Source organism: Streptosporangium sp. NPDC001559 (assembly GCF_042893955.1).
GTDB lineage: Bacteria > Actinomycetota > Actinomycetes > Streptosporangiales > Streptosporangiaceae > Streptosporangium.
Genome location: NZ_JBIAVG010000012.1, coordinates 53,751 through 166,897, shown reverse-complemented (window position 1 = coordinate 166,897; position 113,147 = coordinate 53,751). Strand labels below are relative to the sequence as shown.

The 113,147-nt window shown below is 69.3% G+C and carries 109 protein-coding genes and 2 tRNA genes (1 of these 111 only partly in view); 56 read left to right on the top strand and 55 right to left on the bottom strand.

Annotated features, from left to right (window positions below; all coding sequences use genetic code 11):
* A protein-coding gene (locus tag ACFYY8_RS26270) for a hypothetical protein (protein ID WP_390045274.1) crosses the window boundary here: on the top strand, positions 1–778 show its 3' portion. It extends 314 nt beyond the left edge of the window; 778 of the gene's 1,092 nt are visible here — the last part of the coding sequence; the start codon falls outside the window, past its left edge; it ends in the stop codon at positions 776–778.
* Positions 779–830: 52 nt separating this feature from the next.
* Positions 831–1,238 (top strand): pyridoxamine 5'-phosphate oxidase family protein, encoded by a 408-nt coding sequence (locus ACFYY8_RS26265; protein ID WP_390045272.1) that lies wholly within the window; start codon positions 831–833, stop codon positions 1,236–1,238.
* A gap of 63 nt (positions 1,239–1,301) precedes the next feature.
* Here the strand turns inward: ACFYY8_RS26265 and ACFYY8_RS26260 are convergent, their stop codons facing one another.
* The 4 genes from ACFYY8_RS26260 to ACFYY8_RS26245 all read right to left on the bottom strand — a co-directional run bounded on the left by ACFYY8_RS26260 (position 1,302) and on the right by ACFYY8_RS26245 (position 7,134).
* Complete coding sequence (locus ACFYY8_RS26260) at positions 1,302–3,005, bottom strand: GAF domain-containing protein (RefSeq protein ID WP_390045269.1); 1,704 nt, start codon at positions 3,003–3,005, stop codon at positions 1,302–1,304.
* Positions 3,006–3,084: 79 nt separating this feature from the next.
* Positions 3,085–4,068 carry an RNA polymerase subunit sigma-70 gene (locus ACFYY8_RS26255; protein WP_390045266.1) on the bottom strand — a complete coding sequence of 328 codons (984 nt, stop codon included), beginning with the start codon at positions 4,066–4,068 and terminating at the stop codon, positions 3,085–3,087.
* A 9-nt stretch (positions 4,069–4,077) separates the two neighbouring features.
* A complete protein-coding gene (locus ACFYY8_RS26250; protein ID WP_390045264.1) occupies positions 4,078–4,869 on the bottom strand; it encodes an SDR family NAD(P)-dependent oxidoreductase in 792 nt (263 codons plus the stop codon).
* Between the two features lie 174 nt (positions 4,870–5,043).
* Positions 5,044–7,134, bottom strand: a complete 2,091-nt coding sequence (locus ACFYY8_RS26245; RefSeq protein WP_390045262.1) for a glycosyl hydrolase family 18 protein — start codon at positions 7,132–7,134, stop codon at positions 5,044–5,046.
* 624 nt (positions 7,135–7,758) lie between these two features.
* On the opposite strand from ACFYY8_RS26245, the gene ACFYY8_RS26240 reads away from it, so the two are divergent.
* The 6 genes from ACFYY8_RS26240 to ACFYY8_RS26215 all read left to right on the top strand — a co-directional run bounded on the left by ACFYY8_RS26240 (position 7,759) and on the right by ACFYY8_RS26215 (position 14,246).
* Entirely contained in the window at positions 7,759–8,196 is a 438-nt protein-coding gene (locus ACFYY8_RS26240) for a hypothetical protein (RefSeq protein WP_390045260.1), read from the top strand.
* A gap of 610 nt (positions 8,197–8,806) precedes the next feature.
* On the top strand, positions 8,807–9,982 hold the full coding sequence (locus tag ACFYY8_RS26235; RefSeq protein ID WP_390045258.1) for a SagB/ThcOx family dehydrogenase: 1,176 nt from the start codon (positions 8,807–8,809) through the stop codon (positions 9,980–9,982).
* Complete coding sequence (locus tag ACFYY8_RS26230) at positions 9,979–11,181, top strand: MFS transporter (RefSeq protein WP_390045256.1); 1,203 nt, start codon at positions 9,979–9,981, stop codon at positions 11,179–11,181. Before ACFYY8_RS26235 ends, ACFYY8_RS26230 begins: the two co-directional genes overlap by 4 nt.
* Positions 11,178–12,212, top strand: a complete 1,035-nt coding sequence (locus tag ACFYY8_RS26225; RefSeq protein WP_390045254.1) for an ABC transporter substrate-binding protein — start codon at positions 11,178–11,180, stop codon at positions 12,210–12,212. Before ACFYY8_RS26230 ends, ACFYY8_RS26225 begins: the two co-directional genes overlap by 4 nt.
* Complete coding sequence (locus ACFYY8_RS26220; RefSeq protein WP_390045253.1) at positions 12,209–13,450, top strand: FecCD family ABC transporter permease; 1,242 nt, start codon at positions 12,209–12,211, stop codon at positions 13,448–13,450. The genes ACFYY8_RS26225 and ACFYY8_RS26220 overlap by 4 nt, the downstream gene beginning before the upstream one ends.
* Before the next feature lie 7 nt (positions 13,451–13,457).
* On the top strand, positions 13,458–14,246 hold the full coding sequence (locus ACFYY8_RS26215; RefSeq protein WP_390045250.1) for an ABC transporter ATP-binding protein: 789 nt from the start codon (positions 13,458–13,460) through the stop codon (positions 14,244–14,246).
* On the opposite strand, the gene ACFYY8_RS26210 is transcribed toward ACFYY8_RS26215, so the two are convergent.
* The 3 genes from ACFYY8_RS26210 to ACFYY8_RS26200 are packed head-to-tail and all read right to left on the bottom strand — an operon-like array spanning position 14,206 to position 16,731.
* On the bottom strand, positions 14,206–14,532 hold the full coding sequence (locus tag ACFYY8_RS26210; protein ID WP_362917143.1) for a CU044_2847 family protein: 327 nt from the start codon (positions 14,530–14,532) through the stop codon (positions 14,206–14,208). The genes ACFYY8_RS26215 and ACFYY8_RS26210 overlap by 41 nt on opposite strands.
* 10 nt (positions 14,533–14,542) lie before the next feature.
* Positions 14,543–15,538 (bottom strand): transporter substrate-binding domain-containing protein, encoded by a 996-nt coding sequence (locus ACFYY8_RS26205; protein WP_390045248.1) that lies wholly within the window; start codon positions 15,536–15,538, stop codon positions 14,543–14,545.
* Positions 15,535–16,731: a hypothetical protein gene (locus ACFYY8_RS26200; protein ID WP_390045246.1), complete on the bottom strand. Its 1,197-nt coding sequence runs from the start codon at positions 16,729–16,731 to the stop codon at positions 15,535–15,537. Before ACFYY8_RS26200 ends, ACFYY8_RS26205 begins: the two co-directional genes overlap by 4 nt.
* A gap of 198 nt (positions 16,732–16,929) precedes the next feature.
* On the opposite strand from ACFYY8_RS26200, the gene ACFYY8_RS26195 reads away from it, so the two are divergent.
* The 3 genes from ACFYY8_RS26195 to ACFYY8_RS26185 are packed head-to-tail and all read left to right on the top strand — an operon-like array spanning position 16,930 to position 21,814.
* Entirely contained in the window at positions 16,930–18,330 is a 1,401-nt protein-coding gene (locus ACFYY8_RS26195) for a serine protease (RefSeq protein WP_390045244.1), read from the top strand.
* Positions 18,327–20,417 (top strand): tetratricopeptide repeat protein, encoded by a 2,091-nt coding sequence (locus tag ACFYY8_RS26190; protein WP_390045242.1) that lies wholly within the window; start codon positions 18,327–18,329, stop codon positions 20,415–20,417. Before ACFYY8_RS26195 ends, ACFYY8_RS26190 begins: the two co-directional genes overlap by 4 nt.
* Positions 20,414–21,814: a VWA domain-containing protein gene (locus ACFYY8_RS26185; protein ID WP_390045240.1), complete on the top strand. Its 1,401-nt coding sequence runs from the start codon at positions 20,414–20,416 to the stop codon at positions 21,812–21,814. Before ACFYY8_RS26190 ends, ACFYY8_RS26185 begins: the two co-directional genes overlap by 4 nt.
* Positions 21,815–22,012: 198 nt before the next feature.
* On the opposite strand, the gene ACFYY8_RS26180 is transcribed toward ACFYY8_RS26185, so the two are convergent.
* On the bottom strand, positions 22,013–22,567 hold the full coding sequence (locus tag ACFYY8_RS26180) for a TIGR03086 family metal-binding protein (RefSeq protein ID WP_390045238.1): 555 nt from the start codon (positions 22,565–22,567) through the stop codon (positions 22,013–22,015).
* Between ACFYY8_RS26180 and ACFYY8_RS26175 the strand changes: the two genes are divergently transcribed.
* Positions 22,566–23,393, top strand: a complete 828-nt coding sequence (locus tag ACFYY8_RS26175; RefSeq protein ID WP_390045236.1) for a DUF6597 domain-containing transcriptional factor — start codon at positions 22,566–22,568, stop codon at positions 23,391–23,393. The two genes, ACFYY8_RS26180 and ACFYY8_RS26175, sit on opposite strands and share 2 nt — an antisense overlap.
* 57 nt (positions 23,394–23,450) lie before the next feature.
* Here the strand turns inward: ACFYY8_RS26175 and ACFYY8_RS26170 are convergent, their stop codons facing one another.
* The gene (locus ACFYY8_RS26170; protein WP_390045234.1) at positions 23,451–23,936 is read right to left on the bottom strand and encodes a hypothetical protein; all 486 of its coding nucleotides are present in this window, start codon (positions 23,934–23,936) and stop codon (positions 23,451–23,453) included.
* Positions 23,933–24,457 (bottom strand): RNA polymerase sigma factor, encoded by a 525-nt coding sequence (locus tag ACFYY8_RS26165; protein ID WP_390045232.1) that lies wholly within the window; start codon positions 24,455–24,457, stop codon positions 23,933–23,935. Before ACFYY8_RS26165 ends, ACFYY8_RS26170 begins: the two co-directional genes overlap by 4 nt.
* A 195-nt stretch (positions 24,458–24,652) precedes the next feature.
* On the opposite strand from ACFYY8_RS26165, the gene ACFYY8_RS26160 reads away from it, so the two are divergent.
* Positions 24,653–25,972, top strand: a complete 1,320-nt coding sequence (locus tag ACFYY8_RS26160) for an AAA family ATPase (RefSeq protein WP_390045230.1) — start codon at positions 24,653–24,655, stop codon at positions 25,970–25,972.
* Positions 25,969–27,162, top strand: coding sequence for a tetratricopeptide repeat protein (locus ACFYY8_RS26155; RefSeq protein WP_390045228.1), 1,194 nt, complete (start codon positions 25,969–25,971; stop codon positions 27,160–27,162). The genes ACFYY8_RS26160 and ACFYY8_RS26155 overlap by 4 nt, the downstream gene beginning before the upstream one ends.
* A gap of 16 nt (positions 27,163–27,178) precedes the next feature.
* Here the strand turns inward: ACFYY8_RS26155 and ACFYY8_RS26150 are convergent, their stop codons facing one another.
* Positions 27,179–27,616 (bottom strand): hypothetical protein, encoded by a 438-nt coding sequence (locus ACFYY8_RS26150; protein WP_390045226.1) that lies wholly within the window; start codon positions 27,614–27,616, stop codon positions 27,179–27,181.
* Positions 27,617–27,731: 115 nt separating this feature from the next.
* Between ACFYY8_RS26150 and ACFYY8_RS26145 the strand changes: the two genes are divergently transcribed.
* The 4 genes from ACFYY8_RS26145 to ACFYY8_RS26130 all read left to right on the top strand — a co-directional run bounded on the left by ACFYY8_RS26145 (position 27,732) and on the right by ACFYY8_RS26130 (position 31,094).
* Positions 27,732–28,205: an iron chaperone gene (locus ACFYY8_RS26145; protein WP_390045224.1), complete on the top strand. Its 474-nt coding sequence runs from the start codon at positions 27,732–27,734 to the stop codon at positions 28,203–28,205.
* 719 nt (positions 28,206–28,924) lie between these two features.
* Positions 28,925–29,737, top strand: coding sequence for an SDR family NAD(P)-dependent oxidoreductase (locus ACFYY8_RS26140; protein WP_390045222.1), 813 nt, complete (start codon positions 28,925–28,927; stop codon positions 29,735–29,737).
* Positions 29,738–29,989: 252 nt separating this feature from the next.
* Positions 29,990–30,589, top strand: coding sequence for a DUF1707 domain-containing protein (locus tag ACFYY8_RS26135; protein ID WP_390045220.1), 600 nt, complete (start codon positions 29,990–29,992; stop codon positions 30,587–30,589).
* 49 nt (positions 30,590–30,638) lie between these two features.
* Complete coding sequence (locus tag ACFYY8_RS26130; RefSeq protein WP_390045218.1) at positions 30,639–31,094, top strand: SRPBCC family protein; 456 nt, start codon at positions 30,639–30,641, stop codon at positions 31,092–31,094.
* A gap of 792 nt (positions 31,095–31,886) precedes the next feature.
* On the opposite strand, the gene ACFYY8_RS26125 is transcribed toward ACFYY8_RS26130, so the two are convergent.
* From ACFYY8_RS26125 to ACFYY8_RS26115, 3 genes are all read right to left on the bottom strand, one after another.
* Positions 31,887–32,384 carry a hypothetical protein gene (locus ACFYY8_RS26125; protein ID WP_390045216.1) on the bottom strand — a complete coding sequence of 166 codons (498 nt, stop codon included), beginning with the start codon at positions 32,382–32,384 and terminating at the stop codon, positions 31,887–31,889.
* Between the two features lie 320 nt (positions 32,385–32,704).
* The gene (locus tag ACFYY8_RS26120) at positions 32,705–33,130 is read right to left on the bottom strand and encodes an NUDIX domain-containing protein (protein WP_390045214.1); all 426 of its coding nucleotides are present in this window, start codon (positions 33,128–33,130) and stop codon (positions 32,705–32,707) included.
* 74 nt (positions 33,131–33,204) lie between these two features.
* Positions 33,205–33,570 carry a winged helix-turn-helix transcriptional regulator gene (locus ACFYY8_RS26115; protein WP_390045212.1) on the bottom strand — a complete coding sequence of 122 codons (366 nt, stop codon included), beginning with the start codon at positions 33,568–33,570 and terminating at the stop codon, positions 33,205–33,207.
* A gap of 87 nt (positions 33,571–33,657) precedes the next feature.
* On the opposite strand from ACFYY8_RS26115, the gene ACFYY8_RS26110 reads away from it, so the two are divergent.
* Positions 33,658–34,320 carry an NADPH-dependent F420 reductase gene (locus ACFYY8_RS26110; RefSeq protein ID WP_390045210.1) on the top strand — a complete coding sequence of 221 codons (663 nt, stop codon included), beginning with the start codon at positions 33,658–33,660 and terminating at the stop codon, positions 34,318–34,320.
* A 160-nt stretch (positions 34,321–34,480) separates the two neighbouring features.
* Here the strand turns inward: ACFYY8_RS26110 and ACFYY8_RS26105 are convergent.
* From ACFYY8_RS26105 to dnaA, 10 genes are all read right to left on the bottom strand, one after another.
* Positions 34,481–34,554 (bottom strand) — tRNA-Ile (locus ACFYY8_RS26105).
* A gap of 146 nt (positions 34,555–34,700) precedes the next feature.
* Positions 34,701–35,276: a DUF3566 domain-containing protein gene (locus ACFYY8_RS26100; protein WP_390045208.1), complete on the bottom strand. Its 576-nt coding sequence runs from the start codon at positions 35,274–35,276 to the stop codon at positions 34,701–34,703.
* Positions 35,277–35,438: 162 nt separating this feature from the next.
* Positions 35,439–37,931, bottom strand: coding sequence for a DNA gyrase subunit A (gene gyrA / locus ACFYY8_RS26095; RefSeq protein ID WP_390045206.1), 2,493 nt, complete (start codon positions 37,929–37,931; stop codon positions 35,439–35,441).
* Positions 37,932–37,973: 42 nt separating this feature from the next.
* Positions 37,974–39,920 (bottom strand): DNA topoisomerase (ATP-hydrolyzing) subunit B, encoded by a 1,947-nt coding sequence (gene gyrB, locus ACFYY8_RS26090; RefSeq protein ID WP_390045204.1) that lies wholly within the window; start codon positions 39,918–39,920, stop codon positions 37,974–37,976.
* Between the two features lie 301 nt (positions 39,921–40,221).
* Positions 40,222–40,812 (bottom strand): DUF721 domain-containing protein, encoded by a 591-nt coding sequence (locus tag ACFYY8_RS26085; protein WP_390045202.1) that lies wholly within the window; start codon positions 40,810–40,812, stop codon positions 40,222–40,224.
* Positions 40,802–41,986, bottom strand: coding sequence for a DNA replication/repair protein RecF (gene recF, locus ACFYY8_RS26080; RefSeq protein WP_390045200.1), 1,185 nt, complete (start codon positions 41,984–41,986; stop codon positions 40,802–40,804). The genes ACFYY8_RS26085 and recF overlap by 11 nt, the downstream gene beginning before the upstream one ends.
* A 56-nt stretch (positions 41,987–42,042) precedes the next feature.
* Positions 42,043–42,984, bottom strand: coding sequence for a phosphogluconate dehydrogenase (NAD(+)-dependent, decarboxylating) (gene gnd, locus ACFYY8_RS26075; RefSeq protein WP_390045198.1), 942 nt, complete (start codon positions 42,982–42,984; stop codon positions 42,043–42,045).
* A gap of 13 nt (positions 42,985–42,997) precedes the next feature.
* Positions 42,998–43,768, bottom strand: coding sequence for a 3-keto-5-aminohexanoate cleavage protein (locus ACFYY8_RS26070; RefSeq protein ID WP_390045196.1), 771 nt, complete (start codon positions 43,766–43,768; stop codon positions 42,998–43,000).
* Between the two features lie 10 nt (positions 43,769–43,778).
* Complete coding sequence (dnaN, locus tag ACFYY8_RS26065; protein WP_390045194.1) at positions 43,779–44,918, bottom strand: DNA polymerase III subunit beta; 1,140 nt, start codon at positions 44,916–44,918, stop codon at positions 43,779–43,781.
* A 573-nt stretch (positions 44,919–45,491) separates the two neighbouring features.
* Positions 45,492–47,255, bottom strand: a complete 1,764-nt coding sequence (gene dnaA / locus ACFYY8_RS26060; protein WP_390045192.1) for a chromosomal replication initiator protein DnaA — start codon at positions 47,253–47,255, stop codon at positions 45,492–45,494.
* A 534-nt stretch (positions 47,256–47,789) separates the two neighbouring features.
* Here dnaA and rpmH point away from each other — a divergent pair.
* The 8 genes from rpmH (at position 47,790) to ACFYY8_RS26020 (ending at position 53,157) form a co-directional block, all read left to right on the top strand.
* A complete protein-coding gene (gene rpmH / locus ACFYY8_RS26055) occupies positions 47,790–47,927 on the top strand; it encodes a 50S ribosomal protein L34 (RefSeq protein ID WP_171200567.1) in 138 nt (45 codons plus the stop codon).
* Positions 47,928–48,062: 135 nt separating this feature from the next.
* Positions 48,063–48,416: a ribonuclease P protein component gene (gene rnpA, locus ACFYY8_RS26050; protein WP_390045507.1), complete on the top strand. Its 354-nt coding sequence runs from the start codon at positions 48,063–48,065 to the stop codon at positions 48,414–48,416.
* On the top strand, positions 48,416–48,694 hold the full coding sequence (gene yidD / locus ACFYY8_RS26045; protein WP_184717911.1) for a membrane protein insertion efficiency factor YidD: 279 nt from the start codon (positions 48,416–48,418) through the stop codon (positions 48,692–48,694). The genes rnpA and yidD overlap by 1 nt, the downstream gene beginning before the upstream one ends.
* 4 nt (positions 48,695–48,698) lie before the next feature.
* A complete protein-coding gene (gene yidC, locus ACFYY8_RS26040; RefSeq protein WP_390045190.1) occupies positions 48,699–49,643 on the top strand; it encodes a membrane protein insertase YidC in 945 nt (314 codons plus the stop codon).
* A 34-nt stretch (positions 49,644–49,677) separates the two neighbouring features.
* Entirely contained in the window at positions 49,678–50,181 is a 504-nt protein-coding gene (locus ACFYY8_RS26035; protein ID WP_352013631.1) for a R3H domain-containing nucleic acid-binding protein, read from the top strand.
* A gap of 224 nt (positions 50,182–50,405) precedes the next feature.
* Positions 50,406–51,050 (top strand): 16S rRNA (guanine(527)-N(7))-methyltransferase RsmG, encoded by a 645-nt coding sequence (rsmG, locus tag ACFYY8_RS26030; protein ID WP_390045505.1) that lies wholly within the window; start codon positions 50,406–50,408, stop codon positions 51,048–51,050.
* A gap of 243 nt (positions 51,051–51,293) precedes the next feature.
* Positions 51,294–52,148 carry a ParA family protein gene (locus tag ACFYY8_RS26025; RefSeq protein WP_390045188.1) on the top strand — a complete coding sequence of 285 codons (855 nt, stop codon included), beginning with the start codon at positions 51,294–51,296 and terminating at the stop codon, positions 52,146–52,148.
* Positions 52,149–52,185: 37 nt separating this feature from the next.
* Positions 52,186–53,157 (top strand): ParB/RepB/Spo0J family partition protein, encoded by a 972-nt coding sequence (locus ACFYY8_RS26020; protein WP_390045182.1) that lies wholly within the window; start codon positions 52,186–52,188, stop codon positions 53,155–53,157.
* 57 nt (positions 53,158–53,214) lie between these two features.
* Here the strand turns inward: ACFYY8_RS26020 and ACFYY8_RS26015 are convergent, their stop codons facing one another.
* The 3 genes from ACFYY8_RS26015 to ACFYY8_RS26005 form a co-directional block, all read right to left on the bottom strand.
* The gene (locus ACFYY8_RS26015; RefSeq protein WP_390045179.1) at positions 53,215–54,252 is read right to left on the bottom strand and encodes a threonine aldolase family protein; all 1,038 of its coding nucleotides are present in this window, start codon (positions 54,250–54,252) and stop codon (positions 53,215–53,217) included.
* Between the two features lie 59 nt (positions 54,253–54,311).
* Positions 54,312–55,268, bottom strand: a complete 957-nt coding sequence (locus ACFYY8_RS26010; protein WP_352013636.1) for a D-alanine--D-alanine ligase — start codon at positions 55,266–55,268, stop codon at positions 54,312–54,314.
* A gap of 281 nt (positions 55,269–55,549) precedes the next feature.
* Positions 55,550–56,782: a PLP-dependent aminotransferase family protein gene (locus ACFYY8_RS26005; protein WP_362782134.1), complete on the bottom strand. Its 1,233-nt coding sequence runs from the start codon at positions 56,780–56,782 to the stop codon at positions 55,550–55,552.
* A 295-nt stretch (positions 56,783–57,077) separates the two neighbouring features.
* Here ACFYY8_RS26005 and ACFYY8_RS26000 point away from each other — a divergent pair, with 295 nt between their 5' ends.
* Entirely contained in the window at positions 57,078–57,698 is a 621-nt protein-coding gene (locus ACFYY8_RS26000) for a GNAT family N-acetyltransferase (RefSeq protein ID WP_184716989.1), read from the top strand.
* Positions 57,699–57,893: 195 nt separating this feature from the next.
* Here the strand turns inward: ACFYY8_RS26000 and trxA are convergent, their stop codons facing one another.
* From trxA to ACFYY8_RS25960, 8 genes are all read right to left on the bottom strand, one after another.
* Positions 57,894–58,217 (bottom strand): thioredoxin, encoded by a 324-nt coding sequence (gene trxA / locus ACFYY8_RS25995; RefSeq protein ID WP_352013637.1) that lies wholly within the window; start codon positions 58,215–58,217, stop codon positions 57,894–57,896.
* Positions 58,218–58,253: 36 nt separating this feature from the next.
* A complete protein-coding gene (gene trxB, locus ACFYY8_RS25990; protein ID WP_390045176.1) occupies positions 58,254–59,186 on the bottom strand; it encodes a thioredoxin-disulfide reductase in 933 nt (310 codons plus the stop codon).
* Between the two features lie 143 nt (positions 59,187–59,329).
* Positions 59,330–60,223 carry an anti-sigma factor family protein gene (locus tag ACFYY8_RS25985; protein ID WP_390045174.1) on the bottom strand — a complete coding sequence of 298 codons (894 nt, stop codon included), beginning with the start codon at positions 60,221–60,223 and terminating at the stop codon, positions 59,330–59,332.
* Positions 60,213–60,818: an RNA polymerase sigma factor SigM gene (gene sigM / locus ACFYY8_RS25980; RefSeq protein WP_184716997.1), complete on the bottom strand. Its 606-nt coding sequence runs from the start codon at positions 60,816–60,818 to the stop codon at positions 60,213–60,215. The genes ACFYY8_RS25985 and sigM overlap by 11 nt, the downstream gene beginning before the upstream one ends.
* Before the next feature lie 155 nt (positions 60,819–60,973).
* Positions 60,974–62,485: a protein kinase family protein gene (locus ACFYY8_RS25975; RefSeq protein WP_390045172.1), complete on the bottom strand. Its 1,512-nt coding sequence runs from the start codon at positions 62,483–62,485 to the stop codon at positions 60,974–60,976.
* Between the two features lie 195 nt (positions 62,486–62,680).
* A complete protein-coding gene (gene murJ, locus ACFYY8_RS25970; RefSeq protein WP_390045170.1) occupies positions 62,681–64,285 on the bottom strand; it encodes a murein biosynthesis integral membrane protein MurJ in 1,605 nt (534 codons plus the stop codon).
* Between the two features lie 58 nt (positions 64,286–64,343).
* Positions 64,344–66,476 (bottom strand): DUF6049 family protein, encoded by a 2,133-nt coding sequence (locus ACFYY8_RS25965; protein ID WP_390045168.1) that lies wholly within the window; start codon positions 66,474–66,476, stop codon positions 64,344–64,346.
* 46 nt (positions 66,477–66,522) lie between these two features.
* Positions 66,523–67,044, bottom strand: coding sequence for an aminoacyl-tRNA deacylase (locus ACFYY8_RS25960; RefSeq protein ID WP_390045166.1), 522 nt, complete (start codon positions 67,042–67,044; stop codon positions 66,523–66,525).
* 169 nt (positions 67,045–67,213) lie between these two features.
* Here ACFYY8_RS25960 and ACFYY8_RS25955 point away from each other — a divergent pair, with 169 nt between their 5' ends.
* Positions 67,214–68,611 (top strand): CCA tRNA nucleotidyltransferase, encoded by a 1,398-nt coding sequence (locus ACFYY8_RS25955; RefSeq protein WP_390045164.1) that lies wholly within the window; start codon positions 67,214–67,216, stop codon positions 68,609–68,611.
* Positions 68,581–69,843, top strand: a complete 1,263-nt coding sequence (locus ACFYY8_RS25950; RefSeq protein WP_390045162.1) for an adenosylmethionine--8-amino-7-oxononanoate transaminase — start codon at positions 68,581–68,583, stop codon at positions 69,841–69,843. The genes ACFYY8_RS25955 and ACFYY8_RS25950 overlap by 31 nt, the downstream gene beginning before the upstream one ends.
* On the opposite strand, the gene ACFYY8_RS25945 is transcribed toward ACFYY8_RS25950, so the two are convergent.
* Entirely contained in the window at positions 69,794–71,095 is a 1,302-nt protein-coding gene (locus ACFYY8_RS25945) for an MFS transporter (protein ID WP_390045160.1), read from the bottom strand. The two genes, ACFYY8_RS25950 and ACFYY8_RS25945, sit on opposite strands and share 50 nt — an antisense overlap.
* A 131-nt stretch (positions 71,096–71,226) precedes the next feature.
* Between ACFYY8_RS25945 and idi the strand changes: the two genes are divergently transcribed.
* Complete coding sequence (gene idi / locus ACFYY8_RS25940; RefSeq protein WP_390045157.1) at positions 71,227–71,814, top strand: isopentenyl-diphosphate Delta-isomerase; 588 nt, start codon at positions 71,227–71,229, stop codon at positions 71,812–71,814.
* An 81-nt stretch (positions 71,815–71,895) separates the two neighbouring features.
* Here the strand turns inward: idi and ACFYY8_RS25935 are convergent, their stop codons facing one another.
* Both ACFYY8_RS25935 and ACFYY8_RS25930 read right to left on the bottom strand, forming a co-directional pair.
* Positions 71,896–72,975 carry an inositol-3-phosphate synthase gene (locus ACFYY8_RS25935; protein ID WP_390045155.1) on the bottom strand — a complete coding sequence of 360 codons (1,080 nt, stop codon included), beginning with the start codon at positions 72,973–72,975 and terminating at the stop codon, positions 71,896–71,898.
* 27 nt (positions 72,976–73,002) lie between these two features.
* Entirely contained in the window at positions 73,003–73,671 is a 669-nt protein-coding gene (locus tag ACFYY8_RS25930; RefSeq protein ID WP_352013649.1) for a PadR family transcriptional regulator, read from the bottom strand.
* A 397-nt stretch (positions 73,672–74,068) separates the two neighbouring features.
* On the opposite strand from ACFYY8_RS25930, the gene ACFYY8_RS25925 reads away from it, so the two are divergent.
* The 4 genes from ACFYY8_RS25925 to ACFYY8_RS25910 all read left to right on the top strand — a co-directional run bounded on the left by ACFYY8_RS25925 (position 74,069) and on the right by ACFYY8_RS25910 (position 80,009).
* The gene (locus ACFYY8_RS25925) at positions 74,069–76,945 is read left to right on the top strand and encodes a transglycosylase domain-containing protein (RefSeq protein WP_390045153.1); all 2,877 of its coding nucleotides are present in this window, start codon (positions 74,069–74,071) and stop codon (positions 76,943–76,945) included.
* A gap of 17 nt (positions 76,946–76,962) precedes the next feature.
* On the top strand, positions 76,963–78,252 hold the full coding sequence (locus ACFYY8_RS25920) for a glycosyltransferase family 87 protein (RefSeq protein ID WP_390045150.1): 1,290 nt from the start codon (positions 76,963–76,965) through the stop codon (positions 78,250–78,252).
* 10 nt (positions 78,253–78,262) lie between these two features.
* Positions 78,263–79,129, top strand: coding sequence for a hypothetical protein (locus ACFYY8_RS25915; protein WP_390045148.1), 867 nt, complete (start codon positions 78,263–78,265; stop codon positions 79,127–79,129).
* A gap of 121 nt (positions 79,130–79,250) precedes the next feature.
* Complete coding sequence (locus tag ACFYY8_RS25910; RefSeq protein ID WP_390045146.1) at positions 79,251–80,009, top strand: deoxyribonuclease IV; 759 nt, start codon at positions 79,251–79,253, stop codon at positions 80,007–80,009.
* A gap of 261 nt (positions 80,010–80,270) precedes the next feature.
* Here ACFYY8_RS25910 and ACFYY8_RS25905 read toward each other — a convergent pair whose 3' ends face one another.
* Positions 80,271–80,579 carry a hypothetical protein gene (locus ACFYY8_RS25905; protein ID WP_362917200.1) on the bottom strand — a complete coding sequence of 103 codons (309 nt, stop codon included), beginning with the start codon at positions 80,577–80,579 and terminating at the stop codon, positions 80,271–80,273.
* Between the two features lie 216 nt (positions 80,580–80,795).
* Here ACFYY8_RS25905 and rpsF point away from each other — a divergent pair, with 216 nt between their 5' ends.
* The 7 genes from rpsF to ACFYY8_RS25870 all read left to right on the top strand — a co-directional run bounded on the left by rpsF (position 80,796) and on the right by ACFYY8_RS25870 (position 85,222).
* A complete protein-coding gene (gene rpsF / locus ACFYY8_RS25900) occupies positions 80,796–81,086 on the top strand; it encodes a 30S ribosomal protein S6 (RefSeq protein ID WP_068928239.1) in 291 nt (96 codons plus the stop codon).
* A 76-nt stretch (positions 81,087–81,162) separates the two neighbouring features.
* Positions 81,163–81,750 (top strand): single-stranded DNA-binding protein, encoded by a 588-nt coding sequence (locus ACFYY8_RS25895; RefSeq protein ID WP_390045143.1) that lies wholly within the window; start codon positions 81,163–81,165, stop codon positions 81,748–81,750.
* Positions 81,751–81,860: 110 nt separating this feature from the next.
* A complete protein-coding gene (gene rpsR / locus ACFYY8_RS25890) occupies positions 81,861–82,097 on the top strand; it encodes a 30S ribosomal protein S18 (protein WP_012895699.1) in 237 nt (78 codons plus the stop codon).
* A 14-nt stretch (positions 82,098–82,111) separates the two neighbouring features.
* The gene (gene rplI / locus ACFYY8_RS25885) at positions 82,112–82,558 is read left to right on the top strand and encodes a 50S ribosomal protein L9 (protein ID WP_390045141.1); all 447 of its coding nucleotides are present in this window, start codon (positions 82,112–82,114) and stop codon (positions 82,556–82,558) included.
* Between the two features lie 167 nt (positions 82,559–82,725).
* Positions 82,726–83,610, top strand: coding sequence for an ABC transporter substrate-binding protein (locus tag ACFYY8_RS25880; protein WP_390045139.1), 885 nt, complete (start codon positions 82,726–82,728; stop codon positions 83,608–83,610).
* A complete protein-coding gene (locus ACFYY8_RS25875; RefSeq protein ID WP_390045137.1) occupies positions 83,610–84,473 on the top strand; it encodes an amino acid ABC transporter permease in 864 nt (287 codons plus the stop codon). Before ACFYY8_RS25880 ends, ACFYY8_RS25875 begins: the two co-directional genes overlap by 1 nt.
* Positions 84,470–85,222, top strand: a complete 753-nt coding sequence (locus ACFYY8_RS25870) for an amino acid ABC transporter ATP-binding protein (protein WP_390045135.1) — start codon at positions 84,470–84,472, stop codon at positions 85,220–85,222. Before ACFYY8_RS25875 ends, ACFYY8_RS25870 begins: the two co-directional genes overlap by 4 nt.
* A gap of 3 nt (positions 85,223–85,225) precedes the next feature.
* On the opposite strand, the gene ACFYY8_RS25865 is transcribed toward ACFYY8_RS25870, so the two are convergent.
* Positions 85,226–86,647, bottom strand: coding sequence for an APC family permease (locus tag ACFYY8_RS25865; protein ID WP_390045133.1), 1,422 nt, complete (start codon positions 86,645–86,647; stop codon positions 85,226–85,228).
* Positions 86,648–86,865: 218 nt separating this feature from the next.
* Positions 86,866–88,176 (bottom strand): MATE family efflux transporter, encoded by a 1,311-nt coding sequence (locus ACFYY8_RS25860; RefSeq protein WP_390045131.1) that lies wholly within the window; start codon positions 88,174–88,176, stop codon positions 86,866–86,868.
* Between the two features lie 327 nt (positions 88,177–88,503).
* Between ACFYY8_RS25860 and dnaB the strand changes: the two genes are divergently transcribed.
* Together dnaB and ACFYY8_RS25850 are read left to right on the top strand one after the other, a co-directional pair.
* Positions 88,504–90,543 carry a replicative DNA helicase gene (gene dnaB, locus ACFYY8_RS25855; RefSeq protein WP_390045129.1) on the top strand — a complete coding sequence of 680 codons (2,040 nt, stop codon included), beginning with the start codon at positions 88,504–88,506 and terminating at the stop codon, positions 90,541–90,543.
* A gap of 198 nt (positions 90,544–90,741) precedes the next feature.
* A complete protein-coding gene (locus tag ACFYY8_RS25850; protein WP_390045127.1) occupies positions 90,742–91,317 on the top strand; it encodes a YdeI family protein in 576 nt (191 codons plus the stop codon).
* Between the two features lie 3 nt (positions 91,318–91,320).
* Here the strand turns inward: ACFYY8_RS25850 and ACFYY8_RS25845 are convergent, their stop codons facing one another.
* Together ACFYY8_RS25845 and ACFYY8_RS25840 are read right to left on the bottom strand one after the other, a co-directional pair.
* Positions 91,321–92,040 (bottom strand): metallophosphoesterase, encoded by a 720-nt coding sequence (locus tag ACFYY8_RS25845; RefSeq protein ID WP_390045125.1) that lies wholly within the window; start codon positions 92,038–92,040, stop codon positions 91,321–91,323.
* A gap of 37 nt (positions 92,041–92,077) precedes the next feature.
* Positions 92,078–93,013 (bottom strand): NADP-dependent oxidoreductase, encoded by a 936-nt coding sequence (locus ACFYY8_RS25840; protein WP_390045123.1) that lies wholly within the window; start codon positions 93,011–93,013, stop codon positions 92,078–92,080.
* Between the two features lie 99 nt (positions 93,014–93,112).
* Between ACFYY8_RS25840 and ACFYY8_RS25835 the strand changes: the two genes are divergently transcribed.
* Positions 93,113–93,517 (top strand): winged helix-turn-helix transcriptional regulator, encoded by a 405-nt coding sequence (locus tag ACFYY8_RS25835; RefSeq protein WP_390045121.1) that lies wholly within the window; start codon positions 93,113–93,115, stop codon positions 93,515–93,517.
* Here the strand turns inward: ACFYY8_RS25835 and ACFYY8_RS25830 are convergent.
* The 4 genes from ACFYY8_RS25830 to ACFYY8_RS25815 all read right to left on the bottom strand — a co-directional run bounded on the left by ACFYY8_RS25830 (position 93,506) and on the right by ACFYY8_RS25815 (position 96,571).
* Positions 93,506–94,264, bottom strand: a complete 759-nt coding sequence (locus ACFYY8_RS25830; RefSeq protein ID WP_390045119.1) for an SDR family NAD(P)-dependent oxidoreductase — start codon at positions 94,262–94,264, stop codon at positions 93,506–93,508. The genes ACFYY8_RS25835 and ACFYY8_RS25830 overlap by 12 nt on opposite strands.
* A 21-nt stretch (positions 94,265–94,285) precedes the next feature.
* Entirely contained in the window at positions 94,286–94,861 is a 576-nt protein-coding gene (locus ACFYY8_RS25825; protein WP_390045117.1) for a TetR/AcrR family transcriptional regulator, read from the bottom strand.
* Between the two features lie 79 nt (positions 94,862–94,940).
* Positions 94,941–95,666: an ABC transporter permease gene (locus ACFYY8_RS25820; protein ID WP_390045503.1), complete on the bottom strand. Its 726-nt coding sequence runs from the start codon at positions 95,664–95,666 to the stop codon at positions 94,941–94,943.
* Between the two features lie 5 nt (positions 95,667–95,671).
* Entirely contained in the window at positions 95,672–96,571 is a 900-nt protein-coding gene (locus ACFYY8_RS25815; RefSeq protein ID WP_390045115.1) for an ABC transporter ATP-binding protein, read from the bottom strand.
* A gap of 131 nt (positions 96,572–96,702) precedes the next feature.
* On the opposite strand from ACFYY8_RS25815, the gene ACFYY8_RS25810 reads away from it, so the two are divergent.
* Together ACFYY8_RS25810 and ACFYY8_RS25805 are read left to right on the top strand one after the other, a co-directional pair.
* Positions 96,703–98,205: a histidine kinase gene (locus tag ACFYY8_RS25810; protein WP_390045113.1), complete on the top strand. Its 1,503-nt coding sequence runs from the start codon at positions 96,703–96,705 to the stop codon at positions 98,203–98,205.
* Positions 98,206–98,215: 10 nt separating this feature from the next.
* Positions 98,216–98,872 (top strand): response regulator, encoded by a 657-nt coding sequence (locus ACFYY8_RS25805; RefSeq protein ID WP_390045111.1) that lies wholly within the window; start codon positions 98,216–98,218, stop codon positions 98,870–98,872.
* A gap of 306 nt (positions 98,873–99,178) precedes the next feature.
* Here the strand turns inward: ACFYY8_RS25805 and ACFYY8_RS25800 are convergent, their stop codons facing one another.
* Positions 99,179–100,417 (bottom strand): cytochrome P450, encoded by a 1,239-nt coding sequence (locus tag ACFYY8_RS25800; protein WP_390045109.1) that lies wholly within the window; start codon positions 100,415–100,417, stop codon positions 99,179–99,181.
* 443 nt (positions 100,418–100,860) lie between these two features.
* Positions 100,861–101,319, bottom strand: coding sequence for a MarR family winged helix-turn-helix transcriptional regulator (locus ACFYY8_RS25795; protein WP_390045107.1), 459 nt, complete (start codon positions 101,317–101,319; stop codon positions 100,861–100,863).
* A gap of 120 nt (positions 101,320–101,439) precedes the next feature.
* Here ACFYY8_RS25795 and ACFYY8_RS25790 point away from each other — a divergent pair, with 120 nt between their 5' ends.
* The 5 genes from ACFYY8_RS25790 to dnaN (ACFYY8_RS25770) all read left to right on the top strand — a co-directional run bounded on the left by ACFYY8_RS25790 (position 101,440) and on the right by dnaN (ACFYY8_RS25770) (position 106,769).
* On the top strand, positions 101,440–102,441 hold the full coding sequence (locus ACFYY8_RS25790) for an SMP-30/gluconolactonase/LRE family protein (protein ID WP_390045105.1): 1,002 nt from the start codon (positions 101,440–101,442) through the stop codon (positions 102,439–102,441).
* Positions 102,442–102,526: 85 nt separating this feature from the next.
* Positions 102,527–103,282, top strand: coding sequence for a ZIP family metal transporter (locus ACFYY8_RS25785; protein WP_390045103.1), 756 nt, complete (start codon positions 102,527–102,529; stop codon positions 103,280–103,282).
* A 927-nt stretch (positions 103,283–104,209) separates the two neighbouring features.
* The gene (locus ACFYY8_RS25780) at positions 104,210–104,791 is read left to right on the top strand and encodes a hypothetical protein (RefSeq protein WP_390045101.1); all 582 of its coding nucleotides are present in this window, start codon (positions 104,210–104,212) and stop codon (positions 104,789–104,791) included.
* A 112-nt stretch (positions 104,792–104,903) separates the two neighbouring features.
* Positions 104,904–105,503 (top strand): TIGR03086 family metal-binding protein, encoded by a 600-nt coding sequence (locus tag ACFYY8_RS25775; protein ID WP_390045099.1) that lies wholly within the window; start codon positions 104,904–104,906, stop codon positions 105,501–105,503.
* Positions 105,504–105,665: 162 nt separating this feature from the next.
* Complete coding sequence (gene dnaN / locus ACFYY8_RS25770) at positions 105,666–106,769, top strand: DNA polymerase III subunit beta (RefSeq protein WP_390045097.1); 1,104 nt, start codon at positions 105,666–105,668, stop codon at positions 106,767–106,769.
* Between the two features lie 59 nt (positions 106,770–106,828).
* On the opposite strand, the gene ACFYY8_RS25765 is transcribed toward dnaN (ACFYY8_RS25770), so the two are convergent.
* The 5 genes from ACFYY8_RS25765 to upp form a co-directional block, all read right to left on the bottom strand.
* Positions 106,829–107,518: a FadR/GntR family transcriptional regulator gene (locus ACFYY8_RS25765; protein WP_390045095.1), complete on the bottom strand. Its 690-nt coding sequence runs from the start codon at positions 107,516–107,518 to the stop codon at positions 106,829–106,831.
* A 110-nt stretch (positions 107,519–107,628) separates the two neighbouring features.
* Positions 107,629–108,987 carry a helix-turn-helix domain-containing protein gene (locus ACFYY8_RS25760; RefSeq protein ID WP_390045093.1) on the bottom strand — a complete coding sequence of 453 codons (1,359 nt, stop codon included), beginning with the start codon at positions 108,985–108,987 and terminating at the stop codon, positions 107,629–107,631.
* A 132-nt stretch (positions 108,988–109,119) separates the two neighbouring features.
* Positions 109,120–109,653: a PH domain-containing protein gene (locus ACFYY8_RS25755; protein ID WP_352013681.1), complete on the bottom strand. Its 534-nt coding sequence runs from the start codon at positions 109,651–109,653 to the stop codon at positions 109,120–109,122.
* Between the two features lie 287 nt (positions 109,654–109,940).
* Positions 109,941–110,171: a hypothetical protein gene (locus ACFYY8_RS25750; protein WP_390045091.1), complete on the bottom strand. Its 231-nt coding sequence runs from the start codon at positions 110,169–110,171 to the stop codon at positions 109,941–109,943.
* Positions 110,172–110,308: 137 nt separating this feature from the next.
* Entirely contained in the window at positions 110,309–110,947 is a 639-nt protein-coding gene (upp, locus tag ACFYY8_RS25745) for a uracil phosphoribosyltransferase (RefSeq protein WP_390045089.1), read from the bottom strand.
* Positions 110,948–111,138: 191 nt separating this feature from the next.
* On the opposite strand from upp, the gene ACFYY8_RS25740 reads away from it, so the two are divergent.
* From ACFYY8_RS25740 to ACFYY8_RS25725, 4 genes are all read left to right on the top strand, one after another.
* Positions 111,139–111,648: a tRNA adenosine deaminase-associated protein gene (locus ACFYY8_RS25740; protein ID WP_352013684.1), complete on the top strand. Its 510-nt coding sequence runs from the start codon at positions 111,139–111,141 to the stop codon at positions 111,646–111,648.
* A gap of 16 nt (positions 111,649–111,664) precedes the next feature.
* The gene (locus ACFYY8_RS25735; RefSeq protein ID WP_390045086.1) at positions 111,665–112,156 is read left to right on the top strand and encodes a tRNA adenosine deaminase-associated protein; all 492 of its coding nucleotides are present in this window, start codon (positions 111,665–111,667) and stop codon (positions 112,154–112,156) included.
* Positions 112,157–112,179: 23 nt separating this feature from the next.
* Positions 112,180–112,620 carry a tRNA adenosine(34) deaminase TadA gene (tadA, locus tag ACFYY8_RS25730; RefSeq protein ID WP_390045501.1) on the top strand — a complete coding sequence of 147 codons (441 nt, stop codon included), beginning with the start codon at positions 112,180–112,182 and terminating at the stop codon, positions 112,618–112,620.
* Between the two features lie 27 nt (positions 112,621–112,647).
* Positions 112,648–112,737 (top strand) — tRNA-Ser (locus ACFYY8_RS25725).
* Positions 112,738–112,810: 73 nt separating this feature from the next.
* Here the strand turns inward: ACFYY8_RS25725 and ACFYY8_RS25720 are convergent.
* Positions 112,811–113,110 carry a type II toxin-antitoxin system VapB family antitoxin gene (locus tag ACFYY8_RS25720; RefSeq protein WP_352013686.1) on the bottom strand — a complete coding sequence of 100 codons (300 nt, stop codon included), beginning with the start codon at positions 113,108–113,110 and terminating at the stop codon, positions 112,811–112,813.
* Between the last annotated feature and the right edge of the window lie 37 nt (positions 113,111–113,147).

Genomic DNA, 113,147 nt, shown 5'->3' with positions numbered 1-113,147 from the left:
GGGAACGCTGTCGCGGCTGCTGCGGGTCCGTGACGACGCGGGCCGGATCACCAGGATGGAACAGCGACGCCTGGTCTCCATGGCCGACCGGCACCTGGCCGCCCTGACCGCGACGATCGTCCCGGAGAACTGGGAGGGCATGCTCCAGGTCCGCTCCGCGCTCGACGGGCGCGTCGTCGGCTCCCCGAACTCCGAGAACGGGCACGTCGTCGGCTCCCCTGACGCCGGGGACGGACGGGAGGAGCTGACGCCGATCTGCGCGCACGCCGCCCACGGGGTGATCGAGTTGCTGACGCGCATCGCGGCCTCGGGCGTCGAGGTCGCGCTCGCCGCCAGGACGACGCTGGCCGGGGGACGGGCCGAGTGGGTCGTCGAGGAGTGCGTCGGCAGAGGCGTCGAGGAGGGCTGGGTGCACGACGACCGCGCCGTGTGGGTGCGGCCGGGCGAGGAGGTGACCGTGGAGAAGGTCGTGGCCCTCTACACCTCGGCGGACCGGGCGGCCACGGAGAGCGAGGCGTCGGCCAGGTCGGCCGTGGTGCGCGCCGGCTGCTTCGCGACGCTGTTGCGACGGCACGCGACCGCCTGGGAACGGCTGTGGGTGAACAGGCACCTGTACGCGGAGGACCCCCGGGCCCAGCAGGTCCTCAACCTGTACGTCTTCCAGCGCGCGCAGGCCGTCTCCCCACGGCCGCGCAGGGCCACCGTGGAGATCGACTTCACCGAGGGGTGCGGACTGACCAGGACCCGCGTGTTCGCCGAGGCTGACAGCCGTGGATGATGGGACTTTCGCCTCTGCCCCGGTAACCGGTCGCCAGACGAAGCTGGCAGGCATGAACGTCGACTCGGCCGGACTGGACGTGCTCTCCCGCCAGGAGTGCCTGGACCTGATCTCCTCGGCCGTCATCGGGCGGATCGTCTTCACCGATCGCGCCCTGCCGGCGGTGCAGCCGGTCACCTTCTATCTCGACGGTGAGGACATCGTCATCAGGACCGGTACCGGCTCCAAGCTGGCCGCCGCCACCAGGCACACCGTGGTCGCCTTCGAGGTGGACGAATTCGACGTTCACACCCGCACCGGCTGGTCGGTCACCGCCATCGGCCGCGCGCACGCCGTGTCCGATCCCGGGCAGATCGACCGGCTCTCGCGGCTGCCGCTGACCGCCTGGGCCCCCGGGGAGCGCAACCACTTCATCGTGGTCCGCGCCGAGCAGGTCTCCGGTCGCCGCCTCAGGCGCTGACACCACGTTCCGACACCCTCCGGGAGGCGCCGACGCCGTCCCGGTCTTTCGCGTTCCCCGCCCTCATCCCAGGGGGACGCTCCATTCGAGGTGGGTGCCGCCCTCGGGGGGCGAGACGATGGCGAAGGAGCCGCCGAGCTGTTCGGCGCGTTCGGCCAGGTTGCGCAGCCCGCTGCGCCTGCCGTCCTGGGGCATCCCGGTGCCGTTGTCGGTCACCGTCAGGATGAGCCACTCACCGCGCGCCTCCACGCTCACCCCGGCCTTGGTCGCCCTGGCGTGCCGTACGACGTTGGACAACGCCTCCCGCAGTACGGCCAGCAGGTGTTCGGCGACCGCGGCCGGGACCTCGTGTTCGAGCCGTCCCTCCATCTGCAGCCCCGGCATGAAGCCCAGGTGGCCCCGAGCCCCCTCGACCAGCTCGACGATCTTTCCGCGCAGCCCGGCCTCGGCGTCGCCCTGGGGCGTCTGCAGGGCGAAGATCGTCGAACGGATCTGCCTGATGGTCGCGTCCAGCTCGTCGATCGCGTTCTGCAGCCGGGAGGAGGCCTCGGGCCGTTCGACCAGCCGTACGGTGCTCATCAGCGTCATGGCCACCGCGAACAGCCGCTGGATCACCACGTCGTGCAGGTCGCGGGCGATCCGGTCACGGTCTTCGAGGAGGCCGAGCCGTTCGGCGTCCATCCTGCTCTCGGCCAGTTCGAGCGCGATGGCCGCCTGACCGACGAAGGCGTGCAAGGTGAGCAGTTCGGCCTGGTTGAACGGGATGCGGCCCGGGTGCTTGCCCAGGGACAGCACGCCCCGCACCGCCCCCTCCGCCCCGATGGGCACCGCGGCGATCGGGCCGAGCGACATGTGCTCGGCGACCGCGGCCGGGGTGGCCGCCTCGGTGGGGGCGGTGACCATGAGCGGCTGCCCGCTGGTCAGGGACTGTCCCTCGAAGGAGGCGCCGACCGGGACCCGCTCCCACGTGCCGGGGATCTCCTCCTCGGGGCCGTCGGCGATGATCACCTTCAGGTGGTCGCCCGACCCGTCGGGCAGCAGGACCGCGGCCACGTCGGCGCCCGCCATCTGCCTGGCCCGCCGGGCGATCAGGGTCAGCACCCGCTGCGGGTCGGCCCCGGACAGCAGGCTGGTCGTCACCTCGGAGGAGGCCTGCAGCCACACCTCCCGCCTGCGGCTCTCCTCGTAGAGCCGGGCGTTCTCGATGGCCACGCCGGCGGCGGTGGCCAGCGCGATCACGATCGCCTCGTCCTCCTCGTCGAAGGCCCCGCCGCCGCGTTTCTCGGTGAGGTAGAGGTTGCCGAAGACCTCCTCGCGGACCCGGATCGGCACCCCGAGGAAGGAGCCCATCGGCGGGTGTCCCGGCGGGAAGCCGTACGACTCGGGGTGGTCGGAGATGTGGGCCAGGCGCAGCGGTTTCGGCTCCTTGATGAGCAGGCCGAGCAGGCCGAGGCCGTGCGGCCAGTGCTCGATGCGGGCGATCTCCTCCTCGGACAGGCCGACCGGGATGAACTGCACCAGGGTGTTCTGCTCGCCGATCGCGCCGAGCGCGCCGTAGGAGGCCTCGACCAGATGGGTCGCGGTCTCCACGATCCGGCGCAGCACGGTCTCCAGGTCCAGGTCGCTGCCCACCGAGACGACGGCGTCGAGCAGGGCGTGCACCCGGTCCCGGGTGGCCAGCACCGCCTCAAGGCGGCTCTGCAGCTCCGTGAGCAGCTCGTCCAGTCTCAGGTGCGGCAGCAGGCCACCGGGCTCGATCCTCCCCATACAGCGAAGTCTCGCACCCGAAGATCCCGCCCTGAAGATGGGGGAGTGTCCTTGGCACAAAAAGCGACGAATCGGGCTTTCAGCGAGGCATGGCCAGCACAGGCGGCAGGCCGAACGCGGGAAAGAGGCGGGTGTCGAAGGTGGTGATCTCCGCCACGGCGCCGTCCTCGATCCGCAGGAGGTCGATCTTGAAAGCCTTGAACTCCGTCTCCCCGGGCGCCCTGAGGTAGCTGGCCGCGGCGGGCATCCGGTTCGCGGCGATCGGCAGCAGCCGCCATTCGCCGGGGTCCGTCAGCCCCTGCTGGAGCAACGGAGTGATCATGGCCAGTCCGTCGTAGCGCATGGGCAGCGGCGGCATCGTGATCCGGATGTCCTCGCGCATCAGGGCGAGCGCCGCGTCGGCGTCGGCCCGCTCGTGCGCCTCGATGAGGCGCCTGAGCAGCTCCCGTTCCGTCTCGCTCGGCGGCCGGGGGGCCGGCCGTACCGGGCGGTGCTCCCTGACCGTGGCGCGGGCCCGCTGCAGCGCGCTGTTGGCGGAGGCGACCGTCGTGTCCAGGGCCGCCGCGGCCTCGGCCGCCGACCATTCGAGCACGTCACGCAGGATGAGAACCGCCCGCTGCTTCGGCGGCAGGAGCTGGATCACCGCGAGGAAGGCCAGCTCGATCGTCTCCCTGGTCACCAGGACTGCGTCGGGCTCGGTCTCGCCCGGCGCCACCTGGTCGAGCAACCGGTCGGGGTACGGCTGCAGCCACGGCAGGTCCGCGAAGGACGTGGCCGAGCGCGCCCCGCGCCGGGAGTGGTCGATGCACGCGTTTGTGGCGATCTTGTAGAGCCAGGCCCGGAAGAGCGCGTTTCCCTGGAAACCGTCCCTTCCTCGCCAGGCCCTCAGGAACGTCTCCTGGACGACGTCCTCGGCCTCGTCGAAGGAGCCGAGCATCCGGTAGCAGTGCACGTGCAACTCCCGGCGGTGCCGCTCGACGACGGCGGCGAAGGCCGTCTCGTCCCCCGCGAGGGCGGCCGTGACGAGCGTGTCCTCGCCGGTTTCCTGGTGACCTGTCCGCACGGTACGAACCTAACCAGCGACCAGGCCGCAGGAGACGTTGACGGTCGTGCCGGTGATCCCGGCGGCCCTGTCCGAGGCCAGGAAGGCCAGGGTCTCGGTGACCTGGGCCAGTCTGGGCATGCGCCCGAGCATGGTCATCCCGGCCATCGCCCTCTCGAACGCCTCGGGGTCGAAGTCGGTCATCCCGCCGTTCACCTCGACGACCTTCTCGCGCGTCAGGGTCTCGATGACCCCGGCCGTGTGCAGGCCGACGACCCGCACCCCGCTCGGCCCGGTCTCGGCGGCCAGGTAGCGCAGGAACGTCTCGACCGCCGCGTCCGCCGGGCCCGTGCTGCCCATCATCGGGGCGGTTCCCCGGGAGGAGCCGCTGGTGATCGTCATGACGACCCCACCGCCCCTGGTGGCCATGTGGCGGGCGGCGACCCTGGCGGTGAGGAAGTTCGTCAGCAGGCCGTTCATGACGGCCGTGGTGAGGTCCTTGGCCGACATGTCGACCAGCGGAATGCCCTGCACGTCCCCGCGGGTGATCAGGTTGAGGGACACGTCCACCCCACCGGCCCGGGAGACGACGGACCGGAAGTGCTCCTCGACCGAGCTCTCGTCGAGCGCGTCGACCTGGTCGACCTCGGCGAGGCCGCCCGCCTCGGTGATGTCCGCCGCGACCGCGTCGAGCGACGCACGGGTGCGTCCGGCGAGGAAGACCCTGGCGCCCTCCCTGGCGAAGGTCCTGGCCGCGCCGCCGCCGATGCCGCCGCCCGCGCCGTAGATGATGACGTTCTTGTCCCGCAGAATCTGTGTCATGCCCCTGTAACGGGGGCCTGGGCGCGAACTCATCGGTGCGGCGAAACTTTTTCCGGATTTTTCGGGAGATGCCCCATGAGCCTCCCCCGGGTTCCCGGGCCCCGGAAACGACGAGGGCCGTCGCACCGGATCCGGTGCGACGGCCCCTGTGGGCTGTCAGGCCTCAGACGAGCGTCAGGAGACGCTGAAGTCGTCGGCGTAGACGTTGCCCTGGCCGTACCAGCCGTGGACGGAGATCTTCACCGTGCCGGAGGAACCGGTGGTGAAGGGCACCGAGACCTGGCTCCAGCCGCCGGAGGAGGCCCAGGCACTGCCGGTCGCGCCGCCGGAGACGTTGAGGAAGGCGTAGTTGCCCTGGACCCAGCCCTTCAGCGTGTAGCTGCGGTTGGGGGCCAGCGTCACCGTCTGGGAGCACTCACCGGTCTGGCTGTTCGTCGCCGCGACCTGCAGGGCGTGGCCGCCGCCGTGGACCGGGGAGCTGACCACGGTGCCGCCCGACTGGCAGTTCCAGGGGCTGAGCGAACCCGACTCGAAGTCACCGTTGGCCACCGTGCCGCCGGGGTTGCCGCCGTTGATCGTGAGGGCGTAGGTGGTGGTGCGGGTCGCCGAGGCGCCGGTTCCCGTGATGGTGACCGTGTAGACGCCCGGGGTCGCCGAGGCGGTGGTGGCCAGCTTCAGCGAGGAGGTGCCGCCCGCGGTGACCGAGGCGGGGGTGAACGTCGCGGTCACACCGGCGGGAAGCCCGCTCGCGGCGAGGTTGACCGTCTGCGCCGAGCCACTGGTGACAGCGGTGCTGACCGTCGTCGTCGCCGTCGCCCCGGCGGTCACCGTGCCGGAGGCAGGGGAGACCGAGATCGAGTAGTCGTCGTTCGACGTGCCCTTCACCGTGAGGTTGTAGGTCGCGGTGTGGTTGCCGGAGGCCGCCGTGCCGGTGACGGTGATCGGGTAGACACCCGGGGCCGCCGACGAGGTGGTGACCAGCTTCAGCGAGGAGGTGCCGCCCGCGGTGACCGAGGCGGGGGTGAAGGTCGCGGTCACACCGGCGGGGACCCCGCTCGCCGTGAGGTTGACCGTCTGCGCCGCGCCGCTGGTGACGGCGGTGTTGACCGTCGTCGTCGCCGTCTCACCCGGGTTGACCGAGCCGGAGGCAGGGGAGACCGCGACCGAGAAGTCGTCGGACGGGTTCTGACTGCCGCTGGTGAACGGGGCGAAGGCCTGGCTGAAGTACCAGGTGCTCTGCTCGATGCCGGAGCAGTCGTCGGAACCGCCCCTCCCGGGGCAGTTGCCGTTGTCACGCTGGAGCGCCCAGAACGACAGGTAGGCGAGGTTCTTGCTGATCGCCCAGTTCAGCACGGGGGCGGCGTCTTCGACCCTGAACGTCTCGGCGGGACCGAAGTCGTCGATGCCGATCATCTCGATGACGCCGATCATTCTCCACAGCTGGTCCGACGTCTTGTTCGGGTACAGCTGCGCCAGCTGGTCGTGCAGGCCCTGGGCCGCGGTCTTCGTGTCGTTGGCCATGTTGTGGCTGGCGTTGTCGTAGTAGTCGAACGTCATGATGTTGACGACGTCGATCCTGGCGTTGTTCGCCACCGCGTTGCGCAGCACGGCCAGACCGCTGTCGGCCAGGCCACTGGTCGTGGTGGGCAGGGTGTAGGCGAACTCGATCTTCTTGCCGTTGGCGGCGGCCCAGTCCTCGACCTGCTTGATCGCCTTGTTGCGGCGGTCGATTCCGGCGCTGTTGGTCAGCGAGTTGTCCTCGATGTCGAGGTCGATCCGGGTGACGCCGTAGGTGTTGATGACGCTCTTGAAGGACTCGGCGATCGAGTTGACGTTGGTGCAGCTGTCGGCGATCTCGGTGCCGGTGTTGTCGGCCGTGTAGCCGCCGAACGACGGGATGACGTCTCCGCCCGCGGCCCTGATCTTGTTGATCGCGGCGCCGAAGGTGGAGGTCGAGATCGGCATGCTGGTGTCGCCGTTCCAGTAGGCCGTGCACGACCCCTTGGTCGCGGCCTGGATGAACGCCATGGTCAGGTGCTTGGCACCGGACTGCTGGGAGAGCGTCGCCGGGTCCTCACCGGTCCACGCCTCGAAGTAGGGGGCGAAGACCCGCTCGGGCAGGCCTGCGGCTGCGGCCTTGACGGGGGCGGTGGCCTTGTCCGGAGTGGCGCTCGCGGCCGTGGTGCCCATGGCGGTGAAGCCGAGCACCGTGACGGCGGTGGTGACAGCCGCCAGGGCAGCACGAAGCGATGTTCTTAGGTGCATTGCAGACTCCCGTAACAGAAGTCAGGCGGGACCCAGTGGGCCCCGGGATGGGGGGGGTGGCGCATCCGGCAGGCCGATGCCGTGTCTGATGCGTGGTTCAACGCAGAGTTGGGAGAACGGGTTGCGGATCCGCGTGTGACCTAATGGTTGGATCAGCCCGTATCTTTTGTCAAGTTTCTTAACAATTCCCGCCGGTAAGTTTCTTAACAATTTCCCGGAACCCACTCTGACCTGGCCTTATACCGCCCACCTGGAGCCGGAGACCCGCGTTATCAGCGGGGGGTGAACAAGCGTGTACGCCCGGGGACATCGCACCGGCCGACGGTCACGGAGCGTGACCGTCGGCGGTGTGTCGTACGGCCTCCTCGCCCGGCGCCGACGCCCGGTGAGGCCGGGAGCGTTTCCGGTTCGAGAGAAATGCGGGAAAGGGCACCGAAAGAACAATCTGGTCAGTCCTGATTCCGGTTTCCTGCATCTTCGCCGGACGTGGTGGAAGGCCATCCGGTAGAGAAGCCGTACGGATTATCCGGAAAAGGATAGGAGATGCGTAGACAAAGGGTGAAAAATGGTGGTTCAGAAGTTTGATAGAGAAAGTAGGGATCTCCTGCGGAAGAGGCGGTTGCGATGGTCCGCTCAGAACCGATCGGCTTCTCGCTCGCCGGTGGCCTGTTCGCCACCGTCGCCGCGACGGCGGTCGCGTCGTTGCTCTTCACCCCGGGGCAGGTCCGTGGGCGGCTGCTGGTCATGGCGATCGCCGTCGGCGGTCAGGCCCTGCGCGCGCCCCGCTGGCCCGCCGCCCTGGCCACCGCCGTCCTGGCGTGGCTACTCGCCACCGGGTTCCTGGTCAACACCGAGGCCGAACTCACCCTCGACGGCCATGACCTGCTGCGGCTGTTCCTGCTGCTGCTCATCGCGGCCCTGGCCGCGGGCGTCAGAACCGTGGCCGACCGCCTGAGCCTCCCCTCCGCCGGGGCCGCCGGGGCCCCCGGGGTCGTCGGAACCGCCGGGGGCGCGGGAGCCGCAGGGTCCGCAGGAGTCGCGGGGTCCATGGGGGACGCCTGACCTTCGGCCCCCCGGCGCGGACACGGGCCGCCCCACGGACGCCCACGGCGTGGCCGTACGTCATGGCCGCCTCCGGGGCGGGGCTCCGGGTCCCTGTGGGTGGTACCGGACGGCCGGGGGACAGCGACGCCCCGGCCGCCCGGTGATCATGGCGCCGTCCGGGAACACAGGCCGGGCGGCGTGTTTTCCACACGGTCCGCGAATACGATCTCCTTGACTGGATCTTGACATTCGAATGTCATCGTCACGAGGTGAAAATCAGCCATTTATTGCGGATTTTCTGCCAGGCCGGTGGATGTCCGGCGATCGACGGGAACCACGGGGACCCGGCGGCCGACTACTCGGATGTCCACCGTCCAGATCCACTGTCCAGAACCGGAGACAGGCCAGACGCCTCCTCCGGGGAGAAAGGAGGATCGTCCATGGTCAAGAAGACGCTCGACATCGTGGCCCGTAGGAAGAAGACCCGCAGCCGCCTGCTGAACAACCACGGCTGACAGGGCTGAGCCAGTCATGGACGGTCGCCGCCGGGCTCTCCCGGCGGCGGCCGGTCAGAGCCGGCGACCGGTCGGAGGCAGGAGAAGCAGCAGGTGAGCGAGAGGGAGCGTGCGTGACGCAGACCGAGTTCCGGCGGGCGCGAACGTTGATGATCTACTGGCACGACGGCGAGCTGACGGCCGAGAACTACCTGGAGAGCCGCTCGACCGACGAGGAGGCCGACAACGCGGTCGCCGTGAACGCCCAGGCGGTCGAACTGCTCGAACACTTCACCGACTGGACGACCGTCGAGAAGGTCGCCTCCGACCTGGGCGAGTTCGACCAGGACTCGGTGCGCGAGGCGGTCCTGGCCCTTGCCGAGGCCGGGTTATTGGTCGAGAGGGGAACCGAGGAGCGCGAGGAACGCTTCCTCGACGCCTGGCGTGACTGGGGGGAGGAAGCACGCTTCTTCCACTTCGGCACCCGGAACACGATCTACACCGGCGACAGCCTGGAGCAACGCCGCGCCGACGCCGGTTGGGTACGGCGCACCGGCGGTCCCCCGCCGGCCATCTTCAAGTCCTATCCGGACGCGCCGCGGGTCTATCTGCCCAGGGCGTTCCTGCCGCTGGCGGAGCCGTACGGGCAGGTGCTGACCCGGCGGCGGACACACCGCGTGTTCACCGGGGAGCCGGTGAGCCTGGCGCAGCTGTCCACGGCGCTGTTCTACACCTTCGCGCCGATGCAGCTCTACGACGCCGGTGATCTGGGCACGCTGATCCTGCGGACCAGCCCGTGCGGGGGTGCCAGGCACGAGCTTGAGGGCTACGTCGCGGTTCTCGACGTCCAGGACGTGCCGCCGGGGCTGTACCACTACAACGCCGAGGCGCACGCGCTCGAACTCGTCGACCCCGACTTCGACCGGGCACGGCTGCACCGGGTGACCTACGAGTCGGAGATGTGCACGCCGTCGGCGTTCGTCTGCTTCGTCACCGTGGTCTTCGAACGGACGATGTACAAGTACCGGCACTCGCGGGCGCTGCGGGTGACGCTGCTGTCCGCGGGGCACCTGGGCCAGACCTTCGTGCTGACCTCGACCGCCGTCGGGCTCGGCGCCTGGCAGAGCGCCGCCTTCCGGGACGAGGAACTCGACGAGGCACTCGGCGTCGACGGCTTCTCCGAGGGCGTGCTGTACATGTTCGGCGCCGGGAACCCCGTCCTCGGCGAGACCGGGATGCCCGCGGGCATCGCCCGTGCCGGGCTCACCGACCCCGACCGGCTCGTCAAGCGCCACCCGGCCGCCGGGTGAGTGCTCCGGCCACCGCGTACGTGCGGCTGTGGCGGCAACGGTGGGTGCCGTCACTGCTGCTGGTCGGCGTGTGCGCCCGGGTGCCGTTGCAGGCCTACGTCTTCGCGGTGCTGCTGCTGGCGGCCGAGCGGACCGGTTCCTACCCGGCGGCGGGCGTGGTGACGGCGGCCGGCGGCGTCGCCTACGCCGCCGGGGTCCCGGTGCACGGCAGGCTCGTGGACCGCTTCGGGCAGACCAGGCCGCTGACCGTCGCGGCCTGCGTCAACGCGGTCGCCTTCACCGGCCTGCTGGTGACGGCGCACCTGAGCCCGGCCACCGGGACCCTGGCCGGGTGGGCGGCGGCGGTCGGCCTTTCGCTGCCTCCGGTGGCCGCCGCGGCGCGGGCGCTGTGGTCGCACGTGATCGACGACGACGCGGTACGGCGCACCGCGCTCGCGGTGGACGCCATGGTGCTCGACGTCGCGCTGGTCGCCGGGCCGCTGCTGGTCACCGTGGTCAGCACGGCCTTCGGGCCCGCCTGGGCCGTCGGCGGCTGCGCGGCCGTACTGCTCGGCGGCACGTTGTGGTTCAGCACGCTGCCGCCCTCGCGTTCCTGGACCCCGGCCCGCAGGGGGGCGAGCCTGGCCGGACCGCTGCGCTCGCCGGGCGTCGTCGTGCTGCTCACGGTCTCGGTGCTCACCGGGGCCCTGCTGGGGGTGCTCAGGCTCGGGTTCGTCGAGTTCGCCGGTGAACGCTCCGGCGGTCCGGCCTCCGGCGGCCTGGCGCTGGCCGCGTTCGGCGTGGGCAGCCTCATCGGCGGCCTGCTGTACGGCTCGCGGTCGTGGCGCGCCGACGCCGCCGTGCGGATGCGGGTGATCCTCGCCGGGTACGGCTGCGGCGTCGGGCTGCTCACCCTCGCGCCGAACGTCCCCATACTGGTCGCGCTCTGCGTGCCCGCCGGACTCCTGCTGGCCCCCATGGTCATCTGCACCTTCGAGCTCATCGGCCGGTGTGCCCCGGAAGGGACGCTGACCGAGGCCTTCGCCTGGGGGATCACGGCCACCTTCACCGGGTCCGCGCTGGGCAACCTCGTCGCCGGCGCGCTCGCGGGCGCCCCGTCGGCCGTGGTGTTCGCCGCCGCCGCGGGCTTCGCCCTACTGGCCGCCGTCGTCGCGACCGCCGGGGCGGCGGCCCTCCAACCGTCCGGGAAAGGCTCATGATGCGTGTGCTGACACGCTGGTCCCTGGTCGCTGTTCTCCTGGCCACCGGCTGCGCGGCGGCCCCCGGGGACGGGGTGGCCGTGTCCTCGACCCCGATAACCGTCACCGGCTGCGGCGGCCCCGCCACGGACGTCGGGGCCCCGCCGGAACGGGTGGTCGTGCTCACCCCGAGCGTGCTGGAACTGATGCTCTGGCTCGGTCTCGGCGACCGGGTCGCGGCCATCGGGCAGCAGCCCCGCCCCGGCAGCCTGCCGGAACGTTTCTCCGCGCAGGTCGCCGCCCTGCGGTCGCTGTCCGGCAAGTACACCGCGGGCAGCGGTTACCGCCCGGTGCCGAGGGAGGAGGTGCTCGCCGCGGAACCCGACCTGGTCCTCGGCGGGTTCGCCAGCAACTTCGACGCCCCCGGGGCCATGTCCCGCGCGGAGCTGGCCGCCGACGGCGTCCCGTCCTACCTGGCCCTGTCCACCGCGTGCAAGACGGCGGTGACCGCCCCGCTGACCGGCTTCGACCTGGTGTGGCGGGACCTGGAGAACCTCGGCCGGATCTTCCAGGTGCCCGAACGGGCCGAACGGGTCATCGCGGAGATGCGGCGGAAGATCGCCCCGGTCGAGGCGGAGGTCAAGGACGTGGAACGGCTGAGCGTGTTCCCGTTCGAGTACGACGAGGGGACCGCGACGCCGTACGCGCCGGGCAACAGGCAGGCGGTCAACGCGGTCATCGAGACCGCCGGGGGTCACAACGTCTTCGGCGACCGGGACGAGACCTACACCAAGGTCGGCTGGGAGGAGGTGGTGGCCCGGGACCCGCGGGTCATCCTGGTCATCGTCTACGACCGGGGAAGCCCCGCCGCGAACGAGGCTCACTTCGCCGAGGCCGAACGCTTCCTGACCACCAGCCCGGCGCTGCGCGGGGTACGGGCGGTGACCGAGAGGCGTTTCGCCCGGCTGGTCTACGAGACGGCCTCGGTCGGCGGGGTGCGCAACGCCGACGCCGTGGTCGAACTCGCCGGGCAACTGCGCCGGACCCGATGAGCGGCCCCCCGCGACCCGCCGGACCTCCCGGCGACCGCCCCACCGAACACCTCAGCGGGCACCCCGACGAGCACCGGGGCAAGCGGCCCGACAAACACCCCGCCGAACACCTCAGCGGGCACCCAGCCAAGCAGCCCGACGAACGCCCCGCCGAACACCCGGGCAGGCGGCCCACCGAACGGCCCGCCGTGCTGCCCCGGCCGCCGCGGCGTCGTGTCGTCCTGGGGGCCTGTGCCGTACTGGGCGGGCTGCTCGTCGTGGGGCTGGCCGCCTCCGTCCTGCTCGGCAGCGTCGCCGTACCCGCCGACACGGTGGCCCGCGTCCTCATGCGGCACCTGACCGGCCAGGGCGAGCCCACGTGGAGCGTCAGCCAGGACACCGTGGTGTGGAACCTGCGCCTGCCGAGGGCTCTGCTGGCCGGGCTGGTCGGCGCGGGCCTGGCCGTGTCCGGCGCCGCGACCCAGGCGCTGGTGCGCAACCCACTGGCCGACCCGTACGTGCTCGGCCTCACCTACGGCGCGGCCGTCGGGGCGGTCGCGGTCACCGTCACCGGGGTCGCGCCGCTCGGTGGGGCCTCGGCCGGAGTGGCCGCCTTCCTCGGGGCGCTGGGCGCCTTCACCGTCGTCTACGCCCTGGCCCGTACCGGCGGCGCCCTGGCCCCGCTGCGGCTCGTCCTGTCCGGGATGGCCGTCACCTACGCGCTGTCCGGGGTGACCAGCTTCCTCGTGTTGCGGGCAGACGACCCGGGCACCACCCATTCGGTGCTGTTCTGGCTGTTCGGCAGCCTGGCCGAGGCGAACTGGGCCTCGCTCGGGCTGCCCGCCGTCGTCCTGGCCGCGACGATGGCCGCCCTGCTCGCCCAGGCCAGGCCGCTCAACGCGCTGCTGCTCGGCGACGAGACCGCCGCCGGGCTCGGCGTCCCCGCCGCCCGGCTGCGCAGGCACCTGTTCCTGCTCGTCGCCCTGCTCACCGGGGTGATGGTCGCGCTGGCCGGGGGTGTCGGCTTCATCGGCCTGATCGTCCCGCACGCCGCCCGGCTGCTCGTCGGCAGCGACCACCGCAGGCTGCTGCCCGTCGCGGCCCTCGCCGGGGCGGCCTTCCTGGTGCTGGTGGACATCGCCGCCCGTACGGCCCTGCACCCGCAGGAGCTGCCGGTCGGGGTCGTCACCAGCGTCATCGGCGCCCCGCTGTTCCTCTGGCTAGTGCACACCCGGGCCCGCGAGACCACAGGACTTTGAGACCACGATGACGAGCCTGCACCTACGCGACGTGCGCGTCACCATCGGCACGACCCCGGTCGTCACCGGTGTCAGCCTCACCGCGCCCTCCGGCGGGCGCGTCGGGATCGTCGGCCCGAACGGCAGCGGCAAGAGCACCCTGCTGCGGGCCGTCTACCGGCACCTTCCCCTCGCCGGGGGGAGCATCACCGTCGGGGACGAGGACCTGTGGGCGCTCACCCCGCGCCGGGCCGCCCAGCTGGTCGCCGCGCTGCCCCAGGAGACCCGTTCGGACTTCGACGTCACGGTCTGGGAGATGGCCGCGATGGGCCGGACCCCGCACAAGCGGCCCTTCGCCGCCGACACCGACCGGGACGTCTCCGCCGTCGCCGACGCCCTCACCCACACCGGGGTCGCCCACCTCGCGGGCCGCCGCTACGCCACGCTGTCGGGGGGTGAACGGCAACGGGTGCTCCTGGCCCGTGCCCTGGCCCAGCAGACGCCCGTCCTGGTGCTCGACGAACCGACCAACCACCTCGACGTGCGCCACCAGTTCGACCTGCTCGACCTGGTCACCTCCGCCAAGACCACCGTCGTCGCGGCCCTGCACGACCTCAACCTGGCCATCGCCTACTGCGACCACGTCTACGTCCTGGCCGAGGGCCGGGTGGTCGCGGACGGCCCGCCGTACGAGGTGCTCACCCCGCGGCTCATCAGGGAGGTCTTCGGCGTGGACGCGCACGTCACCTCGGTCCCCGGAACCGACGCGCCGCACCTCATCCTGCGTCCCGCGGAGGGGGGCCCGACGACCAGGTGAGTTTGACGGTGAGCTGACCCTCGGTCGAGGTCTTGGCGATCAGCGCCCCGGCCTCGGCGTTGAGCTTGACGCCGAACTCGATCTCGATCTGGTCCGGCCTGAGCCTGCCCGACCTGAAGGACTCAAGGGCGTCCGCCGCGGCGACCTCGACCTCGGCCAGCACCTCCCCGAAGCGGCGGGCCACGTCCGTCAGCCCCTTCCTTGAGACCCGCCGTACCCCCTCCTCGTCGGCCGTCTCCACCACGATGTGGCCGCCGGTGGTCTCGAATCTGATCAACTCGGACACAAAGCCTCCTCTAGTACGGCCATGCGGTCGCGTTCTTCAGGTAGTGGGCCGGAGGCGGTCCCTTGTCCGGGTGGCCGGACAGCCAGGTGTCGTGGATCCGCTTCCACCGGCCGTCGGCGCGCAGCTCGTCCAGGACGTGGTTGGTGAACCTCAGCAGCTGGACGTCCCTCTTGCGGAAGGCGAAGCCGTGGGGTTCGTCGGAGAACCAGCCGCAGACGGGGTTGACGTTCCAGACGCACCTGCCGCCTCCGGGTGGCGGGGTCGTGCCGGGCAGCATCCGGGTGTCGCCGCTCATCTCCCTGAGGCCGATCAGGATGTTCTCGTCGGAGGAGACGGCCTCGGCCTGTCCCTGCTCCAGCATCAGCAGGCAGTCGCTGGTGACGGCGGCGACGACGGGGACCAGCCCGACCTCCAGCTGCCTGACGTGGTCGACCGAGACGGTCGAGGCCCCGGAGCACACCCGTTTCCCGCGCAGGTCCTCCACCCGTTGGTAGGGAGACCCCTTGCGGACCAGCATGGTCTGGCCGGTGTCGAGATAGTCGCTCGAATAGGCGATCTCCGTGGCCCGTCTGCAGGTCGTGGTCATCGACTGGGCGAAGAGGTCGATGGTCCCGTCGTTGAGCCGCCTGACCCCCTCGGAGAAGGGCACCGTGACGAAGTCGACCCGCTGCCTGGCCCGTGGCCCGAACAGGGCCTTGGCGACCTCCATCACCAGCTCGATCTCGAAGCCCTCGAACTCCCCCGTCCTCGGGTTGCGGAACGACATCCTGGGGGTCGACTGGGACACGCCCACCTTCAGCCGGTCGAGGCGGGGCCGTACCGGGGACGGGGGCAGGCTGTAGCGGGGGTCGCAGTCCGGTTCGTCACCCTTTTTCGCGGGCTCCTGCGGCACGGAGAACAGCGCGCCCGCGGGCGTCGGCTCGGTGATCGGCGGCGGCCGGTACGGCGTGGCACAGCCGGAGACCGCGAGCGCCAGCGCGGCCAGGGTCACGGCGGCTCTTCTCACAGATACTCCCTGATCCTGGGCCAGAAGCCGAGGCCGGCGGACAGGACGGCGCAGCAGCACAGCGCCACGGTCAGGAGTCCGAGCCGTGACGGCGCCGAAGGCACCCGTACGGCCAGCGACTGGATCTGCCTGGCCCCGTCTTCGAGCTTCGTGGTGTTGTCCCGGTCGACCACCTCGAAGGCCGCCGCGAACCGTCCGCCGGGCAGCGCGGCGGCGACCGCCCCGTCGTTGTTCCCCGCGAGCAGCTCCTGGTGGATCGAGATGGTGTAGGTCTGGCACCAGGTGGTCTCCCGCTCCGCGCAGCGCGCGTTCCGCCGGAAGTTGCGCAGCGACTGTTCCCAGTTGAACGGGCTGGTGCCGCCGAGCAGCAGATAGGTGTCGGCGTAGGCGGTCAGCGCCGCGCGTTCGGCGTCCACGAGCCTTCGCTGGTCGACCAGGCGCGTCTCGATGGCGCCGAGCCGCCGGTCGGTCTCCGGCCAGTTGCGCAGCGACCAGCCGGTGGCGCCGAGCACGACGGCCACCAGGACCGTGGCGCCGAGCAGCCCGAGGTTGAGCACCCGCCGCGTACGGCGCGCCAGCGACAACTGCGTCAGGACGAGTCCGGCGATCGTCGCCAGGAGCAGCAGAAGGTGGGCTCCCGAGGTGCGCAGCGCGGTGCTCTTGGCGTCGCGCAGGTTGTCGGTCTCGTCGCGTTGGAGCCGCGCGGCGGCGGGCAGCAGAACCGTGCGCAGGTAGGAGCTGGCCTCGTGCAGGTAGGCGGCCCCGAGCAGGGCGGGGCCCACGGCCTTCCGCGCCTCGTCCGGGCCGGCCGTCTCCTCCTTCGCCGGGGCGATCAGCCTGCCCGCCTTGTCCACCAGGTCGGTGTAGACGGGGAGCTGCAGGGCGATCGTGGCGAGATTGGTCGCGCGGGAGACGTCTCCCCCGGTCAGGCCGCCCGCGTCGGCCAGCCGCCGCCTGATCTGGTCGATCGCGTCGTCGTAGCGCTCACGCAGGGTCGCCTGGGTCACGGCCCCGGCCAGGAAGTGCCCGGTGGCCGAGGTGTCGGCCTTGGCGAGCGACTGATAGATCACCTGGGCGTCGTCGCTCAGCCTGGCGGCCATGTCGGCCTGTTCCCCGCCCGCCCTCTGCAGGGCGTTGTCGGTGAGGGTTCCGGTGACGCCGACACCGATCAGCGTCGTCGCGGTGAGAATCATGTACAGCAGAAGTCTGGTCCGAGTGTGCCTGACTCTGATGTGACCGACCTCCGTATATACAGCTGGTCACCTTCGGCTTCGGCAAGAATGCCACAAAACTCGGCTTTCCTACCAGCGTTCGGCGCTTCCAGAAACCCTGGTAACCACCCCAATAGTCAAATCTTCCCCGTAATGCCGGCCGTTACGTAGTCTTTTACGGTGAGAGTTGAGCCGGGAGAGGAAACCTGGTGGGTGCGAATCCGACAGGCCGGTGGCGAGGTCCTGGGAGCGGGGGTACTCCTCGATCAGAAAACGGTTCTGACGTGCGCGCACGTCATTCCCGACCGCGCCGAGGAGGTCATGGCGGAATTCGTCGGTCAGCCCGGTGCGCGTCCCGGCACGGCGAAGGTGGTCTCCTGGGTCCCGGCGGACGACGACCAGCGCGGTGACCTCGCCCTGCTCGACCTGGCCTCACCCGCTCCCCTGGAGGGGCGGCCGGTGTTGCGGCGGCCCAGTCTGTGGGGCCGCGAGGTCTACACACGTGGTTTTCCCTCCCTCCTCGACGACGGCCTGTGGGTGCGGGCGCGACTCGGCGGCCGGGCCGGTCCCGGCGGCGAGTGGATCCAGATGGACGCCGAGCCGTACCGGGAGATCCGCCGTGGGTTCAGCGGCGCCCCGGTGGTCGACGGGCGGACCGGAGACGTCCTGGGTGTCGTGGTCAGCGAGTTTCCCGGGCTCGCCGGGCTGGCGTGGATGATCCCGGTCGAGACGATCGTCCACCACCTTCCCGCCCTGGCCGGGATGGTCGCGGACAGTCCCTCCTTCACCGACCAGATCAGGGAGTTCTTCGGGCCCGGCCGTTCCGGCGGCGCGATGGTCGTGGTCACCGGGGACGCGCCGGTCTCCACCTCGCTGGCCGAGCCCGCGCGACACGAGGAGGACGTCTCCGGCATGTCCGTCGCCGAGGTGTCCCGGCAGGTGCACCGCGCCCTCGAACGGCACTCGGAGCGGCAGATGTTCGTGTTCGACGCCGTGGACGCGGCGGACGACCCGGAGACCCTCGCGCAGGAGGTGATCAGGCCGCTCACCGAGGCGGGCCACCAGGTGATCACCGGGCTGCGGCAGGAGTCGGCCCGGCTGCGCAGGATCCTGGACCAGCCCTCGGTCGCCCGGCGGCTCGAGGTCCTGGACGTACGGGTCACCGAGGCGCGGGCGGCGGCGCGGGCGACGCGGACACGGCACCGCGGGGTCGCCCGGCTGGTCACCCCCGTCCCCGACTGGCCGGACGACGGCCCCGCCCTGCAACTGCGGGTCAGGGGCCTGCGAGGAAATCCCACACTTCCCGATCTTGAGGAATGCGAGAGTGAGACAAGGGAACTTCTCCGCAAATCCACTGAGACTCATAGGGAACTCGATAGAATCCACGACGAGTACAAAAGCCTCAAAAGCCTTCTAAGGGCCTACCATTTGGGGTCGGGCGTCGAGCGCTCGGAACGTGACCGAATTCTGGCCGAACGATACACGCGGGCCCATCACCTGCTTTTCACCCTGCCATGTGACCTCGCGGCGGCGAGTGAGGCGGTCGACCATTACATCCGCGCGCTGAAGGAGAACCGATGACTCCGTGCGCCTTCTGTTCCGGCCGGATCGACGAGGACGGTTTCTGCGTCGAATGCGGGCTCCCCGCGGGTACGGTCTCCCCGCCCGCCGGCCCGGTCTCCCCGCCCGCCGTCTCGGGGAGCCGGATGCTCAGGGCCGCCGACGGGCTGGTCTCCGTGCCCGTTCCCTCGGGGAAGGACCCCTCGACCCGGGTGATCTCCGACCCCGGCCGGGTCCGGTTCAGCCGGAGGTGCCGCAAGGGGCACTTCATCAACTTCACCTACGCCGGGCAGCCCGCCGTACTGAAGGGATTCTGCCCGACCTGCCAGACGCCGTTCGACTTCGAACCGCGCCTGGCGCCGGGCGAGCTCGTCGCCGACCAGTACGAGGTCGTCGGTCCCATCGCGCACGGCGGCCTCGGGTGGGTCTACCTGGCCCGCGACCGCCACCTCAACGACAACTACGTCGCGCTGAAGGGCCTGATCCAGCCCGACGACCCGACCGCGGTGAGCCTTGAGGTCTCGGAACGGCGCTTCCTGATCTCGCTGGACCACCCCAACATCGTCCGCATCTACAACTTCGTCACCCACGACGACAGCCGGGGGGAACGCGGCGGCTACATCGTCATGGAGTATCTCGACGGCCAGTCACTCGGCGAGGTCCTCGCCAACCGGCAGGCGCGCCCCGAGCCTGAGCACGTCCTCGCCTACGGCTACGAGATCCTCCTGGCCCTGGACTACCTGCACGGCCGTGGCCTGCTGTACTGCGACATGAAACCCGACAACGTGATCATCACCCCCGAGCGGATGAAGGTCATCGACATCGGCGGCGTCCGGCGCGACGACGACAGGTCCAGCCCGATCGTGGGCACCTACGGCTTCCAGGTGAGCGCCAAGGAGATCGGGGAACGCGGGCTGACCGTGCGCTCGGATATCTACGCCGTCGGCAGGACGCTGGACAAACTCCTCGGTGTCGGCGGCCCCTCCCGCACCGGACTGGCCGTCGAGTCGCTCAGGAGGCTGATCCAGCGCGCCTCGCACCAGGACTGGGAGCGGCGCTTCGCCTCGGCCGCGGAGATGCTCGAACAGCTCAGGGGCGTACTGCGCGAGGTCAGATCCTTCCAGCCCGAACACGCCCCGGCGGTCTTCGAGTCGTCCACGGTCTTCGAGCCGAGCGCCGAACTCCTCGACGGCGGCCTGAGCGCCGCCTCCCCGCTCGAACGCTGGACCCGTGACCGGGGCGGCGCCCTGCTCGGCCTCCCCCCGGCCGCCTCCCTCGTCGCCCGTGGCCTGCCCGTCCCCAAGGCCGACCCCGACGACCCGGCGGCGGGCCTGCTGGCGTCCATCGGGAACACCACCGCCCGTGGCCTGCTCGACCAGCTCTCCGAGGTCCGCCAGTCGCCCGAGGTCGGGCTGCGCCGCTGCCGCGCCCACCTCGAACTCGACGAACTCGACGAGGCCGAGAGCCGCCTGTCCGGCGACGGCTGGCGGGTCACCTGGCACCACGGCCTGCTCGCCCTGGCCCGCGAGGAGTACGGCACGGCGCTGTCGTGCTTCGACCGTGTCTACGGCGCGCTGCCCGGCGAGACCGCGCCGAAGCTGGCCCGCGCGTTCTGCCAGGAACTCCTGGGCGACCTCCGTGCCGCCGAGGAGGGCTTCGACGTCGTGTGGCGGCGTGACCGCTCGCAGACCAACGCCGCGTTCGGGCTGGCCAGGCTGCGGGTGCGGGCCGGGGACCGGTCGGCCGCGGTCGGCGTCCTCGACGGGGTGCCGAGGGTCGCCCAGCACCACGACGCCGCCCGGGTCGCCGCCGTACGCGTGCTGTCGGAGGAGTTGCCCGGCGGGAACCTCCCGGGCACCGACGACCTGACAAGGGCGACCCGGCTGCTCGCCTCGCTGGTCCTCGACGGGGGAGAGCCGACCGGCAAGGTCAGGGACCGCCTCACCACGGCCGTCCGGGAGGCACGCAACCGCTCCGCGCCGGACGACGAGGCGCGCCGGGAACTGGAACGGTCATATCTGAGACTCGCCGAGCAGGCCACCACCTGGCGGGACCGGGGCAGGCTGGTCGACCTCGCGCACTCCGTACACCCCTGGAGCCTGCTGTGACCCTGAGGTTCGAGCTGAACATCGACCAGGACCCGGTCCTGACCATCGGGAGGACCGAACTCGACGCCGTCCTCAGGGTCGCCGGGCGGCGGCTCGACGGCCCCGCCGAACGAACCGGGCGGGCCGAGCGGTGCGAGGTCGTCATCATCGACTGCTCCGGCTCCATGGGCGGACTGAACCGCAGGTCAGAAGGCCGCCGCCTGAAGATCGCAGCCGCGGTGAGCGCGACCATGACGGCGATCGACGTCCTGCCCGACGGAGTGCTCTTCGCCGTCGTCGCGGGCGACCACGAGGCCCGCACCGTCTACCCGCCGACCCCGGCGAGCGAGCGCACCAGGGCCGACGCCAGGGCGGCCGTACGCCGGTTGACCTGCAACGGCGGCACCAACATCGGCGCCTGGCTCACCGAGGCCCGGCGGCTGCTCGCCCCCCACCCGAACGCGCTCAGACACGCGATCCTGCTGACCGACGGCCGGAACAACGAGTCCCCCGAGGAGTTCGAACGGGCGCTGGCGGCCTGCGAGGGCGAGTTCGTCTGCGATGCCCGGGGCATCGGCGAAGACTGGGTGGCCCACGACCTGCAGCGGATCGCCACCGTGCTGCGCGGCTCAGCCGACGCCGTGGTCGACGACGCCGAGCTTGAGGCCGAGTTCAGGAGGATGGTCGAGGCGGCTCTCGGCAAGGTGACCCCGAAGATGTCGCTGCGCTTCACCACCACCCCGCCCGGCAGGCTGGTCTCCCTCAGGCAGGTCTATCCCGAGCGGGCCGACCTCACCGGGCACGTCACCGCGCTCGGGGACCGCGTCTTCGAGCTGGTCAGCGGCTCCTGGGGTGAGGAGTCCCGCGACTACCAGCTCCGCTTCGAGGTCTCCCACGAGGGCGCCCCGCACTTCACCGACCTGCGCGTGGCCCGCGTCGAGGCGATGGTCGGCGGTGAGCGCCGTGGCGCCGCCAACGTCATGGTCCACTGGAGCGAGGATCCGGACGCCTCGACGTTCACCAGCCACACGATCTCGCTCTACCAGGCCCAGGACAACATGAGCCAGGCCGTTGACGCGGGCCTGTCCGCCTACGGCAGGAACGACCTGTCCGGGGCCGAGCGCGAGTGGGCCCGCGCGGTCCGTCTGGCCGCCCGCTGCGGCAACCAGCGCGCCCTCGACGAGCTCCAGCGTTTCGTGGAGATCCTCGACCTCGACGAGGGCCGGGTCCGTGCCCGCCCCAACCTGAGCCACCACGACGTCCAGCTGGTCAAAGTGGCCCTGTCCCACTACGAACAGGCGCCCGAGGAGGAACCCACCGCCGTTCCCGCGGGCCCTCCCTGGGAGTGCGAATGCGGGCGTACCTCCCCCTCAGCCGCCAACTTCTGCATCCACTGCGGCCACCACCGCCGCCCCTGAGCCCTTCCAAGAGCCAGGGCCGTCGACCACGCCGCACGGGTGAAGTGCCGTTCCTCAGCCTGCGGCCCCGTTGTCCCAGGGTTGCCGATCGCCCCGGAACAGCCGGCCACGCCGTACGGGCGAAGCGCGGTTCCTCAGCCGGCGGCCCGTCGCCCCAGGACCGTCACCTGCCTCAACCCCTGTCGCCCCGGGGCCGCCTCACGGCTTCCAGGCCGGGTCCCTGCCGATGAGGCCGAGCAGGCGGTCGAACGGCGGGGCGTCGTCGGGCACCGCGACCGGCGGCCCGAAGGCGCCGCGTTTCCTGCCCATCTCCGCCATCTGACCGGTGAAGTCCAGCGCCCGCTCGACCGCCTCGGCGTCCGGCTCGTACGGCTCGCCGACCGCCCTGGACAGGTCCCAGCCGTGCACGACCATGTCGACGAGGAACATGTGGGCCAGCGCGGTCATCGGCATGCCCATGGCGGGGCTGACCCCCTCCCACACCTCAGGGCGCGACCAGACGGCCAGGGTGCGCTCGGCCCGCTCGGGGAAGTCACCCGCGTACGGCCCCTGCTCGACACGCGGCCCGCCCTCGCCCACCGACTCGAACATCTCGGCCACCCACTCAAGGTGGTTGATCAGGCCTCTGACGTCGAACTCCGCGCACGGTGTGGGGTCTCCCAGCCTCTCCTGCCCCGCTGTACGGACCACTGTGCGGACCAGGTCGGCGGTCTGTTCGGTGGCACGCCTCATCAGCGGCATCATGTCATTCATGGCAGCCATCCTGCCCGGCTCGTCGGGAACGCGGCTTGTAGAAACGCGACAGCGCGGCTGGGTCGATCCGTACGCGGGTCTCGACGCCTTCGCCTTCGCCCGCCACGCGCCCACCCCCGGCCTGGCGGCCCACGTGGACCACTTCTGGGTCGTCACGTGGACCGGGCTTGCCGAGCCGTACGAGCAGCGCATCGTCTCGCACCCGACCGTGAACCTGGTGATCACCGAGGACTTCCACCGGGTCGTGGGCGTGATCAGGGGCGGGTTCTCCTACACGATGCGTGGCAGCGGCCGGGTGCTCGGCATGCGTTTCGTGCCCGGTGGCTTCCGGACGTTCCTCGGCGCCCCGGTCTCCACGCTGACCGACCGTTTCACGGAGATCGGCGAGATGTTCGGCGCGGCGGGCGCGACCCTGGTCGAGCGGGTCCTCGCCGAGCCCGACGCGCGGGCCGCGATCGCGCTCGTCGAGACGCTCCTGCTCGATCTGGAGCCTGAGCGGGACCCGCTCGCCGAGGAGGCCGCGGCGCTGGTCGCGCTGGCGGAGGACGACCCCTCGATGACCAGGGTCGACGAGCTGGCCGCCAGGTCGGGGCGGTCGACGCGTTCGCTGCAACGGCTGTTCCGCGACCACGTCGGCATCGGCCCCAAGTGGGTGATCCGCCGTTTCCGGCTGCACGAGGCCGCCGAACGGATCTATCAGGGCCTCGACCTGGCCACCCTGGCCGCCGAACTCGGCTACGCCGACCAGGCCCACCTGACCCGCGACTTCACCGCCGCGGTCGGCATGCCCCCCTCGACCTACGCCCGCCTCGGCCGACGCCCCTGACCTCTCCCGGGATGTTCGGCCCTTCCCGCGCGGCCGGTCAGGGTCTCGCAGAGGCTCTCACCCCCCGTCCTCGCCGGTCAGCTCCCGGACCCGCCGCAGCAGCGCGGCCCTGCGGGCATGAGCCCGTACGGCCAGCACCAGCGCCACCGCGACGAACACCCCGCCGACCGCCAGCGCGGCCCCGGCCCCTCCGCCACGTTGAACGGCCGCGACCACCAGCACAGCGGTCGTGGTGACGGCGGCGGCCAGGGCGATCCAGGCCGCGATCACCCGGTCCGCGGCGAACAGCGGCACCCGGCGTGTCACCAGCCATCCGCCGTATCCAGCCCAGGCCACACAGCACCCCGTGAGCACCGCGAAGGCCAGCCGAGTACGGCCCGGCAGCGGCCCGGGCTCGCCCAGCCACAGCGCGCCGACGAAGGCCGTACCGACCGACCCCGCCAGCAGCGCCGTCACGGCCCGCACCCGTCTCCCCTTGGACAGGGCCGACTCCAGCCCCTGGATCGTCTCCCGCGCCGACATGCGCGGCCCCTCCTCGGTCATGCCCGGTACCCCTTCCTCTCCAGATGCTCACGCGACAGCCGACGGGCCCGGTTCAGCCGGGACTTGACCGTGCCGACGGGGACCTGGCAGATCCGTGCGCAGTCCTCGATCGACAGGTCCTCCAGGTAGAAAAGAACGAGGATCTCCCGCTCCGGCACCGGTAGTTCCGCCAGAAGACCCACCAGTTCGGCGCGGTCGACCAGAGCCTCGACCGGGTCCTCGACGATCGCCCTGTCCACCGCGAGCGCCTCGTGCTCCCTTGCGTACTGGCCGCGCAGCCGGTCGGTCACCGACCGGCGTGCGATGGTGAACAGCCAGGGCGCGAACCTGTCGGGTTCCCGCAGCCGGGGCAGGCCGCGGACCACGGCCAGCCAGACCTCCTGGGCCACGTCGTCGGCCCGCTCGGCGTCCAGCATGCGCCGCGCATAGGTCCACACCGGCACCCGCCAGCGGTCGACCAGTTCCGCGAGCGCCGCCCGCTCACCCAGCTGGGCCCGCACCACAAGTAGTTCGTCGGTCATCGCGTCCTCCCGTCACCCCGCACAGTCGGACGGCGGAGCGATCAGGTTCACGAACACCCGTCGAAGCCATGACCTGGGCTTGAGGAATGTTTCACGTGGAACAACCGAAGGCCATCCCGGGATTCGCAAGATCACAGCTCCGCATCCGCCCTGGTAGGTTGACGCCGAAACCAGGACAGAAGGGATGTGTCCCCCGTGCTCGACGATGCCGGTCTCCAGGCTCTCCGCGAGGCCGCCCGTTTCTCCCCGGACAACCTCCCGCTGCGGCGGCACCTGGCCGACCAGCTCCTCGCCAGGGGATATCTCGCCGAGGCCGAGGCGGAGTACCGCGCGGCCCTCATGCTGGCGCCCCAGGACCCGGACGTCACAACCGGCCTGGCGGAGGCGTTCACCCGGCAGAGCGCGTACGGCGCGGCGCTGTCGATCCTGGAGCCGCACCTGGCGACGGCCGGTTACCCGCCGCGCATGGGCGTGATCGCGGCCAGGGCACTGCTCGGTGAGGGCGAGACGGCCGGTGCGGCCCGCCGGTACCACGAGGCGGTCTCCCGCGACCCCTCGGTCGCCGCCCCCGACCTGGCCGCCCGGCTCGCGGCGCCGCCGCAGCCCGTGACCGCACCGCCGAGCCCGCCGAGGGAGACCGGCTCGGAGGTCGAACGTTCCCGGTTCACCTTCGCCGACGTGGCGGGCATGGAGGCCGTCAAGGAGACACTGCGCCTCAAGCTCCTGCTGCCCGTGCAGCAGCCGGAGCTGTTCGCCGCGTTCGGCAAGCGGGCGGGTGGCGGGGTGCTGCTCTACGGTCCGCCGGGCGCCGGCAAGACACACCTGGCCAGAGCCGCGGCCGGTGAGCTCGGCGCGGCGTTCGTCAGCGTCGGTCTGGCCGACATCCTGGACATGTACATCGGCTCCAGCGAACGCAACCTGCGCGCGGTGTTCGAGATGGCCCGCCGCAACCGGCCGTGCGTGCTGTTCTTCGACGAGGTCGACGCGCTGGCCGCCCGCCGGTCCGACATGCGCCAGGCGCACAACCGTCAACTCGTCAACCAGTTCCTGGCCGAACTCGACGGCGTGGACGACGGCGCCAACGAGGGGGTGCTGGTGCTGGCGGCCACGAACGCTCCCTGGTACGTGGACGTGGCCTTCCGCAGGCCCGGCCGGTTCGACCAGCTCGTGTTCGTACCCCCGCCCGACCCGGCCGCGCGCGCCGCCGTCCTGCGCATCATGTGCCGGGACAAGCCGCTGGCCGAGATGGACTTCGACGCCGTGGCCCGGATCACCGACGACTTCACCGGCGCCGACCTCAAGGGCGTGATCGACCGCGCCGTCGAGGCCAAGCTCCAGCAGTCGATCAGCGCGGGCCGCATGATCCCCCTGACCACCTCCGACCTGGTCACCGCCGTCGGCCAGGTCAGGCCGACCGCCGTACGCGAGTGGCTGACCACCGCCCGCAACTACGTGCTGCACGCCAACGAGTCCGGTGCCTGGGACGAGCTGATGCCGTGGATCAAGCGCATATGACGACCGCCCAGGTCGCGCTCGAACGCGCGCGTGGCCTGCTCGGCCTGAACCGTCCGGTCGAGGCCGCCAGGGAGCTGCGCGGCGCCATCGCCGAGGACCCGCAGCACCCGACCGCGCACGCCCTGCTCGCCATAGCCCTGGTCGAGCAGGGCGAGGTGACCGAGGCCGCCGCAGAAGCCGGCGAGGCCGTACGGCTGGCGCCCGACTCCTGGTTCACGCACTACGCCGCCGGACAGGTCCACCACCGCTCAGGCCGGGCCGACCGGGCGCTCCCCGCCGTCACGGCCTCGCTGGAGCTGAACCCCGAGTACGCCCCGATCTGGGAGTTGCTGGCCCGGGTGCACATACGGAGCGGCCGGTGGAGCGAGGCGGCGGGGGCGGCACGCCAGGGGTTGCGCATCGACCCCGAGGACCCCGACCTGGCGAGCCTGCTGGCGGTCGCCCTGGTCATGCTCGGTGACGCGGCCGAGGCCGTGCCCGCCGCGGCGCTGGCCGTACGCCTCGATCCGGAGAGCGCCGCGGCGCACCTGGCCTACGGCCGCGCGCACCTGGCCTTCGGCGACCCCGGGGTGGCCGCGGACGCCTTCCGCGAGACTCTGCGGCTCAACCCGGGCTTCGACCACGCCAGGGACCTGCTCGTCCTGGCGCTCAAACGCCGCAACCCCCTCTACCGGATGCTGACCCGGCTGCGTGGCAGGTTCCGCGGCGGTCTGCGCCTGGCGCTGCTGCTGCCCCTGGCGCCGCCGCTCATCGCCGTCTTCGTCCTCATCGCGGTCCTGCACTGGGCGGCGTGGACCGCCGAGGCCTGGGTGACGCTGCGCCTGTACCGAGGCCGCACCACCCGGCTGCTGCTCGAAGGCGCCCAGGTCCGGGTGGCGGCGCTCTGCTGCGCGCTCCCGGTCGCGGGCGCGGCACTGCTGACGTCGGGCGTGCTGACCGGCCTCGAAACGGTGGGTACGGCGGGCGCCGCGGTCATGGCCCTGGTCACCCCCGTCCAGGAGGCGGCCCACACCGGCTCCCGCCCCGCCCGGCTCTTCCTGTACGGCTGGGCGATCCTGCTCGCCCTCGCCGTCGTCGCGTCGCTGGTCCTGGCGACGACCGCCGTCGCCCTGCTGACCGCCTACGCCTCACTCGCCACGATCTGGCTCGCGACCGCCCCCCGCCGTCTGGCACCGGGCGCCGAAACCTGACCGGCGTGAGCCGGGCTCACCCCAGGATCCTGTCCGGATCGGAGGCGGGGGCGAACCCCGCGAGTTTGCTCGGGTCCCGATCGGTTTCCAGGTCCTCCTCCCATCCGACGGCATAGGTCACGACGTAGTCCTGGTGGCCCTGTTCCCCGGCCGTCTCCAGGATCAGACAACGCGCCCCAGGAGGGACGCCGCCGGTTTCCGAGCCGATCCGGTCGCTCTCCTCCCGCGTCGCGCACCGGATCACGAGGCCGTGGTACTCGGTCCTGAGCTTCACGGCTTCGACGGGCTTGAAGACGATGTCGATGCGGGACCGGTCCGCGTGCGTCCTGGTCCGCAGCAGGAGCTGACTGTGGCTGACCGTGTAGGCCCAGACGGTGAAGTCACGGTCCGAACGGAAGAGCTCGCCTCCGGGCGGGAACCGGTCGCCGCTGTCCAGCCATGTTCGCGCGTGCATACGGCGATCATGGCAACGCCGGACGGCAATCGGTCAGTTTTGGAGAAGCCGTCATGGCTTCGGTTTCCTAGGATGAGATTGTTCAGATCAAGCACCTTCTGAGAGGGAATCTGCCATGAAGGGCACCCCGTCGTCCGCCACCGACACCGAAGCCGCCGAGAAGTACGAGGGGTTCACGGCCGAGGAGCGGGACGCGATGAAGGAGCGCGCCAAGGAGCTGAAGGCCCCCTCAAAGCGCGGCCCCCGGGCCCCCAAGGTGGACCCGGAGGTCGAGGTGCTCGCGAAGATCGCCGAGATGGAGGGGACGGACCGCACCATCGCCGAGCGGCTCCACGACATCGTCAGGAACAACGCCCCCGCCCTCTCCTCGAAGCTCTGGTACGGCATGCCGGCGTACGCCAGGGACGGCAAGATCGTCTGCTTCTTCCAGCCCGCGCAGAAGTTCAAGGCGAGGTACGCCACTCTCGGCTTCAACGACCCCGCGACCCTCGACGACGGCACCATGTGGCCCACCGCCTTCGCCCTGACCGACCTGACCCCCGAGGACGAGACCCGGATCGCCGCCCTCATCAAGAAGGCCGCCGGCTGAGACGCCCCTTTTCCCCGGCGTGTTCCTGACTCTCGCGCCGGCCCCACGACGCCGAGCTCCGGCACGGACACGGAGCCGTCGGCCGCGCCCGGCTTCGCCCGAGACGACGCGCCCGGGGTGGAGGTCACACGCGCGTCGTCGATCCCGGCCGCGGGGGATTCCGGCGCCGAGAAAGGTGACAGAACCCAGCGCCCGACGCACGCTTCTTCCCCCGTTCTCCGTGTTTTCCCTGTCCGAGTCGGTGAACACCGGTCGCATCCCCTCCGGAACCGGCGGAACACCCCGGCCATGTGGTTCTGCGCGCATGACATGCCGACCACGGCACGGTGGGACGACGCTCAACGCTCCTGGCGTGGACGTCGACGATCGTGATGACCGATCCGTCCACCAGGAGCCTCCTCACGTAAGAGGACGACTGTCGGCCGACTCACGCTCGAAGCCGGAATGAAAAGCCTCGGCAGGCCGGTTCCGCATCCACTTGACGGCTTCCCGGTGAAAGCCGGTTCGCCCGTCGAGCTCTGGTGACCAAAGGGCTGGAGTAATCTGAGAGAAGATCATTCCTGTCAGGGTTTCGTCTCCTCTCTCACCGGCGGCACGCCGGCACAGATATGCCTCGACCGTACGATCACAGGTCACCCGGAGAGCCGCGGTTCTGTCGGTCGCCTCATCACCGTCCGGCGATTCACGGCGTATGAGCAGGAAGCACCGGAAGGAAAACAGTGAATTACTACGCCCATCGGGTGGCTGTGATCACAGGGGCGGGCTCGGGAATCGGTCGCGCGCTGGCCGTGAACCTGGCTCGGCGGGGCGCGCTGCTGGCGCTGTCCGACCAGAACGCCGAGGCGGTGGCCGAAACCACGCGACGCTGTCAGCGGTTCGGCGCGCGGGTGTTCACGGACACGGTCGACGTGACAGACCGGCAGGCGGTTCTCGGCCACGCGGCCGCCGTCCACGAGGAATTCGGCCGTGTCGACCTGGTCTTCTGCGTGGCGGGCGTCATCCACACCGGAAGGCTGCTCAACTCCGAATTCGACGACTTCGATTACGTGCTGAACGTCAACTTGATGGGCGTGGTCAACACGGCCAAGGCGTTCCTGCCCCATCTGATCTCTTCGGGGGGTGGGCACGTCGTGACCGTTTCGAGCGCGTTCGGATTCTTCTCGGCACCGTGCTACACCGCGTACAGCGCGTCGAAGTTCGCGGTGCGTGGATTCAGCGAGTCGCTGCGGCAGGAAATGCGACTCGACGGGCACCCTGTTTCGGTGACGTGTGTCTATCCGGGCGGTGTCCGTACGCCGATCATGCGGAACGGGCGGTTCGCGAAAGGCGAAGATTCCGCCGCCGTCACAACGAGGTTCGACACGAAGGTCGCACGGACGGATGCGTCCAGGGCGGCCTCGATCATCCTGCTCGGAGTGAGGCGCCGCCAGGCACAGGTGTTCGTCGGAGCGGACGCCAAGATCGCATGGGTCCTTGTCCGCGCACTGGGGTCCGCCTATCAACGTTTGGTGCTCTGGGCCGGGCGGCGATGACCCTATACCGAAGAGGCCGGGGAGACGGGTACGGCAGACCGCCGACCGAGGCCTTTCACGGTGAACGGCAAGAGACGCACCCGAGCTTGTCATCGAGGAGATGGCAAACGTCCCGAAGTCCGTCTGGCCTCTCCTTCCTGACCGCGGAAGCGAGGCGAGCACGGGCGCCGCATGCCGCGTCCTCCCCGTGATGAGCGGTGAGCACCGGAACGAGGGGTCCGGCTTCTCCTCCCTTTTCGTATCATCGACCATATGACCGGTGAGCCCTCACATCCCGTCCACTCCGGCGAGTGGCGCGTCTCCCACACCGAACGCGAGGCGGTGGTGGAGAGGCTGAGCAAGGCGGCGGCCGAGGGGCGCCTCGACCTCGCCGAGCTGGACGGGCGGCTGGAGCGGGCGCTGACCGCCAAGACCTACGCCGACCTCGTGCCTCTGACGGCGGACCTTCCCCCCGACGTTCCACCGGCCCCGAAGAAGCCGCTGGTCCTCCAGGGAGGCCTCAGCGGCGTCACCCGCGCCGGCCACTGGCAGGTGCCCGCGAAGGTGGTCGCGTCCGGCGGCATGGGCGGGGTCAAGCTCGACTTCACCCAGGCCGGTTGTGATCTGCCCGAGGTCGAACTGGAGGTGCACGGTCAGGCGGGCGGTGTCACGGTCGTCGTTCCCGACGGCTGGGCCGTGGAGACCGTCGAGGTGAATCCGGGTCTCGGTGGCCTGAAGGACAAAGTCACCTCTCCCCGGCTCCCGGGCGCGCCACTGATCCGCATGAGCGGCACCGGTGGCGCGGGAGGCGTCGTCATCCGTCACCCCAGCAGCTGGGAACGCCGGAAACTGAGGCGAGAGCAGTCGCGGTGACGGGGATCTCCAAGTAGGTCGCACACGAGCGCGCAGGACGAGGCCGACGGTGAACTTCGAGGTCGTCACACATGTCATGGCGCCGCCGGAACGGGTCTTCGACATATCGCTGGACGTGGACGTCCACTCCGCCTCGATGGCGGGGTCCGCGGAGGAGGCGGTCGACGGTGTGACCGCCGGTGGCATGCGGCTGGGCGACACCGTCACATGGCGGGCACGGCACTTCGGTCTCCGCTGGAGGATGACGTCCACGATCAGCGCCTACGACCGCCCCGAGTACTTCGTCGACGAGCAGGTTTCAGGCCCCTTCGAGCGCTGGTACCACGCCCACCGTTTTCACGGTGACGACCACGGCGGCACGGTGATGAGAGACATCGTCGAGTTCATCGCGCCTCTCGGCCCCCTCGGAAGAGCCGCCGAGCTGCTGGTGCTCCGTCACTACATGCCCAGGTTGATCCACGTGCGGAACCGGTACATCAAGCGGGTCGCAGAAAGCGCTCCGTGACCGGGTCGGCCGTGTGATCATCACGGCCGCAAGACCGGTCCGGGTCGCGTCCAGCGGCACACGGCCGCCTCGCTGCTCAAGAAGCTCGGGGTCACGTCTGGAGATCTCCACGCACGGAGAGTCGCAAAAGACGAAGGACCATTCGAATGGGCCCAACGCCCCAGAATCTGATCGCTCCAGGGCGTTTGTCGATGTGAGACCACCAGGACTTGGGTCTCTTCCTTATCAGGGAGTCGCAAACGCTCCGGACCTTGGGAGAACCCCCTCCGACCAGGGATTCGGCGTTCTCCGACGTCCATGGACGTCCGGGCGATACCTATGGGCCTGACTCACCCTGGGTGCCCCTTGGATCGGCTCCGGCCGGTTCTCCAGGGGCGAGGAACGCCTGACATGTCGGGGCAGCACCACGGCGAAGGTGCGGGTCCGTACCCGGGATGCCGAGAGCCGTCGTGTCCCGCCGTGGCCAGACGCGAAGGGTCACCGCGGGAAGGTCAGGCGTCGGCCGGCCGTACGCGACGGGATGGGGCGGTGCCGGACGCTCGGGTCGGGGAAGAACGCTGAAACGTCGGGGATCTCCGCTCCGGGCTTCTACCAGCGGAAACGCCTTCGATGTTTCCGCCCTCTCACCAGTCCGCTTCGCACCTGGATGGCGGGGAGAGGGCGCCGACCAGGCGAGGACGTGAGTCCGGGACTGTCAGACGGGGAGTCCAGTCGTTGCCGATCCGATCCGCCGGCGGCGGCTCGAAACCGCCCCTCACGGGGCGAACCCGGCTGCCGGTCGCGCGGCCACGTTCAGCTCTGTCGTGCCAGAGAACCGCTGAACGCCCCCGTGACCGTTCCGAGGACGTTGTAGTTCGCTTGGATCTCGATTCTTGCCTGACCGGTTGGCCGGACACTCATTGTCAGATCCGCCAGGCAGGTCTGTCCCGACGGCGCGTTGGCCGGGGCGCCGGTGGTTCCGGCCTTCAAAACAAGGTGGTCGCCGTTGACCTCGGCGAGCTGCCAGCTACGTGAGCAGCCGGCCTCCTGGCCCCAGTCGACGGCGCGCTGGTCTGCGATGGTGTCGCCGATACTGCCCTGCTTTATCGTTATCTCGTCAGTTCCCGTCCCTTTCCCCTCCCTGGTGGGGTCGGGAAAGGTCATCGTGACCTGCCCTCTCCAGGTGCCGAGGTACTGCTCCGGCACAGCACTGCTCCTGTCGCCGCTCTGGGGGAGCAGCCACGCCAGCAGGCTCACCACGAGCGCCAGCACGCCGGTGACTGCGGCGATGACCCCCGCGCGCTCACCCACGTTCTGGCCCAGGAAAAGGGACCAGGAGATGCGCTTCCTGTTTCCGGAAGGCGTGTCACCGGGGTGAGACGTCTCGGAGGCTTCGCCTGTTTCGGAGAGGTCTGCTCGCTCATTCCGGTGGGGAGGTACGAACCCGGCGGGGTCAGGATCCGTGGAATCCCCCGGCGCACTGTCGTTCCCGTCTGCTTGGCCAGCGGACTCGCGTAACTCTTCCTTGCGGGATTCACTGGACCCTCTCGGTCCGGATTCCGGCATATTCGTTTCCAGCTTTCAATCGATGACGTTTCCCAGCTTTATCGAACACCTACGGCGTTGCCCTGTCAGTAAGTTGGCCGGGCCCCGTGGTCGGCGACGAACAGGGTGGCGTCCGGGGGATTCCGGTCCTGACGCCGGGGTTGCGTCCACGGACGTGGTGTCCGGGCGGCACGGGCCGGCTGACACGACCGGTCGGCGGACGGCGAAGTGGCGCTCGACCTGCCCGACGGTCTCCTCCGAACCAGGGCTCGCCGGTACGGCGGGCGACCCGCGACACCGATCTCCTCCCCGAGTTCCCTGCGAACGACGGTTCGATGGTCCTCACCCGGTCCGAGCGCCCCTCCCGGGGCGGCCTGGAAGGTCCTGCCACCCGCAGCGACAGAACCCGGTCTTCCTCGTCCAGAACGACAGCCCGAGCGACCTCGCGAATTCTCCCCACCGGGACGACCTCGTCTTCGCGGCGAACAGAGAACCGAGTTGGACGCGGCCAACGTGCGCCAGGCCTTCCAGGTGATCCCCGGGAGACCGACCTATCGCCGCTCTCCGGCTCCGGCGTCGCGGTTCGTCATGACGTGGCGGGCTGGTCGGCGAGGTGGTCCTGGTTGTCGGCGGCCCACCGCGCGAGGTGCGCCAGGGGGCCGTTCGCGAACGATTCGCCCAGTGCGGAGAGCCGGTAGACCGCACCTGTGGGCGCTGACGCCTGGTCGGCGCCGCCGTCCCTCACGACGAGCCCGCGCGCTTGCAGACGCCGCAGCGTCTGGGTCAGGACCTTGTCGCTGGCTCCCGTGATCCTCGTGAGCAGTTCCCTGCGCCGGGTCGGTCCCATACGCAGGGCCGAGAGCACGACGGGATCCCACACGTGGCTGATGAGTTCGGCCGCTGCGCGCACCTGGCAGTCGGAGACGAAGGTCTGACAAGGCCCATCCAGCACGAAAGCAGTATCGCACCGGTCTCCTACCAAACGGTAGGAGTCTCGTTCGTAGCGTCGGTTCACAGCTTCGAGACAGAGGAGATCGCTGTGAACATAGGAATTCTGGGCACCGGAGACCTCGCCGTGACGCTCGGCCGAGCCTGGGCTCAGGCCGGCCACACGCTGTCGGTGGCAGGACGCGACCACCCGCGTGCCAAGAAGGCCGCCGACCGGATCGGTCCCGCGGCGGAGGCCGTCGACCCCGCGGACCTCCCGGCCCGGGCGGACGCGCTCGTGGTCGCGGTGGCGTGGGAAGGGGTGGAGGCGGCGCTGTCTCTCGTCGGTGCCTCCGAGGGGTCCCTGGCCGGCCTGACTTTGATCGACTGCACCAACCCGGTCGACTACACCACCTGTGAACTGAAGCCGGCGACCGGCTCGGCGGCGGAACTGGTGGCCCGCACGGCTCCCGGCGCGCATGTGGTGAAGGCACTCCACCTGTTCGCAGGAGCGTCATGGCCGTACGCGGGCCCCCAGGAGTCGGCACCGGTCGTGGCGATCTGCGGCGACGACCCAGACGCTCTCGATCGCACGGCGGCCCTTGTCCAAGACCTTGGCGGACGGCCCGCGGTGGTCGGCGGACTCGCCGGCGCCCGGCAGCTGGAGGAGGCCGCCGGGTTCGTCATGAGAGTCGTCGCGTCGGGTCACAATCCGAGGTTCGCCGTGCCCGACGTGGATCCGGCGCTCCTTCGAGCGGCACAGGCGACCAAGTGAGCCGGCAGACCCTGGAGGCTTCACGGCCCTCTCGCCTTCCCATGCGAGGCCGGAACTCTTCGTCAGCCGAGATCTCGGTCAGAGAAGAAGGACACCTTCTCAGCCATCCGAAGGATCAAAAAAGGCCATTTCCTCTGCAGGAAACGGCCTCTGAACTGGGTGGGGCTACCAGGACTTGAACCTGGGACCTCTTCCTTATCAGGGAAGCGCTCTAACCGACTGAGCTATAGCCCCTTGCAACATGAAGAACGGTATCGCATCCCGCTTTGGGAGGCGAATCCGTCCGGTCGAACAGGAAAAAGCTTACCCTGTCCCGGCACCAGCTCGCGCCATGTCCCCGGCCCCACTCCTGGGGCGACGCCGGGGACACGGCGGCGTGGCTACTCGGCCTCGCTGAAGGTGACCTCGATGCCGCCGACCAGGTCGGAGGCGATGTTGTAGATCACCGCACCCAGAGTGGACAGCGCCGTGATCAGGACGACGTTCACGGCCCCGATCAGGGCGGTGTATCCGAGGATGCGGACCGGCTCGAACCAGGAGGCGACGTTGAAGCCGTTCGCGGACGGCTTGCCGTCGGAGACGGTGAACTGGTTGACCGTCTGGATGATGCTGTCGAACACGCCGAGGCTGTTCAGCACCATGTAGAGCACCGCGACGGCGACGAACAGCACCACGAAGCAGACCAGGGAGACCACGAAGCTGAACTTCATGGCCGACCACGGCTCGATCCTGCGCAGCACCAGGTGGGCCTTGCGCGGCGTACGCGGCGAGTTGTCGGAGGCCGGCTTCCTGGAGTCCTGCGACGGGGACGACAGGCCCGCGGGCGGGGGCGGACCCCCCGACGGTGACCAGGAGGGGTTTCCCTGCGGAGGGGCCGGACGGACGTGCACCGTGGTGTCGGGCACCTTGCCGTCCTCGGTGGTCGCCGTACCGGGCCTGCCCTTACCGTCGGCCACCGGCTTGTCAGGCTCCGGAGCGGGCCTGCCACCCCCACCCGCTGGCGGCTCACCCGCCTTGGCAGGATCTGCTTCGACGGCTTTATCCATTTTCTCCGTCACCTGATCACGTGTTGACGAGGACGCGGGTCGCGATCCTGGCCTTGACTGGGCGCTCACGGGCTACTCACCTTCCCCGTTTTCCTCAGCCTCCAAAGAGTCAGCGTTGCGGGCGAGAGCCACGACGCTGTCTCCATCGACCAGATTCATCAGACGCACCCCCATGGTCTGGCGACCAGACTGCTTGATCTCTCCTGCGCTGGTCCTGATCACCCCACCGACGGACGTGATCGCGAAGACCTCGTCCTCCGGCCTGACCATGACAGCCCCGACCAGCTTGCCACGGGAACTGACGATCTTCGCGGTCAGGACACCCTTACCACCTCGCCCCTGCACGGGGTACTGGTCGGCGGGTGTGCGCTTTGCATACCCACCCTCGGTGGCGACCAACACATCTTCGCCGTCGGCGATGCGGTTCATCGCCAGCAGCTCGTCACCGTCGAGGAAACGCATGCCGATGACGCCGCTGGTCGCACGGCCCATCGGCCGCAGGGCCTCGTCGGAGGCGGTGAAGCGGATCGACTGGGCCCCGCGCGAGATCAGCAGGAGGTCGTCCTCCTCGGAGACAAGCCTGGCCGCGATCACTTCGTCATCTTCTCGCAGATTGATGGCGATAAGACCACCGGAACGCGGCGAGTCGTACTCCGAAAGGCGCGTCTTCTTCACCAGACCGCTACGGGTGGCCAGCACGAGGTACGGCGCGACCTCGTAGTCACGCAGGGCGAGCACCTCCATGACGACCTCGTCCGGCTGCATGGCCAGCAGGTTGGCCAGGTGCTGACCGCGGGCGTCCCTGCCCGAGTCGGGCAGCTCGTAGGCCTTGACCCGGTAGACCCGCCCCTTGTTCGTGAAGAACAGCAGCCAGTGGTGGGTCGTGGTGACGAAGAAGTGGTCGACGATGTCGTCCTGGCGCAGCTGCGCGCCCCGCACGCCCTTGCCGCCGCGCTTCTGCGCCCGGTAGAGGTCGGTGTTGGTGCGCTTGGCGTAGCCGCCGCGGGTGATCGTGACGACCATGTCCTCCTCGGCGAGGAGGTCCTCGATCGACATGTCGCCCTCGTAGGCGATGATCTCCGTCTTGCGCTCGTCGCCGTACTTGGCGGTGATCTCGGAGAGCTCGTCGAAGACGATGGTCCGCTGCCGCTCCGGCGAGGCCAGGATCTCCTGGTAGTCGATGATGTGCACCATCAGCGCGTCGTACTCGTCGGTGATCTGCTGGCGCTCCAGGGCGGCCAGCTTGCGCAGCTGCATGTCGAGGATGGCCTGCGCCTGGACCTGGTCGATCTCCAGCAGGGACATCAGGCCGCCCTGGGCGTCGGCCGCCGAGGGCGAACGCCGGATCAGCGCGATGACCTCGTCCATCCGGTCGAGCGCCTTGAGCAGCGCGCGCAGGATGTGGGCCCGCTCCTCGGCCTTGCGCAGCAGGTAGCGGGTCCTGCGGACCACGACCTCGATCTGGTGGTCGACGTAGTGGCGGACGAACTGGTCGAGACGCAGGGTCCTGGGCACGCCGTCCACCAGCGCCAGCATGTTGGCGCCGAAGGTGGTCTGCAGCTGGGTGTGCTTGTAGAGGTTGTTCAGCACGACCTTGGCGACCGCGTCGCGCTTGAGCACGATGACCAGGCGCTGGCCGACCCGCGAGGAGCTCTCGTCACGGACGTCGGCGATGCCGCTGATGCGGCCGTCCTTGACCGACTCCGCGATGGCCAGCGCGAGGTTGTCCGGGTTGACGATGTAGGGCAGCTCGGTGACGACCAGGCACTGACGGCCCTTGGCGTCCTCCTCGACCTCGACGATCGCCCGCATGGTGATCGAGCCGCGGCCGGTGCGGTAGGTGTCGTCGATGCCCCTGCGGCCCACGATCAGGGCGCCGGTGGGGAAGTCGGGGCCCTTGACCCGGGCGATCAGCTCCTCAAGGAGCTCGTCGTCGCTCGCGTCGGGGTTCTGCAGGGCCCACTTGACGCCGTCGGCCACCTCGCGCAGGTTGTGCGGCGGGATGTTCGTCGCCATGCCGACCGCGATGCCCGCCGAGCCGTTGACCAGCAGGTTCGGGAACCGCGACGGCAGGACCAGGGGCTCCTGGGAGCGGCCGTCGTAGTTGGGCTGGAAGTCGACGGTCTCCTTGTCGATGTCACGGATCATCTCCATGGCGATCGGCGCGAGCTTGCACTCGGTGTAACGCATGGCGGCCGGCATGTCGTTGCCCGGCGACCCGAAGTTGCCCTGGCCGTCGACCAGGGTGTAGCGCAGCGCCCACGGCTGCGCGAGCCGTACGACCGTTCCGTAGATCGAGGAGTCGCCGTGCGGGTGGTAGGAACCCATCACGTCACCGACGACACGGGAGCACTTGAAGTAGCCGCGGTCGGGGCGGTAGCCGCCGTCGTACATGGCGTAGAGCACCCGGCGGTGCACCGGCTTGAGACCGTCACGGACGTCGGGCAGCGCGCGGGACACGATGACGGACATCGCGTAGTCCATGTAGCTGCGCTGCATCTCCGACTGGATGTCGACGGGCTCGATGCGCTGGTGCTCCGCCGGCGGAGTGTTCACATCCGTCACTGGGATGGGTCCTTTACGAAAGAGAGGTCTGTACGGCTACCGCTACACATCGAGGAAACGGACGTCTCGCGCGTTCCTGATGATGAAGGAGCGGCGCGCCTCGACGTCCTCACCCATGAGGACGCTGAACAGCTCGTCGGCCTGGGCGGCGTCGTCGAGGGTGACCTGCAGGAGCACCCGGGTGTCGGGGTTCATCGTCGTGTCCCAGAGCTGGCCGGCGTTCATCTCGCCCAGACCCTTGAACCGCTGGATGCCGTCGTGCAGGCGCGGGTCGCGCTTGCCCCGCTGCATGCCGTCTTCGATGATCGCGTCACGCTCGCGGTCGGAGTAGGCGTAGGAGGCGTCCTCGCCCCTGCGGTCCCACTTGATCTTGTAGAGCGGCGGCTGGGAGAGGTAGACGTGCCCCGCCTCGATCAGCGGGCGCATGAAACGGAACAGCAGTGTCAGCAGCAGCGTGTTGATGTGCTGGCCGTCGACGTCGGCGTCCGCCATCAGGATGAGCTTGTGGTAGCGGAGTTTGGTGATGTCGAACTCGTCGTGGACCCCGGTGCCCATGGCGGTGATCAGCGCCTGGACCTCGGCGTTCTTCAGCACCTTGTCGATGCGGGCCTTCTCCACGTTCAGGATCTTGCCGCGGATGGGCAGGATGGCCTGGAACTTGGAGTCGCGGCCGCCCTTGGCCGAGCCACCCGCCGAGTCACCCTCGACGATGAACAGCTCGCACTTCTCCGGGTCGCTCCACTGGCAGTCGGCCAGCTTGCCCGGCAGGCCTGAACCCGACTCGAGCAGCGACTTGCGCCGGGTGAGGTCGCGGGCCTGGCGGGCCGCGATGCGGGCGCGCGCGGCCTGCAGGGACTTGTTGATGATGTCCTTGGCCTCGCCGGGGTTGCGCTCGAACCAGTCGCGCAGGTGGTCGTTGCAGGCCTTCTGCACGAACGACTTGGCCTCGGTGTTGCCCAGCTTGGCCTTGGTCTGCCCCTCGAACTGCGGGTCGGCCAGCTTCACCGAGATGATCGCGGTCAGGCCCTCACGGATGTCCTCACCGCTGAGGTTGTCGTCCTTGCCCTCCTTGAGGAACTTCTGCTCACGCGCGTAGCGGTTGACGATCGACGTCAGCGCCGCGCGGAAGCCCTCCTCGTGGGTACCGCCCTCCGCGGTGTTGATGGTGTTGGCGAAGGTGTAGACCGACTCGGAGTAGGAGTTGTTCCACTGCATGGCGATCTCGACGGAGATGCCCTCGCCGTGCTCCTCGAAGTCGACCACCGAGACGTGCGCGGGTTCCTTCTTGGAGTTCAGATGCCTGACGAAGTCGGCCAGGCCGCCCTCGTAGTGGTAGACGATCTCGACGGGCTCGTCGTTGACGGCGTGGTCCGGCCGCTCGTCGCGCAGCGAGATGGTCAGGCCCTTGTTCAGGAAGGCCATCTCCTGGAAGCGCCGGGAGAGCGTCTCGAAGTTCCACGTGGTGGTCTCGAAGATGGTGTCGTCGGCCCAGAAGGTGATCGAGGTGCCGGTCTCGCCGGTCGCCTCTCCCTTCGCCAGGGGGGCGGTCGGCTTGGAGTGGGAGTAGTTCTGCCGCCAGTAGTGGCCGTCGGTGCGGATCTCCACGTCCAGCGCCGTGGACAGGGCGTTCACCACCGAGACGCCGACGCCGTGCAGACCGCCGGAGACGGCGTACGACTTGCTGTCGAACTTGCCTCCCGCGTGCAGCACGGTCAGGACGACCTCGACGGCGGGGCGGCCCTCCGCCTCGACGATGCCGACGGGAATGCCTCGGCCGTTGTCGACGACCCTGACGCCGTTGTCGGCGAGGAGGGTCACCTCGATCCTGTCGGCGTGGCCGGCCAGGGCCTCGTCGACGGAGTTGTCCACGACCTCGTAGACGAGGTGGTGGAGACCACGTTCACCGGTCGAGCCGATGTACATTCCCGGGCGCTTACGGACCGCCTCAAGTCCTTCGAGGACGGTGATTGAGCTAGCGTCGTAGGACAAGTGCGAAATCCTCCTGCCGCGGACACGCGGCGAACGGCCCTGTCGGCCCCGCCGTGCCCGTCACCGTCGTGAATGCCCCGATGCGCTCACCCGGGGGAAGTCGGCGCGGTGGCCGGGGTGACACGCAAGCGGACTGTGTCCGGAATTCGATTTCATTCTAGCGTCTCCGGACGTGTCGTGCGGCATTGACGGGCTCTGGAGGCCTCTGTCGCGCGTCGACCCTCTGCTTACGCATCCCCCTACAGGGAGGGGGGTAGCCGCGCCAGAAAGGCCGCTGATCCGTTTTCCGAGTTGTTGATCATCACCCATAGGTGTCGCCTGGGCCACGACTCCCCGTGACACGCAGGCCACCGCTCGGCCGCGGCCCGTTCTGCGGCCCGCGCACCCGCACGCGCCGTACGGTCCCGTCGCCGAGCTCCTCGTTCAGCCGCCTGACGAGCGTGGCCGCGAGCAGCCTGACCTGGGTCGCCCAGGCCGTGGAGTCCGCGATCACCACGACCTCTCCCTCGGCGAAGGTCTCCGGTCTGGTGTGCGCCGCCAGGTCGACGCCGACGATCTCGTGCCAGCGGCCGAACACCCCGCCGACCGCGACCGGCCGCTCCCAGCCCCGGTCCGCGAGCAGGTCGGCGATGGCGCTGCCGAAAAGCCTCGGGTCACCGCTGTCCCTGCGCTGGCCGTACGGCTTGCGCCGGGGTTCGCGGCGGGGGAGCTGGCCGCGCTTGGCGGCGTCGGCCTTGGCCTGGGCGAGCTTCTCCCTGGCCATCGCGGCGCCCTTGGCGGCGGTCGTCTTGGCCGCCTCCTGCCCCGCCTGCCGCGTGGGCCCCTTCCCGGGCCCCGCCGGTCCCTCCGCGGGGCTCTGGGCACGTCCTCCTGCTGGCTCCTCAGCGGACACGGGCCACGCTTCCCTCGGTCACGTCGAAGCGGGCGCCGATCAGCTCGGCGGGCACGTCGGCGGCGACGGCGGCGGTGATCAGCACCTGCTCGGCGGGCGCCACGATCTCGGCGAGGCGGCGGCGACGCTGACTGTCCAGCTCGGCGAAGACGTCGTCGAGGATCAGCACCGGGTCTCCGCCGTCACTCCTGAGCAGATCGTAGGCGGCCAGCCTGAGCGCGAGCGCGAACGACCACGACTCGCCGTGGCTGGCGTAGCCGCGCGCGGGCAGCTCGCCGAGGCCGAGGAACAGGTCGTCGCGGTGCGGGCCGACGAGGGTGACACCGCGTTCGAGCTCGGTGGCGCGCACGTCGAGCAGGGCGGCGCGGATGCGCCCCTCAAGGTCCTCCCCGGCCGTTTCCTCTGGCCCGTCCTCGGGCAGGGTGCCGCGGTAGTCGAGGACGGCCGGGGCCGAGGTGGGGGCGAGCGAGGCGTAGGCGGAGGCGACGAGCGGGCGCAGCTCCTCGATCAGCCCGAGGCGGGCGGCGAGCAGCTCGGCGCCGAACTTCGCCAGGTGGGCGTCCCAGACCTCCAGAGTGCTCAGCGGGTCTCCCGCCCCGGCCGCGGCGAAGGCGGCGTCGCTCTCCGCCCGCCTTCCGCTCCTTCCGTTCCTGCCGCGCCGTGACTGCGCGGCCACCCGGAGCAGGGCTCCGCGCTGCTTGAGCACCCGGTCGTAGTCGGCCCTGACCCCGGCGAACCGGGGGGCCCTGGCCACCAGCAGGTCGTCGAGGTAGCGGCGGCGCTCACCGGGGTCGCCCTTGACCATGGCGAGGTCCTCGGGGGCGAACAGGACGGTGCGCAACATGCCGACCACGTCGCGCGGGCGGGAGACGGGCGAGCGGTTCAGCCTGGCCCGGTTGGCCCGGCCCGGATTGATCTCCAGCTCGATCAGCGCCCGCCGGTCGTCACGCACGACGACCGAGCGAACGATCGCCCGCGCCGCGCCCTGCCGTACCAGGGGGCCGTCGGTCGCCACCCGGTGGCTGGAGTGGCTCGCCACGTAGCCCAGCGCCTCGACCAGGTTGGTCTTGCCCTGGCCGTTCGGCCCGACGAACGCCGTGACGCCCGGCTCAAGGCCGAGGTCGACGGCGTCGTAGGACCGGAAGTCGGTCAGCGCGAGATGGGCGACGTGCACCTCAGGAAGACTAGCCGCCCCCGTCCTTCACCGGAGCCTCGCCGACCGTCGGCCGGTCATCGGCCGGCTTCGGCCGGGGGGACGACGTCTGCGCCGGGGGAGTCGGCGCCCTTGCCGGTCTGGCCCTCCTTCGAGGTGACCGCGTGTCCGCCGAACTGGTTGCGCAGCGCCGCGACGACCTTCATGGCCGGGGAGTCGTCCTGGCGGGAGGCGAACCTGGCGTACAGCGCGGCGGTGATGACCGGCAGCGGGACGGCGTGGTCGACGGCCGCCTGGACCGTCCACCTGCCCTCGCCCGAGTCCTCGGCGTAGCCCCTCAGATCGGCCAGCTCAGGGTCGTCGTCGAGCGCGCGCACCAGCAGGTCGAGCAGCCAGGAGCGGATGACGGTGCCGTGCCGCCAGCTGGCGAAGGCCCCGGCCACGTCGGTCACGACGTCGGAGGCCTCAAGCAGCTCCCAGCCCTCGGCGAAGGCCTGCATCATGCCGTACTCGATGCCGTTGTGGACCATCTTCGCGAAGTGCCCGGCGCCGACGGCTCCCGCGTGCACGAAGCCGCCGTCCTCCGGCTTGAGGGTCTCGAAGACCGGCATCAGGCGCTGAACGTCGTTGTCGGCGCCGCCGACCATGAGGGCGTAGCCGTTCTGCAGGCCCCAGACGCCGCCGCTCACCCCGCAGTCGACGAAGCCGACGCCCCGCTCGCCGAGCTGCGCGGCGTGCTTCTGGTCGTCGAGGTAGTGCGAGTTCCCGCCGTCGATCACGATGTCGCCGTCGGACAGCAGACCGCCCAGCTCCTCGACGGTGGCCTGGGTCGGCGCGCCCGCGGGCACCATGACCCACACCGCGCGCGGCGCCTGGAGCCGTTCGACCAGCTCCTTCAGGCTGGAGACGTCACTGACCGCCGGATCACGGTCGTAACCGACGACGTCGTGACCGCCGCGGCGCAGCCGCTCGGCCATGTTGCCGCCCATCTTGCCCAGCCCGACCATGCCGATCTGCATACGAGCACCCCCTTCAGGGTTCCATCATCCACCTGTCGCCGAGTCGCGCCAGCGCGAGCCGTACCAGGTGGGCGTTTCCTTCCACAGGGCCGCCGTCGGGGCTGTGGAGGACGTCCTCAAGGCCGATACGCGTGGCCAGACCCAGCTGCCCCGCTTCGTCCACGAGTATCCACGCCGGTCCCTCCTCGCCGTGGAGCAGCCTGGGACCGGGTACGGCCAGCTCGTCGAGACGCCCGAGCACGGCCCGCGCCCGGGAGACCGCGGTCTCCTCGGCACCGCCGATGATCTCGACGAGCACCCGTGCGCACCCGAGACCGGTCGCGGCGAGCGCCTCGGCGTCGTCGACGGACCAGACCCCGGCCTCGACGTCCACGCCGAGCCGCCGAAGATCATGCCACAGGCCGGGGAAGCCGGGTTCCGAGAGGTTCACCGAGGCGAAGTCGGGCCGGTCCTGTGGAGGAAGAGCCGTCCACCCCCGTACGGCCTCGCGCCTGGCGTCCTCGTCGCCCCCGGTCATCCACAGGCCCGTGCTCACTCCGACGGGCAGCCCGGGGCAGGCCAGCCGCACGGCCCGCACCGCCGCACCGATGTGGACGGCGCTGAGAGACTCTCTGCCCGCCTCGTCGCGCGGGTGCATGTGCACAGCCGTCGCACCCGCCCCACGCGCCTCACGGGCCGCCTCAGCGAGCTCCAGAGGGGTCACAGGGACGGCGGGGTGTTCGCCGGGCCGTCTGCCGCCGTTGAGGCACGCCTTCAGCGTGATCCGGCTCACAGGTCCGCGCACAGGGTGTGGATCAGCTCGACAGGCGGATGGGCATGATCAGGTAGCGGTAGTCGGGCACGCCCCCGTCGTCCACAGGCTTGCCACCGGTGAGGATGGCGGGCTTGGTCGAGGTGGTCATCTGCAGCCTGGCCACGTCGGAGTCGATCGCGCCCAGCCCCTCGAGCAGGAACTGGTGGTTGAACGCGATGTTGATGTCGTCGCCCTCGAAGTCGACCGGCAGCACCTCGACCGCCTGGGCCTCGTCGCCGCTGCCCGCCTCGAGGACGACCTCGCCGTCGCGGAAGGCCAGGCGCACCGGCGTGTTGCGCTCGGCGACCAGGGCCACGCGCTTGACGGCCTCCACGAAGGCGCCGGTCGTCAGGTCGGCCCTGGCGGAGAACTCGGTCGGCAGCAGCGAGCGGTACTTGGGGAACTCGGGGTCGAGCAGGCGGGTGGTCGTACGGCGGCCCGCGCTGGAGAAGCCGATCATGCCCTCGCCGGTCCCGCCGACGGAGCTCATCGCGATCTCGACCTCGGCGCCGGTGCTGCCCAGGGCCTTGGCCGCGTCGGCGAGGGTCTTGCCGGGGATCATGGCGACGGCGGAGAAGTCGGGCTGGCCCGGCTGCCACTTCAGCTCACGCACGGCCAGGCGGTAGCGGTCGGTCGCGGCGAGGGTGACGGTGTCGCCCTCGATCTCCATGCGCACACCGGTCAGCATCGGCAGCGTGTCGTCCTTGCCCGCGGCCACGGCGACCTGGCCGACGGCTGAGGCGAACACGTCGCTGCCGACCCGGCCCGCGGCCGGCGGCATGGTCGGCAGGGAGGGGTAGTCCTCCACAGGCATGGTCAGCAGGGTGAACCGGGCACTGCCACAGGTGACGACCGCCTTGGCGCCCTCGACGACGAAGTCCACAGGCTGTGCGGGCAGCGCCCTGGTGATCTCGGCGAGCAGCTTGCCCGAGACCAGCACGACGCCGGCCTCACCGGTCTGGGGTTCGAGAGTCACCTCGGCGGACACCTCGTAGTCGAAGCCGGAGAGCTTCAGCTGCCCGCCGTCCGTCACCTCCAGGCGCATGCCGGCGAGCACCGGCACGGAAGGACGCGCCGGCAGGCTGCGTGCCGTCCAGGCGACGGCCTCGGCGAGCACGTCTCGCTCGATACGGAACATCACGGGGATCTGCCTCCTGTGTGTGAGCGCTGTCCGCTCGGTGCCTTGGGTTCAAGTGTTCACTGTCCCGCACCTGCGCTCCCCCGGAACCCTTCTGTGGGTCTTGAGTTCTCTAGTTAGAGATACAAGGGGTCATCGCATTAGGGGCGGTGGATACTGTGGAAATCCTATGTTTCCGCAGATCAGACTAGGTTTTTTCATCCACCGGGGGTGTGGGTGGAGGGTGTGGAGAACTCGGCGGCCTGGGGAGAACCTCGCTGTACCCACAGGCCGTCCCCAGATCGAGGGGTGTTCATCCACCGGTTATCCACGAGGTTTCCCCAGGTTATCCACTGGGTAAGAGGTCGTTTTGTCCTTGTGGAAAACGCTCTTCACAGGGCGTCCCCAGGTTGTCCACGAGTTCTCCCCAAGTTGTCCCCAGGTTCTCCCCAGAGTTGTCCCCAGCTTGCTCAAACGTGTTGAAACCATCGAAACCGGCATGTTCACGGTGGAAACTCCTCCTCCATTGGTTGAGGCGGAGCCGTACATTTGATCCACAAGGTTTTCCACAGCCTGTGTATCGCGTCCGGGGAAAACTCATCCATTGCGCGACTGCTGCTTGATCCTGGTGGTCAGCTCGTTGACCTGGTTGTAGATCGAGCGGCGCTCGGCCATGAGGGAACGGATCTTCCGGTCGGCGTGCATGACCGTGGTGTGGTCGCGTCCGCCGAACTGCTGGCCGATCTTGGGCAGCGACATGTCGGTCAGCTCCCTGCACAGATACATGGCGATCTGCCGGGCGGTGACCAGGACCCGCGAGCGCGACCCGCCGCACAGGTCGTCGATCGACAGGCCGAAGTAGGCCGCGGTCGAGGCCATGATCGTGGCGATCGTTATCTCGGAGCCCGCGTCCTCGGTGATCAGGTCCTTGAGCACGACCTCGGTGAGCTGCAGGTCGACCGACTGCCGGTTGAGGCTGGCGAACGCGGTGACCCTGATCAGCGCGCCCTCCAACTCGCGGATGTTGGTGGAGATCCGGCTCGCGATGTACTCCAGGACCTCGGGCGGCGCGGCCAGACCCTCCTGGATGGCCTTCTTGCGCAGGATCGCGATGCGGGTCTCGAGCTCGGGCGGTTGCACGTCGGTGATCAGTCCCCACTCGAACCGGTTGCGCAGCCGGTCCTCCAGGGTGACCAGCTGCTTGGGGGCGCGGTCGCTGGAGATGACGATCTGCTTGTTGGCGTTGTGCAGGGTGTTGAAGGTGTGGAAGAACTCCTCCTGCGTCTGTTCCTTGCCCTCGAGGAACTGGATGTCGTCCACCAGCAGGATGTCCACAGCCCGGTAGCGTCCGCGGAAGTTGTCGGCCTTGTGATCGCGGATGGAGTTGATGAAGTCGTTGGTGAACTCCTCCGAGCTGACGTATCTCACCCGGGCGCCGTCGTAGAGGCTCTGCGCGTAGTGGCCGATCGCGTGCAGCAGGTGGGTCTTGCCCAGTCCTGAGTCGCCGTAGATGAACAGCGGGTTGTAGGCCTTGGCGGGGGCCTCGGCGACCGCGACCGCCGCGGCGTGGGCGAAGCGGTTGCTCGACCCGATGACGAAGGTCTCGAAGGTGTACTTCGGGTTGAGCCTGGCGGGTTCCCCCTGCTGCTGGGTACGGCCTCCCCGGCCGTCCCATCTGTTCTGCACCGGGCCCGTGGCCTGCGGCGGCGAGGGGCGGTCGAAGTTGTTCTGCCCGTGCCGCTCGAACCCGTCGGACTCCGGGTGCGGGGGCGCGGGCTGCGGGGTGTAGCCGCCGCGGCCGTACCCGCCCCCCTGTTCCTGCTGGGCCGGCGCCGAGGGCTCCCCCGGGAGGAACGGCTGCTGCGCTCCGTCCTCACCCTGTTGATAACCGTAGTGCCCCTGTGGGCCGTGCTGTGGATAGTCGGTGGACGGCGTCGGCGCAGGTCCCTGCCCCTGGAAGGGGTTCTGCAGGCCGGAAGCGTTGTGGAGCTGGGGTGTCACGGGCTGTGTATAACCCTGCTGGGGACCCCCAGGCTGGGGATAACCGTGCGCGGGCGGCTGGGGATAACCGTCCCCTCTGGAGACCCCGGGGTCGGAACCGGCCGCGCTGGGGTCGACCATGACCGCGACCCGCATGGGGCGGCCGAACTCCTGGGAGAGCGCGTGGCTGATCAGGGGGCGGAGTTTGTTCTCCAGGACGTCCCTGGCGAAGTCCGTCGGGGCGGCGAGGACCACGGTGTCGTTCATGAGGCCGAACGGGCGGGTCATGCCGAGCCAGACCCGTTGCTGGGAGGGGACGCTCGCGTTGAGGGAGTTCTCCAACGCCCGTTCCCACACCTCGCTGAGGTCCAAATTGTCCATGCCCGGCCATCCTCCTGTCGACGCGGTCACCGCACGTGCTCACCGCGATCTGTTATCCACACCGATGGCCGCCGGGCACATCGGATTCCCCTGTTTTCCACATGTCGGAGCCCCTGCTGCCCGTCCGGGGTCGCCGCTCGGAATCCACATCGAATCCACACCGCATCCACATGCTGTGCACAGCCCCACGGCCGCCGCCAGACACGTCCGGGCAGTGGTGATAAGGGGTTGGAGGGGCCGACAGTAGCCCTGTCCACAGCCTGTGTTCAAGACGTTGTCCACAGCCTAGTGGCACTGTGGGGGAGGCCGAGTGCACATCCTGTGGACGGCGAGGCGTCGGTGGAAAACGGGGCTGTGGATTCGTGGATAACCTATCGTCAGGTGTTCGCCGGTTTGACCTGGGCCTCGCCTTACCCGTAACGTACGACGGTCGGCTTGTCACGCGGAGGCTTTCGCATGCCCCGCTTTCGGCAGGCCAGCCACTGTCGAGCGTCCCCATGTGCTGGGGGCGCGTCCTGAGCCTGGAGCCCACTCGTGAGCAAGCGTACTTTCCAGCCGAACAACCGCCGTCGCGCGAAGACCCACGGTTTCCGGCTGCGCATGCGCACCCGCGCCGGTCGCGCCATCCTGGCCGCCCGTCGTCGCAAGGGCCGCGCAGCGCTCTCCGCCTGACGCGTCCGCCGTGCCCGGTTCGCCGGGCCGGGGCAGTAAGCGAACCGTCGCCCGTCGGCCGTGACGCCGGCGGGCGATAGCCGTACCTGCCCAGGGTCAAACCAAGGTCCTCTCGTGTTGCCGTCCGTGTCCCGCATGCGCCGGGGCGAGGAGTTCGCCGGCGCGGTCAGGAAGGGAAGCCGTGCAGGCCGTCCCACACTGGTCGCGCATTTCGGCATGCGCGCAGAAACGGATGAACCCCCCTTGGTGGGATTTGTCGTGAGCCGTGCGGTTGGTGGGGCGGTCACGAGGAATCGGGTCAAACGTCAGCTGAGACACCTCATGCGAGACCGTCTCGACCGTCTTCCGCGAGGTAGCCTGCTGGTTGTACGCGCCAATCCACCGGCCGCGTCCGCGCGAAGCGAGCGCCTAGCCGCCGAACTCGACGTCGCGCTGGATCGTTTACTCAGGCGGCGTGAGCCCTCCACGGCTCACAGGGATGGGCGATGATGACGGCGCAGCACACCGCCGGGGTTTCCCCGGCCGCCAGGACCCTGATGGCTCCCATCCGGTTCTACCGGAGCTATGTGAGCCCTCTGCTGGGTCCACGCTGCCGATTCCATCCCTCGTGCAGTGCCTACGGGCTTGAGGCGGTGGCCGTTCACGGGGCCCTGCGCGGCACATGGTTGACGATCCGGAGAATCGGGCGTTGCCACCCATTCCATCCCGGAGGCTTTGACCCGGTGCCCCCACGCCGGGGCCGGTCCGACGAAACGCAAGGGAGCTAGCTCGGTGGAGCTGTCCTGGCTGAACTGGCTGTACACGGCCGTCGCCCAAGTAATCACCTGGATACACCAGGCGTATAGCAGCTTCCTCGACCCGAACAGCGGGCTGACCTGGGCGCTGACCATCATCACCCTGACGGTGCTGATGAGGCTGCTGATCTTCCCTCTCTTCCTCAAGCAGATGCGCTCCTCGAAGAAGATGCAGGAACTCGCGCCCAAGGTTCAGGAGATCCGTAAGCGCTACAAGAACGACAAGCAGCGCATGAACCAGGAGGTCATGGCGCTGTACCAGGGGCAGGGTGCCAACCCGCTCGGCGGCTGTCTGCCGGTCGTGGCCCAGTTCCCCATCTTCATCTCGATGTTCACCGTGCTGAACGCGATGGCCCACGGCCAGCTGAAGTTCGGCATGACCCAGCAGCTGGTCGACAGCGCCAGGGCCGCGCACATCTTCGGTGCGCCGCTGCCGGCGACCTTCTGGAGCAGTGACGCCCAGCTCGCGGCGTTCGGCGCCAACCCGATCCAGACGAAGATCGTCCTCGCGATCTTCGTGGCGGTCAGCTCGCTGACCACCTTCCTGACCGTCCGGCAGAGCGTGACCCGCTCGATGGCCCAGATGCCGGACAATCCGATGGCGCAGCAGCAGAAGATCCTGATGTACATCTCGCCGCTGTTCGCCATCTTCTCGCTGAACTTCCCCCTCGGTCTGATCCTCTACTGGGTCACCACCAACCTGTGGACCCTGGGCCAGCAGCACTGGTTCTACAGCCGCAACCCCGCTCCGGTGGCCGACGCCAAGGGCAACATGGTGACTCCCGAGCCCAAGCCGGGCCTGCTGGGTAAGGCCAAGAAGGCCCCTGAGCCCGAGGAGCCGCCCGCGCCCGCACCCAAGATGGTCCGCCAACAGCCCACCCGCCAGCCCCGCAGCAAGCGGACGGGCAGCAAGAAGTCTTGACGATCATCCCGACAGCACAAAGGAGTGGCCGGACGTGACCGAGGCCGAAGCCGAGAAGGAGACCGTGAAAGCGGCTCCGGATCTCGCTGCGCTGGAGCAGGAGGGCGAGATCGCGGCGGACTACGTCGAGGGTCTGCTCGACATCGCCGACATCGACGGTGACATCGACATGGACGTCGAAGGTGATCGTGCCGTGGTGTCTGTCGTGGATGTCAAGGGTGGCGATCTCGTCGGCCCGCACGGCGAGGTGCTTGAGGCGATCCAGGAGCTGACCCGTCTCGCGGTCCACCGTCAGACGGGCGAGCGTTCCCGGCTCATGCTGGACATCGCCGGCTACCGTGAGCGCCGCCGTACCGAGCTGACCGAGCTGGGCACCAAGATCGCCGCGGACGTCAAGCGCAACGGCGAGCCCAAGCCCCTGCAGCCGATGACCCCGTTCGAGCGCAAGATCGTGCACGACGCGGTGGCGGCGGCGGGCCTGCGCAGCGAGTCCGAGGGCGAGGAGCCCCGGCGCTTCGTGGTGGTCCTGCCCGCGTAACGACACGACGGAGAAAAGGGCCGCCGTCCCCGGTTACCAGGGGCGGCGGCCCTTTCTTGTGATCCGCTCCCGGCCCGTCCTTGTACGGCTCCGCGAAGCGGGCCGTTAGCCTTAGAACACCCTGCAGAAAGCCCGTCCCGAGGAAGAGTGAGCCCCGAGTGAGTGACCAGATCCCCGAGCCGCCCGAGGTCGCGCGCGAGGTGTTCACCGGCGATGCCTGGTCCATGGCGGAGACGTTCGCCGGTCTGCTGGCCGGCCCCGGGGTGGTGCGCGGACTGCTCGGTCCTCGCGAGGTGCCCCGCATCTGGGACCGGCACCTGCTCAACTGCGCCGTGGTCGCCGAGGCGGTGCCCGCGGACGTGCGCCTGGTGGACATCGGCTCCGGTGCCGGGCTGCCCGGCCTGGTGTTGGCGATCGTGCGTCCCGACATCCATGTCACCCTCCTTGAGCCTCTCCTGCGCCGGACGGTCTTCCTCCAGGAGTGCGTGGACACGCTGAAGCTCGGCAACGTCGAGGTGCTGCGTGGCCGGGCCGAGGAGTTCGTCGGCAAGCGCGTGTTCGACGTGGCCTCCGCCCGGGCGGTGGCGCCGCTCGACCGGCTGCTGAAGTGGTCGCTCCCCCTGCTGCGCGAGGGCGGGGAGCTGCTCGCCCTCAAGGGCGAACGGGCAGCGGAGGAGCTGGCGGACGCCGAGGAACAATTGAGGACCAGCGGGGTGCTAACCGCCGAGCTTGTTTCGGTCGGGCACGGTAAGGTCGAGCCGCCCGCAACTCTCATCCGGGTGGTCGCCGGTCGGGCCCCCGAAGGAGTACGGCAGGGCGCTCGCCGTAAGGAGCGTGTCTCGCGGGCCAAGCGGGCGCGAGGCCAGTAGAACAGACCGAGCGAAGCGAGTGCGAGGCCAGTGAATGACCATGGAAGTGCGATTGTGAGCGCGGAAGGTGGTCTCGGCTGGCCCACGGGTCCTGTCGTCCCGCCTCGTGAACGCCTTTCCGGTCTTGGCTGGCCGGCATCGGGTTCCACCACTGCAGTCAGGCCGGTTGAAAGGACGACGACCGTGACCCAGTCCCCCCTTAATCCCGGCGAATCGCCGTTGGTACGAGAGGCACTCAGCTCAGTGGTTTCACGTGAAACATCTACGGCCGCCCCCGGAGACACCATCGGCGCTCGGGACGGTGACTGGCCCCGGCCACCCAAGACCCGCATCTTCACCGTCGCCAACCAGAAGGGCGGTGTCGGCAAGACCACGACATCGGTGAACCTGGCGGCGGCGCTGTCCATCCACGGCCTGCGGGTGCTCGTCGTCGACCTCGACCCGCAGGGCAACGCCTCGACCGCCCTGTCCATCGAGCACCGTGGCGACGTCCCCGACATGTACAAGGTCCTGGTCGAGGACGTGCCGCTGGCGGAGGTCGTGAAGGAGGTCCCGGAGATGCCGGGTCTCTACTGCGCCCCCGCCACGATCGACCTGGCGGGCGCCGAGATCGAGCTGGTCTCCATGGTCGCCCGTGAGGCCCGGCTGCAGCGCGCGCTCACGGCCTACACCCAGGTCGAGTTCGACTACATCCTCATCGACTGCCCTCCCTCGCTCGGTCTGCTGACCGTCAACGCGCTGATGGCCGCCAACGAGCTGCTGATCCCCATCCAGTGCGAGTACTACGCCCTTGAGGGGCTCGGCCAGCTGCTGCGGAACGTGGACCTGGTCCGCGCCCACCTGAACCCCACGCTCGACCTGTCCACCATCCTGCTGACGATGTACGACGGCAGGACCAGGCTCGCCTCCCAGGTCGCCGACGAGGTCCGCTCCCACTTCGGGGACACGGTGCTGAAGAACGTGATCCCGAGGAGCGTCCGTGTCTCCGAGGCGCCGAGCTACGGCCAGTCGGTCATGACCTACGACCCGGGCTCAAGCGGTGCGATGGCCTACATGGACGCCGCCCGTGAGATCGCCTACCGTGGCGCCGCCGTGTGAACGCGCCGAGATCCGCAGAAACAGCAGGGGAGGGACCGTGGTAGCTAAGACACCCAGGGGACTGGGCAAGGGGCTGGGTGCCCTCATCCCGACGGGACCCACCGTACTGGAGACGACGCCCCCGGCCGTCACCTCGACCCTGGTCGCGGACGAGCCCACGGTCCAGCAGCCGAAGCCGGTCGCGGGCGCCTACTTCCTTGAGATCCCCGTCGAGGACATCACGCCCAACCCGCGTCAGCCCCGGGACATCTTCGACGACCAGGCGCTGGACGAGCTGGCCATCTCCATCCGGGAGGTGGGGTTGCTCCAGCCCGTCGTGGTTCGCCCGGCAGGCGAGGGGCGCTACGAGCTGATCATGGGGGAGCGCCGCTGGCGTGCCTCGAAGATCGCCGAACTCTCCAAGATCCCTGCGATCGTACGGAGCACCGAGGAGGACAAGCTCCTGCTGGACGCTCTCATCGAGAACCTCCAGCGCGAGCAGCTCAACCCCCTTGAGGAGGCGGCGGCCTACCGGCAGCTGCTCGACGACTTCGGCGCCACCCACGAGCAGCTGGCCACCCGCGTCGGGCGGTCCCGCTCCCACGTGTCGAACACCCTGCGGTTGCTCAACCTGCCCGCCAAGGTCCAGCTCCGGGTCTCCGCCGGACTGGTCAGCGCCGGGCACGCCCGTGCCCTGATCCCTCTGAACGACCCCGTGGCACAGGAACGGCTCGCCGACCGGATCGTGGCGGAGCTGCTGTCGGTACGCGAGGTCGAGGAGATCGTGGCGGTCGGCGACGCCAAGGCGGCGCCCGCCCCCACCACCCGGAAGGTGCCGAGGGCGCGACAGTCGGAGGAGCCGACGCTCCGCCATCTGGCCGACCGGCTCTCCGACCGCTTCGAGACCCGGGTGAAGGTGGACTTCGGCCGTCGCAAGGGGCGCATCGTCGTGGAGTTCGCGACCATCGACGACCTTGAGCGCATCATCGCCACGATGGCTCCGGGAACCATGCAGCAGACCGAAGACTGAAACACCCGGGCGCCTGTTTCACGTGAAACAGGCGCCCGGGTGTTTCACGTGAAACCCTCAGCCCTCCAGTACGGTCTGCCGTACATCGGCCGCGAAGGCATCTACGTCCTCGGGTGAGGTGTCGAAGGCCGTCACCCAGCGCACCACGTGGGCCGCCTCCTCCCAGACGTGGAAGAGATGACGCTGCTGGAGTTCGGCGATCGCCTTTTCCGGTAGTGAGGGGAAGACCGCGTTCGACTGGACCGGATAGCGGAGCGCGACACCGGGAAGGCCGGCGACGCCGTCCGCCAGCCGATGGGCCATGGCGTTGGCGTGGGAGGCGTTCCTCCGCCAGAGGTCGTCGGTGAGGAGCGCGGTCAGCTGGGCCGAGACGAAGCGCATCTTCGAGGCGAGCTGCATGCCCTGCTTGCGGAGGAACAGCGCGGGAGCATCCAGCTCGGGCCTGAGGATGACGAGCGCCTCCGCCCCCATGGCGCCGTTCTTGGTGCCGCCGAAGCTGAGCAGGTCCACCCCGGTGTCACCGGTGAGCGCGCGCAGCGAGCAGCCGAGCTCCGCGGCGGCGTTGGCCAGGCGGGCACCGTCCATGTGGAGGAAGAGTCCGTGGGCGTGGGCGAAGTCGGCCAGTTCGGCGACCTCGTCGGGGGTGTAGCAGGTGCCGCACTCGGTCACCTGGGAGATGGAGATGACCCTCGGCTGGGAGTGGTGCTCATCCCCCAGGACGGAGAGCTGGCCCCGGACGGCCTCGACGGTGAGCTTGCCGTCGTCCGTCGGGATCGGAACGAGCTTGGCGCCGAGCACCCGCTCAGCGGCGCCACACTCGTTGGTGTTGATGTGGGCGCTGCTCGGGCACAGGACGGCGTCGTAGGAGCGTAGGACGAGCCCCAGCCCCACGACGTTGGCACCGGTGCCGTTGAACATGGTGTAGGCGCTCGCCTGAGGGCCGAACTCGGCGCGGAAGGCCTCCTCCATCGCCCGGGTCCAGGGATCGCCACCGTAGGCGGGGGCGTCCGAGACGTTGGCCTCAACGATGGCGGCGATCACGTCCGGGTGCACTCCGGCGTGGTTGTCACTGGCGAAACTCTTGGGAAGACGCACGGCGTCCACCATAAGTGGAACAATCCGGCGCCGGTCCCCCGGCGCCGGACAAATCAGGTTCAAGCAGAGTGCCGGGCGGCGGCCTGTTCCAGCAGGGCCTGGCAGAGGGTGCCGAGATCGTCGCCCGCCGCCTCGATCGCCATGGGCAGCAGCGAGGTCTCGGTCATGCCGGGGGCGACGTTGACCTCAAGGAAGTACGGCAGGCCCGCCTCGTCGACGATGAGGTCGGTACGGGAGACGTCACGCAGCCCCAGCGCGGTGTGGGCCGTGACGGCCATCTCGGCGCAGGCCTGTGAGACCTCGGGGGACAGCCGGGCCGGGGCGAAGAACTCGGTGTGCCCGGCGGTGTAGCGGGAGGCGTAGTCGTACAGGCCCGCGTCGGGCACGATCTCCACCGGAGGCAGGGCGACCGGGCCCTCACCGAGGTCGACCACGGAGACGGAGACCTCGACCCCTTCGATGTATCGCTCGATCAACGCCGTGTCGCCGTAGGCGAAGCAGCCGACCATCGCCGAGGGAAGCTCCTGCGCGGTGCGGACCATCGACGCGCCGAGCGCCGAACCACCCCGGGACGGCTTGACGAACAACGGCAGGCCGAGCCGTTCGACGATCCGGTCGAGCACCGCCGAGGCGCCCAGGTCGTGGAAGGTCTCCTTGGGCAGCGTCACCGACTCGGGGGTGCGCAGGCCGAAGGAACGGACGACGGCCTTGGCGGTCGGCTTGTCGAAGGCCACCCGGCACGCGTCGGGATCGGCACCCACATAGGGGACCGAGAGCAGCTCGAGCACCGAGCGGATCGCGCCGTCCTCACCCGCCCCACCGTGCAGGGTGACGAAGACCGCGTCCGGCGGATCGGCGAGTACGGCGGGCACGAGCGAGGCGTCGGTGTCACGTGTCTCCACCGGGATCCCCACCGCGCGCAGCGCCTCACTCACCCGGCGGCCCGACCGGAGGGACACCTCCCGCTCGTAGGACAGACCACCCGCGAGAACGAGCACGTGGCCCAGATCACTCATCCGAAAAAACCTCTCTTCACGGCCCACGCCGAGCCTTTGGGGTCGCTCTCATCACGCCGGGGACGATCGCCACAACGGCGCCGGAAGTCACCGTACGGCACGGCACCCGAAGTGACGTCACCCACCGGTCTCGGGCGGCGCGTGGCGGGCGTCCGGAAGCGGTCGTCGAACCAGCCCCTTCACGAAGCATCGCGCGGAGAGGCTCCACACGGCAGAAGGCGGTGTGGCGAGCGGAAGCGCCCGTCACACCGCCCAGGAGAGCCCTCTCAAGCCTGAGGAGCTCAGGCCAGGTCAGGCCCCGGGGTGTCCACCCCGCCGCGTTCGATGGGCGCGTCCGGCCCGAACGTCTCGCGCGTCTGCATCTCCTGCTCGATCACCCCGGCCAGGCGGCGCACGCCCTCACGGATGCGCTCAGGCTCGGGGTAGCAGTAGGACAGGCGCATGTGGCGCGTGCCGCCGCCGTCGGCGTAGAAGCCGGCGCCGGGGACGAACGCCACCCGCTCCGCCACCGCGCGGGGCAGCAGCACCTTGGAGTCCAGCCCCTCGGGAAGCGTGGCCCAGACGAAGAAGCCGCCCGCCGGGCGTGTCCAGGAGCAGCCCGCGGGCATCAGCGCCTCCAGGGCGCCGAGCATGGCGTCGCGGCGCTCGCAGTACAGCTCCCTGAAGGTCTTGATCTGCTGGCGCCACGGCTGGGTCGCGAGGTACTGCCCGACGGCGAGCTGGGTGAAGGTCGAGTGCGACAGGACGGCCGACTCCATCGCCAGCACCAGCTTGTCGCGGATGGCGTGCGGCGCCAGGGCCCAGCCGACACGGAAACCGGGTGCCAGGGTCTTGGAGAAGGAACCGAGGTAGACCACCCCGTCGGGGCAGTCGGCCCGCAGCGCCCGCATGGTCGTGCCCTCGAAACCGAGCAGGCCGTACGGGTTGTCCTCCACGATCAGCACGTCGGCCCGCTGGCAGATGTCCAGGATCTGCTGCCTGCGCGCGGTGCTGAGCGTGACCCCGGCGGGGTTGTGGAAGTTGGGGATGGTGTACAGGAACTTGATCCTGGTGCCCGCGGTCTTCAGCGCGTAGATCGTCTGGGCCAGCGACTCGGGGATGATCCCCTCGTCGTCCATGGCGATGTGGATGACCTTGGCCTGGTAGGCGGAGAAGGTGCCCAGCGCGCCCACGTAGGAGGGCCCCTCGGCGAGGATGACGTCGCCCGGGTCGATGAAGACGCGGGTGATCAGGTCGAGGGCCTGCTGCGAGCCGACGGTCACCACGACGTCGTTGGCGTTGCCCTCGATGCCCTCAAGGCGCATGACCTCGCAGATCTGCTCGCGCAGGTGCGGGTCTCCCTGGCCTGAGCCGTACTGGAGCGCGACCGGGCCCCTGCGGGCCACCAGGTCGGCGACGAGCTCCCCCACGACGTCCAGCGGAAGAGCGGTGACGTACGGCATGCCCCCCGCGAGCGAGACCACCTCGGGCCTCGACGCGACGGCGAAAAGAGCTCGAACCTCGGAGGCGACCATCCCGGTAGCTCGTGCGGCGTACCGGTCGACGTAGGCGTCGATCCGCGACCCCTGGGGCGCGATGGCCTGACCGTGATCTGACTCTTGGGGCACGGTCCACCTCCTTGGTTACGGGGAGCAACAAGTGCTCAAGCTAGAGAAACCAGCGTACGACAGTGATGGTTGTCGTCTGCGTGTGGGGACGGGAGACCCTGAAACGAAGGGCCTCACTGAGCTACGATGCCAGCTGGAGACGCCGTTTTCGCGCGTTTTCCGCCACGGCTTGCGCTCGTCTCGCCAGGATTGGGGCCAACAGGTGTCGCGTCGGCTGGCAAACGTCACTCTCGACAATCTTGACGACCTGCCGTACCGGTGCCGCCGGTGCGTCTTCTGGGAGCTTGACCCGGTGAACGGCAACCGCGCGATCGAGGCGGGTGATCCGGGGCTGGAGAAGGAGGCCTGGATCTCCTCGACCCTGCTGGAGTGGGGAAGCTGCGGGAAGATCGTCTATGTGGACGGCGTCGCGGCCGGCTTCGTGCTCTACGCGCCCCCGCACCACGTGCCCCGTTCCATCGCCTTCCCCACCTCGCCGGTCAGCGCGGACGCCGTGCTGCTGATGACGGCCCACATCATCCCGGAGTTCTCCGGCGGCGGTCTGGGCCGGATGCTGGTCCAGGGAGTGGCCAAGGACCTCACCCGGCGTGGGGTGCGGGCGATCGAGGCGTTCGGCGACCTGAAGTGGGAGCAGCCGGGCGCGTGCGTGATGCCCGCGGACTATCTGCTCTCGGTCGGCTTCAAGACGGTCAGGCCGCATCTGCGCTTCCCCCGGCTGCGCCTCGAACTCAAGTCCGCCGTCTCGTGGCGTGAGGACGTCGAGGTCGCCCTGGAGAGGCTGCTCGGCTCCATGTCCCCCGAAAGGGCACTCAGGCCCGTCTGAGATGGTTTGGGCCCCTTCCAGGGCCCTCCTGGGAACCTCACCGACCTCAGAGGTCACGAAAGCCCCCTGCGACGCGTCGCAGGGGGCTTTCGCTGGGTGGGTGTGCCGCTCGGAAGCGGTGGTACGGCTCCGCTGTGGGGAGCGCAGCCGCAGGGGGCGTCACAGACCCTTTTGCCCGGAGAATTCCGGCAGGACCTAGATGATGCCCTCGAGCTCGCGCAGCAGCATCGACTTGGGCTTCGCGCCGATGATCTGCTTCACGACCTCTCCACCCTTGTAGACGTTCAGGGTCGGAATCTGGAGTACACCGTACTGTCCGGCGATCGTCGGGTTCGCGTCCACATCGATCTTGACGATGGTCAGCTTGTCCGCGTGCTCGTTGGCGATCTCCTCCAGAATCGGGGCGACCTGGCGGCACGGGGCGCACCACTCCGCCCAGAAGTCGACGATGACGGGCTTGTCGCTCTTGAGGACCTCAGCGTCGAAGCTGGCTTCGGTCACGTTCTTGATGGCGCCCAAGGTTCCGGTACTCCCTCTTCGTGGTGGTGATCTGGATCAGCTCTCGTGATCGGCGAGCCACCGCTCGGCGTCGAGCGCGGCGGAGGTGCCGGTGCCGGCGGCGGTGATCGCCTGGCGGTAGATGTGGTCGACGACGTCGCCGGCTGCGAAGACGCCGTCCAGGTTGGTGCGGGTGTAGGGGGAGTCGACCTTGATGTAGCCCTCGTCGTCCAGCTCGACCTGGCCCTTGACCAGCTCGGTGCGTGGGTCGTGACCGATGGCGATGAACAGGCCGGTGGCCGCGAGCTCGCTCTCCTCGCCGGTCTTGAGGTTGCGCAGGCGCACGGCGGAGACCTTGTTCTCGCCGAGGACCTCGACGACCTCGCTGTCCCAGACGAAGCGGATCTTCTCGTTGGAGAAGGCGCGGTCCTGCATGATCTTGCTGGCGCGCAGCTCGTCACGGCGGTGCACGATGGTCACCGAGTTGGCGAACCGGGTGAGGAAGGTGGCCTCCTCCATGGCGGTGTCGCCGCCGCCGACGACCACGATGTCCTGGCCGCGGAAGAAGAAGCCGTCACAGGTGGCGCACCAGGAGACGCCGCGTCCGGAGAGGCGCTTCTCGTTGGGCACGCCGAGCTCACGGTAACCGGAGCCGGTGGCCAGGATCACGGCCTTGGCGAGGTGGGTCTCGGTGGCGGTCTTGACGACCTTCGGGGTGACGGTCAGGTCGACCTCGACCACGTCGTCGGCGACCAGCTCGGCACCGAACCGCTCGGCCTGCTTGCGCAGGTTGTCCATGAGGTCGGGACCCATGATGCCGTCGGGGAAGCCCGGGAAGTTCTCCACCTCGGTCGTGTTCATCAACGCGCCGCCCGCGGTGACCGAACCTTCGAAGACCAACGGCTTGAGGTCGGCCCGGGCGGAGTAGACAGCCGCGGTGTAACCGGCGGGACCCGACCCAATGATGATCACATTCCGGACTTCACTCACTGCTGCGCCTCTCCTCTGTCGTTGCCAGTGGCGTCAACAGATCCTAGGCGCCGGTGATTCCCGTATGTCACGACGGAGCCCGGCATGGACGAATCCATACCGGGCTCCATGATCGTTCGAGAGGGCTTCGAGAGGTCGAGGCCCTACTTCCAGCGTGCCAGGGCGGGCTTGCGCACGTTGTCACACTGCGGGCCCGTGACGTAGACGCGCACCGTGTTCCTGGCCTTGTTGCTCCAGAAGAGCATGACGTTGGCCTCCTGGCCGTTGTAGAAGCCCTGGTCGACGGCGAACGGTGCCCTGCCGACCTTCGCGGAGACCTGCTTGACACACTCGTCGAGCTTGATGCCCTCCGACTGCTCCTGGGCCAGCACGATCTGCGCCGGGCCGATGTAGTCGAGCAGCGGCCCGCGCAGCTGCTCCTCGGTGTAGTTCCAGTTGCTGTCGGTCAGCTGGTACCCGTCACTCTTCTTGGCCATAACGGAAGGCGCAGGCTGGCTGCTCGGAGAGGGGCTCGCGGTGAGCGCGCCACTCGTCATCACGGCCGTGCCCGCGATCGCCGCCGCCACACCCGCCGCCGCGGCCGACAGCGCCCACCGGCGCCGCGGGTTCCCGCGCCGTCGTACGGGCCTGACGGTGCCGTCGTCGCCGACGACCCCCAGCCGTGGCACCGGCACCGGCTCGGGCTCCGGTTCCGGCAGGGCCGGCTCGGGCTCGGGCAGGGACGCCGCCGTCTCCCACGGCGCGTCGCGCATGATGTCGTCCCAGGCCGGTGCCTCCACCAGGCCTATTCCACCTCCACGGAAGCTCTGGGCCTCTGCGGCCAGCGCGCGGTCGATCCGGAGCGCGACTCCCATCGGCATCGCCGGAGTAGGCGTCGCCGCGAGCACCTCACGGACCGCTGCGAGGTCAGCGAGGCTTTCGCCACAGGGGTCGCAGATCGCGAGATGTTCGCGTACCTGCAGGGCCGTGGCGGCGTCGAGGAGACCCTCTGCCAACTCGGCGAGAGTCTCCAGGTCGTAGTGCGTATCACCCGTCACGAAGTTCTGCTCCCTTCGCGGATGAGACGCGAGTCAGGTCGGATCGGTTCCGCAGGTGGGAAAGAATCGGGGCAAGTTTCGCGCGTCCTCGCGCGCACCTGCTCTTCACGGTGCCGCTCGGCACCTCAAGGACCTGGGCCGCGTCCTCCACGGAGTACCCCATCATGTCCACGAGTACGAGCGCCGCCCGCTGGTCGGACGGCAGCAGTTTGAGCGCGGCGGAGACCTCCATGGAGACCTCACGCTCGGCCGTCTGGTCGAGCACCGGCGTGTCCCGCTCGGCGGCCTCGACGAGTTCGTCGTCCGCGACGGGCCGTACGGACTTCCTGCGCATCCGGTCGAGACAGGCGTTGACCACGATGCGGTGCAGCCACGTGGTGACGGCCGCCTCGCCGCGGAAGCTCTCGGCCTTCCGGTAGGCCGAGACGAAGGCGTCCTGTACGGCGTCGGCCGCCTCGTCGGGGTCACCCAGCGTGCGCAGGGCGACCGCCCACATGCGGTCCCGGTGTCGCTTGACGAGTTCACTGAAGGCGTGTGGATCCCCGGCGATGTGTCGGGTCAGCAGGTCGGCGTCGGACACGGCCGGTCGCGCCATCTGCTGTCCCGCCGCTGGCGGGGGCTCTGGTGGGGAATTCACGGGAAGAGTCCTGCTTGCCGATCCGGGGATAACACCATTACGTGATAGATGGTGCCACGAAATCTCACATGATCGGCAAGAACTCGACTAAAAGCGATCAAATCACTCTGGCGCTACTTGACGGCGGTCACCTTCACGTCGAAGACGCTTCCGCGGAACATGCCCTGGTAGGGGGGCAGTTTGGTGAACCAGATCAGGACGTGGCGTCCCTTCTCCGTGGAGTCGGCGCTGTAGGTCTTCTTGCCGCTCAGCCCGGAGAACTTGTGGACCGTCTTCAGGGCGTCCAGGTCGGCAGAGTCGCCGACCCTCAGCTCCACGGTGCCGCTCGGACTCAGGTTGCCGAAGTCGACCGTCACCTGCTTGATCGGCACGCTCTGCCCCAGGTCGAGCAGGAGGCCGACCCCCTTCTTCAGGTTGCCGAAGTCGGCCGAGGTGTAGGACTCCGAGTGCCAGTCGGTCGAGGACTTGCTGTCCACCGCGTTGAGCGCCAGCTCGGGCCGTTCCTCGCCGTCCGCGCCGAACGGGTCGAAACCGGTGACCGACTTCGGCTTGACCTCACGGGTCGCGACGGGCACGGTCTGCGTCGGGGTGACGGTCACCCCCGCCGTCGGGGTGCCCGCGTTGCCGATGCTGCGGCCGATCGTCCAGGCGCCGACCCCGACGGCCGCCATCACCAGCAGCACGATCGCGGTCATGGCCACCTTGCCGAGCATCCCGCCGCCCTGGGCGGGCGGCGGCCGGTGCTGGACGTGCTGGATCGGCGGGGCGGAGCGCTGGGGCGAGGCGGTGTCCACGCCGTCGGAGCGCGAGGCCGTGACCGGCGGCGGCGCCACCGGCATCGGCGTGGGCACCGGGACGGGCCGGGGAACGGAACTGAGGGCCTCGGCCAGCTCGGCGGGCGTGGCGAAGGAGGGCATCCCCCGCTTTACCTCGGGCAGTAACGCCCGGCAGGCGATGGCGTCGAGATAGCCGGGAACCCCCGCCGTGACCTGCCGGGGCGTGCAGAGCTGCCCGTCGTTCAGCGGCGCGGGCGGCAGCCCGAAGTCCTCCTCGCCCGCCCAGTGCCCGGTCAGCCCGGCGTACAGCAGGCGGCCGAGCCCCTCGGTGTCGGCGCGGGCCGAGTCCTCGCTCGTGACGTCCATCAGCGCGGCGTCGGTGCCGAGGCCGAGCACCTTGACCGTGCTGCCCGCGGCCGTCCACACCAGGTGCTCGGGGGTGAGGCACAGATGGGCCAGACCGGCCTCGTGGGCGTGGGCCAGCGCCTCCGCGGCCTCGGCGACCAGCGCGGCGGCTCGCTCAGGCTCCAGCGGGCCCGCGGCGACCATGTCGGTGAGGGTCTCGCCGCTGACCCACTCGCTGACGACGTAGGAGCGGCCGTCGTCCTCGGTGGTCGCGTCGAAGACCTGGGTGAGCCGGGGGTCGGTCAGCCTGCTGGCGACCCGGGCAGCGGAGATGACCTGCTCCAGCCGGGGGAAGCCAGGATCGAAGGTGTACACCGCGACGGGCCTGGCGAGCACCTCGTCGATGGCCTTCCAGAGTGTCGCGCCATCCGACTCGTGGACACGGTCCTCAAGCCGGAAACGCTCAGCCAGCTTGGTGCCGGGTTCGACGACGGAGGAACTCATGGGCTCTCCACAAGTGAGAACACGACAGCGCCCCACCAGATTGACACATCAGGACACATCACGCGATGCCGGGTGGATACGCCCACGCCCTCCTGCTTCCATTAGCCGCATGTCGTCACACGCGTTGCACCATGTTAGTCGCGCGCAGGTTCCGCCCGTGTTCTCCTTGTCAGACGCCGGGACCAGGTTCTCGGATTACCGGCGTACCCGGCTCGCGACCATTTCAACGACCGAACTGACCTCGGGGATGCGCATCCGGTGCGCGATGGCCAAGTAGAGAACCATACCGAGGCCGCCACCGGCGGACAGCATCACGGCCGCGCTGAGCGCGTTCAGGCCGGTCAGCTCCTGGGAGACCCACAGCACACCGAGCGCGAGCAGCGCAGCGGGGAGGGCCGCGACGTACATCCGTGACAGGCCCGCGGCGACCGCGCGTCCCCCGAGACCGCCGACCCGGCGGCTGGCCAGGGTCCAGGCGACCGCGGTGCCCAGCACGTAGGTGACGGTGAAGGCGAAGCCGAGCCCCATCACGATGTACTGCGCGGGCAGGGTCAGGTAGGCCAGCAGGCTCAGCAGGCCGTTCACCGCCACGTTGCCGACGGCGACGAAGACCGGCGTCCTGGTGTCGCCGAAGGAGTAGAAGACGCGCAGCAGGAGCTGGAAGAGCGAGAACGGCACCAGCGCCAGCCCGAAGACCTGGAGCACGTTGCCGATGTAGACCGCCGAGTCGACGGTCATGTTGCCCCAGGAGAAGATCAGCACGGTCACCGCGGGGCCCAGCACCATCAGCAGCAGCCCGGCGGGCACCAGCAGCGCCGAGATCAGGCGCACACCGGAGGAGAACTCCTGCGTGACCGCGCCGTACTGCTCGTCGGCGACCGCCCTGCTCATCCTCGGCAGCATCGCCGTGATCACCGAGACCGCGATGATCCCGTAGGGGAGCTGGAAGAACTGGTAGGCGTAGGCGTAGGCGGAGTTGCCCGCGCCGGGGGCCCGCTCACCGGCGCCGGAGGCGAGCTTGGTGGTGATCAGGAAGCCGAGCTGGCTGATCCCGACGTAGGCGAACGTCCACACCGCGGTGCGGCCCATCTCGCCGAGGCCCGCCTCACGCAGGTCGAGCCTGGGCACGAACCGGAAGCCCGCCCGGTGCAGCGAGACGACCAGCACCGCGCACTGGGCCACGATGCCCGCGGTCGTGCCGAGTCCGAGCAGGGCCAGGTTGGCGTCGCTGACGGTCCCGATGTTCGTGCCCGCCGTACCCAGTGTGAGGTAGTAGGTCAGGGCGACGCCGATCATCACGATGTTGTTCAGCACCGGTGCCCACATCGGGGCGCCGAACCTGTCGCGGGTGTTGAGGATCGCGCCCGCGATCGCGCCGACACCGAAGAAGGCGATCTGCGGGAGGATGAACTGCGCGAGCCTGACCGCGACCTCGGTCTTCCTTGGGTTCCAGTCGGCGCTGTAGAGGCTGATCAACGGCCCGGCGAGCAGCACGCCCGCCACGGCGACCAGCGTCAGCACGATGATCCCGAGCGTCATCAGCCGCTGCTCGTAGGCCCGGCCCCCGTCGGGGTCGTTGCGCTGCCGCTTGACGATCATCGGCACCACGACGCTGCTCAGGACGCCGCCGATGAGGAAGTCGAACAGGATGAGCGGAATCGTGTAGGCGACGTTGTAGGCGTCGCCGAGGGCGAGGGTGCCGATGGCCGCGGCGAGCACCGCCGTACGGACGAATCCCGTGACGCGGGAGACCATCGTGCCCGCCGCCATGACCGCGCTCGCGCGCAGCACCCTGCTCATCGTTCTTCCTCCGCCAGATCGCTCGAATCGCTCGCCAGATCGCCGGGCCGCCGGGCCGTCACGACTCGGTGCCCGCCGGAGCGCTCGCGCGCCTCGGTGGTACGGCCGCCGCCGCCCGGCGGCCTCCCCTGCGCCGCAGGACGCGCAGGACGACGGCGGCCAGCAGGACCATGAGGGCCGCCCCGACGATCACCAGGGCGATTCCGGTGTAGCCGGTCGTGCGGACCGTGATCTCGACGGGCGCGCCGTACCTGCGTCCGTCGTCCGTCATCAGCTGGACCTTGACCGTCGTCTGGCCGCTGGCCAGCACCGTCATGGGGACCCTGACGGTGTCGCTCTGACCGCCCAGGATGGTCCGATGGTCCTCGTAGGTCTCGATCTTCAGCAGTTTGGGCTGCTCCGAGGTCACCCTGAGGCGGACCGAGACCTCGCTGCCCGCCCCGGTCAGGCCGTTGCGGACGCTGATCGGCACCTCGCCGTTGGTGCCCGCGAGGGTGCGTAACGGGGACTGCTCGTTGCCGGTGATGGAGACCTGCTTGATGCGGTCGTCGACCGCCGTGTCCACCTGCTCGACGTACGGCGTCGCGGCGTCCCCCCGCTCACGCCAGGCGGAGGAGGAGAGCCGCAGCAGCGCCAGGTCGAACACGTCGAAGTCCTGCGCCTTGGTGATCGCCGAGGTCAGGTCGGCGCGGCGGCCGACCCGCCTGACGCTCTTCATGTACGGCTTGGCCAGTTCGGCGCGCCGGTCCTGCTCGGTGTAGGTGAGGTCGGCCCGCTGCGGCGCGACGCCCTTGCCCGGCCTGATCGAGTCGAGCCTGGCCGGGGCCAGCCACGGCAGCGAGGCGGCCGTCTTGACCAGGTCCGTCACATAGGCGGGGTCGGGGGACCAGCGCCGCTGGGGGGCGGCGATCACGGTCCGCCGGGCGGTCACCGGCTCGGCGGCGAGCATCGCGGTCTCGGCGATGAAGCGCCTGCGGCTCAGCACGGCGGCGCCGGGCACCGTGACGTCCGCGCCGAGGGCCTCGCTCAGCGTCCTGTCGGTGATCAGGGCGGTGACCGGGCCGTTGACGGTGTTCAGGGTCGCCGAGGCGTCCGGCGTGGTCGCCGGAGGCGTCGTCGGCGGCAGGGCGGCCTCGTCGAGCAGCACGGTCTTGACGCCCTGGGCGGCGAGCAGGTCGAGGCCGTCGTAGTCGATCTTCCCGTTGGCCGGCCAGTTCAGGGTGGTGATGAGGTCACGGCCGAAGGCCCTGCTGCCGACCAGTCTGGCCGCCTCGACCGCGGTCTTCGCCGAGTCGTCGACGCCGCCGTGGGCCAGCGCCGCCACGTCGGGGTCGGCGTACGGCGTCGCCACGACCGGTTCGTTGACCAGGGCGGTGCGCAGGTCGCCGAGCCAGGCCGCCGCCGCGGTGTCGCCGGAACGGCTCTCCACCTTGTCCTTGACCTTCACCGAGTACGGCTTGCCCAGGGTCTGGGCGTCGTCGATGAGGGAGGGGTCCAGGACCCAGGTGAGGTTCTTGGCCGAGGCGGTGCTCTGGGCGAGCTTGAGCAGGTTGCCCAGGCGCTTGCCCGGGGCCATGGAGGCCGACAGGGTGTCGTCGAGGAAGACGCCGTCGACGGCCCTGCGGGGCTGGTCGACGATCGGCAGCACCATGGCCAGCCTGGTGCGGGCCACCTGGGTGCCGACGGGCATGTGGACCAGGAAGGTGCGCTGGACGGCGATCGGCTGCCCGTAGACGTCGCGCACCTCGACCATGAGCGGATAGACCCCGAAACGGGTCAGGCTCAGCTGCTGCGGGGTGAAGGTGAAGTCCCAGGAGGCCTTGGCCCCCGGCGCGAGGCTCTCCGGCTGCAGGACGAGCTCGTCGCGCCAGGAGGTCGGCTGGGGGCCCAGCCCGCCGGCGTAGGCCTCCATGTCGGAGCGCCGCAGGAACGGCTGGGAGGAGTAGTACATCCTGCGCCGCATGCCGGTGACCGTCTGGGTCCCGGTGTTGACGAAGGTGCCGGAGAACTTGATCTCGGTGGTCGGCTCACGGGTCACGTCCGGCGTCAGCGCGCCGATCACCAGCTGGGGCGCCTGCCGCCCGGCGGCGGTCTCAGTCGTCTGGGCACTCGCCGTACCAGGAATGGCCACGGCCGCGGGGGAGAGCAGCGTGGCGGTCAGTACGGCGAGCAGCGTGGCCTTGCGGATCACGCGCTGGCCCGGGGTCGAGTACGGCGCACGCCCGTAATGCTATGGCCTATCCGGCGAGCGGGAAGGTCACCTGCTCCCTCCGTGACCGGGATTGGGCCAGGTCGATGGTCTTCCCTGAAACAAGCGACAGAAGGTGTTCCGTTCTGATGAGCAGCGCCGTACGGCGTTCACCCGTGGGGGTGTGGACGAGATCGCCGGAGCGGGCGAGCCGTTCGTCGACCAGCGTGGTCAGCCCGTCGGGCAGCAGCAACGGGCAGACCAGCCCGGCCGCGTAGTCGGTCGCGGAGTTCACCGTGAAGGCGGAGGCGGGCCTGACCTTGCGGGCGCCGAGCGCGCCGCCGACGGCGCCGAGTCTGGGCGGGGCGGCGGCGGAGGTGACGACGGCGACGGGCTCCCGCCCCACGGAGGTCGTGGCCTCGAAGACGGTCACCATGACGCAGGTCGCCGGGCTCACGGCCAGCAGCTCCGGCAGCTCCTCGGCGCACGTCATCACACGGGGAAGGCGTACGATCTCATGATGAACCTGGTGTGCGAGGAGCCAGCGGTGGATCGCGAGGGCGTCCTTCATGTGTGTGCTCCTTGCCTCGACTAGCCTCGACGCACGCCCCCGACGGTCTCTTGACCGACCGTAACCTGGTGATCGCTTGAGGTGTATCCCCAGAGGGGAACATGTTCCGTAACCGAAGGACCTACCCGGCTTGTCCCTTTCAAACCTGACTGAGAAGCAGCGGCACGGTATGAGCGAACTGTTTAGAAAGATCGCCCCCGTAGCCGACGAACTCGGCGAGCTGTTCGCCGCGAAGGGATACCAGATCGCCCTCGTCGGCGGATCGGTTCGTGACGTCTTCCTCAGGCGGATAGGCAACGATCTCGACCTGACCACCGACGCGCGCCCCGAGGCCGTCCTCGACCTCGTGCGCGGCTGGGCCGACTCGATCTGGACGGTCGGCATCGACTACGGCACGATCGGCGTCCGCAAGGGCGGCTGGCAGCTGGAGATCACCACCTACCGCAGCGAGTCCTACGACCCCGCCTCGCGCAAGCCGGAGGTGGCCTACGGCGACACGCTCGAAGGCGACCTGGCCAGGCGTGACTTCGCGGTCAACGCGATGGCGCTGCGCCTGCCCTCACGTGAGTTCGTCGACCCCCACGGCGGTCTGGACGACCTGCACGCCAAGGTGCTGCGCACGCCCGGCCCCCCGGAGCGCTCCTTCGACGACGACCCGCTGCGGATGCTCAGGGCCGCGAGGTTCGCCGCCCAGCTCGGCTTCACGGTCGATCCGGCGGCGATGACCGCGATGACCGCGATGGCCGAGCGCATCGAGATCGTCTCGGCCGAGCGCATCCGCGACGAGCTGGACAAGCTCATCCGCGGCGCCCACCCCCGCGAGGGGCTGACGATCCTGGTCGAGGCGGGCCTGGCCGCCCACGTCCTGCCCGAACTGCCCAAGCTCCGCCTGGAGATCGACGAGCACCACCGGCACAAGGACGTCTACGAGCACACGCTGATCGTGCTGGAGCAGGCGATCGGCCTTGAGGAGAACGGCGCCGACGGCATCCTGCGCTGGGCCGCGCTGCTGCACGACGTCGGCAAGCCGAAGACCCGCCGCCACGAGGCCGGAGGCCGGGTCTCCTTCCACCACCACGAGGTGGTCGGCGCCCAGCTCGCCAAGAAGCGTCTGACGGAGCTGAAATTCCCCAAGGACGTGGTCTCCGACGTCTCCAAGCTGGTCGAGCTGCACCTGCGCTTCCACGGGTACGGCACCGGCGAGTGGACCGATTCGGCCGTGCGCCGCTACGTCCGCGACGCCGGGCACCTGCTCGACCGCCTGCACAAGCTGACCCGCGCGGACTGCACGACCCGCAACAGGCGCAAGGCCCAGATGCTGTCGCAGACCTACGACCAGCTTGAGGAGCGCATCGCGCGGCTGGCCGAGGAGGAGGAACTCGGCAAGATCCGCCCCGAGCTCGACGGCAACGAGATCCAGGAGATCCTGGGCGTGCCGCCGGGGCCCGTCGTGGGACGCGCCTACAAGTTCCTGCTGGAGATGCGCCTGGACAAGGGGGTCGTCGGCAAGGAGACCGCCGCCCTCGCCCTGCGCGAGTGGGCCGAGGAGAACGGGATCTCGTCCTGAACCCCTCCTTGGAGGCCCTCGACCGTGAGCACGTGTGGCACCCCTACGCCTCGGTGCCTCCGGCCGTACCCGTGCACACGGTCTCCAGGGCCGACGGGGTACGGCTGACGCTCGCCGACGGCAGGCGCCTGGTCGACGGCATGTCGTCCTGGTGGGCGGCCGTCCACGGCTACAACCACCCCAGGCTCAACCAGGCGCTGACCGACCAGCTCGGGGACATGGCGCACGTCATGTTCGGCGGCCTCACCCACGAGCCCGCCGTACGGCTGGCGAGCGCCCTGGCGGACATGACCGGGCTGCCCCGGGTCTTCCTGGCCGACTCGGGCTCGGTCGCGGTCGAGGTCGCGATCAAGATGGCCTTCCAGTTCACCGGGAAGAGCCGTCTGCTCACGGTCAGGGGCGGCTACCACGGCGACACCTTCGGCGCGATGGCCGTCTGCGACCCGGTGAACGGCATGCACCACCTGTTCTCCGGCGCCCTGCCCGAGCACGTGTTCGCCGACCGGCCGCCCGCCGCGCTCGACGAGGACTACCTGGCCCACCTGGAGAAGACGGTCGCCGCGCACGCGGACGAGCTGGCGGCGATCATCGTGGAGCCGGTCGTGCAGGGCGCGGGCGGCATGCACTTCTACCACCCCGTCTACCTGCGCGTGCTTCGCGAGCTGGCCGACGAGTACGGCCTGCTGCTGATCGCCGACGAGATCGCCACCGGCTTCGGCAGGACGGGAGAGCTGTTCGGCTGTGACCACGCCGGGATCCGCCCCGACATCATGTGCCTGGGCAAGGCGCTGACCGGCGGTTACATGTCCCTGGCCGCGACGCTGTGCACGGAGCGGGTCGCCGAGGGCATCGGGACGCTCATGCACGGCCCGACCTTCATGGGCAATCCGCTGGCCTGCGCCGTCGCGGGCGCCAGTCTCGGCCTGCTGGCCGAACGCCCCTGGCGGCGGGAGGTGGCCCTGATCGAGGAGGGCCTGACCAGGGGGCTGGCCGAGGCCGCCGGGGCACCCGGTGTCAGGGAGGTGCGGGTGCTCGGCGCGATCGGCGTCATCGAGACCCACGAGCCGATCGACGTCCGGCGGATCCAGGACGTGGTGATGGGGCACGGGGTCTGGCTGCGGCCGTTCGGACGGTTGCTCTACACGATGCCGCCCTACTCGATCGGCGACGACCTCGGCCTGGTCACGACCGCGATGACGGCAGCGGCGTTCTCGATCGATCCCCCGACGTGACCGTCCGGTAGACCACGGCGCCGCCGAGGTATCCGGCGGTGATGAGCCCGAGCACCAACATGGACCTGCCGTCGGCGGGCAGCAGCGCGGCGGCGATCGCGGCGGCGATCACGTAGGTGCCGTTGAAGAGCATGTCGTAGATGGAGAAGGCCCGGCCGAGGTAGACGTCCTCGATGTCGCTCTGCACCCGGGTGTCCGTGCAGATCTTGATGCTCTGTCCCGCCAGCCCGAGCACGAAACCGCCGACCGCGAAGCCCCACTGCTGGAACGGCGCGCACAGCGCGAACGACAGCACCCCCGCGCCGGCCAGCATGATCGGGATCCAGGTGTCGATCTCGAAGCGCTCGGTCGCCCACGGCGTCAGCACGACGGCCAGGGCGTAGCCGACCCCCGAGGTGGCCAGTACCAGGGAGGCCACGTCCAGCGCGTTCTCCGCGCTGTGGGCGAAGTAGTTGCGCGAGAGCATCACGATCATCGCCGTGCACATGCCGTACACGAAGCGATGGGTGGCCATCGCGCCGAGCGCCGCGGCGGCGGCCCGGTGACCCGCGATGTGGCGCGCGCCGGCGACCAGTCCGCCGACCACGTTGCGCAGGGCCTGGCCGGTCTGCGGCCTGCCCGCGTCGTAGGCCGGGCCGAGGATCCGCCTGTCCATGGTCCTGGCGATCAGCGCGCTCGAACCGAAGGTGACGCCGGAGATGATCAGCAACGCCGCCGTGCTGCGGTGGTCACCGCCCAGGAGCCGGTTCAGCAGGTAGCCGAGCCCTGCGCCGACGAAGGTCACGACGGTGCCCGAGGTGGGGGTGATCGCGTTGGCCGCCAGCAGCCGGTCGCCGGGGACGACGTGCGGCAGCGAGGCGCCGAGGGCGGCCAGGAAGAAACGGTTGACGCCGAGCACGGCGAGCGCGGCGGCGTAGAAGACCCCGTCGGGGACGCCGACGAGCAGCAGCGCGGCGGCCAGGAACAGCAGCGTCGCGCGCACCATCGGCGCGATCACCAGGATCTGCCGCCGTGACCACCGGTCGATGAACACGCCGACGAAGGGACCGAGGATCGAGTACGGCAGGAACAGCACGGCCAGCCCGACGGCGACCTCCGCCGCGCTGGTGTTCTTCTCCGGGCTGAAGAAGGCGAATCCGGTCACCGCGAACTGGAAGACACCGTCGGAGAACTGGGAGGCGAGACGGGTACCGAACAGCCGCCTGAAGTCCTGGCCCCTCAGCAGCACGCGTAGGTCGGATGCGAATGACACGGGCTCAGCCTACGCGTGGCGAATCGGCCACGACATCAGGAGGATCCCGCCTTGCCGGACACTTCATCACCTTTCATGACGTAACGCTGATCAGGAAGAACGAGCTGACATGGTCACGTACCCTCGGTCGGGTGACAGCTGATGAACACGTCGTGCTCGTCGATCCCGAGGGAAACGCGATCGGCACGGCACCCAAGGCGACGGTGCACGGTTCCGACACGCCTCTGCACCTCGCCTTCTCCAGCTATGTGTTCGACGGCCTGAGACGGGTGCTGCTCACCCGCAGGGCGTCGCACAAGATCACCTGGCCGGGCGTGTGGACGAACAGCTGCTGCGGGCACCCGCTGCCCGGCGAACCGCTGTCCGGCGCGGTGCTGCGCAGGCTCTCCCATGAGCTCGGTCTCTCCGTCACCGGTGCCGACCTGATGCTGCCGGCCTTCTCCTACCGCGCGGTCATGGACAGCGGGATCGTCGAGCGGGAGCTGTGCCCGGTCTACCGGGCCGTGGTCGACGCCGAGGCCGTGCCCAACCCCGAGGAGGTCGGGGAGACGCGCTGGATGCCGTGGCGGGAGTTCGCGGACGGGGTGCTCAACGGTGACCTCGCGGTCTCCCCCTGGTGCCGCGAACAGGTGCCCCATCTGGTGAAGCTCGGCGACGACCCGCTCGGCTGGCCGATCGCCGACCCGGCGGAGCTGCCGTCCGCCGCCCGTCCCGCCTGACGACCCGACCTGGTCGCCCAGCCGTACGGCGAGGCCCTCCGCCCGGACCGGGTGGAGGGCCTTGTCATTGGGGGATGGGCTTCAGCGCTCGACCTCGCCACGGATGAACTTCTCCACGTACTCCCTGGCCTCGTCGTCGGAGTACTGCTCCGGCGGGGACTTCATGAAGTAGGAGGAGGCCGACAGGATGGGCCCGGAGATGCCCCGGTCAAGAGCGATCTTGGCGGCGCGAACCGCGTCGATGATGATGCCGGCGGAGTTGGGGGAGTCCCAGACCTCCAGCTTGTACTCCAGGTTCAGCGGGGTGTCGCCGAAGGACCTGCCCTCAAGGCGGACGTAGGCCCACTTGCGGTCGTCGAGCCACGGCACGTGGTCGGACGGGCCGATGTGCACGTCGGCCTTGCCCATCTCGTGCGGGATCTGCGAGGTGACCGACTGGGTCTTGGAGATCTTCTTGGACTGCAGGCGCTTGCGCTCCAGCATGTTCATGAAGTCCATGTTCCCGCCGAAGTTCAGCTGGTAGGTGCGCAGCAGCTCGACGCCGCGGTCCTCGAACAGCTTGGCCATCACCCGGTGCGTGATGGTGGCGCCGACCTGCGACTTGATGTCGTCGCCGACGATCGGCACACCGGCCTCGGTGAACTTCTCCGCCCACACGGGGTCGGAGGCGATGAAGACGGGGAGCGCGTTGACGAAGGCGACCTTGGCGTCGATGGCGCACTGGGCGTAGAAGCGGTCGGCCTCCTCGGAACCGACCGGCAGGTAGGAGACGAGGACGTCGACCTTGTTGTCCTTCAGGACCTGCACGACGTCCACCGGAGCCTCGTCGGACTCCTCGATCATGTCGCGGTAGAACTCGCCGAGACCGTCGAAGGTGTGGCCGCGCAGGACGTTGACGCCGAGCGGCGGAACGTCGCAGATCTTGATGGTGTTGTTCTCCGAGGCGACGATCGCCTCGGAGAGGTCGCGCCCGACCTTCTTCGCGTCCACGTCGAAGGCGGCGACGAACTCGACGTCGCCGACGTGGTAGTCACCGAACTTGACGTGCATCAGGCCCGGCACCCGGCTACCCGGGTCGGCGTCCCTGTAGTAATGCACGCCCTGCACGAGCGACGAGGCGCAGTTGCCTACACCGACAATGGCTACGCGCACCGAACCCATGGCACTCGCTCCCCTTGTTCTTAATGGTCAATTGTCTTCCGAGGCGGGGTGCCGCCCCCTGTTATCCGTGCCGGGCGCGGGCGCCCGGGAGGTCCCTTCCTGTGTGGAGCGTCGCTCCTGTTCGGACGCGGAACTCCGTCGCTCCGTGGCGATCAGCTCATTCAACCAGCGCACTTCGCGTTCGACCGACTCCAGACCGTGACGCTGGAGCTCTAGCGTGTAGCTGTCCAGCCGCTCCCGGGTCCTGGCCAGAGCCGTACGGACACCGTCGAGCCGCTCCTCAAGCCTGCTGCGGCGGCCTTCGAGAATCCGCAGCCGCACCTCTGTCTCGGTGTGCCTGAAGAAGGCGAAGTGGACGCCGAAGCTCTCGTCCTCCCAGGCGGAGGGACCGGCCTGGGTGAGCAGCTCCTGGAGGCGCTCCTTCCCCTCCGTCGTCAGCTTGTAGACGATCTTGGAGCGCCTGCCGGTGAGCGTGATGGGGCTCTCGGCGGTGGGCACGTCCGAGTCGTCGTCCTCGACGATGAGCCCGTCGGTCAGGAGCTGACGAAGGCAGGGATAGAGCGAGCCGTAGGAGAACGCGCGAAACATCCCGAGGAGAGAGTTGAGCCGTTTGCGCAGCTCATAGCCGTGGAGCGGGGTCTCGTGCAGCGACCCGAGCACGGCGAGCTCTAGCACGCCGCCACGTCCGCCGGCCACGGGAAACCACCACCTCTCGCGTCGATGTATCGAGCCGATACATCCTGAGGATACGTCGGGCCAACATATCTCTGCAATTAACGACTTTCCCAAGAGGTTGGGCGCAAACAGTAAAAAGCCGTAGTCTGGCGCTTATGTGGTCACAGCGAGCGGCAGCGGGCTTGTCCCCTGGCATGGCCAAGACCACTTCCCAATGTGGGAAATTCCACGCTCGGATGGGGGTGGTCTGCCATCGTGGTCCGTGGAACCAGCTGACGGCCTCACCCGTCCTCGGGAACGGAGATCCGCCCCAAAGGGGCGGCTACCAGTGAGCCAAGGCGCTGAGAGAGATCGCGTCCAAGCGGTAATCTCACCCGCCTGCACGCCGTCGTAGACCCCGATGACCGAACGAGGACGCGTGAGTTACAGCAACAGCCATGACCCGGAGCCGTACGGGCGCTCTCAAGCCCCTGACGAGTCTCGCCAGGGACGGCGCCGTCGCTCAGGCACGGGAGCCGCTTCCTCCGCGGTTCCCCCGCCACCGCTTCCCCAAACCGGAGACGCCGGTCAGGCGACCCAGGTTTACCCCCAGCCGAACTTCCAGGGGCGGCCGCCGTACGGCGCTCCCGGTCCTGGGCGGGGCGGGCAGGAGGCTCCCCCGCTCGGCGGGCGCAGGGCGGAGGCCGCCTTCGAGGACACCCAGGCCATGCTGGCCGCCCAGGCCGGAGGCTCATCGCCCACAGCCCACACGGCCGTGCACCAGTCCCCCATGCCGCAGGCCGCCCCGCAGGCGGGACCCGGCGCGCGGGCGGCCATGGACGACCAGGCCGCCCAGATCGGCTCACCCATGCAGGCGGCGGGACCGGCCACGCAGATGAGCGCCGGAGTCTCCGGCGGCCCGGCGGCCCCCGGCGGACGCAGGCGCGCGCGCCGCGGCTCCGCGGCACGGGCCGACTTCCAGGGACAGGGTCGCGGCGAGCAGTTCGACGGTCCTGGCGGCGGCGGCCCCACGGGTCCCGGCGGCGGTGGCCCTGGCGGTCCTGACGACGAGGACGGCCACAAGCCGCGGCGCACGGGCTGGAAGCGCTTCCTGCCGAGCTGGAAGATCGTGGTCGCGGGCTTCACCATCCTCATCGCGGGCGTCTTCGGCATGATCGCCGTCGCCTACGCCAACACGCCGGTGCCCAAGACCACACAGGCGGAGGCGGATGACGAGGGCAGCGTCATCTACTACAGCGACAAGACCGTGCTCGCCCGTCTCGGCGTCAAGCGGACGATCGTCTCGATCGACAAGGTACCCGAGCACGTCAAGGACGCGGTGATCGCCGCGGAGAACCGCAGCTTCCGCGAGGACAGTGGCATCGACTTCAGGGGCATGGCCCGGTCGGTGTGGAGCACGCTCAGCGGCACCCAGGTCCAGGGCGCCTCGACGATCACCCAGCAGATGGCCCGTAACTACTACGACGGGCTCAGCCAGGAGGTCTCGATCCAGCGGAAGATCAAGGAGATCTTCGTCGCGATCAAGATCAACAAAGAGCTGCCGAAGGACAAGATCCTTGAGCAGTACCTCAACACCATCTACTTCGGCCGCGGAGCCAGAGGCATCCAGGCCGCGGCCAAGTCGTTCTTCAACAGGAACGTCGACGAGCTGACCCCGGAGATGGGCGCCTACCTCGCGGGCCGCATCCAGAACCCCGACGCCTTCGACCGCGCGGAGATAGCCAAGAACCTGGCACCGACCCAGGAGCGCTACACCTACGTGATCAAGGGCATGGCCGAGATGTTCCCCGACAAGTACGGCTCGCTGCCCACCAAGACCCCCACGGCTCCCAAGCGGGTCACCTACGCCAACAAGGACTACTACAAGGGCATCAACGGCTACATGATCACCGAGGTGCTCAAGGAGCTCAACCGCCGGGGGATCAGTGAGGAAGACGTCAAGCGGAACGGCTACAAGATCTACTCGACGTTCGACAAGAAGCTGATGCTCGCGGCGAAGAAGGCCGTCCAGGAGAACACCTCGGGCCTGTCCCCCGAGATCCACACCGGTCTGGCGGCCATCGATCCCCGCAACGGGCGGGTGCTCGCCTTCTACGGCGGTCCCAGCTTCACCAAGACCGAGTGGAACGACGCGTTCATGTCGCAGAAGCAGGCGGCCTCGGCGTTCAAGCCCTACGTGCTGGCCGCCTGGCTTGAGGCGGGCAACAGCCTCAACAGCTACCTGACGGGCAAGAGCCCGATCAAGGCGCCGGGCACCAACCCGATCAAGAACTCCCACGACATCCCCGGCGGTTCGGTGAACGTCACCAGGGCCACCGCCGAGTCCGTCAACACCGCCTTCGTGCAGATGGGCGAGGAGGTCGGCCTCGACAAGGTCATCGCCATCGCCTCCGGCGCGGGCCTCAGCGAGGAGCGGCTCAAGGAGGCGGAGCAGCGTCACGCCTTCGCCATCACGATCGGTTCCGGCCAGGTCACCCCGGTCGAGCAGGCCGGTGGATACTCGATCTTCGCCAACGCCGGCAAGCACTACGAGAACCACGTCGTGATCAAGGTTCTCGACCGTGACAAGGTGACGGTGCTCAAGGAGAACGACCAGCCGACCCAGGTCATCAGCCCCGACAGCGCCGCCGACGCCGTCGTCGCGCTCCAGCAGGTGGTCAAGGACCCCAGGGGCACCGGCCGCGCCGCGGCCCTGTCCGACCGGCCGGTCGCGGGCAAGACCGGCACCAACGACGAGAACAAGGAAGCCTGGTTCGTCGGTTTCACCCCTCAGCTGTCCACCGCGGTCGGCATGTACCGCCAGCAGAAGAAGACCAACGCCGAGATCTCGCTGGGTGACATCCAGGGCGCGACCTACCCCACCCGCGTGTGGCACGCCTTCATGCAGGAGGCCATGCGCGGCAAGGAGGTCATGCAGTTCCCGCCGCCCGCCAACGTCGGCACGGACAAGAACCTCGCGCCCAAGCCCGAACCCTCGCCGACGCCGACCGCGACCGAGAACCCCGACGACGGCAACGGCGGCTACGGCGACTCCGACGGCGACGGGAACGGCGACCAGGGCGGTGACCAGTGTCAGCCCGGGGACATCTCCTGCGACTCGTCGCTGGACGACAACGGCACCGGGACCGGTCAGCGTGAGGACCCTGACGGCACCGGCGACGGAACCGGTGACGGGACCGGCGACGGGATAGGCGACGGCACGGGTGACGGAAGCGGCGACGGCATCGGGCTCGACTCGGGAGCCGCGCCGGGTGCGGCCGTACCTGATCCAAAACCGACAGGACAACACCATTGATGAAGAGCGCCCAGACAATGCCTGTCGCGCTGCCTTCCTTAGGCGCGCGAGTCACCCCCTACATCCCCCTGGCCCTCTTCGGAGCCCTGGGGGCGGTGCTCTCCTTCCTGTGGAAGTGGCCCTGCCGGTTCGGCGGGGCCTGGAACGACGGAACCCTGCAGTTCACGAACTTCTGTTACACCGACATCTATCCGCTGTGGTGGAACGAGAAGCTCAGCGAGGGCAAGATCCCCTACTTCGACTACCCGGTCGAGTACCCCGTCGGCATCGGCGGGATCATGGAGATCTTCCGTAGGATCGCCTCCTCCATGGCTGATCCCGCGGTCGCCTTCTACGACCTGACCGTGATCCTCATGGCCCTGTGCCTGATCGTCGGTGTGGTGCTCATGGCCGCGCTCGCCGGTCCCGCCCGGCGCTGGGACGCGCTCTGGTACGCCCTGGCCCCTTCGCTGATCCTCACCGCCTACATCAACTGGGACCTGGCGGCCGGTGCTCTCGCCCTGGCCGCGCTGTTCGCCTGGTCGAAGCAGCGGCAGTGGCTCGCGGGCGCCATGCTCGGACTGGCCATCGCCACGAAGTTCTACCCGGTGATGTTCCTCGGTCCGCTGTTCCTGCTGACGGTGCGCACCGGGAAGTGGAAGCCCTTCCTGCAGACCGTCGGCGGCGTCGCGGCCTCCTGGCTCGTGGTCAACGTCCCGGTCATGCTCGCCGCCTTCCCCGGCTGGAGCAGGTTCTACGTCTTCAGCCAGGAGCGGCGCGCCGACTGGGGATCCATCTGGTACTTCTTCGGCAACAAGCAGTGGCCGTTCCTGGGTGATCCGGAACGGCTCGACATGCTGGGCGTCGTCTCGCTCGGCGCCTTCTGCCTGGCGATCGCCGTGCTCGCGGTCACCGCCAAGACGCGGCCCCGGTTGATGCAGCTGTGCTTCCTCACCCTTGCCGCTTTCATGATCACCAACAAGGTGTGGTCGCCGCAGTACGTCCTGTGGCTGATCCCCTTCGCTGTCCTGGCCAGGCCGAACTGGAAGCCGATCGCCCTGTGGCAGATCGCCGAGTGCTGGTACTTCTTCGCGATCTGGCTCTACCTCCTGACCCAGAGGCCGGAGAGCGCGGCCCTCGGCATCACCGACGACACCTACTTCACCGCCGTCTGGGGCCGGGCGATCACCATCCTGATCATGATGGGCTTCGTCGTGCGCGACATCCTCAGGCCGGACAAGGACGTGCTCAGGCAGGACGGGACCGACGACCGGTCGGGCGGGGTCTTCGACGGCGCCCCCGACAAGTTCAGGCTCGCCCTCTCCTGAGTCGCAACCGTTGACCCTGTTCGCCGCGCCCCTGTTCACGACCGACTGGTCGCTGACGGGGGCGCTCGTCTCGGTGGCGGCCTGCGCGGTGGCCGTGGTGGCGCTGGCCAAACTGGCCGACACCGAGACGGCCGAGCCCGAGGGGAGGCGCCCCGGCGGCTGGCGGGCGGCCGTGGCGCTGTTGCTCTGGCCGACGTCGGTGTTCCTGGTGGCGGGCTACGACGAGTCGTTGTTCCTGGCTCTGGCGATCCCCGCCTGGCTGGCCGCGCGCCGGGGCCGCTGGCCACTGGCCGCCGCCCTGGCCGCGGGCGCGTCGTGCGTACGGATCACCGGGCTGTTCCTCGCCCTCGCCCTGGTCGTCGAGTTCTTCGGCTCCGGCACCCCGGTACGACGGGCGGGATGGCTGGCGCTGCCGTTCGCGCCGTTGCTGCTGCGCTCCGGCTGGCAGCGGCTCAACGGCGGGGACTGGTTGACCTGGGGGCAGGCACAGGAGGCGGGCTGGGGCCGATGGTTCGTGTGGCCCTGGGAGTCGCTGGCCTCGATCTGGCGGTCCGCCCTTGCCGAGGAACGCTCCGCGTTGCTGTTCCAGATGGAACTCGCCGGGGCGGTCTTCGCGGTCGGGCTGGTGCTGCTGTTGTTGTTCCTACGGCGCTGGAGCGAACTCGTCTACGTGGGGCTCCAGGCGGGTGTTCTGATCTGTTCGGCCTCCTACCTGGCGATTCCGCGCGCCGTACTGCTGTGGTGGCCCGTCTTCGTGCTCGTGGCCAGGGCCGGCGCGCGGGGACGCTGGTGGGTGCTCGTCGTCTACGCGCTGCTGACGACCCCGCTGATGGTGCTCAACGCGCTGACCTATCTGGAGAGTGTCAGGGCGGGCTGATCATCCCTACCCACTTCCGGCGAAAAGTAATCCAGAAAAGTTATCCACAGGCTGGGGATTACCATCTCTTGTCGTGGACGGAGCCCCCGTACGGCTTGCCGAAACGGCTACGCTCGAACACATGCCGCTAATCGGAGCTCATGTCGACCAGGACGATCCGCTGACCCACGCCAGGGCGCGCGGCGCGGAAGTGGCGCAGTTCTTCCTCGGAGACCCGCAGGGCTGGAAGGCCCCCGTCATCGGTGACAAGACACGGGACATCAAGGACTCCGACGTCGCCGCCTACGTCCACGCCCCCTACGTCATCAACGTGGCCACCTCGAACAACCGGATCCGCATCCCCAGCAGGAAGCTGCTCAGCTCCCACCTGGCGGCGGCGGCCGAAGTCGGCGCCAAGGGTCTGATCGTGCACGGCGGCCACGTCAACGCGGGCGACGACCCCCAGAAGGGCTTCGACAACTGGCGCAAGGTGTTCGAACGCCTTGAGGAGCACGAGGTCCCGGTGCTCATCGAGAACACCGCGGGCGGCGGCAACGCCATGGCGCGGAAACTGGAGAGCATCGCCCGGCTGTGGGAGGCCCTCGACGGCTTCGACGTCGGATTCTGCCTGGACACCTGCCACGCCTGGGCCGGAGGCATCGACCTGGAGCAGGCGGTCGAGCAGATCATGGCCATCACCGGCCGGATCGACCTGATCCACTGCAACGACTCCCGCGACGCCGCGGGCTCGGGCGCGGACCGGCACGCCAACCTCGGCGCGGGCCAGATCGACACCGACCTCATCCTCGCCGCCTGCCGGAAGGCCGACGCCCCCATCGTGGTCGAAACCCCCAGTGACGGCCAGGCGGAGGACATCGCCCTGCTGAGAAAAGAGTTGTAACTGCGCCTCTTTGCGCCGCCTTCGGCGTCGCGGGGCTTGGGCGCTTTCGGGTCGGTGCTTTCCCTCGTCACTCCGTCGCTTCGCTCCTGCGTTCCTCAGTCCAAGCACCGACGCGCCCAAGCCGGACACTCCTCACACACGGCACCGGTAAAGCACAAGCTGCGCCTCTTTGCGCAGCCTGGCGGCGTCGCGGGTCCGGACGCTTCGAGCCGGTGCTCCTAACACGGCACCGGTAAAGCCCACTGGGGCTGAGGGGCGTCTTCAGGGGTAGAAGCCGCCGTGGTAGATGCCGAAGGCGACGCCTACGAAGGAGGCCACGATGCCCACGATGTTGAGGGCGCGTTCCGGGGTCGTCGCCGAGACGTACTGGGAGTAGAGGCCGCCGACGAACCCCACCACGCCAAGCCAGCAGGCGACCGCGTGGGCGGCGGGGAAGAACCCGGCGACGAAGGCGATCAGACCGCAGGCGATGGTGACGACGCTCAGGACGTTCTGCACGGGATGCCGCTGACCGTCGTTGTCCAGTATTCGGGAGATCGGGTTCCCAGGTAGACGAGGCGCGTCCGACATGTTTCCACCTCCCCTTTCCTCTGCTAGAGGGTGCCCGCGTCCTGACGGCCCAACCATTGACAGCCTGGTAGGCTGGCACGGCTACGTCGCATGGGTGTGTTATCGCCACCCTCCGCCACGGTCGCCGAAATGGGCGTCCGCGGCGAAGACGTCAGCGTCCTCCTGTCACGACACGGTGTCGTGACCGCAAAAGTCCAGAGGAGGTTGGAAGCCAGCATGCGTCGTTACGAAGTGATGGTCATCCTCGACCCTTCGCTCGATGAGCGCACCGTGGCCCCTTCCCTCGACCAGTTCCTCAGTGTCGTCCGCAACGACGGCGGCACCGTGGAGAAGGTCGACGTGTGGGGTCGTCGCAGGCTCTCCTACGACATCGCCAAGAAGCCCGAGGGCATCTACGCCGTCATCGACCTGACCGCCGAGCCCGCGACGGTCAAGGAGCTCGACCGGCAGATGAACCTCAACGAGGGCATCCTCCGCACCAAGGTCCTGCGTCCGGACGTGCACTAACCCCGACTTTTGTCGGGAGGCAGCCGTACTCTGAGCCGATAGACCGCGAAAGGCCGCAGGAAGGGCAACGCTAGCCATGGCAGCAGGCGACACCACGATCACCATCGTCGGCAACCTCGTCGACGATCCCGAGCTGCGTTTCACCCCTACGGGGCAAGCCGTGGCCCGGTTCCGCATCGCGTCCACTCCGAGGTTCCTGGACAAGCAGACCAACGAGTGGAAGGACGGCGAAGGCCTGTTCCTGACCTGCAACGTGTGGCGGCAGGCGGCGGAGAACGTCGCCGAGAGCCTGCAGCGCGGCATGCGGGTCATCGTTCAGGGACGGCTGCGCCAGCGGTCCTATGAGACCAAGGAAGGCGAGAAGCGCACGGTCTACGAGGTCGAGGTCGACGAGGTCGGCCCGTCCTTGAAGAACGCGACCGCCAAGGTCAACAAGACCGCCCGTCAGGGCGGTGGCGGTGGCTTCGGTGGCGGTCCCGCCAACGACCCGTGGGCCTCGGCCGCGCCCGCTCCCCAGGGGGGCGGCAACTACGGCGGCGGTGGCAACAACTTCGGTGGCCAGCAGTCGGGTGGCGGCTTCGGCGGCGGTCAGCCGTCGGGCGGCAACTACGGCGGCGGCAACAACTTCGGTGGCGGCGACTTCAGCGACGAACCGCCCTTCTAGGTCCATCCACGGCCGTCCCTCGGGGCGGCCGGGACCGCAGCTGAGAAAACCAGTCCATATCCGCAGCGACCATTCCCGCCGTACGGCGGGGCTCTGAAAGGAGCACCACGATGGCCAAGCCGGCACTGCGCAAGCCTAAGAAGAAGGTTTGCCTGTTCTGCCACGACAAGATCTCCTACGTCGACTACAAGGACACGGCGCTGCTTCGGAAGTTCATCTCCGACCGCGGCAAGATCCGTGCCCGCCGGGTGACGGGCAACTGCACCCAGCACCAGCGTGACGTGGCGACCGCTATCAAGAACGCTCGTGAGATGGCGCTCCTGCCGTACATGAGCACCGCGCGCTAAGGAGGTCCGGACAGATGAAGCTCATTCTCACCAGTGAGGTCACCGGCCTCGGCGCCCCCGGCGACATCGTCGAGGTCAAGAACGGTTACGGCCGTAACTACCTGCTCCCCCGTGGCTTCGCGATCCTGTGGACCCGCGGTGGCGAGAAGCAGATCGCCTCGATCAAGAAGGCGCGCGACGCCCGCGAGATCCGCGACCTGGGCACCGCCCAGGAGGTCGCCGGTCAGCTCAAGTCCCTCAAGGTGGTGCTGAAGACGAAGGCGGGCGAGTCCGGCCGTCTCTTCGGTTCGATCACCACGAGTGACGTCGCCGAGGCCGTCAAGGCCGCCGGCGGCCCGCTGCTCGACCGCCGCCGCATCGAGATCGCCTCCGCGATCAAGAGCCTCGGCTCCCACCGGGTCAGCGTCAAGCTGCACCCGGAGGTCTCCGCAGCTCTCGACGTCGAGGTCGTCGCGGCCTGAGGCCACGCCGACGCCGTACGAGATCGTCTGTGACAGGGCTCCCTTCCCGCTGGAAGGGGGCCCTTGTCCGTTTGGGAAGCGCTATTCCCGACCGGTGGGGCTGGTTAACTTACCGTTACCACTAATACGTACAATTCGGGAGTTGTCGTTTCCCCTGGAGGTCCTCCATGCTTCGCCCCTCGATGCTGCTCGCACTCGGCGCCCTCGCCGCCACCGCGGTCGCCTGTGCGCCCGCGTCGGATTCGACGACCGGCACGGGCGCCGACGCCGGCAAGGCCGACGCGTCCGCACCCGCCACCTCCTGCGCCAAGGACCAGCTCGCTCTGAAGACGCCGGGCAAGCTGACCGTCGGCACCGACAAGCCGGCCTACGAGCCGTGGTTCAAGGACGACGACCCGTCCAACGGCAAGGGCTTCGAGAGCGCCGTCGTCTACGCGATCGCCAAGGAGCTCGGCTTCCAGAGCGGTGAGGTCGCCTGGTCGACGGTGAAGTTCGACTCGGCCTTCGCCCCCGGCGCCAAGCAGTTCGACTTCGACCTCAACCAGGTCTCCGTCACCCTCGACCGGGCCAAGGTCGTCGACTTCAGCGACGGCTACTACACGGTCAAGCAGGCCGTCGTCGCGCTGGCCGGTTCGAAGACGGCCGCCGCCACGGACCTGGCGGCCCTGAAGACCGCCAAGATCGGTGTGCAGGTCGGGACGACCTCGCTGCAGGCGGTCAAGGACGTCATCCAGCCCTCCGCCGAGCCGAACGTCTACAACGAGCAGATCGACGTGGTGAACGCGCTGAAGAACAAGCAGGTCGACGCCGTGGTCGTGGACCTGCCGACCGCCTTCTACGTGACCGCGGCCCAGGTCGAGAACTCCAAGCTGGTCGGTCAGTTCGGCGCCGCCTCCGGCACGCCCGAGGTCTTCGGCGCGGTCTTCGAGAAGGGCAGCCCGCTGGTGCGCTGCGTCAACGAGGCGATCGGCAAGCTGTCCGGCTCCGGTGAGCTGGCCAAGATCGAGCAGGAGTGGCTCGGCTCGGCGGCGGGCGCTCCGGAGCTGAAGTAGTGACCGTCCGACCCTCGCCGGACGCCTCCGGCTGGGTGAAGAGCGCCCGGCAGGTGGAGCGGGAACGCCTGCTCAGGCGGCGTTCGATCCGCTCGGGGTCGATCGCGACCGTCTCGACGCTCCTGGTGGTCGTCCTGCTGGTCTGGGGCGTCACCGCCTCGCCCGGCTGGGTGCGGGTCAGGGAGACGTTCTTCGACCCCGAGCAGTTCGTCAGGGCCTTCCCCGACGTGCTGAGCGGCTTCCTGCTCAACGTCAAGATCTTCCTGATCGCCGAGCCGCTGGTGCTCCTCGTCGGCCTGGCGGTCGCGCTGGTCCGCGGCCTCAGGTCGCCGGTGTTCTTCCCGCTGCGCGCCCTCGCGGTCGCCTACACCGACATCTTCCGCGGTGTGCCGACCATTCTGATCATCTACCTCGTCGGCTTCGGCCTGCCCGCCCTCGGCCTGCAGGGCATGCCGACGGACCTGGCGACGCTGGGCGTCATCGCGCTCACGCTGTCCTACGGGGCCTACGTCGCGGAGGTCTTCAGGGCGGGCATCGACTCCGTCCACCCCAGTCAGATCGCCGCGGCCAGGTCGCTCGGGCTGGGACACGGCGGCACCATGCGGCACGTCGTGCTGCCGCAGGCCGTACGACGGGTGGTGCCGCCGCTGCTCAACGACTTCGTCTCGTTGCAGAAGGACACCGCGCTTGTCGCCACGATCGGCCCGCTCGAAGCGCTGCGTCAGGCCCAGATCCACGCCGCGAGCACGTTCAACTACACCCCCTACCTGGTCGGGGCGTTGCTGTTCATCCTGCTGACCATTCCGCTCGCCCGTCTCACCGACTATCTGGCGGCCAGGTCCCAGCGGCGGAGGGGCCAGTGAAGGACACGAATCTGCTGACCGTCGAGGGTCTGTGGAAGAGCTACCACGGCCACCCCGTACTGCGGGGGATCGACCTTGAGGTACGGCCTCACGAGGTGGTCTGCCTGGTCGGCGCCTCGGGGTCGGGCAAGTCCACGCTGCTGCGTTGCGTGAGCCTGCTGGACACGGTGGACGACGGCGCCGTCCACCTCGACGGCAGGGACATCACCGACGTCCGCGCCGACCCGGACGCGGTGCGCAAGCGCATGGGCGTGGTCTTCCAGGCCTTCAACCTCTTCCCGCACATGACCGTGCTCGACAACATCACTCTCGCTCCCCGCAAGGTGCACGGCGTCGGCAGACGGCAGGCCGAGGAGCAGGCCCGTGAGCTGCTGGAGAGGTTCGGCCTGGCGGACAAGGCGGGGGCCTACCCCGACCGGCTCTCCGGGGGCCAGCAGCAGCGGGTGGCCATCGTCAGGGCGCTGGCCGTCAAGCCGCTGCTGATGCTGCTCGACGAGGTGACCTCCGCGCTCGATCCCGCGCTGGTCGCGGAGGTCCTTGAGGTCATCAGGGAGCTCAAGGCGAGCGGGATGACCATGATCCTGACGACCCACGAGATGGGCTTCTGCCGGGAGATCGCCGACACCGTCTGCTTCCTCGACGGCGGCGTGCTGCTGGAGAAGGCGCCTCCCGAGGAGTTCTTCACCGACCCCAAGGAGCCGAGGACCAGGCAGTTCCTGCGCAGTGTGCTCGACGCCCGCCGCATCTGAGCCTCAGCGTCTGTGTCGTCCCCGGAGGCCGGAGCCGACGGGGCCGCTCCCGTTCCCGGCGAGCACGCTGTTGTGCCTGCCGTACAGGAGGTAGACGAGCAGGCCGACGGCCATCCAGGCGGCGAAGTACAGCCAGGTGATGATCTGGAGGTTGACCAGCAGCCACAGGCAGGCGGCGATCGAGGCGACCGGCACGAAGGGGGAGAACGGCACGCGGAAGCCCCTGGGCAGGTCGGGCATGGTCCGCCGCATCCTGAGGACTCCCGCGGCCACGGCCACGAAGACGAACAGGGTGCCGATCACGACCAGAGGTTCGAGCGTGAGCACCGGCACGAACTCGGCCATGAGGATCGCCACGACGCCGATGAGCAGCGTCACCCGGGTCGGGCTGCGGTAACGCCGGTCGACCTTGGCCAGAGAGCGGGGGAAAAGGCCGTCCCTGGCCATGGAGAACATGACGCGGGTCAGGCCGACGAGCAGCACCAGGACGACCGTGGTGAGGCCCAGGACCGCGCCGAGGTTGATGACGTGCACCATGAAGCCCTCACCCGCCGCGCGGAAGGCGTTGGCGAGCGGCGCCTCGGTGTCGATCCTGTCGTAGGAGATCATGCCGACCATCACCAGCGCGACCGCGATGTAGACGACCGTGGTGACGATCAGGCTGCGGATGATGCCCTTGGGCACCGACAGGGGTGCGTCCTCGGCCTCCTCGGCGGCGGTGGCCACGACGTCGAAGCCGATGTAGGCGAAGGTGATGACCGCCGAGGCGGCGAAGATGCCGAACCAGCCGAACGCGCCCGGCTGGCCGAACAGCAGGCCGAGCAGCGGTGAGTGCAGGGCGTCGACGGACGGTCCGGCGGGGGCCGGGGGGACCGGGATGGCCGACAGGTTGCGCTGGTCGAAGTGGGTGACGCCGACCACGATGACGGCGCCGATGGCCAGCAGCTTGGCGGCGACGATGACGCGCAGGGCCCGCAGGCCGATCCTGGTGCCCAGCGTGATCACGGCCGTCATCAGCACCAGGATGAACAGTGTGAACAGGTCGAACCCCTCGGAGCGGCCGACGAACGAGGCCAGGGGTTCGGGGAAACGCACTCCGAGGTCGGTGAGCAACTGGGCGGCGTACAGCGACCAGACGCGGGAGACGCCCGCGCCGGCCAGCAGCAGTTCGAGCACCAGGGCCCAGCCGACCGCCCAGGCCCAGACCTCGCCGAAGATGACGTAGGTGAAGGTGTAGGCGCTGCCCGAGGTGGGCAGCGCCGAGGATAACTCGGCGAAGCAGAAGGCGACGAGCAGGCTGGTGATACCGGCGATCATGAACGAGAGGACGACACCGGGGCCCGCCATGGTGGCCGCCTGGCGTCCGGCGAGGCTGAAGATGCCCGCGCCGATCATGACACCGACGCCCATGACCACGAGGTCCATGGGTCCGTACGCCTTGGGCAGGCCATGGCGCGCGCCGCCGGTCCATCGGTTTGTCGCTTCACTGGGGGGTAGGCGGCGGACGATCGACGAGGAGTGACCTTCGGGCACGACGTGTCTCAATCATGGAGGGTGGACAACCGTATTGCCGGACTGCTCACAGTGCCGCAGGGGGCGCCGTGGGACAAGAGTCTGCTGGTTACGTGGCGGACACCTCCCGATCACGCACCGATCACCAGCCACGCCCCGCCTCTGGCCCGCAGCCCCAGGGCGAGGAACCGGGCGCCCATCCACACCCCCAGCGCCAGCCACAGCATGACCAGACCGCCGCCCGACAGGACGACCGCCAGCGCGACCGGCAGGTAGGCCAGCGTCGTCCACAGGCCCGCCCAGGCGAGATAACGCTGGTCACCGGCACCGATGAGCACCCCGTCCAGGACGAAGACCACCCCGGCGACCGGTTGCAGGAGCGCCACGACCAGCAGCGGGCCGAGCAGGTGCTCGGTGACCTGGGGGTCGGCGTCGAAGACGCCCGGCACGAACGGCCTGGCGGCGAGGACCAGGAGCCCGAGCACCACGCCGGAGCCGACCCCCCACCCGACCATCCTGCGGGTCGCCTGCCGTGTCGCCTCGGCGTCCCCGGCGCCCAGGGCGTGGCCCGTGATGGCCTGCCCGGCGATGGCGATGGCGTCCAGGGCGAAGGCCAGCAGCGTCCAGATCCTGAGGGCGATCGTGTGGGCCTCGATCTGTCCCTCTCCCATGCGGGTGGCCAGCGTGGCCGCCACGGCCAGCACCACCTGCAGGCACGCCGTACGGATGATCAGGGCGACCCCGGCCGTTCCCGCCGACCTGATGCCCGCCAGGTCGGGGCGGACCGGCGCGCCGTACCGGCCGAAGACGAGGGTCAGGTAGATGACGGCGCCCAGCGACTGGGCCAGCACCGTGCCCCAGGCGGAGCCCGCCACACCCCAGCCGAGACCGAGGACGAACAGGACGTTGAGCAGCGCGTTCAGCGCGAAGGAGCCGACCGAGACCAGCAGCGGGGTCGTGGTGTCCTGCATGCCCCGCAGTACGCCGGTCCCGGCCAGCACCAGCAGCATGGCGGGCACACCGAGCAGGCTGATCCGCAGGTAGGTCACCGCCTGCAGGGCCATCTCCCCCTCCGCGCCGACCAGGGAGACCAGTGAGGGCGCGAGCGGCCAGACAACGGCGATGATCGCCAGCCCGGCGGCCGCGGCCAGCCAGAGGCCGTCGCCGCCGTGCCGTACGGCCTGCGCGGTGTTGCCCGCCCCGACCTGTCGGGCCACTGCGGCCGTCGTGCCGTAGGCGAGGAAGACGCACAACGAGACCAGCGCGCCGAGCACCGTGCTCGCCACTCCGACGGCGCCGAGCGCGGGCGCGGGCAGGTGGCCGACGATGACGGTGTCGGTCAGCAGGAACAGGGGTTCGGCCACCAACGCTCCGAAGGCGGGGACCGCCAGACGCAGGATCTGCCTGTCATGGTCGCGGCCCGTCCGGGAGGTAAGCGGCATAGCTGCATTGTGTCTCTTACCGCCGAGGAGGGCGTCGGCGGGACCAACGGGACGGCCGGGGAGGCTCACGGCGTGTCGCCGCAACTTTCTTTTCTCCACAGGCGGTGGATTAAGTTTTCCCAGCTCAGCAAGGACTTGTGGACAAACACCGCTGGTTATCCACAGGACTTTCCCCAGGCTGCCCACATGTCTGGCCGAGAACTGCACACCTTATCCACACCCCTGTCGACAGGCCGCGTTGCCACGTCGTCCAGGGGGCGCGAGACTGTCAGACCGGTCGGCTAAACCTTAAGATGGCGAAACCATGTTCGAATGAGGGGGTGCGAGGTGAGTATCGCGGAGCCACCTGTCTTCGAGCCTGGATTCGAGCGCACCCCGCCGAACAACATCGAGGCCGAGCAGTCCGTCCTCGGCGGCATGCTCCTGTCCAAGGACGCCATCGCCGACGTCGTCGAGATCCTCAAGTCCGACGACTTCTACCGCCCCGCCCACCAGCTCATCTACGACATCATCACCGACCTGTACGGCAGGGGCGATCCGGCCGACGCCGTCACCATCTTCGGTGAGCTGCAGAAACGCGGCGAGGTCGCCCGCGTCGGCGGCGCCGCCTACCTCCACACGCTGACCTCCGTCGTGCCGACCGCCGCCAACGCGGGCTACTACGCGCGCATCGTCCGCGAACAGGCCATCCTCAGACGCCTCATCGAGGCGGGCACCCGCATCGTCTCCTTCGGGTACGGCGGGCAGGACGAGGAGGTCGACGACCTCGTCGACCGCGCCCAGGCCGAGATCTACAAGGTCACCGAACGCCGCACCTCCGAGGACTACGTCCCCCTCGCCGAGATCATGCCGGGCGCCCTCGACGAGCTTGAGGCCATCGGTGGCAGAAGCGGCCAGATGGTCGGCGTCCCCACCGGCTTCCAGGACCTCGACGGCCTCACCAACGGCCTCCACCCCGGCCAGATGATCGTCGTGGCCGCCCGGCCCGCCATCGGCAAGGCGCTCGCCCTCGACACCCCCCTGCCGACCCCGGACGGCTGGACCACCATGGGCGAGGTCGGCCGGGGAGACCACCTCATCGGCTCCGACGGCAGGCCGACCCGGGTCGTCGCCGTGACCGACGTGCTGCACGGGCGACCCTGCCACGAGGTCGAGTTCGACGACGGCACGGTGATCGTCGCCGACGCCCTGCACCAGTGGCGGACGGAACACGCCGTGGTGACGACCGAGGAGATCGCCCGCACGCTCCACGCGGAGGACGGCGGGCCCGCCCACGCGGTCGCGGTCGCGGCGCCGTTCGACCTTCCCGAGCGCGACCTGCCGCTGCCGCCGTACGAACTCGGCGAGGCCCTTCTCAAGGGCGGGCGCGTCCCCCGGGCCTATCTGCGGGCGTCCCCGAAGCAGCGCCGCGAGCTGCTCAAGGTCCTGACGGGCGGCGCTGGGCGGATCCGGATCGCCGCGACGGAGGGGCCGCACGCCGAGGACGTCCTCGAACTGGCCCTGAGCCTCGGCCACCGGGCGACCGTGATCGATCACGGGGCCGACCGCGTGATCGATCTGGCCACCGCGTCCGTCCGGCACATCGTGGACGTCAGGGCGGTGCCCTCGGTGCCGGTCAGGTGCGTCGAGGTGGACAACGCCGACCACACCTACCTCGCGGGAAGGGCCTGCGTGCCCACCCACAACAGCACGCTCGGGCTGGACTTCGCCAGGTCCGCCGCGATCAGGCACGGTATGACCACCGTCGTGTTCTCGCTGGAGATGTCGCGCAACGAGATCACGATGCGTCTGCTGTCCGCCGAGGCCAAGGTGTCGCTGCAGTCGATGCGCTCGGGCACGATGACCGACGACGACTGGGCCAAACTGGCCAGGCGGATGGGCGAGGTGGCCGAGGCGCCGCTGTTCATCGACGACTCGCCCAACATGTCGATGATGGAGATCCGGGCCAAGTGCCGCCGCCTCAAACAGCGTAACGACCTGCGCTTCGTCATCATCGACTACCTGCAGCTGATGTCCTCGCCCAAGAAGACGGAGAGCCGTCAGAACGAGGTCTCGGAGATCTCCCGAGGGATCAAGCTTCTCGCCAAGGAGCTTGAGGTCCCGGTCATCGCGATCTCCCAGCTGAACCGTGGTCCGGAACAAAGAACCGACAAACGCCCCATGGTCAGCGACCTTCGCGAATCCGGATCTATCGAGCAAGACGCGGACATGGTCATCCTTCTGCACCGGGAGGACGCCTACGAGCGGGAGTCTCCCCGGGCGGGCGAGGCCGACCTGATCGTGGCCAAGCACCGTAACGGTCCGACCGCCACGGTCACCGTGGCCTTCCAGGGTCACTACAGCCGTTTCGTCGACATGGCGCACTGAACGCCCGGACCGTCGCGGTCGACGGCGGTTTCGCAGGGCCGGGCGTCCGTCGCGGACCGGAGGAGCGGGGTCGTTCCCGGGCCGACACGTGCTCTGAGCCGGATCCCCTGTGGGCGCCCGGCTCAGCCCGCCCCACGACCCCGCCGTACCCGGTTTGCAGTGGTTTCGGAGGCGGCTTCCGCGTGGTTGACTGGCGCGATGAGTGATGATCCGGAGAGCCTCTTCTTCCCTTCTGCTGAGGCGTTCGAGGAATGGCTGGCCGCCAATCACGCCTCCTCGTCAGGACTCTGGCTCAGGGTCGCCAGGAAGGTGCCGGGGGTCGAGTCGCTGGACTACCCTCGGGCGCTCGACGTCGCGCTGTGCTACGGCTGGATCGACGGGCAGAAGAGAGGCTTCGACACCACGTACTGGTTGCAGCGGTTCACCCCGCGCAGGCCGCGGAGCAGGTGGTCGAAGGTCAACCGTGACAAGGTCGCCGCACTGCTCGAACAGGGCAGGATGCAGCCCGCGGGCCTGCTGGAGGTCGAGCGCGCGAAGGCGGACGGCCGCTGGGAGGCGGCCTACGACGGGGCGCGGACCGCGACCGTGCCCGAGGACCTGGAGCTTGCCCTGGCCGGCAACCCCGTCGCGCGGGAGTTCTTCACGACGCTGGACAGCCGTAACCGCTACGCGGTCCTGCACCGTGTCCAGGAGGCCAAGAAGCCGGAGACCAGGGCACGCCGCATCGCGCAGTACGTCACGATGCTCGCCGAGCACAGGAAGATCTACCCCTGAGCCCTAAAGGATCGGCCGGACATGGGTGGTGAGACGGTCGCCGTCCAGGACGTGCAGGGCGATCTGCGGAGGTAGGGAGAGGTCGAACGAGCGGCGTTCCGCGGTCTCCGTGGGCAGGAGCAGGGTGTTGATCACGCCGGGGGCGACCAGCAGGGGACGGCCGGCGAACCAGGTGCTCGCGGGGGTGTGGGCGTGTCCGGCCAGGACGGCGACCACCTGGGGGTGGCGGCGCAGGACGGCTTCGAGCCGCTCGGGTTCGCCCAGCCGGATGTCGTCCACGTACGGGATGCCCAGCGGGACGGCCGGGTGGTGCATGCCCACGAGGGCCGGGACGTCGGGCGACTCGGCGAGCACCCCGTCGAGCCAGGCGAGGGTCTCCTCCGCCAGCAGGCCGTCGTGCCGTCCGGGAACGCTGGAGTCGCACAGGGCGACGACGAGGCCGTCGAGCCGCAGGACCTGGTTGACGGGGGCGTCGCCGTCCTGGCCGAGGAGGACCTTGCGGAAGGCGGCCCGGGAGTCGTGGTTGCCGGGGCAGATCACGACCGGGTGGCGTGAGGTGAGCGCCTGCCTGGCGATCTCGTACTCCTCGACCGTGCCGTGGTCGGCGATGTCCCCGGTCACGATGACGGCGTCGAGCGGACCGGGCAGGCCGTCCAGGTGACGCATGACGGCTCGGGTCCGTTCGACGCTGCGGGGGGAGTCATCGATGTGGATGTCGCTCACGTGGGCCAGTGTCAGCATCGTCCAAGATTGACACGCGTCAGGGGAGCAGGACGAGGCGCCCCCTGAGGCCGCCCTGGCTGAACCGTTCGTGGGCCTTCGCGGCCTCGTCGAGGGGGAGGGTGTCGGCGACCCTGAGGCTCAGCCGTCCCTCGCCCGCCAGTCCGGCGAGCTCGGCGAGTCGTGCGCCGTCGGCGCGGATCCAGACGTTGGACACCCTGGTGCCGCGCAGCGGGCGGGGGACCGCGCCGTCGAGAACGGCCACGAAGGAGCCGCCGCCGCGCACGGCGGTGAGCGCCGCCGTACCGACCACGGCGGCGTCGACCGCGCCGTCGACCCCTCCGGGCACGAGGCTCCTTACGGCCGCGCCGAGTTCGGCGCCGCGTGGCACGAAGAACTCGGCACCGAGGCGACGGACGAGGTCCTCGTCCTCCTGGCCCGCGACGGCGACGACCCGCAGCCCGCGCAGTACGGCCAGCTCCACGGCGTAGCCACCGACCGCCCCCGCGGCGCCGGTGACCAGAACGCTCTGGCCTTCGGACAGTTCCAGCAGGTCGAGCGCCTGGTCGGCGGTGAGGGAGTTGAGCGGGAGCGTGGCCGCCTGTACGGCCGTGACGCCGCCGGGGATGAGGGCCAGGGCGTCGGCGTCCAGCACGACCTGTTCCGCGTAGGCGCCCAGGGGCAGGTCGAGCCGGTCGACCAGGCCCACGACCCGGTCGCCGGGGGCGAACCCGGTGACGCCCGTGCCGACCTCCTCGACCACCCCGGCCAGGTCCCAGCCGATCCCGTGCACGTCACGCCGGTCGGCGAGTCCGAGCGCGACGAGGCCTCCGGCCCTGGTCGCCACGTCAACGGGGTTGACGCCCGCCGCCTCGACCCGGACCCTGACCTGTCCCACGCCCGTCCCGGGGACGGGGACCTCCTCGACCTCAAGCACTTCCGGTCCGCCGAACGAACGAACGACCACAGCGCGCATCATCGCCTCCTCAGGGTTTCGATGAAGCGAACCTATGGAGTGTTACTCTCCATAAGGAAGTACGCACCCGGAAGTGCGTACCGCACCGGAAGGGGCGCCATGACCACCCGTACGGCGGCGCAGCGGCGACAGGAGGCGAAGGCGGCCTATGACGCCTTCCTGGCCACCTGCCCGGCCAGGCAACTGCTCGACGCGATCAGCGACAAGTGGGTCAGCCTGGTCCTGAACGCCCTGTCCGGCGGCCCGAGGCGCTACAGCGACCTGGACAGGATCATCGCCGGCGTCAGCCAGAAGATGCTCACCCAGACCCTGCGGAACCTGGAGCGTGACGGCCTGGTGGAAAGGACGGTCACCCCCTCGGTCCCGGTGCGGGTCGACTACGCCCTCACCGACCTCGGCCGTGACCTCCAGATCCTCATGCTGGCCATCAAGTCGTGGGCGGAGGGCAACATCGAGCAGGTCCACGACGCCAGGGAGGCCTACGACGCGCGATCAGGCGGTTGAGCCGCCGTCGGCGACGATGTCGGCTCCGACCACGTATCCCGCATCGGCCGAGGCCAGCCACAGGACCGTGCCGGTCGCCTCGTCGAGGGAGCCGACGCGGCCCGCCGGGACCTGGCCCTTCATGCGCTCGGCCCGGTCGGCCTCGGTCTCGCCGGGCCGCATGGACATCGTCGTGTCGTGGCTGCCGGGGCTGAAGGCGTTGATCCGCACGCCCTGGCCGATGTACTCCAGCGCGGCGGTGCGGGTCAGCGCGGTCACCGCGGCCTTGGAGGCGGCGTAGGCGCCGAACCCGGGCAGGCGCTTGTGCGCGCCGATCTGGGAGCTGAAGTTGACGATCGCTCCGCCGCCCCCGGCGACCATGGCCGGGATCTCGTGCTTCATCGACAGGAAGACGCCGGTCAGGTTGACGTCGAGCACCCGGGCGAAGTCCTCCTCCGGCTGGTCGGCGACCTTGCCCGTGGCCAGCACCCCGGCGTTGTTGACCGCGACGTCCAGCCTGCCGTACCGGCCGACGATCCCGCCGACCAGCGCGGCGACGGAGGCCGAGTCGGTGACGTCCGCGGTCAGCGCGGTGACCCGGCCACCCTCGATATCGGCGTCGGCCAGCTTCACGGTCTGCTCAAGGGCCTCGCGTCCACGGCCGGTGACGACCACCTGGGCACCCTCCCTGGCGAAGCCGAGGGCGACGGCCCTGCCGATGCCCGACCCGCCCCCGGTGACCAGGACGACCTTGTCGTGGAACCTCATGTCCCCTCCATATCGGAACGATCAGTCAAGAATTTTGAGTGCCTGAGCGGCCGCGTCGCGCAACCGTTCCGGGGAAGACCGCCCCTTGGCCATCAGCCGCAGGCCCTGCAGGAAGACCAGCAGGAAGCGGGCGAGCGCCACGGGATCACGGTCCCCGGGCAGTTCCCCCTGTGCCCGGGCCCTGATGAGCGCCGAGGTCAGCGCCGTCTCCAGGTGGGTCCAGTTGGCGTCGACGATCCCGGCGACCCGCTCGTCGCCGGGAAGGAGCTCACCCGCCGCGTTCGCGATCATGCAGCCGCGCCGGTCGCCGATCGAGTCCTCGGTGTAGAGCGTGACCAGCCCCCGTACGGCGGGCAGCGCGGCCCCGGGCTGGGACAGCAGTTCGACCGGCGAGGGGTTCCTGGAGTTCGCGTAGCGCCGCAGCGCCCTCAGGTAGAGGTCGTGCTTGCCGCCGAAGGTGGCGTACAGGCTGGCCCTGCCGATACCCAGCCGTTCGACCAGGTCACTCATGGAGGTCGCCTCGTAGCCACGCTCCCAGAACAGCTGGAGAGCCGCCTCAAGGGCGGTCTCCGGGTCGAACTCCTTCGTCCTCGCCATGAGGAGAGGCTATGCCTATTTGGAACGATCGGTCAAATAAGAATACGGCCCACGCCCCCGTGCGCGGGCCGTACCCGGACTACTCCCAGCGGAACAGCCGAATCGCCAGCGTCATCGTGACCAGTACGGTCCCCGCCATCACCACCAGGTGCAGCGGCTGCGGCGCGTGCCCCGCCCACGTGTCGCGCAGCGCCTGGGCGAACGGTGCCAGCGGCAGGAAGTCGCCGATCCGGCGCACCAGGTCGGGCAGCATCTCGCGGGGAATCCACATGCCCCCGACGAACAGCAGCGGGAACATCAGCAGCGAGCCGATCCCCGGCGCCGACTTGGCACTCGGCGCGACGGCCGCGATCAGCAGGCCGAGGCCGAGCAGCGAGGCGGTGCCCAGCAGGAACACCCCGACGAAGGCCAGCGGGCTCCCCGGCAGGGGAACCCCGACGATCACATGGCCCAGCACGACCAGCAGCAGGGTCGACAGCACCGCGACACCGATGTTGTTGACCACCTGTGCGACCAGCAGCCTGACCGGTGGCGCCGGAGTGGTGGACAACCGGCGCAGCACGCCGCTCTCCCGATAGGTCACCACCACGGCGGGCAACGCGGTCAACGCCATCGTCACCACGGACAGGATCACCATCATGCCCGGCAGCTGGGTGTCGATCGCCCGCTGTCCGCCCATCTCGGCGCTCGCCTCCTGGAAGGAGGGAATGCTGCCCAGCCCCAGCAGCAGCCCCAGGGGCAGCAGGATCGCGAAGATCGGCCCCGCCGGGTCACGGAGGAAGAGCTTCGCCTCCGTAATGATCATCTTGTTCACGTGGAGATCTTCTTTCCGGTGAGGGCGAGGAACGCGTCGTCGAGGGTGGCCTGCTCCGCCCGCAGGTCCTTGGGGACGATCCCGGCGGAGACCAGGGCGGTCGTGACCGCCAGCAGCAGCTCACCGCTTCCCGTGACCTCGATCCTGGAGCCGTCCCGCCGTACTCCGCTGACCTGGGGCAGGCCGGTGAACAACGCCGTGTCGAAGAGGGCGGGGGCGCGGAAGGTGACCCGCTGGGACTCGCCGACCCGCGCTATCAGCCCGTCGGGGCTGTCCACGGCGACCAGCCTGCCCGCGTCGATCAGCGCGAGCCGGTCACAGAGCCGTTCCGCCTCCTCCATGAAGTGCGTGACCAGCAGGATCGTCACCCCGTCCGCCCTGATCTGCTCGATGAGCTCCCAGGTGTCCCTGCGGGCCTGCGGGTCGAGACCGGTGGTCAGCTCGTCGAGGATCGCCACCCTGGGGTTGCCGACCAGCGCCAGCGCGATGGAGAGCCGCTGCTTCTGACCGCCGGAGAGCGTGGCGTACCGCGCGTCCCGCTTCTCGGCGAGCCCGACCCGCTCGATCAGCGCGCGCCAGTCGGCGGGCGCCCGGTAGAAGGAGGCGTACAGCTCCATCGCCTCCCACACCTTGATCTTCGCGGGCATGGCGGAACTCTGCAGCTGGACGCCGAGCTGCTCCTTGATCTCGGTGCGGTGAAGGCCACCCAGCACCTTCACGGTTCCGGCGTCCGGGACACGCAGCCCCGCGACGCACTCGACGGTGGTCGACTTGCCGGCGCCGTTCGGGCCGAGGACGCCGAAGATCTCCCCCTCCTCGACGGAGAAGGACACGCCGTCGACCACGAACCGGTCGCGGTACTTCTTTCTGAGGCCGTTGACCTCGATAACCTTCATGCCGACGACGCTAGGAAACCCGGCCGGAACGCAGAAGCCGTTTGGATACACGGCGAAGGTGGGGTTTCCTACACCCCGAAGGGGAGTTGTTGTCATTGGATGTCCGGTTCGGATCACCGACACTCATAGCCATGAGGCGACACACGGTGGCGGTCGGCAAAGCCCTGGCGATGGGGACGATGGCCCTGGCGGACCTTGTACTGCTCGTGATGAGCGCGTTCGCCGGGCTGCTCACCATCGTCGGATTGATCTTCTTCTTCCCGCCCGTGATCAGGGCGATCCGATGGCGTACGGCCATGGCCAGAAGACTGACGGGCAGGTGGCTCGGCATCGAGGTGCTCCCGTCGTACCTGCCTCCTCCGCCACCGGTCAGGCCCCAGCCCGACGGCTGGTACCGCTACCAACGCCAGCTCTACAAGACGCCGTGGTGGCCCGACTGGAACAACCGGACGAAGTGGATATTCACCGACCCCGCGACCTGGCGTGACACGGCCTGGGTGCTGCTCAACCCGATCGTCGGCGGCAGCCTGGTGCTCTTCCCCCTGGCCATGGCCGGTTACGGCCTGACCCTGCCCTGGCGTTGGGCACCGCAGGCCGCCCCCCTCGGACTCGCCATGGCGGTCCTCGGCGTCGCGGCGACCCCGTGGCTGCTGCGCTTCTACGGCTGGTGGAACAGGCTGCTGCTCGCGCCCACCGCCAGATCCGTACTGGCCGGCAAGATCAGGCGGCTCAACCAGGTCAGGCTGGACACGGTCGACTCCCAGGCCGCCGAACTACGGCGGATCGAACGCGACCTGCACGACGGCGCCCAGGCAAGGCTCGTCGCCATCGGCATGACCCTCGGCGCGGCCGAGGAACTGATCGACAAGGACCCCCAGGCGGCCAAGGCGCTGCTGGCCAAGTCGCGCGAGGCCTCATCGACCGCCCTCACCGAACTGCGTGACCTGGTCAGGGGCATCCACCCGCCGGTCCTGGCCGAACGGGGACTCGGCGACGCCATCAGGGCACTGGCGCTGGACAGCCCGCTGAAGATCAAGGTCACCGTGGACCTCAAGTCACGTCCCGAGGCACCCGTCGAGTCCGCGGTCTACTTCTCGGTCAGCGAACTGCTCACCAACGCCGCCAGGCACGGCGGCGCGGAACGCGTCTGGATCGACATCAGCGGCCAGGGCAGGACACTGCGCGTCACCGTCACCGACGACGGCTCCGGTGGCGCGGACCCCGCACGCGGCAGCGGTCTGGACGGCATCGAACGACGCCTGGCGGCCTTCGACGGGATACTCGCCCTCAGCAGCCCGCAAGGCGGCCCCACCACGGCCACGATCGACGTGCCCTACGCGCTGGTCACACCGCAGGGGGACACCCCCTCCATGCCCCGGTGGAAGTACGCGGCCGTCGCGATCGGCTGGTGCGTCGGCTGGCTCCCCACGTTCCCCCAGGGCCTGGTCCCCGCGATCCTCAAGTTCACCGGCACTGAGGATCGAAGCTGGTTCCTCGCGCTCTACCTGCCCGAACCGCTGCAGTGGCCGATGATCATCTTCAACATCCTCCTCGGAATGTCCCTGTACGGCATGGCCATCGGCATCCCCACCGCTCACTCCCACAAGCACGAACTCAGGAACGGATGCATCTAAAGTGGGACCGGTGCACCCCAGAGTCGTCATCGCCGAAGACCTCTACCTGCTGAGAGACGGCCTGGTCCACCTGCTCCAGGCCCACGACTTCGAGGTCGTCGCGGCCGTCGAGTCGGGCCCCGAACTGCTCACCGCCCTGACCACCCTGCGCCCCGACGTCGCCGTGGTCGACGTACGGCTCCCGCCCACGTTCACCGACGAAGGCCTGCAGGCGGCGCTGGCCGCCCGCAGGGCCGTACCCGGCCTGCCGGTGCTCGTCCTGTCCCAGCACGTCGAACAGCTCTACGCCCGCGAACTCCTGGCCGACGGCTCCGGCGCCGTCGGCTACCTCCTGAAGGACCGGGTGTTCAACGCCGAACAGTTCATCGACGCCGTACGGCGGGTCGCCGCGGGCGGCACCGCCATGGACCCCGAGGTGATCGCGAAACTCCTGGCCAGTACGGCCAGGCACGAACCGCTCGGCGAACTGACCCCCCGCGAACGGGAGGTGCTCGAACTGATGGCCGAAGGCCGTTCGAACGCGGCCATCGCCCAACGGCTCTACCTCAGTGAGAGCGCGGTCGGCAAACACACCGCGGGCATCTTCACCAAACTCGGCCTGTCCCCGTCGGACGACGACAACCGACGGGTACTGGCGGTGCTGGCTTACCTCAACGCCGCACGTTAACTTTGCGCCACCTTTGGTGGCGCGGGTTCGGGCGCTTCAGGCCAACGCTTTCCCTCGTCGCTCATCCGCTTCGCTCCTTCGCTCCTCAGTCCAAGCGTCGGCGCGCCCGAACCGACACTCCTCACACTTGGCACCGGTAAAGCCAGACCCTGCCTCCTTGCGCCGCCTGCGGCGTCGCGGGCTGGACGCCCTGAGTCGGTGCTTTCCCTCGTCGCTCATCCGCTGCGCTCCTGCGTTCCTCAGTCCAAGCACCGACGCGCCCAAGCCGGACACTCCTCACACTGAGGGCCGGGAAGACCAAACTCCTCACTTTCTGGAGGGTTGGCCCAGGCGGAGGGGGAGTTCGCTCAGGCCGTTGATGACCAGGGAGGGGAGGCGGTTCGGGGTGGGGGTTCCCTGGGCCAGGGTGAGGCCGGGGAAGCGGTCGAACAGGGCGGGCAGGGCGATGACGGCCTCAAGGCGGGCCAGGGGGGCGCCGATGCAGTGGTGTACGCCGACGCCGAAGGCCAGGTGTTCGGCCGGGGGCCTGGCCACGTCGAAGCGGTCGGCGTCCTGGCCGTGCTGGTGCGGGTCGTGGCCCGCGGCGAAGTAGGTCGCGAGGATGGCGTCACCCGCGGGAATGCGCACGCCGTCCACGTCGATGGGCTCCGTGGCGTACCGCAACGGGAAGTTGGCGACCGGCGGCGCCCAGCGCAGGGCCTCCTCGATCACCGCCTCCCAGGTGACCTCCCCCTCCCGGATCCGGCGTAGCTGCTCGGGGTGGGTGAGCAGGGCGTGGACCGTGCTGTCGATCAGGTCGACGGTGGTCTCGTGCCCGGCGCCGAGGAGGGCCAGCAGCGTGTCGCGCAGCTCGTCGTCGCTCAGCCGGTCGTCCTCGTAACGGGCGTTGATCAGCTCCGTGGTCAGGTCGTCCCCGGGGTGCTCGCGCTTGTGGGCGATCAGGGCGGGGAAGAACGTCCTGATCCTGGCCGAGGTCTCGGCCGCCTCCTCCGCGCTCGCGGCACTGTCGATGAAGGCCGTGGAGATCCAGGCGACCTCGGGACGCATGTCGTCGGGGACGCCGAACAACTCGCAGATCACCCGCAGCGGCATCGGGTGGGCGTAGGCGACACGCAGGTCGACGACCTGGTCGGCGGGCAGCCTGGTGAGGTCGTCGATCAGCTCGGCGGTGATCCGCTCGATGATCGGCCGCATGGCCAGGGTCCGGCGGCCGGTGAAGCTGGGGGCGACGAGGTTGCGCAGCCGCCGGTGCTCCATGCCGGAGGCGTTGACCAGGTTCCGCATGCCGATCCACAGGTTGAGCCAGCCCCACTCGGGCCGCGTGTCGACCTGCGGCCACAGGCTCCAGTACCGCTGTGGGTCCTTGCTGACCCTGGGGTCGAGAATGACCTGCTTGAGCAGGTCGTGGCGGGTGATGGCCCAGACGGGCACGCCACCGGGAAGTTCGACCTTGACCACGGTGCCCAGGGCACGCAGCCGGGACACCTCACCGGGAACGTCGCTTCCGTAGGGGTCCAGGACGATGGGTGAAGAGGAAATGGCCATGCGGACGCTCCCTGGAGGGTCGAGCGGATTGACGCGGGCCGGGACGAGCACACGGCGGCGGACGGGGTCGTCGCGTTCCAGAGGCCGAACCGGCGGCTCCACCGCCATGGGGGTCGCCCCTGCCACCGATGATCAGGGACCGTAAGAACCACGGCTCCCCGTTGTCGAACATTCGCCGGAGAATACCCAAACACTAAATACGTCGACGTCACAAGTCAACGAGTCTTCTTCGTCCAGGAGTTACCTCCACGGCATGGAGAATCATCGGCTCGGCGTGCGCGAAGCCAGGTCAAGCAGGCCGTACGGCCAGGCGGTCGGCACATGGAAACCGTTGACTGCGAACCACAGAAGGAAATCCCGTACCACGGAAAAAGCCTGAACCAGAAAAGGGCGACCACTGAAAAGAAAATGGTTCGCCCTTTTTCCGTCCGGGGAGATTTTCGCTACGACTCGGGCTCGGGCGCCGATCGGACGGCCTCCAGGAACTCGACGCAGCGGCCCAGCAGGGTGATCAGCGTCTCGCGCTCCTCGGGGCTGAACTTCGCGGCGAGCCCCCGTTCGACACGCACCGCGCGGGGGTCGGCCGCGGCCAGCACCCGCTCACCCTTCTCGGTGAGGCGGGTCTCCAGGACGTTCCTGTGCCACTCGTGCGGGGTGCGCTCGATCAGGCCGTGCTCCTGGAGGTTCTTGAGCACGGTGTTCATCGTCGGCGGGGTGACCGCGCACGCCCTGGCCAGCGCGGCGGCCGAGATGCCGGGGCTGGCGGAAAGGTGCAGCAGCGCCGCGTACTGCGACACGGTCAGCCCGGCCTGCTTCAGCGCGGCGTTCTTGGCCGCGTTGAGCGCCTGCTCAGCGCGCTTGAGGTGGGAGCCCAGGCGCTCGGAGAGCGGCAACTCGGTCATCTCCGCATGGTAACAACCCGTGAATTAAAGCGTTGACGACCATTAGAGTTCTAACTAGTGTATGTACACGAACAAGAGATATACATCTTTCAAGCATGTGAAGCCGAACAGAAGGGCGCCATGTCTTCGCCTCGTCTGATCGTGGCCGCCGCGGCCACGACCCTCACCGCGCTGCTCTCCCTCACCCCCGCGCTGCCCGCGTCTGGCGCGTCGACCACGGCAAACCAGATCACGCGGGCACGGATCTCCACCGCGTACGAGCTTCCCGGCGACCGGGTCTACCCCGAGGGCGTCGCCGTCGATCCGCGCACCGGTGACCTCTACGCCGGCTCCTACACCGACGGCACGGTCTTCAAGATGACACCGGGTCACCGGACGGCCCGGATCTTCCTGCCCGCGGGCGCCGACGGGCGTGACACCGCCAACGGGCTCAAGGTCGACCGTGCGGGACGGCTGTGGGTCACCGACTCGACGACCGGGGTCTCGGTCTACGACACGCGCACCCGCCGCCTGCTGGCGAGCTTCGACGTCCCCGGGCAGGCCCCGGCCTTCGTCAACGACCTCGCCATCGCCCCGGACGGCAGCGCCTACCTCACCGACAGCGTCCGCTCCGTGGTCTACCGCGTCACGCCGCGGCAGGTGGCGGCCGGAGGCCGGATGACGCTCACCGTCCGCTTTGACCTGGGCGAGGCCCTCGACCCCCACGAGTCCGGCACGTTCACCCTCAACGGGATCGTCGCCGACCCCTCGGGGCACTACCTGCTGACCGCCGACATGACCGGTGGCGACCTGTACCGCCTCGACATCGCCTCAGGAGCGATCCGCAGGGTGACGCTGACCGGAGGCGACACGCTGCACGCCGACGGGCTCGAACTGCGGGGCGGCAGGCTCTGGGTGGTCCACAACACCGAAAACACCATCAGCCGCTGGAAGGTGACACGGGACGGCTCCGCGGCCAAGGTCGAGCGGCGGCTGACCGACAAGGCCCTCCAGCTCCCGACGACGCTGGCGTTCGGGAACGGCACGCTCTACGTGGTCCGCTCCCAGTTCGACAAGGGCGGCCCGCTCGGCTCTGGAATCCCGCGGACCCCCTTCACCATCGCCTCGGTACGGGGCATCTGACCACGCTCCCCCGCCTCGCGAGAATATGGGACATTCATTACCCGTTCCTGGGAAATGTCGCCCGCCGCGGGAGGGGGAGACGGCTGTGCCGCAGTGGCTCCAAGCAGGTCTGTGGGGAACCGCCGCCGGGGGAGCCCTCGTCGTGGGGGCGGCGGTCGCCTGGCTGGTACGGGTCCCGGCCGTGATCATCGCCGGGATCATGGCCTTCGGCGCGGGCGTGCTGATCTCGGCGCTGTCCTTCGAGCTCATCGACGAGGCCGAACGCTCAGGGGGACTCCTCCCCACGGCGGTCGGCTTCCTCGCCGGCGCCTGCGCCTACGTCGCGGCCAACACCCTCCTCGCCCGGTACGGCGCCCGCCACCGCAAACGCTCCGGCGACAGGCAACCGTCCGAAGGCGACGTCCAGGGCAGCGGTACGGCCATCGCCGTCGGCGCCCTGCTCGACGGAGTCCCCGAGTCGGTCGTGCTCGGCCTGTCACTGCTCGACGGCCGGGGCGTCGGGATCGCGGTCCTGGCGGCCGTCTTCGTCTCCAACGTCCCCGAGGGACTCTCCAGCGCGGCGGGCATGAAGCAGGCCGGGCGCGGCGCGCCGTACGTCTTCGGGGTCTGGGGCGGCATCGCCCTGGTGAGCGGGCTGGCGGCCCTCGTCGGCCACCTCACCCTCCAGGACGCCTCACCCGCCACCGTCTCGATGATCACTGCCGTGGCCGCCGGGGCGATCCTCACCATGGTCGCCGACACGATGATCCCCGAGGCCTTCGAACGCGCCCATCTCTTCACCGGTCTCATCGCCACCCTGGGCTTCCTGGCGTCCTTCACCGTCGAACGCCTCGGCGCGTAGCCGGTCCAGAGTCGTAGACGTTCCACCCGGGGTCCGCCGCGCCGAAAGTCAGCGATGACCAGGGCGTTCGCCCGGTCTCGGAAGCCGTTACACGCTCATTACACGGCGATGAGAACGCGCTGACAAACCTGGTTCAGAGTCATGACCGATCAACGAATCGTTGGAGGTCACGCCTTCGTCCGAAACCGGACCGAGCCGGTTCTCCTTTCCTTGGTGACGGCCATGGGAAACCGAAGCGACAGGAACCATCACCACGGCGTCCGGTCCGCCGGCAGCGGTTCTTAACCAACATCAACGCCAGAGGGCCAACTTCAGACGTCGACAGGGGTGGTCGGAATTCCAGCGTCGTTGACGATCGACAAGTTCAGTGACCGTGCTTCCAGGCGAACGCAGGAGCGGGACATCGTCGCGGGCGAGGTGAGGCCGTCGCCGGTGAAGGCGCCGTGGCCGCCGGCCGTGGGAGCGACGGCGGGTGAACGACCGTGGGCGGCCCAAGGCGGTGACCGCGTGTCAGGCCCGTAGCGGAGAGGTGCTTCCCGCGCCGGCCGGGCAGGGGAACGCCGAAGAGATGAGATACGGGGTCCGTGCGCGCTCAGCCTTACGCGAGGGGTGAGTCTGAGCGCGCACGGACCCCGTGTTCACGTTCGGCGTTCCCTTGCTCGGCCCGCGCCTACAGCCTGATCAGGAACACCGTGTTCTCCCGCCGCTGTGATCATCCACGGAGAGGTCCCGGGTAGCCCCCGAGACGGATCGCCGCTCGTCCGGCAGAGGGACGATCCGTCGGTACGGCGACGGCCACCATGTGATCGCCATCCCGGCGACGCCTCCCACCCGGCGTCCACGGACGACATCCGGGGATGGCGCGAGCCGTCAACACACGCGCTCTTGGCACAGCACCGAACACTGTCGGAACGAAAGCCGGAGAACATGAACGTGTACAAGAAGGCTTTGCCCGCCACGCTCGCGGCGGCAGCGCTGGCCACCCTGACCGCGGCTCCCGCGTCCGCGGCGCCGACCACCCTGGACGTGACGGTCAAGGTCCAGCTCAGCCACACCTCGACCGTGAAGGAGTCGGCCGGGGTGTGGTTCACCTGCCCCGGCAACGAGGTGATGACCGGCCGTTCCCACTCCGGGGACGAGAACGGCTACACCACCTACTACTGCAGCTCGATCACCATCAACGACCAGCCGGTCCAGAACGTGGTGAAGGGGCTGTGGAGCCCGGGCCTGAAGGAGAGCAGGTCGTCCTACACCGCGCCGAACGACCAGGCCGTCATCGGCAGGTGGCACTCGGGCGACGAGAACGGTTCCACGAAGTACCTCGCGGCCATGTTCTTCTGGCAGGGCAGGCAGGTGCACTTCTCCTCCCCCGCGTGGAGCGGCGACCTCAAGGAGAGCAGGCACTCGTGGCGGGCGAACGCGGGCCAGGTCATGACCGGCCGGTACCACTGGGGTGACGAGAACGGCACCACGAGGTACCAGTACGCCACAGTGACGATCGTCGACTGACGATCCGGTTCCGGCGGTACCCACCGGGCCCCCTCGGTGGGTACCGCCGATCCACCATGGGTGGGACGGCCGTGATGATGGATGCTGTGATCAACACATCTGAGGGGGCTTTGTGAGCATTCAGGAGTTCGACCGGCGAGCGGTGCGGGACAGCGTGGACGTGGTCGCCGCGGTGACGATCGACGATCTCGACAGGCCGACACCGTGCGCGGGATGGACGGTGGCCGACCTGCTCGCCCACATGACCGTCCAGCACCACGGGTTCGCCGCCGCGGCCAGGGGCACCGGAGCCGACCTGGAGGTCTGGAAGGTCAGGGCGCTCGGTGACGACGCCGTCCAGCTCTACACCAAGGCCGCGGAGGACGTGCTGGCGGCGTTCGCCGAGGACGGCGTACTCGAACGGGGGTTCACGCTGCCCGAGTTCGCCCCCCGGGGACCGGTCTTCCCCGCCCGGCAGGCCATCGGCTTCCATTTCATCGACTACCTGGTGCACGCCTGGGACGTGGCCCGCTCGATCGGCGTCGACTACCGGCCAGAGCCGGAACTGGTCGAGGCCGCCTGGCCGATCGCCCTGGCGGTCCCCGACGACGAACGGCGCACCAGACCGGGAGCCGCCTTCCAGCCGGGCCTGCCCGTCGACGACGGAACGCCGGGCTTCGACCGTGTCCTCGCGGTGCTCGGACGCACCCCCGGCTGGACCCCCTCGATGTGAGACCCGGGGGCCTGGGACGTTCCGCCGCGCGGGAACACAGCGTGACCACCGACCGACTGAGTGATATGTCAGTATCAGTGCTTTGTCGGTAGGACCGGCTACCGTTCTCCGGAGTACGGCCACCGCATGTGGTGGTGCCGTTCGGGACGAAGGGATGCTCAGGTGAAGTTCCGGGTCAACCGTGATGTCCTGGCCGACGCCGTGGTCTGGGCCGCTCGTGCCCTGCCGACCCGTCCGGCCGTTCCCGTGCTCTCCGGTCTGCTGCTTGAGGCCGACGCCGAGGACCTGGTGCTGTCGGCCTTCGACTACGACGTCTCCGCCCGCGCCACCATCGAGGCCGAGGTCGCCGAGCCCGGCAGGGTGCTCATTCCGGGCCGCATCCTCGCCGAGATCACCCGGAGCCTGCCCGCCCAGCCTGTCGAGATCGTCACCGACGGGTCCGAAGCGGTGCTGACCTGCGGAAGCGCCGAGTTCGGCCTGCTCACCATGCCCGTTGAGGACTTCCCGTCGCTGCCCAAGGCCCCGCCGAAGATCGGGGCGGTCGGCGGCGGGGTCTTCGCGAGCGCGGTCGGCCAGGTGGCGCCCGCAGCCAGCCGTGACGAGACCCTCCCCATGCTGACCGGCATCCGCTTCGACATCGCGGGTGAGCGCGTGACCATGGCCGCCACCGACCGCTACCGCATCGCCGCCAGGGAGTTCGACTGGCGCCCCGAGCAGCCGGGCGCCACGGCAGCGGCCATGGTCCCGGCCCGGGTGCTCGTCGAGGTCGCCAGGTCGTTGCGCGGCGGAGAGGTCTCGATCGGCCTGGGCGAGGGAGTCGCCGGGTTCGAGAGCGTCGGCAGGAGCACCACGGTCCGCCTGCTCGACGAGCAGTTCATCGACTACCGGGCACGGCTGACCGACGACTGGCCGATCAAGGCGGACATGCGGGCCGCCCCGTTCGTCGAGGCGATCAAGCGGGTCGCGCTGGTCGCCGAGCGCAACACCGCGATCAGGCTCACCTTCGGCCAGGGACAGGTGCTCATCCAGGCGGGCGGCGGCGACATCGGCCGGGGCACCGAGGTGATGGAGGCCGAGCTGTCCGGCGAGGAGATCCAGATCGCCTTCCAGTCGCACTTCCTGCTGGACGGCCTGAGCGGCGTCGAGACCGAGTTCGTACGGCTCAACATGCAGACGCCCAGTCGGCCCGCCCTCATCACCGAGGTACCCGGAGACGCCGAGCCGGCCTTCCGCTATCTCGTGATGTCCCTGCGCCTGGCCGCCTGAGGCCCCCGACCCGAACAGGGAGCACCCGGCGCGGCGGCGTCCGCCGCGCCGGGTGAGGGTCAGCTGGTGAGTTCCTGGGCCTCGGTCAGGGCGATCAGGATGTGCTCCATGCACGCGTGACCGGCGCGCTCCGCGGCGGCGGCGTCGCCCGCCATGATGGCGCGGGCGATGGCCTCGTGCGGGATGTAGGTGCTATTGAGCGAGGTGCCCGCGGCGGTGATGCTGGCCCGCAGTGCGGCGGAGAAGTCCTGGTAGAGATCGATCATGACCCGGTTGTGGGTCGCCTGGACGACGGCGACATGGAAGGCGAGGTCCGCCTCGACGAAGGCGGTCGGCTCGCCCGACTCCCAAGCCTGCTCCCGCTCGGCGAGCGCGGCCTCGATGTGGGCGATGTCGGCCTCGGTCCGCCGCGTCGCGGCCAGCTTGGCGGCCTCGACCTCAAGCGCGCGCCGTACCTCCAGGATCTCCAGCTGCTCGGCGGCGCGTAGCCGTCGCAGCATCGCGCCGGAGAGTTCGCTCGTGGCGCGGACGTAGGTTCCGTCGCCCTGGCGGCATTCGAGCAGGCCTGCGTGGGTGAGTGCCCTTACCGCCTCACGCACGGTGTTGCGTCCGACCCCGAGCTGCTCCGCGAGCACGGTCTCGGTGGGAATCTTCGTGTGCATCTTCCAGGAGTTCGACGTGATCTGCTCTTTGAGCTGGTCGATCACCTGGTCAACGAGAGACGCCCGCTGCGCCGTACGCAGACTCACAGTCCGCCTCCTCCGGAGAAACCAATCATCCTATGATTCAATGACTGGTAGACCCTAGTTATTCCGGAGGCAGAAAAACAAATCCGGAGCGCCGGAGGAGGCGGATTGCTTTATCGAACCAGTGTCGAATCGACCGTCATTCCCACCATCGCGTCGCGGACTCCCGCTGCCTCGAGAGCCTTACGATACGCGCTGGTCTGCTCTTCTCCCGCGCCGACCCTGCCGTAGAGGTCACCCAGCTCACGCCAGGCACGCGCGACCTCACGGTCGGGATTGGACCGCTCCGAACGCAGGGCGTGAAGAAGCTCCCCCGCGGTGTTCAGCCGTGACAGAACCTCACCTTCTCCCCGCGAGAGCGCGGCCTGGGCAAGGACCAGGTGCGCGGCGGCGGCGGTGGGGCTGGCCTGGCCGGACAGCGTGTCGAGGGCGGACGAGGCCAGGTTGACCGCGCCGTCCGGGTTACCGCTCCCGAGCTGGAGGCGGGCCAGGACCACGAGACTTCCTGCGTACTCGTTGACCTTCTCGTCGAACGTGGCGAAGACCCCGCTGGCAGCGGTGGCCAACTCGTAGACCTCCTCGAAGGGGGAGGCGCTTCCGAGAGAGACCGTGAGTCTCGCCCATTCCAGTGCGATCCCGGCCAGCCTGAAGGCCATCCGGGCGGGTCGGCCGGTCGCGATGGCGTCGTCGGCCAGCCGTACCGCCAGTGCCGAGTCCTCGCCCTCCGCCGCGGCGACGCTCGCCTGCCAGAGGGAGTGGATCTCGGCGGTGCGGTTGACCACCGAGGGAACGCCGTTGACCGCCAGGATGTGCCTGACATACGACAGGCCGGGAGACTGGGGCCTGGCAGCCTCGGTCTCCACCAGCGCGGCGGCCAGTTCGATCGCGATCTCGCCCTGCGTCAACGCCAGGTGGTTGACCTGGCTGAGGGCGTAGATGGCCAGATCATGCGCGCGAAGCGTGTCGCCCGCGCGCTGGTAGCAGCGGCTCAGCGCGACCGTCAGAGGAAGGTCTGCCAGCCGTTCGGGGTGCGCGGCGGCCTCGCGGCGGAGCCGCTCGAACGCCTCTACCGCTGGTCCGACTCGGTCCTGGGCCTCCAACGAGCGAGCCCGCCCCAGCCGCGCGTGCGCGGCCAGCATGGCGTTCTCCTCGCCGGCGACCTTGACGATCTCGCCGAACCGTTCCGCGGCGACCCCGGGGTCGCCATGCTGCAGCTCAAGCTCCGCGTGACGCAGGCCAAGCTCGGTGTCGATCCGTTGGCGCGGCTCGATCCCGTGCAGCAAGAACTCGGTAGTGCACCCCAGCCGTTCGGCGAGAAGCCGCGCGACCACGGGGGTCGGCGTGCGCTTGCCGGACTCGATGAGGGAGACATAACTGTCGGAGAGGTCAGGCCCTGCCAGCTGGGCCTGAGACATGCGCCTACTCAGCCGCAGTCCGCGGACGCGGTCACCGATGGTTCCCTGACTCGGCATCTGATCTCTCAGGGCGGGGGATGGTCAATGTTCCCGCCATGATTGCACGAAGCAGTCGAATCGGTAACCCCACGTGAAGAGAATCCACCTGCGGACTCTTCGGGCCCCTATGTCATACGGGACATAGGGGCACTAATCATCCGAATCGTTGCCGCCGGGGAAGAGCATCTGACACACCTCTAGGTAGATGGTCTCCGGATAGGGGATGAAGTTGATCCTCGAGAGGGCCTGGTCCTGACCCGCCGACTCCAGGACGAACTCGCCGTATCCCAGCATGCGACCGAGCAGTGAGCGCTGGAAACTCATGTCGGTCACCTTGCCGAGGGGCATCATGTCGACCTTGCGCGTGATCAGGCCCGTGGTGAGCAGCACACGCTTGGAGGTGACGATGAAATGCTCAACCGACCATTCCGCCACTTTCCACACAAAACGGATCAAAAGGAGGAGCCAAGCCCACCAGACGATCACCAGGGCGGTGCCTCCGGAGCTCTGTCCCCCGAACCACCTGCTGAGCAGGCCGGCCAGGATCAGGCCACCGAAGACCTCGGCGATGGGGCGCAGCAGTACGGCCGGGTGAAGCCGTACCATGATTACTTGTTGCTCGTGGGGGAGTAGGTAGCGGTTGACCGACGCGGGAGCCGAGTCCCCGTGGGTCACCAGCCTCATGACAGATGAGATACGAATTGGGCCAGAGAATTGGCCGCGTTGAACATGGTGTCCATGGCGCCCCTAACTGTGTTCGCTGCGTCACCCGGTCTTGTGAAGAGGTAGAACGCCACAAAAGCAATGGCGCTGTATGTCAGAACCTTCTTGACCTGCACTGCGGCCTCCTACGACCACTCACCCACTGCACCCGCCGTATACATTACCCATGCCATTCGCGAGGTAAAGCGTCTTCCCTGACAGGGTCACGATCTCGGGGACGGGACCCGATCAGGGAGGTGTGACATTCGTCACCCACCCTCGCTCGCGGCCAGCGCGAGGACCTCGAGGTGCTTGCGGGCGATCCGCTCGACCAGCACCGGATGGGCCTGGCCGGTCACCTCCAGCGCGCCGTAGTGCGCGGCCTGGATGCAGCGGGCCACCGTGGCCGCCGGATGGACCTCGGAGAACTCGTTCCGCAACGCGGCACTGACGTGCTCGTAGGGGTCCGGCTCCTGATCCTGGATGGTCCGCTCGCTCATGTTTCTCCCTGATGTGTGCCCGCGGCCTCCCCTGGCCGGGGACACGGAAGAGGCGCCCTCGCTACTGCTCGTACCCATTCAAGCACGTTGGGTAACGAAGGGGAGGGTTAACGCCTCCCCCCACACCGGGGAGATCCTCAGACCACGCCGTAGAGGCGGTCCCCCGCGTCCCCAAGCCCGGGAACGATGTAGCCGTGCTCGTTCAGCCGTTCGTCGAGCGCGGCGGTCACCAGGCGGATCGGCCTGTCGCTGCCGGCGAAGGCCTCGTCCATGTAGGCGATGCCCTCCGGGGCGGCCAGCAGGCACAGCGCGGTCACGTCGTCGGCGCCGCGGTCGAACAGGAACCGGACGGCCGCGGCCAGGGTGCCACCCGTGGCCAGCATCGGATCGACCACGTACACCTGACGCCCGGACAGGTCGTCGGGCAGCCGGGTCGCGTAGGTCTCGGCCTTGAGCGTCTCCTCGTTGCGGATCATCCCCAGGAAGCCGACCTCGGCCGTCGGCAGCAGCCGGGTCATACCGTCCAGCATGCCCAGGCCCGCGCGCAGGATCGGCACCACCAGCGGGTACGGCTGCGCCAGCCGTACGCCCTTGGCCTTGGCGACCGGGGTCTCGACGGTGACACCGGTGACGCGGACGTGCCGGGTCGCCTCGTAGGCCAGCAGCGTCACCAGCTCGTCGGCCAGGCGCCGGAAGGTGGGCGAGTCCGTACGCGCGTCCCTGAGAGCGGTCAGCTTGTGCGCGACCAGCGGGTGCTCGACGACGAGGGTCTCCATGGACGCCAACGCTATCCGGACGGTCGTGCGGGGGACAGCGGCGGGACCCGGGTCCCGGACGACGGGCGCTCGCCTGGACGACATCACCCGCTCACCCGGATTTGGATCACAATTTGGCCCCGGAGGCGTACGGCGACGCGGTGCTTCTGAAAGCATTGACGTCCGTAGCGAGCGCACCGGTGGGGATGAGCATGTCAGACGAAGACCCTCTGGACTTTGCCATCGTCGTCTATCGCGAGGACGACGGCTGGGAGGCGGAGCTGCTTCCCGTGGCGCTCACCTCCGACCTCCAGGGTCTCGTCCACGCCCTACGCCAGCAGCCGAGCATCAACGGGACGATTGGCCTGGTCGCCGTTGGGGATGAGTTCTTCGTGGCGTTACGAGTGTTCGGTGAGCATGTGGAGGTCTTCCTCTCCGACATCGCCGCGTCCTGGGACTTTCCCCTCGCGCGGCAGGCGCTGGAATACCTCGACGTGCCGGTGCCCGACGAGGACGAACTGGACGCGATCCTCCAGGACGAGGAGACGGCCCTGCCCGCCGGGGATCTCTCGATCTTCGCCGACCTGGGGCTCGACGAGATGGAGCTCGGCATCCTCTCCGGGGACATCGACCTCCTTCCCGAGGACGTGCTGTCCAGCATCGCCGCCCGTCTGGGATTCTCCGAGCCCTTCGAGCGCGCGATCGACTCTGTGTTCGGCTGACCCCGGGAGACCGGCCATGTCCTCCAGGCAATCCACCGGCAGTGTGTTCTCCGCGGCGTTCGTCCGCACCGAGGACGGATGGAACGGCGCCGAGGTCGACCTCGGCGCCGCGGAGATAGCCGACGACCTGGGCGACGCCGTACAGGAGAATCTGGGGCTCAACGGTGACGAGCTGGCCCTGCTGTGCGTCGAGGTCGAGGACGAGTGGTTCGCCATCGTCCGCTACGAGGGCGACCGGGAACCGCGCACCTTCCTGTCCGACGCCCAGGCGGGCCTGACCGACGGGCTCGGTGAGCTCTTCACCGAGCTGGCCGGCGTCGCCCCCGACAAGGAGACCCCCGACCTCGGCGTACGGCCCGCGGGCGACTTCGAGCTGCTGAGCGACCTGGGCCTGAGCCCGGAGGAGCTCGTCGAGCTGAGCATGGAGGAGGGCGCGCTCCCCGCGGACACGCTCTCGGTGATCGCCGAGCGGCTGGCCTTCGCGGACGAGCTCGACCGGCTCCGGTGAACCCCGAGGCGTACGCCGCCGGGATGCGGCTGGCCCTTGAGCAGGCCGCCGAGGCGGGCGCCAGGGGGGAGGTGCCGATCGGCGCGGTCGTCCTCGACGCCGGGGGGGCCGTCCTGGCCGGGGCGGGCAACGACCGTGAGTCGCTGGCGGACCCGACCGCGCACGCCGAGGTCCTGGCCCTGCGGCGGGCCGCCCTCTCGCGTGGTGAGTGGCGTTTGACCGGCTGCACGCTGGTCGTGACCCTTGAACCGTGCACGATGTGCGCCGGGGCCGCCGTGCTGGCCAGGGTCGACCGGGTCGTCTACGGCGCCGTCGATCCCAAGGGGGGCGCCGCGGGCTCGCTGTGGGACGTGCTGAGGGACCGTCGCCTCAACCACAGACCCGAGGTCGTCATGGGGGTGCTGGCCGACGAGTGCGCCACGGTCCTCACCGACTTCTTCACCTCTCGCCGGATGCGCGAGTAATAGCGGATATCCGGTAAGCTGCTCGGCGGTGGAGTCGCCTAGTGGCCGAGGGCGCACGCCTCGAAAGCGTGTGATGGGGCAACCTATCCGTGGGTTCAAATCCCACCTCCACCGCCACAGCAACGAAAGGGCCCCCGGTTCGCCGGGGGCCCTTCGTCGTGCCAGGGGATTCTCAGTCCTCGGGGAGCCCTCAGTCTTCGGGCAGTTCGAGGACGCGGGCGTGCAGGATCGAGCGCTGGTGCAGCGCCGAGCGCAGGGCACGGTGCAGGCCGTCCTCCAGATAGAGGTCGCCACGCCACTGGACCACGTGCGGGAACAGGTCACCGTAGAAGGTGGAGTCCTTGGCGAGCAGCGAGTGCAGGTCGAGCACCGTCTTCGTGGTGATCAACGTGTCCAGGCGGACCTGCCGCGGCGGTATCTGCGCCCACTCGCGATGCGAGAGACCGTGCTCGGGGTAGGGCCGTCCATCACCGACCAGCTTGAAGATCACAGTACGTAGTTTATGAGAGATTCGGATTCTTTGCCCG

Bases quoted from the DNA above. Each gene is read 5' to 3' on its own strand.
- sigM (WP_184716997.1), bottom strand. From the start codon at position 60,818: ATGGCGCGACCGGCCGTGTCCGACGCCGACCTGCTGACCCGACACATC.
- ACFYY8_RS25880 (WP_390045139.1), top strand. From the start codon at position 82,726: ATGCTTCGCCCCTCGATGCTGCTCGCACTCGGCGCCCTCGCCGCCACC.
- ACFYY8_RS26135 (WP_390045220.1), top strand. From the start codon at position 29,990: ATGACCGGTGAGCCCTCACATCCCGTCCACTCCGGCGAGTGGCGCGTC.
- ACFYY8_RS26215 (WP_390045250.1), top strand. From the start codon at position 13,458: ATGACGAGCCTGCACCTACGCGACGTGCGCGTCACCATCGGCACGACC.
- ACFYY8_RS25910 (WP_390045146.1), top strand. From the start codon at position 79,251: ATGCCGCTAATCGGAGCTCATGTCGACCAGGACGATCCGCTGACCCAC.
- ACFYY8_RS25955 (WP_390045164.1), top strand. From the start codon at position 67,214: ATGAGCGAACTGTTTAGAAAGATCGCCCCCGTAGCCGACGAACTCGGC.
- rpsR (WP_012895699.1), top strand. From the start codon at position 81,861: ATGGCCAAGCCGGCACTGCGCAAGCCTAAGAAGAAGGTTTGCCTGTTC.
- yidD (WP_184717911.1), top strand. From the start codon at position 48,416: ATGACGGCGCAGCACACCGCCGGGGTTTCCCCGGCCGCCAGGACCCTG.
- rnpA (WP_390045507.1), top strand. From the start codon at position 48,063: ATGCGCCGGGGCGAGGAGTTCGCCGGCGCGGTCAGGAAGGGAAGCCGT.
- ACFYY8_RS25830 (WP_390045119.1), bottom strand. From the start codon at position 94,264: ATGAGGTTCCACGACAAGGTCGTCCTGGTCACCGGGGGCGGGTCGGGC.
- ACFYY8_RS25835 (WP_390045121.1), top strand. From the start codon at position 93,113: ATGACCACCCGTACGGCGGCGCAGCGGCGACAGGAGGCGAAGGCGGCC.
- ACFYY8_RS26225 (WP_390045254.1), top strand. From the start codon at position 11,178: ATGATGCGTGTGCTGACACGCTGGTCCCTGGTCGCTGTTCTCCTGGCC.
- ACFYY8_RS26245 (WP_390045262.1), bottom strand. From the start codon at position 7,134: ATGCACCTAAGAACATCGCTTCGTGCTGCCCTGGCGGCTGTCACCACC.
- ACFYY8_RS26240 (WP_390045260.1), top strand. From the start codon at position 7,759: ATGGTCCGCTCAGAACCGATCGGCTTCTCGCTCGCCGGTGGCCTGTTC.
- murJ (WP_390045170.1), bottom strand. From the start codon at position 64,285: ATGAGCAGGGTGCTGCGCGCGAGCGCGGTCATGGCGGCGGGCACGATG.
- ACFYY8_RS25810 (WP_390045113.1), top strand. From the start codon at position 96,703: ATGAGGCGACACACGGTGGCGGTCGGCAAAGCCCTGGCGATGGGGACG.
- ACFYY8_RS25790 (WP_390045105.1), top strand. From the start codon at position 101,440: ATGTCTTCGCCTCGTCTGATCGTGGCCGCCGCGGCCACGACCCTCACC.
- ACFYY8_RS25800 (WP_390045109.1), bottom strand. From the start codon at position 100,417: ATGGCCATTTCCTCTTCACCCATCGTCCTGGACCCCTACGGAAGCGAC.
- ACFYY8_RS26175 (WP_390045236.1), top strand. From the start codon at position 22,566: ATGGCAGCCATCCTGCCCGGCTCGTCGGGAACGCGGCTTGTAGAAACG.
- ACFYY8_RS25860 (WP_390045131.1), bottom strand. From the start codon at position 88,176: ATGCCGCTTACCTCCCGGACGGGCCGCGACCATGACAGGCAGATCCTG.
- ACFYY8_RS25825 (WP_390045117.1), bottom strand. From the start codon at position 94,861: ATGGCGAGGACGAAGGAGTTCGACCCGGAGACCGCCCTTGAGGCGGCT.
- upp (WP_390045089.1), bottom strand. From the start codon at position 110,947: ATGGAGACCCTCGTCGTCGAGCACCCGCTGGTCGCGCACAAGCTGACC.
- ACFYY8_RS26005 (WP_362782134.1), bottom strand. From the start codon at position 56,782: ATGGTCGCCTCCGAGGTTCGAGCTCTTTTCGCCGTCGCGTCGAGGCCC.
- rplI (WP_390045141.1), top strand. From the start codon at position 82,112: ATGAAGCTCATTCTCACCAGTGAGGTCACCGGCCTCGGCGCCCCCGGC.
- ACFYY8_RS25820 (WP_390045503.1), bottom strand. From the start codon at position 95,666: ATGATCATTACGGAGGCGAAGCTCTTCCTCCGTGACCCGGCGGGGCCG.
- ACFYY8_RS25750 (WP_390045091.1), bottom strand. From the start codon at position 110,171: ATGAGCGAGCGGACCATCCAGGATCAGGAGCCGGACCCCTACGAGCAC.
- ACFYY8_RS26145 (WP_390045224.1), top strand. From the start codon at position 27,732: ATGAAGGGCACCCCGTCGTCCGCCACCGACACCGAAGCCGCCGAGAAG.
- ACFYY8_RS26250 (WP_390045264.1), bottom strand. From the start codon at position 4,869: ATGACACAGATTCTGCGGGACAAGAACGTCATCATCTACGGCGCGGGC.
- ACFYY8_RS25815 (WP_390045115.1), bottom strand. From the start codon at position 96,571: ATGAAGGTTATCGAGGTCAACGGCCTCAGAAAGAAGTACCGCGACCGG.
- gnd (WP_390045198.1), bottom strand. From the start codon at position 42,984: ATGCAGATCGGCATGGTCGGGCTGGGCAAGATGGGCGGCAACATGGCC.
- ACFYY8_RS25895 (WP_390045143.1), top strand. From the start codon at position 81,163: ATGGCAGCAGGCGACACCACGATCACCATCGTCGGCAACCTCGTCGAC.
- ACFYY8_RS25740 (WP_352013684.1), top strand. From the start codon at position 111,139: ATGTCAGACGAAGACCCTCTGGACTTTGCCATCGTCGTCTATCGCGAG.
- rsmG (WP_390045505.1), top strand. From the start codon at position 50,406: ATGGCGGAGACGTTCGCCGGTCTGCTGGCCGGCCCCGGGGTGGTGCGC.
- ACFYY8_RS25935 (WP_390045155.1), bottom strand. From the start codon at position 72,975: ATGGGTTCGGTGCGCGTAGCCATTGTCGGTGTAGGCAACTGCGCCTCG.
- ACFYY8_RS26260 (WP_390045269.1), bottom strand. From the start codon at position 3,005: ATGGGGAGGATCGAGCCCGGTGGCCTGCTGCCGCACCTGAGACTGGAC.
- ACFYY8_RS25840 (WP_390045123.1), bottom strand. From the start codon at position 93,013: ATGCGCGCTGTGGTCGTTCGTTCGTTCGGCGGACCGGAAGTGCTTGAG.
- ACFYY8_RS26265 (WP_390045272.1), top strand. From the start codon at position 831: ATGAACGTCGACTCGGCCGGACTGGACGTGCTCTCCCGCCAGGAGTGC.
- ACFYY8_RS25735 (WP_390045086.1), top strand. From the start codon at position 111,665: ATGTCCTCCAGGCAATCCACCGGCAGTGTGTTCTCCGCGGCGTTCGTC.
- ACFYY8_RS26010 (WP_352013636.1), bottom strand. From the start codon at position 55,268: ATGAGTGATCTGGGCCACGTGCTCGTTCTCGCGGGTGGTCTGTCCTAC.
- ACFYY8_RS25905 (WP_362917200.1), bottom strand. From the start codon at position 80,579: ATGTCGGACGCGCCTCGTCTACCTGGGAACCCGATCTCCCGAATACTG.
- ACFYY8_RS26150 (WP_390045226.1), bottom strand. From the start codon at position 27,616: ATGCACGCGCGAACATGGCTGGACAGCGGCGACCGGTTCCCGCCCGGA.
- ACFYY8_RS25865 (WP_390045133.1), bottom strand. From the start codon at position 86,647: ATGGACCTCGTGGTCATGGGCGTCGGTGTCATGATCGGCGCGGGCATC.
- ACFYY8_RS25960 (WP_390045166.1), bottom strand. From the start codon at position 67,044: ATGAAGGACGCCCTCGCGATCCACCGCTGGCTCCTCGCACACCAGGTT.
- ACFYY8_RS25780 (WP_390045101.1), top strand. From the start codon at position 104,210: ATGAACGTGTACAAGAAGGCTTTGCCCGCCACGCTCGCGGCGGCAGCG.
- ACFYY8_RS25760 (WP_390045093.1), bottom strand. From the start codon at position 108,987: ATGCCGAGTCAGGGAACCATCGGTGACCGCGTCCGCGGACTGCGGCTG.
- tadA (WP_390045501.1), top strand. From the start codon at position 112,180: ATGCGGCTGGCCCTTGAGCAGGCCGCCGAGGCGGGCGCCAGGGGGGAG.
- ACFYY8_RS25795 (WP_390045107.1), bottom strand. From the start codon at position 101,319: ATGACCGAGTTGCCGCTCTCCGAGCGCCTGGGCTCCCACCTCAAGCGC.
- ACFYY8_RS25850 (WP_390045127.1), top strand. From the start codon at position 90,742: ATGAGTGATGATCCGGAGAGCCTCTTCTTCCCTTCTGCTGAGGCGTTC.
- ACFYY8_RS26190 (WP_390045242.1), top strand. From the start codon at position 18,327: ATGACTCCGTGCGCCTTCTGTTCCGGCCGGATCGACGAGGACGGTTTC.
- ACFYY8_RS26200 (WP_390045246.1), bottom strand. From the start codon at position 16,731: ATGATTCTCACCGCGACGACGCTGATCGGTGTCGGCGTCACCGGAACC.
- ACFYY8_RS25975 (WP_390045172.1), bottom strand. From the start codon at position 62,485: ATGAGTTCCTCCGTCGTCGAACCCGGCACCAAGCTGGCTGAGCGTTTC.
- dnaA (WP_390045192.1), bottom strand. From the start codon at position 47,255: ATGGACAATTTGGACCTCAGCGAGGTGTGGGAACGGGCGTTGGAGAAC.
- ACFYY8_RS26155 (WP_390045228.1), top strand. From the start codon at position 25,969: ATGACGACCGCCCAGGTCGCGCTCGAACGCGCGCGTGGCCTGCTCGGC.
- rpsF (WP_068928239.1), top strand. From the start codon at position 80,796: ATGCGTCGTTACGAAGTGATGGTCATCCTCGACCCTTCGCTCGATGAG.
- ACFYY8_RS26170 (WP_390045234.1), bottom strand. From the start codon at position 23,936: ATGACCGAGGAGGGGCCGCGCATGTCGGCGCGGGAGACGATCCAGGGG.
- ACFYY8_RS26220 (WP_390045253.1), top strand. From the start codon at position 12,209: ATGAGCGGCCCCCCGCGACCCGCCGGACCTCCCGGCGACCGCCCCACC.
- ACFYY8_RS26165 (WP_390045232.1), bottom strand. From the start codon at position 24,457: ATGACCGACGAACTACTTGTGGTGCGGGCCCAGCTGGGTGAGCGGGCG.
- ACFYY8_RS25755 (WP_352013681.1), bottom strand. From the start codon at position 109,653: ATGAGGCTGGTGACCCACGGGGACTCGGCTCCCGCGTCGGTCAACCGC.
- ACFYY8_RS26180 (WP_390045238.1), bottom strand. From the start codon at position 22,567: ATGAATGACATGATGCCGCTGATGAGGCGTGCCACCGAACAGACCGCC.
- ACFYY8_RS25920 (WP_390045150.1), top strand. From the start codon at position 76,963: ATGCCTGTCGCGCTGCCTTCCTTAGGCGCGCGAGTCACCCCCTACATC.